Annotated in this window: 117 protein-coding genes, 1 other RNA gene and 1 pseudogene (1 of these 119 running past the window's edge); 51 read left to right on the top strand and 68 right to left on the bottom strand. The window is 30.7% G+C overall.

Annotation, left to right across the window (positions count from 1 at the left end; genetic code table 11):
- The 11 genes from H3Z83_RS11015 to H3Z83_RS10965 form a co-directional block, all read right to left on the bottom strand.
- Positions 1-735 carry the 5' portion of a DUF6503 family protein gene (locus tag H3Z83_RS11015; RefSeq protein WP_182125548.1) on the bottom strand. It extends 18 nt beyond the left edge of the window, so 735 of the gene's 753 nt are visible here — the first part of the coding sequence; the start codon lies at positions 733-735; its stop codon lies off the left edge, out of view.
- A gap of 142 nt (positions 736-877) precedes the next feature.
- Positions 878-3,145 (bottom strand): aconitate hydratase, encoded by a 2,268-nt coding sequence (locus H3Z83_RS11010; protein ID WP_182125547.1) that lies wholly within the window; start codon positions 3,143-3,145, stop codon positions 878-880.
- A 166-nt stretch (positions 3,146-3,311) separates the two neighbouring features.
- Positions 3,312-4,301 carry a hypothetical protein gene (locus H3Z83_RS11005; protein ID WP_182125546.1) on the bottom strand — a complete coding sequence of 330 codons (990 nt, stop codon included), beginning with the start codon at positions 4,299-4,301 and terminating at the stop codon, positions 3,312-3,314.
- 195 nt (positions 4,302-4,496) lie between these two features.
- Complete coding sequence (locus H3Z83_RS11000; protein WP_182125545.1) at positions 4,497-7,274, bottom strand: bifunctional aconitate hydratase 2/2-methylisocitrate dehydratase; 2,778 nt, start codon at positions 7,272-7,274, stop codon at positions 4,497-4,499.
- Between the two features lie 307 nt (positions 7,275-7,581).
- Positions 7,582-7,893: RNase P RNA component class A (rnpB, locus tag H3Z83_RS10995), an RNA gene on the bottom strand.
- Positions 7,894-8,149: 256 nt separating this feature from the next.
- The gene (gene dnaJ, locus H3Z83_RS10990; RefSeq protein WP_182125544.1) at positions 8,150-9,271 is read right to left on the bottom strand and encodes a molecular chaperone DnaJ; all 1,122 of its coding nucleotides are present in this window, start codon (positions 9,269-9,271) and stop codon (positions 8,150-8,152) included.
- 44 nt (positions 9,272-9,315) lie between these two features.
- Positions 9,316-9,879, bottom strand: a complete 564-nt coding sequence (locus H3Z83_RS10985; protein WP_182125543.1) for a nucleotide exchange factor GrpE — start codon at positions 9,877-9,879, stop codon at positions 9,316-9,318.
- Between the two features lie 105 nt (positions 9,880-9,984).
- On the bottom strand, positions 9,985-11,244 hold the full coding sequence (locus tag H3Z83_RS10980; protein WP_182125542.1) for a hypothetical protein: 1,260 nt from the start codon (positions 11,242-11,244) through the stop codon (positions 9,985-9,987).
- A 24-nt stretch (positions 11,245-11,268) separates the two neighbouring features.
- Positions 11,269-12,579: a UDP-N-acetylglucosamine 1-carboxyvinyltransferase gene (gene murA / locus H3Z83_RS10975; protein WP_182125541.1), complete on the bottom strand. Its 1,311-nt coding sequence runs from the start codon at positions 12,577-12,579 to the stop codon at positions 11,269-11,271.
- Positions 12,580-13,233, bottom strand: a complete 654-nt coding sequence (locus H3Z83_RS10970) for a DUF4290 domain-containing protein (RefSeq protein ID WP_182125540.1) — start codon at positions 13,231-13,233, stop codon at positions 12,580-12,582.
- Between the two features lie 46 nt (positions 13,234-13,279).
- Positions 13,280-15,604, bottom strand: a complete 2,325-nt coding sequence (locus tag H3Z83_RS10965) for an ATP-dependent helicase (protein WP_182125539.1) — start codon at positions 15,602-15,604, stop codon at positions 13,280-13,282.
- A 225-nt stretch (positions 15,605-15,829) separates the two neighbouring features.
- On the opposite strand from H3Z83_RS10965, the gene H3Z83_RS10960 reads away from it, so the two are divergent.
- From H3Z83_RS10960 to H3Z83_RS10950, 3 genes are read left to right on the top strand one after another with little or no spacing between them, the layout of a single operon-like run.
- Positions 15,830-16,447, top strand: coding sequence for a SatD family protein (locus H3Z83_RS10960; protein ID WP_182125538.1), 618 nt, complete (start codon positions 15,830-15,832; stop codon positions 16,445-16,447).
- Positions 16,444-17,157, top strand: a complete 714-nt coding sequence (locus H3Z83_RS10955; RefSeq protein WP_182125537.1) for a DUF3307 domain-containing protein — start codon at positions 16,444-16,446, stop codon at positions 17,155-17,157. The genes H3Z83_RS10960 and H3Z83_RS10955 overlap by 4 nt, the downstream gene beginning before the upstream one ends.
- Positions 17,147-17,659: a DUF7935 family protein gene (locus H3Z83_RS10950; RefSeq protein WP_182125536.1), complete on the top strand. Its 513-nt coding sequence runs from the start codon at positions 17,147-17,149 to the stop codon at positions 17,657-17,659. Before H3Z83_RS10955 ends, H3Z83_RS10950 begins: the two co-directional genes overlap by 11 nt.
- Positions 17,660-17,693: 34 nt before the next feature.
- On the opposite strand, the gene H3Z83_RS10945 is transcribed toward H3Z83_RS10950, so the two are convergent.
- The 7 genes from H3Z83_RS10945 to H3Z83_RS10915 form a co-directional block, all read right to left on the bottom strand.
- On the bottom strand, positions 17,694-17,924 hold the full coding sequence (locus H3Z83_RS10945) for a hypothetical protein (RefSeq protein ID WP_246337546.1): 231 nt from the start codon (positions 17,922-17,924) through the stop codon (positions 17,694-17,696).
- 2 nt (positions 17,925-17,926) lie between these two features.
- Positions 17,927-19,084 carry a flavohemoglobin expression-modulating QEGLA motif protein gene (locus H3Z83_RS10940; protein ID WP_317167228.1) on the bottom strand — a complete coding sequence of 386 codons (1,158 nt, stop codon included), beginning with the start codon at positions 19,082-19,084 and terminating at the stop codon, positions 17,927-17,929.
- A 32-nt stretch (positions 19,085-19,116) separates the two neighbouring features.
- Positions 19,117-19,947: an N-formylglutamate amidohydrolase gene (locus H3Z83_RS10935; RefSeq protein WP_182125534.1), complete on the bottom strand. Its 831-nt coding sequence runs from the start codon at positions 19,945-19,947 to the stop codon at positions 19,117-19,119.
- A 2-nt stretch (positions 19,948-19,949) separates the two neighbouring features.
- Positions 19,950-20,276, bottom strand: coding sequence for a hypothetical protein (locus tag H3Z83_RS10930; protein ID WP_182125533.1), 327 nt, complete (start codon positions 20,274-20,276; stop codon positions 19,950-19,952).
- The gene (locus H3Z83_RS10925; RefSeq protein ID WP_182125532.1) at positions 20,276-21,115 is read right to left on the bottom strand and encodes a sulfurtransferase; all 840 of its coding nucleotides are present in this window, start codon (positions 21,113-21,115) and stop codon (positions 20,276-20,278) included. The genes H3Z83_RS10930 and H3Z83_RS10925 overlap by 1 nt, the downstream gene beginning before the upstream one ends.
- The gene (gene gshB, locus H3Z83_RS10920) at positions 21,105-22,118 is read right to left on the bottom strand and encodes a glutathione synthase (RefSeq protein ID WP_246337544.1); all 1,014 of its coding nucleotides are present in this window, start codon (positions 22,116-22,118) and stop codon (positions 21,105-21,107) included. Before gshB ends, H3Z83_RS10925 begins: the two co-directional genes overlap by 11 nt.
- A 90-nt stretch (positions 22,119-22,208) precedes the next feature.
- Complete coding sequence (locus H3Z83_RS10915) at positions 22,209-23,534, bottom strand: dicarboxylate/amino acid:cation symporter (protein ID WP_182125530.1); 1,326 nt, start codon at positions 23,532-23,534, stop codon at positions 22,209-22,211.
- A 124-nt stretch (positions 23,535-23,658) separates the two neighbouring features.
- On the opposite strand from H3Z83_RS10915, the gene H3Z83_RS10910 reads away from it, so the two are divergent.
- From H3Z83_RS10910 to H3Z83_RS10885, 6 genes are all read left to right on the top strand, one after another.
- Entirely contained in the window at positions 23,659-24,309 is a 651-nt protein-coding gene (locus H3Z83_RS10910) for a DUF937 domain-containing protein (protein ID WP_182125529.1), read from the top strand.
- A gap of 70 nt (positions 24,310-24,379) precedes the next feature.
- Entirely contained in the window at positions 24,380-24,685 is a 306-nt protein-coding gene (locus H3Z83_RS10905; protein WP_182125528.1) for a DUF6787 family protein, read from the top strand.
- 267 nt (positions 24,686-24,952) lie between these two features.
- Positions 24,953-25,786, top strand: a complete 834-nt coding sequence (locus tag H3Z83_RS10900) for a macro domain-containing protein (protein WP_182125527.1) — start codon at positions 24,953-24,955, stop codon at positions 25,784-25,786.
- Position 25,787: 1 nt separating this feature from the next.
- Positions 25,788-26,339 carry a TIR domain-containing protein gene (locus tag H3Z83_RS10895; protein WP_182125526.1) on the top strand — a complete coding sequence of 184 codons (552 nt, stop codon included), beginning with the start codon at positions 25,788-25,790 and terminating at the stop codon, positions 26,337-26,339.
- Positions 26,340-26,427: 88 nt separating this feature from the next.
- The gene (locus H3Z83_RS10890) at positions 26,428-27,405 is read left to right on the top strand and encodes a DUF4062 domain-containing protein (RefSeq protein WP_182125525.1); all 978 of its coding nucleotides are present in this window, start codon (positions 26,428-26,430) and stop codon (positions 27,403-27,405) included.
- 218 nt (positions 27,406-27,623) lie between these two features.
- On the top strand, positions 27,624-28,514 hold the full coding sequence (locus H3Z83_RS10885) for a hypothetical protein (RefSeq protein ID WP_182125524.1): 891 nt from the start codon (positions 27,624-27,626) through the stop codon (positions 28,512-28,514).
- A 132-nt stretch (positions 28,515-28,646) separates the two neighbouring features.
- Here H3Z83_RS10885 and H3Z83_RS10880 read toward each other — a convergent pair whose 3' ends face one another.
- The 11 genes from H3Z83_RS10880 to H3Z83_RS10830 all read right to left on the bottom strand — a co-directional run bounded on the left by H3Z83_RS10880 (position 28,647) and on the right by H3Z83_RS10830 (position 41,733).
- A complete protein-coding gene (locus tag H3Z83_RS10880; protein ID WP_182125523.1) occupies positions 28,647-29,501 on the bottom strand; it encodes a mechanosensitive ion channel family protein in 855 nt (284 codons plus the stop codon).
- A complete protein-coding gene (locus tag H3Z83_RS10875) occupies positions 29,501-32,221 on the bottom strand; it encodes a DNA gyrase/topoisomerase IV subunit A (protein ID WP_182125522.1) in 2,721 nt (906 codons plus the stop codon). Before H3Z83_RS10875 ends, H3Z83_RS10880 begins: the two co-directional genes overlap by 1 nt.
- Positions 32,222-32,249: 28 nt before the next feature.
- Positions 32,250-32,435, bottom strand: coding sequence for a hypothetical protein (locus H3Z83_RS10870; RefSeq protein ID WP_182125521.1), 186 nt, complete (start codon positions 32,433-32,435; stop codon positions 32,250-32,252).
- 4 nt (positions 32,436-32,439) lie between these two features.
- Positions 32,440-34,296 carry a DNA topoisomerase IV subunit B gene (locus tag H3Z83_RS10865; RefSeq protein ID WP_182125520.1) on the bottom strand — a complete coding sequence of 619 codons (1,857 nt, stop codon included), beginning with the start codon at positions 34,294-34,296 and terminating at the stop codon, positions 32,440-32,442.
- 111 nt (positions 34,297-34,407) lie between these two features.
- The gene (gene guaB, locus H3Z83_RS10860; protein WP_182125519.1) at positions 34,408-35,883 is read right to left on the bottom strand and encodes an IMP dehydrogenase; all 1,476 of its coding nucleotides are present in this window, start codon (positions 35,881-35,883) and stop codon (positions 34,408-34,410) included.
- Positions 35,884-35,971: 88 nt separating this feature from the next.
- Positions 35,972-36,460, bottom strand: coding sequence for a hypothetical protein (locus H3Z83_RS10855; protein ID WP_182125518.1), 489 nt, complete (start codon positions 36,458-36,460; stop codon positions 35,972-35,974).
- Positions 36,461-36,997: an FMN-binding protein gene (locus tag H3Z83_RS10850; RefSeq protein ID WP_182125517.1), complete on the bottom strand. Its 537-nt coding sequence runs from the start codon at positions 36,995-36,997 to the stop codon at positions 36,461-36,463.
- A 104-nt stretch (positions 36,998-37,101) separates the two neighbouring features.
- Positions 37,102-38,283, bottom strand: a complete 1,182-nt coding sequence (locus H3Z83_RS10845) for a porin (protein WP_182125516.1) — start codon at positions 38,281-38,283, stop codon at positions 37,102-37,104.
- Between the two features lie 139 nt (positions 38,284-38,422).
- The gene (locus H3Z83_RS10840) at positions 38,423-39,979 is read right to left on the bottom strand and encodes a bifunctional metallophosphatase/5'-nucleotidase (RefSeq protein WP_182125515.1); all 1,557 of its coding nucleotides are present in this window, start codon (positions 39,977-39,979) and stop codon (positions 38,423-38,425) included.
- Between the two features lie 87 nt (positions 39,980-40,066).
- Complete coding sequence (locus tag H3Z83_RS10835; protein WP_182125514.1) at positions 40,067-40,870, bottom strand: hypothetical protein; 804 nt, start codon at positions 40,868-40,870, stop codon at positions 40,067-40,069.
- Positions 40,870-41,733, bottom strand: coding sequence for a hydroxymethylglutaryl-CoA lyase (locus H3Z83_RS10830; protein ID WP_182125513.1), 864 nt, complete (start codon positions 41,731-41,733; stop codon positions 40,870-40,872). The genes H3Z83_RS10835 and H3Z83_RS10830 overlap by 1 nt, the downstream gene beginning before the upstream one ends.
- Positions 41,734-41,914: 181 nt before the next feature.
- On the opposite strand from H3Z83_RS10830, the gene H3Z83_RS10825 reads away from it, so the two are divergent.
- From H3Z83_RS10825 to H3Z83_RS10815, 3 genes are read left to right on the top strand one after another with little or no spacing between them, the layout of a single operon-like run.
- Complete coding sequence (locus tag H3Z83_RS10825; RefSeq protein ID WP_182125512.1) at positions 41,915-42,490, top strand: RNA polymerase sigma factor; 576 nt, start codon at positions 41,915-41,917, stop codon at positions 42,488-42,490.
- Positions 42,480-43,010 (top strand): hypothetical protein, encoded by a 531-nt coding sequence (locus tag H3Z83_RS10820; protein ID WP_182125511.1) that lies wholly within the window; start codon positions 42,480-42,482, stop codon positions 43,008-43,010. The genes H3Z83_RS10825 and H3Z83_RS10820 overlap by 11 nt, the downstream gene beginning before the upstream one ends.
- Positions 42,994-44,067 carry a hypothetical protein gene (locus tag H3Z83_RS10815; protein WP_182125510.1) on the top strand — a complete coding sequence of 358 codons (1,074 nt, stop codon included), beginning with the start codon at positions 42,994-42,996 and terminating at the stop codon, positions 44,065-44,067. The genes H3Z83_RS10820 and H3Z83_RS10815 overlap by 17 nt, the downstream gene beginning before the upstream one ends.
- Here the strand turns inward: H3Z83_RS10815 and H3Z83_RS10810 are convergent.
- The gene (locus H3Z83_RS10810; protein ID WP_182125509.1) at positions 44,057-44,710 is read right to left on the bottom strand and encodes a lysoplasmalogenase family protein; all 654 of its coding nucleotides are present in this window, start codon (positions 44,708-44,710) and stop codon (positions 44,057-44,059) included. The genes H3Z83_RS10815 and H3Z83_RS10810 overlap by 11 nt on opposite strands.
- Positions 44,711-44,755: 45 nt before the next feature.
- Between H3Z83_RS10810 and H3Z83_RS10805 the strand changes: the two genes are divergently transcribed.
- Positions 44,756-45,484, top strand: a complete 729-nt coding sequence (locus H3Z83_RS10805; RefSeq protein ID WP_182125508.1) for a head GIN domain-containing protein — start codon at positions 44,756-44,758, stop codon at positions 45,482-45,484.
- Between the two features lie 69 nt (positions 45,485-45,553).
- Here the strand turns inward: H3Z83_RS10805 and H3Z83_RS10800 are convergent, their stop codons facing one another.
- The gene (locus H3Z83_RS10800) at positions 45,554-48,184 is read right to left on the bottom strand and encodes a valine--tRNA ligase (RefSeq protein ID WP_182125507.1); all 2,631 of its coding nucleotides are present in this window, start codon (positions 48,182-48,184) and stop codon (positions 45,554-45,556) included.
- A gap of 186 nt (positions 48,185-48,370) precedes the next feature.
- Between H3Z83_RS10800 and H3Z83_RS10795 the strand changes: the two genes are divergently transcribed.
- Positions 48,371-48,778, top strand: coding sequence for a DUF1573 domain-containing protein (locus H3Z83_RS10795; protein ID WP_182125506.1), 408 nt, complete (start codon positions 48,371-48,373; stop codon positions 48,776-48,778).
- A gap of 54 nt (positions 48,779-48,832) precedes the next feature.
- Here the strand turns inward: H3Z83_RS10795 and H3Z83_RS10790 are convergent, their stop codons facing one another.
- A complete protein-coding gene (locus H3Z83_RS10790) occupies positions 48,833-50,161 on the bottom strand; it encodes an aspartyl protease family protein (RefSeq protein ID WP_182125505.1) in 1,329 nt (442 codons plus the stop codon).
- A 157-nt stretch (positions 50,162-50,318) separates the two neighbouring features.
- Between H3Z83_RS10790 and H3Z83_RS10785 the strand changes: the two genes are divergently transcribed.
- Complete coding sequence (locus H3Z83_RS10785) at positions 50,319-51,509, top strand: pyridoxal phosphate-dependent aminotransferase (protein WP_182125504.1); 1,191 nt, start codon at positions 50,319-50,321, stop codon at positions 51,507-51,509.
- Positions 51,510-52,520 carry a UDP-N-acetylmuramate dehydrogenase gene (gene murB / locus H3Z83_RS10780; protein WP_182125503.1) on the top strand — a complete coding sequence of 337 codons (1,011 nt, stop codon included), beginning with the start codon at positions 51,510-51,512 and terminating at the stop codon, positions 52,518-52,520.
- Here murB and H3Z83_RS10775 read toward each other — a convergent pair.
- The 5 genes from H3Z83_RS10775 to aqpZ all read right to left on the bottom strand — a co-directional run bounded on the left by H3Z83_RS10775 (position 52,517) and on the right by aqpZ (position 56,655).
- Entirely contained in the window at positions 52,517-53,170 is a 654-nt protein-coding gene (locus H3Z83_RS10775; protein WP_182125502.1) for an SCO family protein, read from the bottom strand. The two genes, murB and H3Z83_RS10775, sit on opposite strands and share 4 nt — an antisense overlap.
- On the bottom strand, positions 53,154-53,687 hold the full coding sequence (locus tag H3Z83_RS10770; protein ID WP_182125501.1) for a toxin-antitoxin system YwqK family antitoxin: 534 nt from the start codon (positions 53,685-53,687) through the stop codon (positions 53,154-53,156). The genes H3Z83_RS10775 and H3Z83_RS10770 overlap by 17 nt, the downstream gene beginning before the upstream one ends.
- Before the next feature lie 74 nt (positions 53,688-53,761).
- Positions 53,762-54,526, bottom strand: coding sequence for a YHYH protein (locus tag H3Z83_RS10765; RefSeq protein ID WP_182125500.1), 765 nt, complete (start codon positions 54,524-54,526; stop codon positions 53,762-53,764).
- A gap of 5 nt (positions 54,527-54,531) precedes the next feature.
- Positions 54,532-55,842, bottom strand: coding sequence for a sulfatase-like hydrolase/transferase (locus tag H3Z83_RS10760; protein ID WP_182125499.1), 1,311 nt, complete (start codon positions 55,840-55,842; stop codon positions 54,532-54,534).
- A 126-nt stretch (positions 55,843-55,968) separates the two neighbouring features.
- A complete protein-coding gene (gene aqpZ / locus H3Z83_RS10755) occupies positions 55,969-56,655 on the bottom strand; it encodes an aquaporin Z (RefSeq protein WP_182125498.1) in 687 nt (228 codons plus the stop codon).
- A gap of 133 nt (positions 56,656-56,788) precedes the next feature.
- On the opposite strand from aqpZ, the gene H3Z83_RS10750 reads away from it, so the two are divergent.
- From H3Z83_RS10750 to lipA, 5 genes are all read left to right on the top strand, one after another.
- Entirely contained in the window at positions 56,789-56,995 is a 207-nt protein-coding gene (locus H3Z83_RS10750) for a membrane or secreted protein (RefSeq protein WP_182125497.1), read from the top strand.
- Positions 56,996-57,022: 27 nt separating this feature from the next.
- Positions 57,023-58,126, top strand: a complete 1,104-nt coding sequence (locus H3Z83_RS10745; RefSeq protein WP_182125496.1) for a glycosyltransferase — start codon at positions 57,023-57,025, stop codon at positions 58,124-58,126.
- The gene (locus tag H3Z83_RS10740; RefSeq protein WP_182125495.1) at positions 58,117-58,680 is read left to right on the top strand and encodes an RNA polymerase sigma factor; all 564 of its coding nucleotides are present in this window, start codon (positions 58,117-58,119) and stop codon (positions 58,678-58,680) included. Before H3Z83_RS10745 ends, H3Z83_RS10740 begins: the two co-directional genes overlap by 10 nt.
- A 92-nt stretch (positions 58,681-58,772) precedes the next feature.
- A complete protein-coding gene (locus tag H3Z83_RS10735; protein WP_182125494.1) occupies positions 58,773-59,993 on the top strand; it encodes an NRAMP family divalent metal transporter in 1,221 nt (406 codons plus the stop codon).
- A 38-nt stretch (positions 59,994-60,031) separates the two neighbouring features.
- Positions 60,032-60,901 carry a lipoyl synthase gene (lipA, locus tag H3Z83_RS10730; protein ID WP_182125493.1) on the top strand — a complete coding sequence of 290 codons (870 nt, stop codon included), beginning with the start codon at positions 60,032-60,034 and terminating at the stop codon, positions 60,899-60,901.
- A gap of 325 nt (positions 60,902-61,226) precedes the next feature.
- Here the strand turns inward: lipA and H3Z83_RS10725 are convergent, their stop codons facing one another.
- A complete protein-coding gene (locus H3Z83_RS10725; protein WP_182125492.1) occupies positions 61,227-62,207 on the bottom strand; it encodes a PLP-dependent cysteine synthase family protein in 981 nt (326 codons plus the stop codon).
- A gap of 22 nt (positions 62,208-62,229) precedes the next feature.
- Positions 62,230-63,465 carry an ABC transporter permease gene (locus tag H3Z83_RS10720; RefSeq protein ID WP_182125491.1) on the bottom strand — a complete coding sequence of 412 codons (1,236 nt, stop codon included), beginning with the start codon at positions 63,463-63,465 and terminating at the stop codon, positions 62,230-62,232.
- 267 nt (positions 63,466-63,732) lie between these two features.
- Here H3Z83_RS10720 and rlmD point away from each other — a divergent pair, with 267 nt between their 5' ends.
- From rlmD to H3Z83_RS10675, 9 genes are all read left to right on the top strand, one after another.
- On the top strand, positions 63,733-65,184 hold the full coding sequence (gene rlmD, locus H3Z83_RS10715; RefSeq protein ID WP_182125490.1) for a 23S rRNA (uracil(1939)-C(5))-methyltransferase RlmD: 1,452 nt from the start codon (positions 63,733-63,735) through the stop codon (positions 65,182-65,184).
- 6 nt (positions 65,185-65,190) lie between these two features.
- The gene (locus H3Z83_RS10710) at positions 65,191-65,670 is read left to right on the top strand and encodes a DUF6452 family protein (protein ID WP_182125489.1); all 480 of its coding nucleotides are present in this window, start codon (positions 65,191-65,193) and stop codon (positions 65,668-65,670) included.
- On the top strand, positions 65,651-66,349 hold the full coding sequence (locus H3Z83_RS10705; protein WP_182125488.1) for a DUF6048 family protein: 699 nt from the start codon (positions 65,651-65,653) through the stop codon (positions 66,347-66,349). Before H3Z83_RS10710 ends, H3Z83_RS10705 begins: the two co-directional genes overlap by 20 nt.
- Before the next feature lie 60 nt (positions 66,350-66,409).
- Complete coding sequence (locus H3Z83_RS10700) at positions 66,410-67,357, top strand: isopenicillin N synthase family dioxygenase (RefSeq protein ID WP_182125487.1); 948 nt, start codon at positions 66,410-66,412, stop codon at positions 67,355-67,357.
- A 4-nt stretch (positions 67,358-67,361) separates the two neighbouring features.
- A complete protein-coding gene (locus H3Z83_RS10695) occupies positions 67,362-67,685 on the top strand; it encodes a translation initiation factor (RefSeq protein ID WP_182125486.1) in 324 nt (107 codons plus the stop codon).
- A 150-nt stretch (positions 67,686-67,835) separates the two neighbouring features.
- Positions 67,836-68,780 carry a DUF1835 domain-containing protein gene (locus H3Z83_RS10690; RefSeq protein ID WP_182125485.1) on the top strand — a complete coding sequence of 315 codons (945 nt, stop codon included), beginning with the start codon at positions 67,836-67,838 and terminating at the stop codon, positions 68,778-68,780.
- A complete protein-coding gene (locus tag H3Z83_RS10685; protein ID WP_182125484.1) occupies positions 68,781-69,650 on the top strand; it encodes a nucleoside phosphorylase in 870 nt (289 codons plus the stop codon).
- Complete coding sequence (locus H3Z83_RS10680; protein WP_182125483.1) at positions 69,651-70,511, top strand: substrate-binding domain-containing protein; 861 nt, start codon at positions 69,651-69,653, stop codon at positions 70,509-70,511.
- 18 nt (positions 70,512-70,529) lie between these two features.
- Positions 70,530-70,691 (top strand): hypothetical protein, encoded by a 162-nt coding sequence (locus H3Z83_RS10675; protein WP_182125482.1) that lies wholly within the window; start codon positions 70,530-70,532, stop codon positions 70,689-70,691.
- Between the two features lie 53 nt (positions 70,692-70,744).
- Here the strand turns inward: H3Z83_RS10675 and H3Z83_RS10670 are convergent, their stop codons facing one another.
- Positions 70,745-71,386, bottom strand: coding sequence for a protein-L-isoaspartate(D-aspartate) O-methyltransferase (locus H3Z83_RS10670; protein ID WP_182125481.1), 642 nt, complete (start codon positions 71,384-71,386; stop codon positions 70,745-70,747).
- A 143-nt stretch (positions 71,387-71,529) separates the two neighbouring features.
- Between H3Z83_RS10670 and H3Z83_RS10665 the strand changes: the two genes are divergently transcribed.
- Positions 71,530-72,489: a Gfo/Idh/MocA family protein gene (locus H3Z83_RS10665; protein WP_182125480.1), complete on the top strand. Its 960-nt coding sequence runs from the start codon at positions 71,530-71,532 to the stop codon at positions 72,487-72,489.
- A 37-nt stretch (positions 72,490-72,526) separates the two neighbouring features.
- A complete protein-coding gene (locus H3Z83_RS10660; protein WP_182125479.1) occupies positions 72,527-73,414 on the top strand; it encodes a 3-hydroxyacyl-CoA dehydrogenase family protein in 888 nt (295 codons plus the stop codon).
- A 77-nt stretch (positions 73,415-73,491) separates the two neighbouring features.
- On the opposite strand, the gene H3Z83_RS10655 is transcribed toward H3Z83_RS10660, so the two are convergent.
- The 6 genes from H3Z83_RS10655 to H3Z83_RS10630 all read right to left on the bottom strand — a co-directional run bounded on the left by H3Z83_RS10655 (position 73,492) and on the right by H3Z83_RS10630 (position 79,095).
- On the bottom strand, positions 73,492-73,947 hold the full coding sequence (locus tag H3Z83_RS10655) for a YybH family protein (RefSeq protein ID WP_182125478.1): 456 nt from the start codon (positions 73,945-73,947) through the stop codon (positions 73,492-73,494).
- Between the two features lies 1 nt (position 73,948).
- A complete protein-coding gene (locus tag H3Z83_RS10650; protein ID WP_182125477.1) occupies positions 73,949-74,902 on the bottom strand; it encodes an AAA family ATPase in 954 nt (317 codons plus the stop codon).
- A 95-nt stretch (positions 74,903-74,997) separates the two neighbouring features.
- Positions 74,998-76,377, bottom strand: a complete 1,380-nt coding sequence (locus H3Z83_RS10645) for a peptidylprolyl isomerase (RefSeq protein WP_246337542.1) — start codon at positions 76,375-76,377, stop codon at positions 74,998-75,000.
- Entirely contained in the window at positions 76,340-77,197 is an 858-nt protein-coding gene (locus H3Z83_RS10640) for an apurinic/apyrimidinic endonuclease family protein (RefSeq protein WP_182125476.1), read from the bottom strand. The genes H3Z83_RS10645 and H3Z83_RS10640 overlap by 38 nt, the downstream gene beginning before the upstream one ends.
- Before the next feature lie 2 nt (positions 77,198-77,199).
- A complete protein-coding gene (locus H3Z83_RS10635) occupies positions 77,200-78,810 on the bottom strand; it encodes a peptidylprolyl isomerase (RefSeq protein ID WP_182125475.1) in 1,611 nt (536 codons plus the stop codon).
- Between the two features lie 3 nt (positions 78,811-78,813).
- Complete coding sequence (locus tag H3Z83_RS10630; RefSeq protein ID WP_182125474.1) at positions 78,814-79,095, bottom strand: DUF493 family protein; 282 nt, start codon at positions 79,093-79,095, stop codon at positions 78,814-78,816.
- A 116-nt stretch (positions 79,096-79,211) separates the two neighbouring features.
- On the opposite strand from H3Z83_RS10630, the gene H3Z83_RS10625 reads away from it, so the two are divergent.
- From H3Z83_RS10625 to H3Z83_RS10605, 5 genes are all read left to right on the top strand, one after another.
- Positions 79,212-79,742: an AAA family ATPase gene (locus tag H3Z83_RS10625; protein ID WP_182125473.1), complete on the top strand. Its 531-nt coding sequence runs from the start codon at positions 79,212-79,214 to the stop codon at positions 79,740-79,742.
- 3 nt (positions 79,743-79,745) lie between these two features.
- Entirely contained in the window at positions 79,746-81,629 is a 1,884-nt protein-coding gene (locus H3Z83_RS10620; protein ID WP_182125472.1) for a RecQ family ATP-dependent DNA helicase, read from the top strand.
- Between the two features lie 3 nt (positions 81,630-81,632).
- Positions 81,633-82,577: a methionyl-tRNA formyltransferase gene (fmt, locus tag H3Z83_RS10615; RefSeq protein WP_182125471.1), complete on the top strand. Its 945-nt coding sequence runs from the start codon at positions 81,633-81,635 to the stop codon at positions 82,575-82,577.
- Between the two features lie 185 nt (positions 82,578-82,762).
- Positions 82,763-83,035 carry an HU family DNA-binding protein gene (locus H3Z83_RS10610; RefSeq protein ID WP_068705485.1) on the top strand — a complete coding sequence of 91 codons (273 nt, stop codon included), beginning with the start codon at positions 82,763-82,765 and terminating at the stop codon, positions 83,033-83,035.
- Between the two features lie 119 nt (positions 83,036-83,154).
- Positions 83,155-83,928, top strand: coding sequence for a pentapeptide repeat-containing protein (locus H3Z83_RS10605; RefSeq protein ID WP_182125470.1), 774 nt, complete (start codon positions 83,155-83,157; stop codon positions 83,926-83,928).
- A 120-nt stretch (positions 83,929-84,048) separates the two neighbouring features.
- Here H3Z83_RS10605 and H3Z83_RS10600 read toward each other — a convergent pair whose 3' ends face one another.
- The 3 genes from H3Z83_RS10600 to pfkA form a co-directional block, all read right to left on the bottom strand.
- Positions 84,049-84,411 carry a methylglyoxal synthase gene (locus tag H3Z83_RS10600; RefSeq protein WP_182125574.1) on the bottom strand — a complete coding sequence of 121 codons (363 nt, stop codon included), beginning with the start codon at positions 84,409-84,411 and terminating at the stop codon, positions 84,049-84,051.
- 67 nt (positions 84,412-84,478) lie between these two features.
- The gene (gene gap, locus H3Z83_RS10595; protein ID WP_182125469.1) at positions 84,479-85,471 is read right to left on the bottom strand and encodes a type I glyceraldehyde-3-phosphate dehydrogenase; all 993 of its coding nucleotides are present in this window, start codon (positions 85,469-85,471) and stop codon (positions 84,479-84,481) included.
- A 29-nt stretch (positions 85,472-85,500) separates the two neighbouring features.
- A complete protein-coding gene (gene pfkA, locus H3Z83_RS10590) occupies positions 85,501-86,484 on the bottom strand; it encodes a 6-phosphofructokinase (protein ID WP_182125573.1) in 984 nt (327 codons plus the stop codon).
- 127 nt (positions 86,485-86,611) lie between these two features.
- Between pfkA and H3Z83_RS10585 the strand changes: the two genes are divergently transcribed.
- A complete protein-coding gene (locus H3Z83_RS10585) occupies positions 86,612-88,339 on the top strand; it encodes a sodium:solute symporter family protein (protein ID WP_182125468.1) in 1,728 nt (575 codons plus the stop codon).
- A 40-nt stretch (positions 88,340-88,379) separates the two neighbouring features.
- Here the strand turns inward: H3Z83_RS10585 and H3Z83_RS10580 are convergent, their stop codons facing one another.
- The gene (locus H3Z83_RS10580; protein WP_182125467.1) at positions 88,380-89,750 is read right to left on the bottom strand and encodes a tetratricopeptide repeat protein; all 1,371 of its coding nucleotides are present in this window, start codon (positions 89,748-89,750) and stop codon (positions 88,380-88,382) included.
- 207 nt (positions 89,751-89,957) lie between these two features.
- Here H3Z83_RS10580 and H3Z83_RS10575 point away from each other — a divergent pair, with 207 nt between their 5' ends.
- Positions 89,958-90,299: a DUF2853 family protein gene (locus H3Z83_RS10575; protein WP_182125466.1), complete on the top strand. Its 342-nt coding sequence runs from the start codon at positions 89,958-89,960 to the stop codon at positions 90,297-90,299.
- 87 nt (positions 90,300-90,386) lie between these two features.
- A complete protein-coding gene (locus tag H3Z83_RS10570) occupies positions 90,387-91,811 on the top strand; it encodes an L-serine ammonia-lyase (protein WP_182125465.1) in 1,425 nt (474 codons plus the stop codon).
- A gap of 1 nt (position 91,812) precedes the next feature.
- Here H3Z83_RS10570 and H3Z83_RS10565 read toward each other — a convergent pair whose 3' ends face one another.
- From H3Z83_RS10565 to H3Z83_RS10555, 3 genes are all read right to left on the bottom strand, one after another.
- Positions 91,813-92,451, bottom strand: coding sequence for a SanA/YdcF family protein (locus H3Z83_RS10565; RefSeq protein ID WP_182125464.1), 639 nt, complete (start codon positions 92,449-92,451; stop codon positions 91,813-91,815).
- Positions 92,452-93,210, bottom strand: coding sequence for a peroxide stress protein YaaA (yaaA, locus tag H3Z83_RS10560; RefSeq protein WP_182125463.1), 759 nt, complete (start codon positions 93,208-93,210; stop codon positions 92,452-92,454).
- Between the two features lie 99 nt (positions 93,211-93,309).
- Positions 93,310-94,086: an MBL fold metallo-hydrolase gene (locus H3Z83_RS10555; RefSeq protein ID WP_182125462.1), complete on the bottom strand. Its 777-nt coding sequence runs from the start codon at positions 94,084-94,086 to the stop codon at positions 93,310-93,312.
- Positions 94,087-94,168: 82 nt separating this feature from the next.
- Between H3Z83_RS10555 and H3Z83_RS10550 the strand changes: the two genes are divergently transcribed.
- From H3Z83_RS10550 to H3Z83_RS10535, 4 genes are all read left to right on the top strand, one after another.
- On the top strand, positions 94,169-95,611 hold the full coding sequence (locus H3Z83_RS10550; RefSeq protein WP_182125461.1) for a TonB-dependent receptor: 1,443 nt from the start codon (positions 94,169-94,171) through the stop codon (positions 95,609-95,611).
- 62 nt (positions 95,612-95,673) lie between these two features.
- Positions 95,674-96,219 carry an RNA polymerase sigma factor gene (locus H3Z83_RS10545; protein ID WP_182125460.1) on the top strand — a complete coding sequence of 182 codons (546 nt, stop codon included), beginning with the start codon at positions 95,674-95,676 and terminating at the stop codon, positions 96,217-96,219.
- 33 nt (positions 96,220-96,252) lie between these two features.
- Positions 96,253-96,798, top strand: a complete 546-nt coding sequence (locus H3Z83_RS10540; protein ID WP_182125459.1) for a hypothetical protein — start codon at positions 96,253-96,255, stop codon at positions 96,796-96,798.
- A 1-nt stretch (position 96,799) separates the two neighbouring features.
- Positions 96,800-97,261, top strand: a complete 462-nt coding sequence (locus tag H3Z83_RS10535) for a hypothetical protein (RefSeq protein ID WP_182125458.1) — start codon at positions 96,800-96,802, stop codon at positions 97,259-97,261.
- A gap of 32 nt (positions 97,262-97,293) precedes the next feature.
- On the opposite strand, the gene H3Z83_RS10530 is transcribed toward H3Z83_RS10535, so the two are convergent.
- The 4 genes from H3Z83_RS10530 to H3Z83_RS10515 all read right to left on the bottom strand — a co-directional run bounded on the left by H3Z83_RS10530 (position 97,294) and on the right by H3Z83_RS10515 (position 99,232).
- On the bottom strand, positions 97,294-97,494 hold the full coding sequence (locus H3Z83_RS10530) for a hypothetical protein (protein ID WP_182125457.1): 201 nt from the start codon (positions 97,492-97,494) through the stop codon (positions 97,294-97,296).
- Positions 97,495-97,629: 135 nt separating this feature from the next.
- Positions 97,630-97,896: a hypothetical protein gene (locus tag H3Z83_RS10525; protein ID WP_182125456.1), complete on the bottom strand. Its 267-nt coding sequence runs from the start codon at positions 97,894-97,896 to the stop codon at positions 97,630-97,632.
- 22 nt (positions 97,897-97,918) lie between these two features.
- Positions 97,919-98,545 (bottom strand): chloramphenicol acetyltransferase, encoded by a 627-nt coding sequence (locus tag H3Z83_RS10520; RefSeq protein WP_182125455.1) that lies wholly within the window; start codon positions 98,543-98,545, stop codon positions 97,919-97,921.
- Positions 98,546-99,232, bottom strand: a complete 687-nt coding sequence (locus H3Z83_RS10515) for an HAD family hydrolase (protein WP_182125454.1) — start codon at positions 99,230-99,232, stop codon at positions 98,546-98,548.
- Positions 99,233-99,715: 483 nt separating this feature from the next.
- Here H3Z83_RS10515 and H3Z83_RS10510 point away from each other — a divergent pair, with 483 nt between their 5' ends.
- Positions 99,716-100,063, top strand: a complete 348-nt coding sequence (locus H3Z83_RS10510; protein ID WP_182125453.1) for a hypothetical protein — start codon at positions 99,716-99,718, stop codon at positions 100,061-100,063.
- A 56-nt stretch (positions 100,064-100,119) separates the two neighbouring features.
- On the opposite strand, the gene H3Z83_RS13015 is transcribed toward H3Z83_RS10510, so the two are convergent.
- From H3Z83_RS13015 to idi, 5 genes and pseudogenes are all read right to left on the bottom strand, one after another.
- Positions 100,120-100,566, bottom strand: coding sequence for a class I mannose-6-phosphate isomerase (locus tag H3Z83_RS13015; RefSeq protein ID WP_317167227.1), 447 nt, complete (start codon positions 100,564-100,566; stop codon positions 100,120-100,122).
- A gap of 1 nt (position 100,567) precedes the next feature.
- Positions 100,568-100,792: a hypothetical protein gene (locus H3Z83_RS13010; protein ID WP_317167226.1), complete on the bottom strand. Its 225-nt coding sequence runs from the start codon at positions 100,790-100,792 to the stop codon at positions 100,568-100,570.
- Between the two features lie 18 nt (positions 100,793-100,810).
- Positions 100,811-101,050, bottom strand: a pseudogene (locus tag H3Z83_RS13005) (type I phosphomannose isomerase catalytic subunit); the annotation flags it as partial.
- A 48-nt stretch (positions 101,051-101,098) separates the two neighbouring features.
- Positions 101,099-101,512, bottom strand: a complete 414-nt coding sequence (locus H3Z83_RS10500; RefSeq protein ID WP_182125452.1) for a 6-pyruvoyl trahydropterin synthase family protein — start codon at positions 101,510-101,512, stop codon at positions 101,099-101,101.
- Positions 101,505-102,023 (bottom strand): isopentenyl-diphosphate Delta-isomerase, encoded by a 519-nt coding sequence (gene idi / locus H3Z83_RS10495; protein ID WP_182125451.1) that lies wholly within the window; start codon positions 102,021-102,023, stop codon positions 101,505-101,507. The genes H3Z83_RS10500 and idi overlap by 8 nt, the downstream gene beginning before the upstream one ends.
- Positions 102,024-102,130: 107 nt before the next feature.
- On the opposite strand from idi, the gene H3Z83_RS10490 reads away from it, so the two are divergent.
- The 6 genes from H3Z83_RS10490 (at position 102,131) to H3Z83_RS10465 (ending at position 109,151) form a co-directional block, all read left to right on the top strand.
- Positions 102,131-103,720 (top strand): peptide chain release factor 3, encoded by a 1,590-nt coding sequence (locus tag H3Z83_RS10490; RefSeq protein ID WP_182125450.1) that lies wholly within the window; start codon positions 102,131-102,133, stop codon positions 103,718-103,720.
- Complete coding sequence (locus tag H3Z83_RS10485) at positions 103,713-105,266, top strand: hypothetical protein (protein ID WP_220455469.1); 1,554 nt, start codon at positions 103,713-103,715, stop codon at positions 105,264-105,266. Before H3Z83_RS10490 ends, H3Z83_RS10485 begins: the two co-directional genes overlap by 8 nt.
- 52 nt (positions 105,267-105,318) lie before the next feature.
- Positions 105,319-106,248: a peptidylprolyl isomerase gene (locus tag H3Z83_RS10480; RefSeq protein WP_182125449.1), complete on the top strand. Its 930-nt coding sequence runs from the start codon at positions 105,319-105,321 to the stop codon at positions 106,246-106,248.
- A gap of 170 nt (positions 106,249-106,418) precedes the next feature.
- Positions 106,419-107,084 (top strand): hypothetical protein, encoded by a 666-nt coding sequence (locus H3Z83_RS10475; RefSeq protein ID WP_182125448.1) that lies wholly within the window; start codon positions 106,419-106,421, stop codon positions 107,082-107,084.
- Between the two features lie 66 nt (positions 107,085-107,150).
- The gene (locus H3Z83_RS10470) at positions 107,151-107,831 is read left to right on the top strand and encodes an energy transducer TonB (protein WP_182125447.1); all 681 of its coding nucleotides are present in this window, start codon (positions 107,151-107,153) and stop codon (positions 107,829-107,831) included.
- A 165-nt stretch (positions 107,832-107,996) separates the two neighbouring features.
- Positions 107,997-109,151, top strand: a complete 1,155-nt coding sequence (locus H3Z83_RS10465; RefSeq protein ID WP_182125446.1) for an energy transducer TonB — start codon at positions 107,997-107,999, stop codon at positions 109,149-109,151.
- Between the two features lie 315 nt (positions 109,152-109,466).
- Here H3Z83_RS10465 and H3Z83_RS10460 read toward each other — a convergent pair whose 3' ends face one another.
- The 6 genes from H3Z83_RS10460 to H3Z83_RS10435 all read right to left on the bottom strand — a co-directional run.
- Positions 109,467-110,162 (bottom strand): hypothetical protein, encoded by a 696-nt coding sequence (locus H3Z83_RS10460; RefSeq protein WP_182125445.1) that lies wholly within the window; start codon positions 110,160-110,162, stop codon positions 109,467-109,469.
- Positions 110,163-110,172: 10 nt separating this feature from the next.
- Complete coding sequence (locus H3Z83_RS10455; protein ID WP_182125444.1) at positions 110,173-110,376, bottom strand: hypothetical protein; 204 nt, start codon at positions 110,374-110,376, stop codon at positions 110,173-110,175.
- A gap of 138 nt (positions 110,377-110,514) precedes the next feature.
- A complete protein-coding gene (locus H3Z83_RS10450) occupies positions 110,515-111,384 on the bottom strand; it encodes an OmpA family protein (RefSeq protein ID WP_182125443.1) in 870 nt (289 codons plus the stop codon).
- A gap of 136 nt (positions 111,385-111,520) precedes the next feature.
- Positions 111,521-113,677 carry an OmpA family protein gene (locus H3Z83_RS10445; RefSeq protein WP_182125442.1) on the bottom strand — a complete coding sequence of 719 codons (2,157 nt, stop codon included), beginning with the start codon at positions 113,675-113,677 and terminating at the stop codon, positions 111,521-111,523.
- A gap of 17 nt (positions 113,678-113,694) precedes the next feature.
- A complete protein-coding gene (locus tag H3Z83_RS10440; protein WP_220455468.1) occupies positions 113,695-114,606 on the bottom strand; it encodes a PorP/SprF family type IX secretion system membrane protein in 912 nt (303 codons plus the stop codon).
- 51 nt (positions 114,607-114,657) lie between these two features.
- A partial coding sequence (locus H3Z83_RS10435) for a gliding motility-associated C-terminal domain-containing protein (RefSeq protein ID WP_182125440.1) occupies positions 114,658-115,343 on the bottom strand: 686 nt, incomplete at its 5' end.

Genomic DNA, 115,343 nt, shown 5'->3' with positions numbered 1-115,343 from the left:
ATAAAAGCTGTCAGCTAATGAAGCTTGACTTAATAACGGTAATTTAAACTCAGTAGGATCTCCAGCTGGTTCTGTTGGATTACCTTTGTCATCTTTCTGATACCAAGTTATAGATTTTGGCAATAATAAACCGTTAACATTTTCCCAATCATTATATCTAATAACATTAAACTTATCTGATGGTTTTTTACTAAAATAAGTAACAGTATATCCTAACCATCTCATTTCTTTTGTTGCAGGGTCAAAATAGATAAAATAATTATCATCCGACGAGTTTCCAATATTTGCTTCGTAAGAAATCTTATACCCAGGATATTTTTTTCCTTCAAACTCTAATGGTTCAATTTCTGAATATGTTATTCCATCATCAGCTAATACAAATGGCATCGCGTAAAAATAAAAATACAAATTATAGTAAAACTTAGGGTCTTTTTTAAATTTAGTTGTATCAGAAACCCAAGTGTTTTGTCCGTCAAAACCATATGAATATTTAGGTGAATTAATCACCGCTCTTCGAGAATGTAAATCTGTAGTATGTTCTTCTTTATCTATACTATAAGACAAAGTTTTCATTTTATCCCAATTAGCTATACTACCATGCTTATCAAACACTTCTAATAAAGCTTTTGGATATTTTTCAACTGTTGGTTCTTTTTGGTCAATTTCTTTTTTCACTTCCTTTTTACAAGCTGTAAAAACTGCAGTAATAGCTATTAGTAAAGTTAGTTTTTTCATTTTTTAAATTGTTATTTTATTAATATAACATATGTCGAATAATGACAGTAAACTTACAGAAGTTATTTCTATATATAAAATAAAAAAGACTTCAAGTAAATTACCTGAAGTCTTATTCATTTCTTAACTAAGAATACTTAGTCTAAGCGTTTTGTTTTTTTATTAAATTTAAAGCAGCACCCTCATTATACCATTCTATTTGTCCTTGGTTATACGTATGGTTCGCTATAATAGTATCTTTAGAACCATCTGCATGAACAACCTCAATAGTTAAAGGTTTACCTGGAGCAAACTCATTTAAATCTAAGAAATTAAAAGTATCGTCTTCTTGTATTAAGTCATAATCAGCTTCATTCGCAAAAGTTAACCCAAGCATTCCTTGTTTTTTCAAATTTGTTTCATGAATACGTGCAAATGATTTTACTAAAACAGCAGCAACTCCTAAATGACGTGGTTCCATAGCTGCATGCTCACGAGAAGAACCTTCACCGTAATTATGATCGCCAACTACTATTGTATTAATACCAGCTGATTTATACGCTCGAGCTGTTTTTGGAACGGCGTCATACTCTTCTGTTAACTGACTTTTCACAAAATTAGTTTTCATATTATATGCATTTACCGCACCTATTAACATATTATTAGAAATATTGTCTAAATGCCCTCGATAACGTAACCAAGGTCCTGCCATAGAAATATGATCTGTTGTACATTTACCATATGCTTTTATCAATAGCTTTATTCCTTTTAAATCATTTCCTAATGGTTTAAAAGGAGTTAACAATTCTAAACGTTCAGATTTAGGGTCTACACTTACAACTACTCCGCTGCCATCTTCCATTGGTTCTATATAACCGTTATCATCAACCTCAAAACCTTTAGGTGGTAATTCCCAACCAGTTGGTTCATCTAACATCACTTCTTCTCCATTTTCATTAATTAAAGAATCTGTTAACGGATTAAAATCTAAACGACCTGCTATTGCAATTGCGGCTGTTAATTCTGGCGATGCAACAAATGCATGCGTATTTGGGTTTCCATCAGCACGTTTTGCAAAATTTCTATTGAATGAATGCACAATGGAGTTCTTAGGTGCATTCTTAGGATCTTCATAACGCCCCCATTGACCAATACATGGTCCACAAGCATTCGTAAATATCTTTGCATCTAGTTTTTCGAAAACTTCTAAAATACCATCTCTTTCAGCAGTATAGCGTACTTGCTCTGAACCTGGGTTAATTCCGAATTCAGCTTTAGTTTTTAACCCTTTATCTAACGCTTGTTGCGCTACTGATGAAGCTCTTGATAAATCTTCGTATGACGAATTAGTACAAGAACCAATCAACCCCCATTCTACTTGTAATGGCCAATCGTTAGTTTCAGCTCTTGCTGTCATTTCTTCACCTACTTGTGTAGATAAGTCTGGTGTAAAAGGACCATTTAATAATGGTCCTAATTCTGATAAGTTAATTTCAATAACTTGATCGAAATATTTTTCTGGATTAGTATACACTTCAGCATCACCTGTTAAATGTTCTTTTATTTTATTAGCTTCATCTGCAACATCGTTTCTATCGGTAGCACGTAAATAACGCTCCATAGATTTATCGTAACCAAAAGTAGAAGTCGTGGCTCCTATTTCAGCTCCCATGTTACAAATAGTTCCTTTTCCTGTACATGACATTGAAATTGCTCCTGGACCAAAATATTCTACAATAGCACCTGTTCCTCCTTTAGCAGAAACAATACCAGCCACTTTTAAAATAACATCTTTGGGAGCTGTCCAACCAGATAATTTTCCAGTTAGCTTTACTCCGATTAATTTCGGAAATTTTAATTCCCAAGGCATACCAGCCATAACATCTACAGCATCAGCTCCTCCAACACCAATAGCCACCATTCCTAATCCTCCAGCATTTACTGTGTGAGAATCGGTACCAATCATCATACCTCCTGGAAATGCATAATTTTCTAATACTACTTGATGAATAATTCCTGCTCCTGGTTTCCAAAATCCAATTCCATATTTATCAGAAACTGATTCTAAAAAGTTGAATACTTCGTTACTATTATTTAATGCTGTTTGTAAATCTTTGGCTGCTCCTACTTTAGCTTGAATTAAATGATCGCAATGTACCGTAGTTGGTACAGCCACTTTATTCTTACCTGCTTGCATAAATTGTAACAATGCCATTTGTGCTGTTGCATCTTGACAAGCAATACGATCTGGAGCAAAATCAACATAATCTTTTCCTCTTATAAAAGCTGTACTTGGATTTCCATCCCAAAGATGAGTATATAAAATTTTCTCTGCTAGTGTTAATGGTTTACCTGTAAGTTTTTTTGCAGCATTTACTCGCTCCTCAAACTTACTATAAACCGCCTTAATCATTTCAATATCAAATGCCATTTGTTGTTTAGTTTTTGTTACACGCCTAAAGTTAGCAAAAAAAGGTGAAATCCGTTTTCTTCAGTTATAATTAAAACAAATACAAGTATCTGACTTATTGATATTATTTAAGCTATTACATTAATCAATACTATTAGAGTATCATCGAAAGAAAGAAAATTCTTAATTATTTTTCTCGTATTCTAATTTCTATAATACAATTGATGCCTTTTTCAATTAATTCATCTGCCATGTATTGAAAATCTGGATAATGATCACACCATTTTTTAGATTGGGTATAAATTATTTTCCCCTTTTCATTAACCTTTCCTAATAGTTCTTCAGTAGAACATTTTATTACCGATTTTAATTTTAGTAGGTTTCTCTTTTCAAAAGGTATTTCCATATAAAAATACTCTTCTAAATTTTGAACATCTAACTCAAAAAGATAAAGCCAATCAACCATAGGAGATGATCCCATTATTTCAAACTTATCAAACGTTTTAGAAATCATAAGTGGCCCTGCACCTACCCATCCCGATTTATAGGCATATTTGTCTGATTTTTTACACCATCCTATAGTATAGCATAAGGTATGCTCTTGAATAGTTTCTCGAAGTCCGCAAAACAAAAAATTTAATCGCTTTTCATTATACTCTTCTTCAAAATACTCATCAGATTTTAATAAAATTTTATCTAAAATTTTATCACTGATATTTTGTTCTAAAACCTTAAAATTTTCAATTCTTTCAATAAGAATACTTAATTTATGTTTTATATGCTCATTTGACGATTCTTCTAGCTTTAAATTCAAAAACGGGAGAACATCTGTATTTTCGCTAATATTACGTATAGTATCTAATGTTAGGTTTATTAATTTAGCTGTGTCCTTTAATTCTTTTTTCACAGGAAATGAACTTCCTGTAAAATTACTTAACAATTCTTCATCATATTTTGCTTCTATCCAACTTAATATAAGTTTCCCTATTTCGCTTGATAATTTCGAACTATCATGCTTCTTTAGATAAATTAAATCATTCAATGACTTAATACCCTCTAACCACGAAATATTATATATATAAAATAGATTGACAAGTCTATAAATTAATTTTTCTAAAATTTTTATATCTAGACCACCCTTTAATAATTTATAATCCTCAATGATATTTAAATTCATTTTTCTATACTTTTTTATTTTCTATTTCATTGATAGCTAATTAAACAAAAATAATTTTGTTTCCTTTCTATTTACAATAAAAAAAGTCCGAGTTAAAACTCGGACTTTATATATGTTGATGTCTAAATTGAGTCTAGTCGAAACCTAATTAAAAACTACGAATCTAAAGACTTTTCGACTGCGCTCAAAGTGACATTACATTACTAATTGTTTTTGAGAAGGCTTAAACTTGGTTAATACAATACCTTCTACTGCAGCTTCATACTCTTCCATAGTAGGAGTTCTTCCTAATATGCAAGATAATACAACAACTGGTGTAGAAGATAATAATGATTCTCCTTTTTTAGCATCAGTGTCTCTTACTACCCTACCTTGGAATAAACGTGTTGATGTTGCCATTACCGTATCTCCTGGTTCTGCTTTTTCTTGGTTACCCATACATAAACTACAACCTGGACGTTCTAAATATAATTTGTTGTCATACTTAGTTCTTGCAACTGCTTTTGGAGCGTTATCATCAAATACAAATCCTGCGTATTTTTCTAATACTTCCCAGTCACCTTCTGCTTTTAATTCATCAACGATATTGTACGTAGGTGGCGCAACAACTAAAGGAGCTTTAAATTCTACTTCTCCTTTTTGAGCCTCTAAATTTTTAAGCATTTGTGCCAAAATCTGCATATCTCCTTTATGTACCATACAAGAACCTACGAAACCTAAATCTACTTTTTTAGTTCCTCCGTAAAAAGATAATGGTTGAATATTATCATGCGTATAACGCTTAGATACATCTTCATTATTTACATCTGGATCCGCAATCATTGGCTCAACAATTTTATCTAAATCGATAACAACTTCAGCATAATACTTAGCATCCGCATCTGGCTTTAAAGCTGGCTTAGTACCTGTTTTTAATTCTTGAATTCTATTGTTAGCCTTATCTACTAATCCTTTAAGATCTTGTTTTGGATTATCCATCCCTTTATCAATCATAATTTGAATACGATCTCTAGAGATTTCTAATGATTCAATTAATGTTTCTTCTTCAGAAATACAGATAGATGCTTTTGCTTTCATTTCAGCAGTCCAATCTGTAAATGTAAATGCTTGATCTGAAGTTAAAGTACCAATATGTACCTCGATAATTTTTCCTTGGAAAACATTCTCTCCTTCAAATTGAGTTAACATTTGCTCTTGTGTTGCATGAACCACATCACGGAAATCCATATATGGCTTCATCTCTCCTTTAAAAGTAACTTTAACAGACTCTGGAATTGGCATAGTAGCCTCTCCTGTAGCTAAAGCTAAAGCAACTGTTCCTGAATCTGCTCCAAAAGCAACTCCTTTTGCCATACGCGTATGAGAATCACCTCCAATAATTACATCCCAATCATCAACTGCAATATCATTTAATACTTTATGAATTACATCTGTCATTGCATGGTACTTCCCTTCAGGATGACGTGCAGTAACTAATCCGAAATCATTCATAAACTTCATTAATCTTGGAATGTTAGCTTTAGACTTATCATCCCAAACAGAAGCTGTATGACATCCTGATTGATAACCTGTATCAACAATTGGAGATATAACTGTAGCAGCCATCATCTCTAATTCTTGAGAAGTCATTAAACCAGTAGTGTCTTGAGAACCTACAATGTTTACTTCTACTCTAACATTAGATCCTGCATGTAGTGTTTTTCCTGGAGTAGTTCCTACTGCGTTTTTATTGAAGATTTTTTCAACCGCCGTTAACCCTTGTCCTTCAATTGAAATTTCTTTTGAAGCTGCGTAAACCTGAGGTACCTCTATTCCTAAAGTTTTACAAGCAAAGGTTTGTAATTTTTTACCGAAAACTACCGCATAAGAACCACCTGCTTTCATAAACTCCATTTTTTGAGGAGTGAATGCAGCTGAAACATCTTTTAAGAAAGTGTCTCCGTTATATAATTTCTTCTCTTTTGTATTTATAGTAAGTACAGTTCCCGTAGCAACAGAATACTCTTCTTTTAAAACTGCATCTCCTTCTTCATCAACAATTGTATTTCCTTCAGCGTCCTTTTGTTTTACCCAGTTTTTAAGATCTAAACCAATTCCTCCAGTTACACCAACCGTAGTTAAGAAGATAGGTGCAATTCCGTTAGTACCAGCAATTACTGGTGCTATATTAATAAAAGGCACATACTCACTTGCTTGAATCCCTGTCCATAACGCAACATTGTTTACACCTGACATTCTAGATGAACCAACTCCCATAGTTCCTTTTTCAGCAACTAACATCACACGCTTATTTGGGTGTTGTGCTTTTAGTGCTAATAACTCATTTTGCATATCTTTATTATGCTCAAACATACATTGCCCATGTAACTCACGATCTGATCTCGAATGTGCATCTGCTCCAGGAGATAATAAATCCGTAGAAATATCTCCAACACCTGCAACAAACGTTACAATTTCAATTTCTTCATCTATTTCTGGTAACTTCGTAAAAAAATCTGCTTGCGCATAGCTCTCGATTAATTCTTTAGCTATAGCATTCCCTGCTTTATATGCTTCTTCTAAACGAGCTGTATCTGCTTCGTATAAGAAAACTTGTGTTTTTAATACTTTAGCAGCTTCTTCAGCAATTGCAGCATCATTACCTAACGCTAAATCTAACAACACTTCTACAGAAGGTCCACCTTTCATATGCGATAATTGCTCGAAAGCAAATGCAGGTGAAATTTCTGCTACTACTTCTTCTCCTAAGATAATTTCTTTTAAAAATTTAGCTTTTACACCAGCTGCACTTGTTGTACCTGGTAAAACATTATAGATAAAAAAGTTAAGAGACTCTTCGCGGTGCTCATTATTTACATCTTTAATTTGTGAGATGATATTTGATAATAATTCACTTCCATCTATTGGCTTAGGATGCAATCCTTGCTCTTTTCTTTCTTCAATCTCCTTAAGATAATCTAAGTATGTATTCATAAAAGGTTTATTTTTTATAATTATAAAACGACTTATTAATATCTTTAGAATAGAAATCTATCAATATTAAAAGCTAAATGTTCTATAATATATTGTGTTAATTTTAAAGCTTCACAAAAATACGTTTTTAGCCTCAAATTAAAAAATAACCAACAAAAACAGCAAAACAATGAGAATCATCAATTACAAACATATGTTTTTACAAATATCTCAAAAAAAGAATATCAAAGAGAATGAAAAATTACGAATATGATAATTCGTGTTTTTTAAAAAGTTCAAAAATAAACCTATAATGATTCTAAATAGGAAAAAAAGCAGACCAGTAAGCTGGATTCTGTTCCTCAAAAAAATGAGGCTCTTATCATTTATCTAGTTTTACAATTACTCGTAAAATCAATCTGCCTACCCTTTAGAATCGTGCGAGTTACACTCAAGTTCTAATATACATGGCATTGCACCGCATAGAGTTTACCTGGTTTCACTACAGCATTACCTGTACATACTTTCTGTTGCACTTGTCCTCGATTTACATCGGACGGATGTTATCCGCTATGCTACTCTATGGTGTCCAGACTTTCCTACTTGCACTAAATACAAGTCGATAAGATAGGCCTGCTTTAAATTTTTGTGATAGCTAAATTACTATGTTTATTTAGAAACTAGCTTCTATATTAAAAGAAAAAACCCACTCAATAAATTGAGTGGGAAAATTGCTATGAAAAAGAAAAAGTGCCTAGGATATCTCCTAGACACTACAAATATAGTAATGTTTTTTAATAAAAAAAAAGCTTTTAAAAAAAATTAACACGAAAAATGTATTTTTTTCCTTAAAAAGAAACCTCAATCAAAAAAAGATTGAGGTTTTATATTAATTTTTAAGAAAACATGTCTTTAACTTTCTCAAAAAATGATTTATCAGATTTTTGAGGATTTGGACTAAAGTTCTCATCTTCTTGCATTTGTTCAAAGAATTTTCGTTGTTCTTTTGTTAACTCTTGAGGTGTCCAAACATTTATATGAATTAAGAAGTCACCATTACCATATCTTTCGATACTTGGTAATCCTTTTCCTTTTAATCTTAAAATTTTACCAGATTGTGTACCTGCTTCAATTTTAATTTTAACTTTTCCTGTTACTGTTTCTACTTCTTTTGAAGTTCCTAAAACTGCTTCAGAGAAATTAACATATAAATCGTAATGAATATTACTTCCTTCTCTTTTTAAAGTATCGTGCTGAATTTCTTCAATCAATACTAATAAATCACCAGAAATAGAATTCTTACCAGGAGCTTCATTCCCTTTTCCTCCTACTTTTAATTGTACGCCTTCAGTAACTCCTTCAGGAATATTAATCGAAACTGTTTCTTCCTTAACAACTAATCCTTGAGCATCTGATCCGTTTGGTTTACTACCAATCATTTCTCCTGCTCCTTGACAAGTACCACATGTAGTTGCTGTTTGCATTCTACCTAAAATAGTATTGGTAACTCGCATTTGCTGACCAGAACCATTACAAGTAGTACATGTTTTATAAGTAACTCCTTCTGCTTGAACTTTACGACGAACTTTTACTTTCTTTTCAACTCCGTTAGCAATTTCTTCTAAAGTAAGTTTTACGCGAATACGTAAATTACTTCCTTTAACTCTAGCTTGACGTCGACCTCCGCCTCCGCCAAAGCCACCGAAACCTCCGCCGAAGATATCACCGAATTGACTGAATATATCATCCATATTCATACCGCCTCCTCCGAAGCCTCCACCTCCTTGGGGACCATCGAAAGCAGCATGACCGTACTGATCGTAACGAGCTTTTTTATTATCATCACTCAATACTTCATATGCTTCAGCACATAGCTTGAATTTTTCTTCAGCATTTTTATCATCCGGGTTTTTATCTGGATGATATTTTATCGCCATTTTACGATATGCTTTTTTAATTTCAGCCTGCGATGCCGATTTTGAAATACCTAATACTTCGTAATAATCTTGTTTTGCCATTCTAATAATCTAATCTGCTATTTTTTACAAACAACAGTTTTAATTTATGCTTGTCCTACCACCACTTTTGGGTGACGGATAATCTTATCTCCTAACTTGTATCCTTTCTCTACACAATCAATCACTTTACCTTTTAAATCATCAGAAGGTGCTGGTATTTGTGTAATAGCTTGGTGAACTTCTGCGTCAAAAACATCTCCTTGTTTAACATCAATTGCTGTTAAACCTTTTTGCTCTAATGTTTTTACCATTTTTTGATAAATCAACAATACACCCTTACGTAATTCTTCTGCCTCTTTATCATCTTCAATATGTGTCAAAGCACGCTCAAAATCGTCTAAAATTGGCAGTAAAACTGTCATTACTTCTTGTCCTGCAGTTTTAAAAAGTTCGATACGCTCTTTTGTGGTACGTTTTTTATAGTTTTCGAACTCAGCAAATAAACGTAAATACTTATCTTTTTCTGCTTGAATTAACTCTTCTGTCGTTGGTTCTTCTTTTACCTCAACCTCCTCGTTTTCTTGAGTTTCTTCTTGATTAGCTTCAAACTCTTCGGCTTTTAAAGCATCTTTTAGTTCGTCTTCTTTTGTATATTGATCTTTACTCATTGTAAATCGTTTCTTTAATTTCTTCAGCATACTTTTATCAATAATATTGCCAATAAAAAAATCGTGTCAACATGACACGATTTTTTTATTTATAAATAATTAATATTAATACAATCTAATATCATCACCATTTTCAACTTTATAAAAAGGAACGTAATCTCCTTTAATCAACTTAAAAACTATTGTCTTCCCACTTTTTAAAACTATCTTAACTTTATCGTCACAAGTATAAAAGTATGTTGGTTCTTCATCAACAAATAATTTAGCGGTAGGACTTCTACCCTTATCTAAAGAAACTATATTAGATCCTGAATATGCAACGAATTTTTCAAGGACTATTTTTGTGAAATTTCTTTTCTTTCTTCCTAAATCAAACTCACCATCTTCCTTAAATACAAATTCATACATATAGTTTCCTTCTCTACTAACCTCATGAAATTCGGATGTTTTATAATTCTTTACAAAATCTTGTGTTTTTGAATAATCTTTATAACCAGACATGAAAACATCAAAAAACCCTGCGTTCTTTTTAGCTAAATCAGCATATTTCTTAGCATTCTCTATATCATTTAATAAGATATATGCAGATGCTATGTTAGTGTATATTACTTTTAATTTTCTTTTTTCTTTTAATTTTTTTCCAAAATCAACATCTAACTGTTTCTTCCAGAATTCAATTGCTTTATTCAAAGCTTCTGGTGATTTATTCTTTATTATTTCTTCCACTATGGGCTTAGAGATCTTATTAAATTCAGAAGCTTTACCTTTTTTTACTTTTCTAAATTCTCCAAAATATAAACCTATTTTTGATGATCCTGTAAATAAAACACTTAGTTCTTTTAAATCTTTTTGAACCTCGCTTGTTAAAATCATTGCCTTAGATTTATTTCTTAGAAATCTATTTTCTGTAGGATAGTTACTTAAGTATGCAGTTATAGTAGAATTTACATCTCTGATTTTATTGTAAATTAATTTATCTCCATCAATAAACATCATTAAATTCATAGTCCCTTGTAAAACAAGAGCACCTGCGTTATTTTTCAATTGGCTACCTTTAAAACCAACTACTATTTGCAAATCAGCATTATTCTCAACTTCATCTAATCCGTCAATTTCTAAACCTTGAGTTAAAGATCTTAATGTAGGATAATCTTTAAAACTATCTGGTTTTTTCTCATCTTCATCATATTTATGATTCCAGTATACACCATCATCTTGAATTTCATAGCTGAAAGTTTCGAAGTTTTTAAAAATTTCTGGTTGAGAAAAAGCTAATTCAAATTTCTCATTTTTAAACTTAGCTTTTTGAGAAAATGCATTTGTAAATGCAAACAAAATTACTAAAAGAAATAAATTTCTCTTCATGGGGTTTTTATTATTTATAAGTGATTAATTAATTCTTTCAATCTTAGCACCGATAGATTTTAAACGAGCTTCAATATTCTCATATCCTCTATCTATCTGTTCAATATTATTAATTATTGATGTTCCTTTTGCTGATAAAGCTGCAATTAATAATGAAATACCTGCTCTAATATCTGGTGAAGTCATTTTAGTTGCTTTTAATTGTGATTTGAAATCGTGACCAATCACCGTAGCTCTATGCGGATCACATAAAATTACTTTGGCTCCCATATCGATTAATTTATCGACAAAGAACAAACGGCTTTCAAACATTTTTTGATGAATTAATACTGTTCCTTTTGCTTGTGTAGCAACTACTAACACAATACTTAATAAATCTGGTGTAAACCCTGGCCAAGGTGCATCTGCAACTGTTAATACAGATCCGTCAATATAATTTTGAATCTCGTAACTTTCTTGTTCAGGAATATATATATCATCTCCTTTTCTCTCTAGCTTAATTCCTAATTTTCTAAACACATCAGGAATTTGTCCTAAATCTTTCCAGCTAACATTTTTTATAGTTAATTCAGAACGGGTCATTGCTGCCATACCAATCCATGATCCTATTTCAATCATATCTGGTAAAACTCTATGCTCACATCCTCCTAAAGATTCAACTCCTTCAATAGTTAATAAATTAGAACCTACTCCTGAGATTTTAGCTCCCATAGAATTCAACATTTTAGATAATTGTTGAATGTATGGTTCGCATGCAGCGTTATAAATTGTTGTAGTTCCTTTTGCTAATACAGCAGCCATTAAAATATTAGCTGTACCAGTTACCGAAGCTTCATCTAATAACATATCGGTACCAACTAAACCTGTTTCGGTTTCTACTCCGTAGAAATATTCTTCTTTATTATAACGGAATTTAGCTCCTAAACGAATAAAACCTTCGAAGTGTGTATCTAAACGACGACGGCCAATTTTATCTCCTCCCGGACGTGGAATATACCCTCTTCCAAAACGAGCTAATAACGGTCCAACAATCATAATAGAACCTCTTAACGAACTTCCATCTCTTTTAAATTCAGCAGACTCTAAATATTCAAGGTTAACTTCATCCGCTTGAAAAGCATATGAATTACTACCTAGTTTTTCTACTTTAACTCCTAGTTCGCCTAAGATAAAAATCAGTTTATTAACATCAATAATATCAGGAACGTTATTTACTACAACTTTTTCAGGTGTTAATAATACTGCACATAAAATTTGCAATACTTCATTTTTAGCTCCTTGAGGCGTAATAGTTCCGTTTAATTTGTGACCTCCTTCAATTTTAAATGATGCCATTTATTTTTTTCTGTATTTATTATTACTGTAATTACTTTTTCCTTTCTGGTTATTTTTATGATGTCCTTTACCTTGATTATTACGTTTTCTAAGTAAATTTTTACTTTCAGACAGTTTCTCTTCTGACTCTCTTAAATCAATTTTTCCGCCAGATAAATCATATAAATGTTTAAAGATAACAGTATCATCAACAGTATCTTTATTCCAGTTTAAGTAACATTTTTTCATGTGGTTCGCAATGGTAAACACCAACGCTTCTCTCTTATCTCCTTCTTCCCAAGTTAAAGCAATATCGATCATGGTTTGAATATTATTACCATAATAACGGTATCTAGAAGCCGATTTAGGATAGTCCATCTTTTCTGGCTTCTCTCTTAACTCTTCTTTAGATGGAACTTCGTATTTTGAATCAACATCTAATTTAAAATCAGCCATGATATGTAACTGATCCCATAATTTATGTTTAAAATCTGGCACATCACGTAAATGCGGTTGTAAATTCCCCATTACATCTATGATCGCTTTCGCCATTGTATTTCTTTCTTCTTTACTCTCTAAAGCAATACAGTGGTTTACTAGTTTCTGGATATGTCTTCCATATTCAGGTATTATTAATGTAGACCTTTCTGAATTGTATTCTAAATCAAACGTCATTTCTCTATAATTTATCTATGCAAATTAAGTAATTATTATGGATTAGCTATCCGATTACCTTTAATTTTGCGAATTGTAATAATAATTTCTTCTTCCCCACAGTACTAAACTTTATTTCAGCTTTTTTATTGGGTCCTTTTCCTTCTAAAGCAATTACTTCACCAGTTCCGAAGCGATTGTGCTCTACAAAATTACCAACAACAATTTCTCCGTCAAATAAATTAGCTTTTGCGCTTACTTCAGAAACTTTTTTCATTTTTCCCTTTGGTGGCACCACAGCTGGTTTTGCTTTCTTAGCTAAAAACTCTTGTCTCTTTTTCTGAATTGGTTTTTGAAAACGAATTCTTTTAGGTGAATCATCAAATAAACTCGCATCAATAAATCGATTTGCAGATGGCTCTGGTGCTTTTGGAGCAATATGCTCTACATACTTTTCATCAATCTCTTCTAAAAACCTACTTGGTTCACCGTCGGTTAATTTACCCCAACGATAACGTGTTTGTGCATAGGTTAAATATGCTACTTTTTCTGCTCTAGTTAAAGCTACATAAAATAATCGACGCTCTTCTTCTAGCTCACTACGTGTATTCATACTCATTGCCGAAGGAAATAAACTTTCCTCTAAACCAACAATATAAACATACGGATATTCCAATCCTTTTGATAAGTGAATCGTCATTAACGAAACTCTTGGTGTATCATCCTTCTCACTATCAAAATCTGTTGCTAAAGCTACATCTTCTAAAAACACTGCTAAAGATGAATCCTCTCCAGTTTCAATTTTATCTGTAATAAAATCTTTTATTCCGTTCAATAATTCTTGAACGTTTTCAACTTTATTAACTCCTTCTGGTGTTCCGTCTTTTTGTAAATCTTTAACTAACTGCGTATTCTTCACTACCAAATCAGCAATTTCAAAAGCATTCTTTGTTTTTGCTTCAATTTGAAAACGCTGAATCATACGAACAAAATTCTCTAATTTCGTTTTTGTTCCTGAGTTTATTTTTAAATCAACTTTATCTAAATTTAATAAAATTTCAAAAATTGATTTATTATAATGATTTGCCGCAATCGCTAATTTATCAATCGTAGTTGCGCCAATTCCACGAGCTGGATAATTGATAATTCTTTTTAACGCTTCTTCATCATTCGGATTGATTAACATACGTAAATACGATAGTAAATCTTTAATTTCTTTACGCTGATAAAAAGAGATTCCTCCGTAAATTTTATACTTAATATCTTTTTTACGCAACGCATCTTCCATGGCTCTCGACTGCGCATTGGTACGATATAAAATTGCAAAAGAATCATTTGTTAATTGGTGGTTCATTTGGTTTTCCCAGATAGATTGTGCTACAAAACGCCCTTCTTCTCCATCAGAAATTGTACGCATTATTTTAATGCTTTCTCCAGCATCGTTTGCCGTCCAAACTTCTTTATCTAACTTGGTTTTATTTTTATCAATTACACTATTTGCAGCCTCTACAATATTACTTGTAGATCGGTAATTTTGTTCTAATTTAAAGGTTTTAACATCTGGATAATCTTTTTGAAAATTTAAGATATTATTGATGTTTGCTCCACGGAAACTATAAATACTTTGCGAATCATCTCCTACCACACAAATGTTCTGAAAACGATCTGCTAATGCCCTTACTATTAAATATTGCGAATGATTGGTATCTTGGTACTCATCAACCATTATATAACGAAAACGATCTTGATATTTCGCTAATACTTCAGGGAATCGAGTTAATAACTCGTTGGTTCTTAATAATAAATCATCAAAATCCATCGCACCAGATTTAAAGCATCTTTCTACATATGCTTTATAAATATCACCAACTCTTGGTCGGCTTGCTTCTAAATCTGCTTGTTGTAAATCGGAATTATTAAAGTATGCGCGAACTGTTATCAAGCTATTCTTAAACGACGATATTCGACTTAAAATCTGTTTTGGCTTATAGCGATCTTTATCTAAATTCATTTCTTTGATAATCGCTGTTATCAAACGAACTGAATCTTGTGTGTCATAAATGGTAAAATTAGATGGATATCCTAAACGATCTGCTTCTGAACGTAAAATACGCGCAAAAACAGAGTGAAAAGTTCCCATCCATAAATTCTTTGCTTCGCTATGTCCAACTACTCCGGCAATACGCTCTTTCATTTCACGAGCCGCTTTGTTAGTAAAGGTTAGCGATAAAATATTAAATGAATCGACTCCTTGTTGCATTAAATGCGCAATACGATAGGTTAAAACTCTTGTTTTACCAGATCCTGCTCCTGCAATAATAATCATAGGGCCATCTTTTTGCAAAACAGCTGCTCTTTGTGGTTCGTTAAGTTGCTTTAAATAAGTATTCAAATGAAAAAAATTGAAAGAATTTTAAAAACGGAAATTTAACCATTCTTTTAGGTTTTGTAAAGATTATTTGTCAATTTTTATTCACTATTTTCCCTCAATAAATTCGTCTTAAAACCCAAATAAAACAAAATTCGTCTTAAAACCCGAAAATTAAATAATTCGTTTTAAAACCCGAATTATTTTGAAAAATGAATTAGAAAAACTACATTTACTAAAATTTATATAATGACAAGCATTATAACTGGTGATATTATTAATTCTAGAAAAGTCTTAACTACGGAGTGGCTACCTATTTTAAAGCAAATTTTTGAGGCTGCTGGGAGCTCTCCTAAAACATGGGAGATTTTTCGTGGCGATAGTTTTCAGGTAGAAATTAAAAACGTTTCTGATGCTTTTCTTTTTGCTATCGAACTAAAAACTGCTATTAAAAAAATAAAAGGATTAGATATTCGTTTAGCAATTGGTATTGGAGAAAAAAGCTTTGACACAAATAATATTACTGAAGCCAATGGAGAAGCTTTTATAAACTCTGGTTTTGCTTTTGATCATTTATTAAAAAAACAAAACTTAGCAATTAAAACACCTTGGAGTGCTGTTGATGATGAGTTTAATGTTTCTTTTAGCCTAGCTTTACTTGTTATGGATAACTGGACTGTAAACTCTGCTGAGTATGTGAAAATGTATTTAGAAACACCTAAAGCTACCCAAAAAGTAATTGCTAAAAGATTAGATATTTCGGAAAGCAGCGCGAGTGAACGTAGAAAAAGAGCTGGTTTTGATGAAATTATGAAATTAGAAAAAAGATTCAGACAGGTTATGGAACAAAAAATTGCAGACTCATGATTTTATTTCTAAAACTACTCATAGCACATTTATTAGGCGATTTTGTCTTTCAACCTAAAAGCTGGGTAAAAGATCGAAAAAAGAAGAAAATAAAATCTTTAAAACTATATGCACATATAGGTGTTCATGCGCTATTATTATTTCTTTTATTAGAATTTAATATAAAATATATTGGTGGAATATTATTAATAATCGTTTCTCATTTTCTTATTGATTTAGGAAAAGTATACCTCCAGAAAAAGAACACAAAACGAATTTTATTTTTTGTGGATCAGGCTTTGCATTTGCTTTTTATAGGATTCGCCTTTTTATTATATGAATCAGCTGCTTTTAATTTTTCTGAGGTAATGAATCAACAAAATTTACTTTTAATCGCTTGCTTAATCTTTGTTACTTACACTTCGTCTATTATTATCAATACAATTATTTCTAAATGGAATCCTGTAAAAGAAAAGAAATCTGAAGAACAATCTTTAGCCAACGCAGGTAAATATATTGGTTTTTTAGAACGTTTATTAATATTTGTATTTATAGCCATTAATCAATGGGCTGGCGTAGGTTTTTTACTCGCAGCAAAATCAATTTTTAGATTTGGAGATTTAACCGCATCAAAAGATAGAAAATTAACAGAATACGTGCTTATCGGAACTTTATTAAGTTTTGGATTGGCTATTTTAACAGGACTTGTATATTCGCATTATGGAAGATAAAATTATTGAAGGATTAGCATACGCATTACCAGCTTTAATAACTGGTGGAGTTGCTTATTTAATATTAAGCAGATTTATAGAACAAGATAATAATGAGAAAAAGTTTAACGCTTTAGTTGATAAAAAACGTGAAAGCTTGCCAATAAAACTTCAGGCTTACGAACGCATGCTATTGTTTTGTGAACGTATAAACCCTACAAAATTATTATTAAGAGTAAACCCTATTGGAACCGACACTAATAGCTATTTACAACTCTTAATTGGAAATATAGAACAAGAGTTTGAACATAATTTAGTGCAACAACTATATATTTCTGAAGATAGTTGGAAAGCTGTTTTAGCCGCAAAACTTTCGATAATAGCAAAACTTAGAAAAGTTGCTGAAACTGCCGAAACTGCAAAAGATTTACGAGAAAATGTATTGATTGATTATTCTCAAAGTGAGAATCCAACTCAAACTTCAATTGCATATTTAAAACAAGAAGTAAAAAAACTGATCTAAATAAAAAAGGCTCGCAAAATGCGAGCCTTTTTTATTATTTTTCTTTAGTTAAGAAATAATAAATCACATACAACCATCCTAATATTCCATGAATAATTGCGTATAAAATAGATTTATTTCTATCCCATGAAATAACTATTGCTATCATAGCTCCTAAACCTATACCGTTTTTCGCTATCACTTTATTTGTAACTCCGCTATCGTGCGCAAAAGTTTCGATAGCAAACAATAATAACATCGTTACTAATAATCTTTTCTTTATCATATTTATTTTAAATTTTCCAGAATAAAATCTATAGTTTTGTTTTTGTTAGAATTCGCTGCATAAGCATCTGTAATATGTTTTGAGTTTACTGCATATTTGTTTTTAATTAAATATTTAATATCATCAATAAACTCTAAAGAAACTTTTCCTGTCAGCAACAAACTTATGTCTTTTCCTGATTGAAAATAATCGTAAATTTTCTTTAAACCTGTTAAGTATAAATAGTCTTTTGTAAATCCGCCGCCTCTATGAACTCTAGCACTTATATAAAAAGCTTGTTCTCGTTCTAAATCATAGGTGTTATGCAATAACCTAAATGTTTTAGAAAATGTATAACCTTTAGCTAAACTATCAACAGCAATAACTCTGTATGCTAATTCCTTTAATCTTTTAATGGTTAAATTACCAGACATATACTCACTAAAAACTGCTAATCCTTCTTGTGTTTCTACATTGTTAGGGAATCCGTGAGAAAATATTTTAAGCGGATGTAACAAACCATTCATCGTTGTTACCATGTGTACGCCAACTTCATGATTAGTTAAAATTGCCATTTCGTTTTCAGAAAATGTATGATTGCTATTTAACACCAATGTTTGAATGTTGTTTAACACCATAGCAATGGCTCCCATAGTTGAAGATTCTTTTATATTAAAAGTAAAATCATACTTATTAGCATACTCTTTAAAAATAGTTTCTGCTTCTTTTGTAGAATATTTTGGTTGAAAAATAGCATCAGCTTCATTTTCGGTTTCAAAATGTAAAATGAACTTCGCGTTTTCTACATCTTGCTCAGTTGGTGTACCAAACGATCGTAAACTATTGTAGTAAAACTTTTTTTCTTCGCCTATCGTTTCTATACACTGAATTAATCCTGAGTAAGAATAAATTATCTCTTCGTATAAACTTCGAATCTTTTCATCTTCGATTAACTCTAATTTTAAAGTAAAAAACTCTCTGTGCAACTTAAACTTATCAAAATCGCGAGTAGGATATTTAAAAACTGGATTGATTGTATATTTTGATGCAAAAAAAAGTTCTTTTTGCTCTTCAATATTTATTGGATTTACATAACTTAAAAGCTCAATTTTCTTAACTAGCTTATCAATTTGTTCATCAATAGCATAAAGAGTATTAATTGCTACATTGGTATCATTCATCATAATTCATTTACAAAATAAGAAGCACAAATTTACAATTTATGGGCTTTATAAAATGTTTCTGCATGCTTTTTTAATTCAGTTTTCAAATAATCTTCTACAGCAATAACAACTTCTGGATACATTATTTGATTTAATTCATCGCAATACACCTTTGCAATTTCTGTTGCTAAAACCAATGTATTCTTAAAATTTTGGGTAATGTATTTTAAGAAATATCCATTTCCTTGAAAAGTATCGTTAATTTTTGAAGTAGATTTTATACCGTTTGGTAAAGGCATTTTTTCTAAAATACTTCTCCAAGATTCTATTGCATTTCCAAATCGATCACTATCAACATTCGATGTCCCTAGATTCCAAGTAGGTACTTCCCTGTCCCAACGCTTCCAGTTATATGAATGCATATCATACACAACACAAGTAGAAAACTTTTCTTCTATTTTAGTTATTAAGACATGTACTACTTTATAAAAATTAGCATGTTTAGCTAAACTTTTTTGATGCATTTTATCAGACAATGGCTCTTTCCATAATTGTTTACCCCAAGCATCCGTATAAATTGCTGTTTCAGGCGCTCTATTTAAATCGTATTCGAACCTAGAGTCTGTTCCTGCAATTACTATTGGATGCGATTGTACCATTGCTTTGGTAGCAGGATCTTCTTCGTACCAACGCTCATATTCGGTATGTAAACAATTACTCCATAGCTCTTTTCTAAACTGATGTCCATCATGCACTGCACCACAAACGTATGGCACATATTCATCAATTTTTAAGGTGAAAGAATAATCGCTTGAAACTGCTTCAAAAATTTCTTCTTTTTGAATCTTATTTATGATTTCGTTTACTGAAAGTTTTAACATGCTTAACTTAAAATTTTCTGCAATAAAACAAACACCTTCTTTTCTATAGCATCAACGGTTCCATCAGCAAAGAAAACCTCCTTTATATCATTTAACAACTCTTTTCTATCTTGAATAGAATAGTTGTTTTCTAATAAATATTGTTGAATTTTCTCTATGTTCTGATGCTCACTTTCAACAACAATCTCGGTATGCATTTTGTTAAATGTTGCCTCATCTACTTTAGAAAGAATATATTTTCTTTCTTCATCAGTTTCTATATAATTACAGTGAGCTGCGTATAGTAACACATATACTTCAAACTCTCTTTTGGTCCAATCTAAGCTCATTATTTTTCAATTGGGTTTTCTAAATTACTAGCCCATGCTGTCCATGAACCATCGTAAACTTTATAATTTGTATTTCCTGCTACTTCGCTTCCTAAAGCTAAAATACAAGCGGTTATACCTGAGCCACAAGAAAAAATTACTTCTTCGTTATTAGGGTTTATCTTTAAAAATAATTCTTGCAACTCTTTCTTCGTCTTCATTTCACCATCAGTTTGCAATTCTGAATATGGCAAACTTTTAGAATTCGGAATATGCCCCCCTCTTAAATCTGCTCTTGGTTCTGGTGCTGTTGCATAAAAACGTCCTTCTGATCGTGCATCTAAAATACAATTATCATTCATCGAAGCATTTAACACTTCTTGTGAACTACTTACTTTTTCTGATTGATAATTGGCTTTAAAATTACCAAGATTTAGGTTTCTCTTTTTTGGTATTTCAGTTGGATAATTTAATTGATTCCATGCTGGCAAGCCTCCATTTAAAACTGCAACATTCTTAAAACCAAAAGTTTTAAACAACCACCAAACTCTTGGTGAAGAGTACACACCTAAATCGTCGTAAACCACAATACAACTATCTTGGTTAACCCCTAACTTCTGAGCTTCTTTTTCAAAATAAGATGCCTCAGGAATTGTATTAGGAAACGTTCCTTCTTTATCTAAAAAAACGTTTTTTAAATCAAAGAAAACAGCATTTGTAATTTGCTGTTTTTCTTTTTTAATATCATTTTTGGTGCCTACTTTAGCAATTGTTGCATCTAAAACAATTAAGTTTTCTGCATTTAGATTTTCATATAACCAATTAGCAGAAACCAAAGGGTTGGTAATACTAAGCTTCATCAACTCGTCTCTTTAAATCAGTCATACGTCTAAAAGAAGCATTCTTTTCTAAAACCTTACTTTCTAAAAAGTCGATTACTTTTTCTTGTATTTTTACTTTCGATACTTTGTTTATGTAGGTAATACCTCCTGGACTCATTACATTTACCTCTACCAACTTACCTCCAATAACATCAATACCCACAAAATACAATCCGTCTTTTACAAGTTTTGGTCCTATCTTCTCACATAATTTTTTCTCAGCAACTGTAAGTTTATGCTTTTCAACTCTACCTCCAGCAGTAATGTTTGATCGATGGTCTTTATCTCCAGGAATACGTCTCATTGCTCCTATCGGTTTACCATTTAATAATAATATTCTTACATCACCTTTGTCTGCTCCTTCTATATAATCTTGTAAAATCACGTAATCAGACGACCCATCACTTTTATAAATGTAAAAATCAAGTAATGAATTAATATTACTCATTGCTGATTTTTCAATTAAAATAACTCCTGATCCACCATAACCATTCAACGGTTTTAAAATCATTTTATCACAAGGTGATTCTTCAATCATTTTAATTAAATAATCCTTATTTTTAGATACGTGCGTAACCGGAATAATCTCGTTATTAGGATCTTCAAAAACTGCTGTATATAACTTATTATTTGCCTCACGCATTCCTTCTACAGAATTGATAACAAATACGTCGTCTTTAACCGAGTCTAAGAAATTCAACATTAAAGGATCTAATGGTGGATTTCCTCTCATAAAAATAGCATCGAACCCTGCTAAAGGCAACATTTCTTCTCTTAAAGTTGCTTTTTTATAAAACGATTTTATACTTGTAGGTACTTTATCTATCCTATTAATAATTGCGCAAAATGCATTAGTAACACTGTTACGAATTGTTAAATTTGATGGTGTGCAAATGGCGACTCCATGACCTCTCTTTACACATTCATGAATTAGTGTTAAAGTTGAATCATTCTCAGGATTAATCTCCTCCCAAGAATACATTAAAAAGCATATATTCATCCGATTAAGGGTACTAGTTTTTATTATTTATTTAGTTCTTTAAATTTACTTATTTTTCTTGAAGTTTTTAATTTATTTTACTTCATCGTAGTTATCGTCCCAGTTTTTAACATTAGGCTTCCCTAATTTCCCTACCGATTTTGCAACAATCATAGATACTGTAGCATCACCTGTTACATTAATTGTAGTACGTAACATATCTAAAGGTCTATCTACCGCAAAAATTAATGCTAAGGCTACTGGATATAAATCTTTTGGAAAACCAATAGATTCTAATACAATTACCAACATTACCATTCCTGCTCCTGGTACAGCTGCACTACCAATAGATGCAAGTAAAGCTGTTAAAACAATAGACATTTGATTTGCAAACCCCATACCTTCTGGCCATAAAACTTGCATTACAAATACTGCTGCTACTGCTTGGTATAAGCTGGTACCATCCATATTAATAGTAGCACCAACAGGTAATACAAAACTCGATACTTCTTTATCTACTCCAATATGCTCCTCTACACGCTCCATAGTTACAGGTAACGTTGCTGCACTACTACTTGTTGAAAATGCTAATAATTGTGCTGGACTTAATTGTTTTAAAAACCAAAATGGGTTCTTCTTAGTATATACACTTACCAAGATTGAATAAAAAACAATCATTAAAATTAATCCTAATACTACAACTCCTGCATACTTTAATAAGGCTAATAGTATATCAGGATCTCCAGAAGTAACCACCACATTTGCTAATAAGGCAAATACAGCATAAGGAGAAACCAACATAATTAAATCAACCATTTTTAAAATAGCATCATTTAAAGAATCGAAAAATTTCTTTAATGGTTTTGCTTTCTTCTCTCCTATTAATAACATTGATATTCCTAAGAAAATAGTAAAGAAAATTACTTGTAACATTGCTTTGTTGTTACTCATGGCGCTTATGGCATTATCTGGTACCATATCTACCACAAACTGCAATGGTCCACTACTTTGTTGCTTAGTCGCCTCCGTAATTTTAGCAGTAATACTAGAATTACCAGCATAGGTATTTGTTAACTTATCTACAGTAGCTTGCGAAATACCATCACCTGGTTGAATTACATTTACCAACACTAAACCAATCGTAATAGCAATTACCGTAGTACCAATATATATTAACATGGTTCTAACTCCGATATTTTTAAATTTAGAAATGTCTTGTAAATCAGAAATTCCTTTAATTAACGAAGCTATAATTAATGGTACTGCAATTAACTTTAGCAGTTTTACAAAAATGGTACCTAGTGGTTTAATCCAATCTGCAATAAAATTATTCCAGCCAAACTGTAATGCTATGAATCCGAAAAGGATACCTAAAAGCATTCCAATTAAAATTTGCCAGTGTAGTGCGAGTTTTTTCATGTAATCGTTTTAATTTTAAAAAGCTGAAAGGTAAAAAGAAATATTTAAAAAAATGTGACTATAAATACGTAACTTGTGTCTCAATTATTGAAAACTAATTACGAATCTGATTAAAAACAAAAAAATGGCAGGAATTTTAGACTTATTAAATAGCGACTTAGGTAAAACAATTATATCTGGAGTAGCAGGATCTACCGGGCAAGACCAAGGAAAAACAAGTAGTGTTTTAACAATGGCTTTACCTGTGTTAATGAAAGCAATGCAACGTAATACTGCAACACCTCAAGGTGCTGAAGGATTAATGGGTGCAATTAACAAACACGATGGTGGTATTTTAGATAATTTAGGTGATCTTTTTAAAGGTGGTGTAAATGCTGATGTTTTACAAGACGGTGGTAAAATTTTAGGTCATGTATTAGGTAATAAACAACAAGGTGTAGAGCAAGTAATTGGGCAAAAGGCTGGTATGGATACTGGTGCTGTTGCTAATATTTTAAAAACTGCAGCTCCTATTTTAATGGGTGTTTTAGGTAAACAATCTCGTCAAAACAACGTAAGTAACTCTGGTGACTTAGGTGGTTTATTAGGCGGATTATTAGGTGGTAACTCTGCACAAAAAGAACAAAGCTTTTTAGAGCAAATTTTAGATGCTGACGGAGACGGAAGTATTGTTGATGATGTTGCTGGTATGGTTTTAGGAGGTGGCGGTAGCCAACAAAAATCTGGTGGCGGATTATTAGGTGGTTTACTAGGAGGTATTTTTGGAAAAAAATAAATAGTACACATATAATATCTTAAAGGGCAAACATTTGTTTGCCCTTTTTCTTTTAATTACTTTTGCGCCCATGGAAAAATTAAAACAACGTTGGGGTTTAAAAACCACTTGGGATGTAATTGCGGTATTAATCGTGTTTTCTATAAACGGTTCGTTTGCTGCTTGGGTTGCTAAACCAATTACTACTTACTTTGGTCTTTCTACCGAAACCATATCTCCGTTGATATATTGGCCATTACGTATTTTACTTATTTTTCCTATTTACCAAGCTACTTTACCTATAGTTGGCTGGTTATTTGGGCAATTTAAATTCTTTTGGGCTTTCGAAAAGAAATTTTTAAGCCGTTTAGGCTTAGGTTTTTTGTTTAAAGACTAAACCACTCACCAAAACAATATTTTTTTACTCTTTTTACTGATTTAGCACTACCCTTTTTACACTCATAGTGAATGAGTTATACTACTATTGCGGAAAACCACATAAAAAACTGCGGATATCCCCAATGCTAACACTTATTTTCTTTTTAAGTTTAGTGTCAAACTAAACAATAAACAGCTACTAAAAGTTGTGTTATCCTTTTTTATCTTACCCGATAAAAGAAGTAATACTATTCTTATAAGTAGTTGGGTTTAATTAAAAATAAGCATGATTAAGAAAATATTTATTGGAATAAAGAGACATCCCAAAAGGTTTCTTTTAGCCATGGCTTTTGGTTATTCCCTTCTTTGGTCAATCTTAGAGCCAATACTTTCAATAACAGATATAAAACCAACAGGCTATAATGGGTATTATCTTGGAGCATATGGGTTACTTAGTCTCATTATAGCTGTAATAGTAAATTACCCTAAGAAAAGTGTGAAGTTTAACTTCAAAAACACCAATACAAAAGTCGAAATAGTATTCGGAGATCTTTTTAAAGTTTCAGGTCATAAAGTTATATCTGGGAGCGAATTCTTTGATAGTAAAATAGGCAAACCTGTTTCTCCAACTAGCTTACAAGGAGTCTTTATTAAAAATGTACTGGGCAATCATCAATCTTTAATCGATGATGCTGTTAATTCTCAGTTATCGGGAAAACAAATTGAGACAGTCCAAAGAACTGACGGAAAAAACCTTAGATATGAAATTGGTGAAACAATAACTATCTCTCATAATGAATCAATTTACTTCTTATTTGCTTTATCCAAGACCGATATTGATTGTACTGCCTTTAGCTCACCTTCTATAATGCTTAAAGCATTAGACGGTCTTTGGAATAAGGTCAGAACTGAAGGTAATGGTCATGAAGTTAATATCCCCTTAGTTGGTGATGGACTAGCCAGAGTTGGTTTGCCTGCGAGTCAATTAATTCAATTGATATTAATATCGCTTTTAAAGTCTGCTAAAGAAAGAGATTTAAGTTCAACAATTAGAATCGTTTTACAAGAAAATGTATTTGAAAAAGTTGATTTAGAATTAATAAAAAATAATTGGGAATAATATGGCATATAGAAATGGAACATATATAGCTTTTCACGCTGACGGGACAAATGTTCCAACAGAATCAGATATTAAATATTATAATTTAATTAAAGCATGGACAGCTAAAAAAGATGACGATTTTGCTATCGTAAACAGTCATGATAAAAATTCGACTGTTCGTGATTCTAGTAAGAAAAAGACTCTAGAGACTAGGCTAAAGGAAAGGCTTAGGAACAGTAAAAACATGGTTCTTATTATCGGAGACACAACAAAGAACGACAAGGATTGGGTTCCAATGGAAATTGAATATGCCGTAGATGTATGTAAAATACCATTGATTATTGCTTATACAGGTTACAATACCATTAAAGCTCCCAAAAAGCTGAGTAATTTGTGGCCAAAATCTTTAAAAGAAAGAATTGAAAACGGTACATTATCAGCAATACACGTCCCTTTCAAAAAAGAACCATTAAAAGACGCTATTGGTCAGTTTGACATTAAGAAAAAGCCTAGCGGTGGAAGTTTAGGCATATATTCAGATGAAGCATATAAAAATTTTGGTATTGAATAGAACTAAACCCAACAATGTGTATAGTGCATAGCGCCCTACGGGATGCTACGACACCATACACTAAACGTTAGCTACAATTAAAAAAACTATGGCAAAACCAAGAGTATTTATAAGTTCAACATTTTATGATCTTAAACAAATTAGAGCTGATCTAAATATGTTTATTGAAAACCTAGGGTATGAAACTATCAGAAATGAAGAAGGAAACATTCCTTATGGAAAAGATAAAGCTTTAGAGGAATATTGTTATAAAGAAATTAAAAATATTGACATACTGGTTTCAATTATTGGTGGTCGTTATGGAAGTGAATCTAAAAGAGAAAAATCTTCGATTTCCCAAATTGAATTAAGAACAGCTTTAAAAGAAGAAAAACAAGTTTATATTTTTATAGAAAAAAATGTTTTATCTGAATACGAAACCTATCTTCTAAATAAAGAAAATGAGAAAACTATTTATAAATACGTAGATAATTTAAAAATCTACAAATTCATTGAAGAAGTTAAAAATTTAAATGCTAATAACAACATTAAATCTTTTGAGACCGCTTCTGAAATAACTCATTATTTAAAAGAACAATTTGCTGGCTTATTTCAATCTTTCTTAGAAAATCAAAGACGAGTTAAAGAAGTGTCAATTATAGACAATCTTGAAAAAACAGCATTTACACTTAATAAATTAGTTAATTATATAAGTAATGAAAACATTGAAAAAGACACAGAAATTAATCAAATTTTATCTTTAAATCATCCGCTTGTTGAAAAGGTTAGAGAAAATTTACAAATTGAATACAGTTTTTATATTGAAGGCTTTAATGATTTAAATAAGTTACTTGAAGCAAGAGGTTATACAAAAGATGAATTTGATGAAATATTTTCGGACAATACTCCTAATGAATATTATTGGTTAAAAGAAACTGAAAGGAAAAATATTAAAATTACTATATCAAAAGAAATTTTCGAAAACAACAAATTAAAGTTCATTAAAAAGAATGAATGGAAAGAAGAATATTTCTTGTATCAAACTTCAGATAAAGAAATTGAAATACCTGACGACTTACCGTTTTAAAACTGTAGCTAACAATGGCTATAATTAATACGGGTTTTGGTGTTTAAGTCAAGATTTAGTGTATTTTTATAGAGTCCGCCAAATCTTTTGATTTGGCTTTTAAGAATGATAAATTAAAAACAAAAATATAAAAATTTGACTTTATTTTTATCCGAAAAAATAGCGTCTTTTTACACGCCACATTTCATAAACAAGTCCACTAGCTATAATTAGAAAAAATGAAAATAAAAGAACTTAAAATTTTACTTAAAGAAGTCTTAATCGATTTGGATTATAAATATGAGGAAGGTAAACAAGGAAATAGTTTAATGTCAGTCTTTTCAAATTTAGACCAATTCAGAAATGGAATTAATGCTTTAGAATCATCTGATTTACTAAAAAAAGAAATAACAAATGTAAGAAAAAGCTCAATATTCACTACAGCAAAAGACTTTGTGAACCTCAATGCTTCTGAAGGTAGGCAATTGAACGCAAAATTAGAAGAGTTAAAACGAATAGTATCTTCCGTTTCCCAAAGTATTGACCAAATAGGTGGAAAAACAGAAGAAAACACAGTTAGTATAAAACTACCTGAAGTAAGAGATTTTGAAGACCTTTCAAAATTTAGCTCAGAATTTCATAAAGTTTTAAATCAATCAATAGTCAATGATGAAATTAAAGGCGAAGTCAGAATCGATAGTGTTGAAAATGGTTCTATTTGGTTAGATGTATATTTAGGTTCAGCTGCAGCTGTTTCCCTTATTGGTGGACTTACTTGGGCTTCGGCTGTTGTATTTAAAAAAATTCAAGAAGGTAGAATAATACAAAAACACGTTGAAAGCCTTGGAGTAAAAAATGAAAGCTTAAAAGAGATTCAAGTAAAACAGAAAGAAGCACTTTCTCTAATGATTAATGCAGAAGCCAATAACTTGTATAATGAAAACTTCAAAAATGAAAACAATGAACAAGTAGAGAGGCTTAAGTTATCAATTAAAATGATGTCTGATTTAATAGATAAGGGTGCAGAAATCCACCCAGCATTAAATCAACCAGAAAAAGTTAAGAATCTATATCCCAAAATGACAAATTTGAAGACTCTTGAATCTAAAATTAAGAAAATTGAAGAATAAATAACTATTATAAACAATGTCCAAAAGTAATTGCTTGTTCTCGCCTACTTCTGAAAAAGTTCTCACTAATTTTCAATTTGTTGTACTTACTAAGTTACTTGCTAAACTATACAACTACTCATAGCCAAACCACTATACTTTAATCACCTTATGAAAAGGAATTGGTAATTGCACGCCTTCTGCTAAAAAACGTTTATGTACCGCTTCTTTTAAGGCGCATTTGGTTTTAAATTCTTGAAAAGGTTCGTTTAACCATACATAGGCACGCATGTGTATATGATCTGGGTGAATATCAATCACCCGAACATCTACTTGTTCTTTATCTGCCATTATTTGTTCTGGTGTTCTAAAATCGATCACAGTAGGTAACTTAATCGCTTCTTCTTGTATAATTTTTCGTGCTAAATCGATATTGGCTTTAATCCCTAGCTTAAAATTATTAAAACTCAACACGTGCGAATCTTCAATGGTATGATTCAACACCGAATCGGTACTAATTACCGAGTTGGGTATAATCAATCGTTTATTTTCAAAATTATTAATTACTGTGTGGCGTAGTGTAATATCTTCAACAATCCCCATACGTGTATCGTCTAAACGAATATAATCACCTACACGAAACGGACGGAAAATAACAATAAAAGCTCCTGCAATTAAATTAGATAAGGCTGCTTGTGCTGCAAAACCAATAATCGCCGCTAAAATACCAGCTCCAGAAAAAATTAAGGTTGCTTTGCTTCGAAAAGCAGGCACTGTCATTATAATATAAATAATGCCAAAAAGCCCTAGAAAAAACTTAACCGAATTACGTAAAAACAAAATGCTTGTTTTACCAAAACGATCGGTTTTTCTGCGCTTTATAATTTGTACAATGAAAGCTCTAATAATACGAGACAACACCCAGGTTACAAAAGTTACCAATAGTACATACCCAATAATGCCCCAAATAGAACTTAAATTAAACTGATATGTAAGTAGTTTATCCATTAAAATAATGCTGTTTGGCTATCATCGTCCTCTTCTTTAGCTTTCTTCTTTTTTTGCAAAGCTCTTGCTAATGCTTTCTTTGCTTTGTCTTCTTTCGTTTCAACAAAATCTTTTTGCGGAGCTTCTTCAATCTCTAACGGTAAAGTATCTTCAATAATTTCTTCTTCCTCATTTACCTCTATTTCTTCTACCTTTTCTTCTTCTGGTTCTTCATAAGGTAAAGATTCTAATAAATTAACCGTTCGTATTTTATCGGTTGTTAATTGATTTCCTTGTGCTTTAATACCTTTTACAGCAATAAAATCTTCAAAATTAACTTCAACCTTGTCTAAACTACGTTTAGAGAAAATAACCTCAGCCATAGGGCGGTAATCGGTTGCAATGATTTCTAATTTCGATTTTTCAGCATCCGAAATAAACACTTCTTCTTTATCAGGAGTTTCAATTAAAAAACGCTTTACATAATAACGCTCTTTGCCTCCATCAAAGTAAATAGCTGATATTGGTTTATTAGCTTTCCATTTTTCTAGCACTATCATATCGCTATCAAAATGCATGGCTAAATCTGGTGCTACAGCTTTAATTTTACCCGATTGTGTAGCAATTAGTATTTTATCTTCTGCTCTAAACTCTCCTAACAAATCTCCTCTGCCATCAACATTTAAACGCTGTACCGCATCATCAAACCAAATTTTACGAGGTTTTAAGGTAGAAACTCCTGCTGATTTAAATTCAATCTTCTTAATAGCAAACTTACTAACTTGATTACCACGAACACCACGACCTTTAATCGCTAAATCGGCAAAATCGATATCCCATTTTAGTTTTTTAATACTACCAACCGCACGTAAATTAATAGTTACTACTTCAGCTTCTCCATTCGGATTCGCCGTGAAATACAATACTTTAGATTTTGGATTGTCGTTGGCTAAATTGTATTCTTTATCTCGCGTTACACTGGTTACATTAAAGCGTTTCATATAACTCGGACCTTTTGGACCGTCTTTGTAAATCATATTATACACCGTACGCTTGTCTTTCTTTTTAAAAACCGCAATGTGTAATATACCTTTACCTACAAAGGTTTTAGATGCCACCTTAACAACTTGCATGCTACCGTTATCTCTAAACACAATAATATCATCAATATCGGCACAATCGGTAACGTATTCGTCTTTTTTTAATGAAGTCCCTACGAAACCTTCTTCTCTATTTACATACAATTTAGTGTTACGCATTACTACTTTTGTAGCAACGATATCGTCAAAAATTCTGATTTCGGTTTTACGCTCACGCCCTTTACCGTATTTTGTTTTTAAAGCTTTAAAATAATCAATTGCAAAATCGATAAGGTTCGCTAAGAAGTTTTTAACCTCAGCAATTTTATCTTCTAAACTTTCAATATGTTGTTTGGCTTTATCGATATCGAACTTAGAAATTTTCTTAATTCTAATTTCTGTTAAACGTACAATGTCCTCTTCTGTAATCGGGCGTTTTAAATGTTTTATATGTGGTTGTAAACCTTTATCAATGGCTTCAATTACGCCCTCCCAAGTTTCAACTTCTTCAATATCACGATAAATTCTGTTTTCAATAAAAATACGCTCTAATGAAGCAAAGTGCCATTGCTCTTCTAATTCATGTAACTGAATTTCTAATTCTAGCTTTAACAACTTCACCGTTAAATCGGTAGAATGCTTTAGCATTTCCGAAACTCCAACAAAAACAGGTTTGTTATTTTCAATCGTACATGCTAATGGCGAAATAGACGTTTCGCAATTGGTAAATGCGTATAAAGCATCGATGGTTTTATCGGGAGATACATTGGCTGGTAAATGCACTAAAATCTCCACATTTGCCGCCGTATTATCTTCAATCTTTTTTATCTTGATTTTACCCTTATCATTCGCTTTTAAAATACTATCAATCAATGAAGACGTGGTAGTACTAAAAGGAATTTCGGTAATTACTAAAGTCTTTTTATCTAACTGTGATATTTTTGCTCGTACACGAACCTTTCCTCCTCTTTTACCATCGTTATAATTGGTGAAATCGGCAATACCACCAGTTAAAAAATCAGGGACAATATTAAAGCTACGTCCTTTTAAATATTTTATAGAAGCATCGATTAACTCGTTAAAGTTATGTGGTAAAATTTTGGTTGATAAACCTACTGCAATACCTTCTGCTCCTTGTGCTAATAATAGCGGAAACTTTACTGGTAAATCAATTGGTTCTTTTCTTCTACCATCGTACGACATTTTCCACTCTGTCGTTTTAGGGTTGAAAACAACTTCTAAGGCGAACTTAGATAAACGTGCTTCGATATAACGTGATGCTGCTGCTCTATCTCCTGTTAAGATATTACCCCAGTTACCCTGCATATCAATCAACAATTCTTTTTGCCCTAATTGTACCATGGCATCACCAATAGAAGCATCACCGTGTGGATGATACTGCATCGTGTGCCCTACAATATTGGCTACCTTATTGTAACGACCATCGTCTAAATCTTTCATCGAATGCATAATACGACGCTGTACGGGTTTAAATCCGTCTTCGATAGATGGTACTGCACGTTCTAAAATTACATACGAAGCGTAATCTAAAAACCATTCTTTGTACATTCCGGTAACCTTGGTTATCGTTTCTGTAGGCTCAGATTGATTTTCGTTTGCTAACTCTTCGTCGTGTTCGTAATTATTGTTTTCTTCACTCATTGAATAATGTGTATTCTTTTAAGAGTTCTTATTTGTTTAGTTTTTTACTGCTTAAGAAAATTACTATATAAACCAATACAGCAACTAACATTCTTACATAAATTCTGCTGTTTTTAGTCCAGCTTAAATCATCAAAATCTAGTTTAAATAAACTGATAAAGAAAAATGTTGCAGCAATTGCTAAGTATATTCTTATTCTAGTTGGTTTATTCATTCTCTTAAACTTCTTCTGCCATATCTAATTCAACTTTTAAGTTTTCGATGATAAACTTCTGACGGTCTGGTGTGTTTTTACCCATATAGAATTGTAGCATTTGTTCTATCGACATTTCTTTATCTAACATCACCGGATCTAAACGAATATCGTCTCCAATAAAATGCACAAATTCATTCGGAGAAATCTCACCCAATCCTTTAAATCGAGTAATCTCTGGTTTACCTCTTAGCTTATTCATCGCATCTTGTTTTTCTTCTTCAGAATAACAGTAGATGGTTTCTTTTTTATTTCGAACTCTAAATAACGGAGTTTCTAAAATGTATAAATGTCCTTCTTTAATTACCTCTGGAAAAAACTGTAAAAAGAAGGTAATTAATAACAAACGAATGTGCATACCATCTACATCGGCATCGGTTGCAATTACAATATTGTTATAACGTAAATCTCCTAATCCATCTTCAATATTTAAAGCTGATTGTAATAAGTTGAATTCTTCATTCTCGTATACAATCTTCTTTGTTAATCCGTATGAGTTTAAGGGCTTTCCTTTTAAACTAAATACCGCCTGAGTATTTACATTTCGTGATTTGGTAATCGATCCACTTGCCGAATCTCCCTCGGTTATAAATAAAGTAGTATCTAAATAACCTTCTTTCTTGGTATCTCCAAAGTGGATACGACAATCACGTAATTTCTTATTGTGTAAACTCGCTTTCTTTGCTCTGTCTTTTGCTAGCTTACGAATCCCTGATAATTCTTTACGCTCCTTTTCTGCTTGTAAAATCTTTCTTTGTAAAGCTTCTGCTACTTCTACATTTTTATGCAGGTAATTATCTAGTTTCGTTTTTACAAAATCGTTGATATAGGTACGTACCGTTGGTAAATCTCCTCCCATATCGGTAGACCCTAATTTTGTTTTTGTTTGACTTTCAAAAACAGGCTCCATCACCTTAATAGAAATGGCAGAAATAATCGATTTACGAACATCTGAAGCTTCGAAATTCTTTCCGTAAAACTCACGAATAGTTTTAACAATCGCTTCTCTAAATGCTGCTTGATGTGTACCTCCTTGCGTAGTATGTTGTCCGTTTACAAACGAATGGTATTCTTCTGAGTATTGTGTTTTACTATGGGTAATTGCCACCTCAATATCATCTCCTCGTAAATGGATAATTGGATACAACATATCATCTTGATTGTTGTTGTCTTCCAATAAATCTTTTAATCCATTTTCTGAATGGAATTTCTCTCCGTTAAAAACAATGGTTAACCCAGGATTTAGGTATACATAGTTTTTAAGTAATCGGATAATATATTCTGGACGATACTTATAGTTTTTAAAGATCGTTTCATCCGCAATAAAAGTAACCTTGGTTCCTCTTCTACGCGATGTTTCTTCTAATAAATCCTGATTAGTAAGATTTCCTTTCTCAAATTCTGCTGATGCTGACTTACCATCACGCGTAGATTCTACTCTAAAAAAAGTGGATAAAGCATTTACCGCTTTGGTACCAACTCCGTTTAATCCTACCGATTTTTTAAAGGCTCTAGAATCGTATTTACCACCAGTGTTCATTTTCGATACTACATCGACCACTTTACCTAGCGGAATACCACGACCATAATCGCGAACAATTACTTTATCTCCTTGTACAGAAACTTCAATTGTTTTTCCTGTACCCATAACAAACTCATCAATAGAGTTATCTAAAACTTCTTTTACCAAGATGTAAATTCCATCGTCAGGAGAAGAACCATCTCCTAATTTACCAATGTACATTCCCGGACGCATACGGATGTGTTCTTTCCAATCGAGCGAGCGTATATTATCTTCGGTATATTTAGTTTCTTGAGCCATATAAATTGAGGAAATTGAAGTCTCTGCTAAAATAGCATTTACTGTGTAAAAACAAAAAACTCTGTTAATTTAATTATTAACAGAGTTTGTATTTATTTGAACTACTATAAATTATCTTCTACTATAGTTTGGTGCTTCTTTTGTAATTGCTACATCATGCGGATGACTTTCGTTAATTCCACTTGCTGTAATACGAACAAACTTACCTGTATTTTTTAAGGTTTCAATATCTTTAGAACCACAGTATCCCATACCTGCACGTAAACCTCCAATAAATTGATGAATGCTCTCAAACAATTCTCCTTTATAAGGTACACGACCTACAATACCTTCTGGTACTAATTTCTTAATATCGTCTTCTACATCTTGGAAATAACGATCTTTAGAACCTTGTTTCATTGCTTCTACTGAACCCATTCCTCTATACGACTTGAACTTACGTCCTTCGTAAATAATGGTTTCTCCTGGAGATTCTTTGGTACCTGCTAATAAAGACCCTAACATTACACAATCTGCTCCTGCAGCGATTGCTTTAGGAATATCACCTGTATAACGAATTCCTCCATCTGCAATTACTGGAACTCCGCTACCTTTAATTGCTGCAGCAACTTCTAAAACTGCTGAAAATTGTGGAAATCCTACACCAGCAACTACACGGGTTGTACAAATAGATCCAGGACCAATTCCTACTTTTACAGCATCAGCTCCAGCTTCTACTAAATATTTTGCTGCTTCTGGAGTTGCTATGTTACCAACAATAACATCCAACTCTGAAAACTTCGCTTTAACCTCTTTTAAAACTTTAACAACACCTTGTGTATGACCATGTGCTGTATCGATAATCACAGCATCAACACCTGCTTTTACTAAAGCCTCTGCTCTATCAACCGCATCTGGAGTAACTCCTAAGGCCGCAGCTACTCTTAAACGACCGTAAGTATCTTTATTTGCTATTGGCTTTTGAGTAACCTTGGTAATATCTCTAAATGTAATTAAACCTGAAAGTTTATAGTTATCATCAACAATTAATAGCTTCTCAATTTTGTTTTCTTGTAATATAGCTTCGGCATCTTTTAATGAAGTACCTACAGCAGCAGTAACTAAGTTTTCTTTAGTCATTACCTCAACAATAGCTCTATCATTTTTATGTTCGAAACGTAAATCACGATTGGTAACTATTCCTTTTAAAATTCCTTCATTATCTACTACAGGTATTCCACCAATTTTATGTTCTTTCATTAACATTTTAGCATCTAAAACTACTGCTGTTAATGGTAAAGTAACAGGATCGATAATCATCCCGCTTTCTGCACGCTTTACTTTACGTATTTCTTGAGCTTGTTGCTCAATCGTCATATTTTTATGTAAAACACCGATTCCTCCTTCTCTTGCCATAGCAATAGCCATTGCAGATTCGGTTACAGTATCCATTGCAGCAGATACAATAGGAACATTAATTGTTATATTTTTTGTGAATTTTGCTTGAATAGAAACTTCTCTTGGAAGTACTTCAGAGTAAGCTGGTACTAATAAAACGTCGTCGTACGTTAAACCTTCTCCTACAAATTTTGATTGATGAGCTTGCATGTGCAATTAATTTAGTGTGTTGTGTATTAATTGCATGCAAATATACTACATTCAGCTTAGACAGCTATATTAATAAAATGTTATCTTATTAATTTTTAGCCAATACACCTTTAAAAATAAAAAAAACTGAAGCTGTGAAAGATAATGTCATGAACAAACCAGAAATCATTATAACATATTTCATCCAAGTAATACCTGTCCACATTAAGTAAATACCACCAAAAGTACAAATGATTGACACAAAAGGTTCAATCATTAAAAATAGTTTCAATTGAGCATTAACACTCGTAGTAGCTAAAATAATCGCCAATAAAAAGAAAATCACAGAAAGTGATAATATATGATTATGTACTAATGTTTTTATTTCCCCTGAAGATTTTTTAAACTTCATTGTAGTAGCTTCCTCATCATTCTCGTTACCTAAATAACGTTGTTCTATTCCTTTAGGATTAGAGTTTGTGGTATCTCTAACAAATGATATCCCTCCAAAAAAACCAATACTTAATGTACAAACAAAAGCCAGTATTAAAAGCTTTATTTCTTTAGGAAATTGATGAATCGCTCCGTGAATTTGCATTTAAAGCACTTTATTTTGGTGAAGAATATTTAAATCTTGTAGAAAATTATTTACAGCTATTGTCATAGAACTTGCAGATATTGTTGCTCCTGAAATAGCTATAATATCTTTTTCGTATTGCAATTTATCTTTTGATGTTTTTCCTATAAACTGTTTTAACCAGCGTCTACTTCCTATTTCGCCTCCATAATCTTCTCTATATACCAATATTTTGGTTTTTGCTACAATTAAATCTTTATCTAATAAAACTAAATAATCAAACTCATCTGTTTTACTTGGAGCCTTATCAATAAACACATAGCCTATTGATTGATCATTCGACTGAATTGAAAATAGATTTTCTTCACCTACTTTTCTTTTCAACTGCATGTTTACAGAATCAGGAACAATTACTTTAGTAAGCGTAAAATTTTCAATACCATATGTTTTCTTAATCTCTTTATTTATTTTCTTCTTTAAGTTTTTAGGAATACTAAATGATAGAAATCCTATTGAAGCTATAATTAATAAAAAAGGTAAAAACTGTCGTATTTTCATATTGCAAAAATATTAGAATTAGTCTAAATAAAAAACAAAAACCGAACCAAATTTTAAAAACTTGGTTCGATTTTACAAAAAATAACAAACTTCTAATTATATGATTAGAACCAAACTCCGATTCCTAAGTTTAATTGTTTTGTTGCAATATCAGCTGCATTATTCTTAAATTGATAATCAGCTTTTACAACTGCTCCAGGAGCTAACTTATAGCTTAAACCTAATGTCCATTCTTGACGATCGTAAGCTAAGTTTCTTAAAGCTGTATTTTCGATAGAAGCTTGAGTATCATAATCTTCATATCTTACAAAACCAAATAATTGTTGTTTTTTACGTTGTGGTAATAAGTTATAAGCTGCTTCTAAATAGTACCCTTGTAAAGCACTACCTAAATCTCCACCAGTAGCTAAGTTATAATCTTCAGTATCTGTTAAATTCGCATATACAAATTGTCCTCTAGCTGTAAAACGTTGGTACGCATAACGAGCATCAAATCCAACCATAGACATTCCTACATCAGCTCCTGCTATATCTTCTACATCGTTTGGAGATTGAGTTCTTCCGAAATAACCAGATAAACCTAAACGTAATCCTGGTAATCCGTAGTAATCTAATTTCGCAGAGAAGTTAGGATTGTTAAAGTTAGATTTAGCACCTTTTTGGCGACCTCCTCTTAAACCTTTACTTCCTCCTAATTTACCACCTGTAATGTTTCCATTTCCATCTGAAGTAGTTGATTGGAATCCATTAAAGATATATGCTTGATAACGTAAAGATGCAGCATCAAATTTACCAGAAACTCCTACCCCAATCTCTCTCCATGTAGTTGGAATAATTGCACCATCCATACTTGGTCTTTCAACCCCGTTAAATGTAGTTGGTTCGTGATACTCATTTACAATACCCATTGGCACTAACATTAAACCTCCTCGTAAGTTTACATTTTCTGCAATTGTATATTGTAAAAATGCTTGTTCTACGAATACTTCTTTTACGTGTTCAAATTCGATTTCCGTTACAAACTGTAACTCATCATTAAATTTGTAACCGAACAGCATTACTAAACGCTGTACATCCATTTCTGCATTTTTACCTGTAGCTCTATTATATGTAATTTCTCCATAACCACCAACAGTAACACCTTTAGTATTAATGTTACCAGATAAAATACGTTGAGCTGCATTTTGTTGATTCTGTGGATTTGTTGGAATACTGTCTTGAGGTGCAGATTGTGCATTCGCAAATAAACTTGCCCCAGCTAATAATGCGAAAAATACTTTTTTCATTTTTATTTAGATTAATTTTAAATAACTATTTGTTTTACGGTGGCAAATGTAAAACAGTTAATCAATCTAAACAAGACTTATTAAGATTTATTTTAAATAAAAATAAGGAGATTTTAACATTTAATTAAAAATCAATCACTTACTTATTTTTCAAATAAGTGATAATCGCTTTTCTAATATCATAACTAAGCTCATCTGCTTTTGGTTTATATACATTTAGCACATCAGGGCTCTTATCAGATAGTATTGGTATGTCTAATCCTCTTAACAAATAATCAGAAAAAGCAACCTTATAAATTTTATCATTTTGAATTGGATTATTTTGAATCATCCATTCATCTCCTTCCTTTTTCACATTGAAACGCTGTAAATAAGCCCCGGTTCCAGCAGCATTTTGTCCGTAATCTAGAACTTGTTTTAAAAGACTTCCTTTTATGTCTACCTTTAAAACTGAACCTCCATATGGTAATACTCTAAAAATGTCAACTACATTGATATCTCCTTCTAGTTCATCATCTATTCTTACTGACCCACCGTTTACTAAAGCGCAATCCACCTTATCATCATAAGCAAAACTCATAGCTTTGGTTATAATATCTCCCATATTGGTTTGCACACTTCTAATCGGTGTTTCTCTAGCGTCTAAAGGTATTTTAGCATTATAAATAACTTCGTATGGATTAGATACAATATCTTGAATTTTCTCTTTTAAAATCTTTTGCCATTTACTAACAACAGCCCCTACTTTCTCATCTGTAGGAATTTGATCGTTTATCTCTTTTAACTCAGATTTAAATTGTACTTTTTTAGTGTTAAGATCATACTCAAAGCGATGAATATAAGCTGTCTTAGCATTTGCATCAGCTTTAGTTATTATAACATCTCCAACCTTATCATAACTATTGGTATGTTCATGCCCTCCCATAATTAAAGGTACATTAGGTAATAATTCTGCAACCTTTTTATCTTGAGCTATAGATAAATGTGTTAATCCTAAAACAACATCAACTTTATCTTTAATTTCATTATAGGCTCTTTTTATTTCTTCATACATATCACCATAATACACATAACTTTTAGGGTTAGAAGGAATACATACACTTATAAAACCTACCTTTAATATTGAACCATCAGAATTCATAAATTCTTTTACAAATGAATCTTGTAGATTTTCTTTTTTACCATTTACAACTTTATGAAAATAGTGATGTTTACCATCTTTATTATGTAATGTATTCGCTGAAATCCAATCGAATTTACTTTCGTTTAATCGATCTTGTAAACTAGTATAGCTTAAATCAAACTCATGGTTCCCAAATGCTACCACATCAAAATCCATAGCATTCATCACTTCTACCATTTGTTTACCTCGCACACGAGAACCGTCAACTTTCATGGTTCCTATTAATGATGGATTTAAAAAGTCACCTGCTAAAACTGTCATAGTGTTCTTATCTTCTTTCAATAAGTTTTGGCGAACAGTTTCTACTCTTGCCATTCCACCAAATTTCCCTCCTTGAATTGGGGCTATCTCATACACATCGTTAATTTGAAGTATATTGAAATAGGTTTTTGCAGTATCTTTTTTAAATTGATAAGCTGATAAAGGTGAAGAATCTTTTATGTTCTTTGGTGAACCACAACTAACTATGAATATAGAAAGAACAGCTATTAATAAAAATTTACAGTATTTCATTGAGCATTTATTTAATAGTAGTAAAACTTATTAAGCCTACTTTTTAAAGAAAGGTTTAAAATATTAATTAAACCAAAATTACAAATTCTAATGCAGATATTTACGAGTATTCTGTCGAATCATTTTTCGATAAGCAACAAGCTCTGGAAATTGATAAAAGAAGTTTATTTTTTTATGAGCAATCGTTTTTGGATTTCTAACTTTTGGTCTTAATACGAAAGCTGTCCAGCTTTCAACAATATCTTCCTCTGGACTTTCAGCTGCATAATCAGTAAGAAATTCAGAACGATTGTTATCATATAAGTCAAGTAACTTTTCAACACAATTTGCTTCTGTATAACAATATTCTCTTTGAATAACATCCCATCTATTTAATAAGGCTCCTTTCCAAAATAAATTCACAAACTTGTTTAAATAGCTTTTTTTATAAGCTTCTCCTTCTAAAGTTAAATAAAGTTCTCCTTCATCCTGAAGCCCTTTTTTAGTAGGTCGTATTTGCGTTTTATTTAAAGTTAATAAATGACCAAACTCATGCACTAAAGTATAAACCGATTCGTGCAACCTTCTTCTATTTCTGGTTTTAAGATTCACATCTTGAACATCAATTTCTAATTGCCATTTGTCATTTCTAGAATTTAAAGAAACTAAAGCTCCAGTTTTTTCATCTACACCATCAGTCATTAATACGATACGCTTAATGTACTTTTTGGTTAGCTCTTGCGGGAAAATTCTATTAAACTCTTTCCAGTAATAATTTGCTAAATCATTTTTATTAGATCTGTTCTTTACTAACTCGCCATTTTGTATTTGCCATACTCCTATCCTCTTATCAATTGTAGATTGATAAAATGTAGAAAAAACAAAAAAAAGGGTTATTAATTTTAACTTCATTATATACTAAAAACTTCTAGTGCTTTGTTATATGCACTTTCAAAACTCATTGGTTTAATATTTGTATCAACCTTTTCAGCAGTAAAGTATGATAACATTTTTTCAGTTGGCATATTACCGGTTAACTCATCTTTTGCCATAGGGCAACCTCCGTAACCTTTAATTGCTCCATCGAAACGACGGCAACCAGCTTTAAAAGCACTATCTACTTTTTCGTGCCATTTTGTAGGAGTTGTATGTAAATGAGCGCCAAATTCTATATCAGGGTAACTAGGAATTAAGTTTGAATATAAATAATCGATATCTTTTGGTGTTGAACTACCAATGGTATCTGACAATGATAATATTTTAACTCCTAATTTTGATAATTTCTCTGTCCACTCTCCTACTATTTCCACACTCCATGGATCTCCATATGGATTTCCAAAGCCCATAGATAAATATGCTACAACTTCTTTATTGGTTCTATTTGCAATAGCCAATACTTCTTTTAACGTATCAACAGATTGCTCTATTGTTTTGTGCGTATTACGCATTTGAAAATTTTCAGATATTGAAAAAGGGTATCCTAAATAATCAATCTCTTCAAACACAGATGCGTCATTAGCTCCTCTTACATTTGCTACAATAGCTAGTAATTTACTTTGTGTTGTAGACAAATCTAATTTTGATAAAACCTCAGCGGTATCTCTCATTTGAGGAATTGCTTTGGGCGACACAAAACTTCCAAAATCAATTGTATCAAATCCCACTTTTAACAGTGAATTGATATACTTAACCTTTGCATCGGTAGGAATAAAATGACTTTTAATTCCTTGCATAGCATCTCTTGGGCATTCTATAATTTTAACACTGTCAATCATTGTGCCAAATATACATATTTAGATTCATTTTTATAAACCTCGATATGTTATGAAACATATAAAATTCAATTAACTAAATAACAAGATATTACCTATAATTTAACAGGATTTCATTATAAAATTTTACTTTTATTAAAAATAAACTGTCACAATTTAAAAATTGAATTGTCTCTAGTATAGAATGATTTCTTTGGAGTCTAAAACAACACATATCAACCAACTACTCGAACGCTGTAAAAAAAACGATAGCACTGCACAAATGCAGGTGTATAAGGGGTACTATAAAGCCATGTATAATACTGCTTATCGAATTTTGAAAGATGAATTTGAGGCTGAAGATTTAATTCAGGAAGCTTTTTTAACGGCTTTTACTAAATTAAATACTTTTAAAGGAGAAGTTGCTTTTGGAGCTTGGTTAAAAAGAATAGTTGTTAATAAGAGTTTAACTCAATTAAAAAAGAATAACCGTTATGATGAAGTTAAGCTAGAAGTGATTCCTAATTACGAAATAGAAGAAACTTCAATTAACTATGATTCTATTAATGTAAAAGAAGTTTTAAACCATATTAAAAATTTAAAAGACAATTATCGTGTTGTACTAACTTTAAACTTAATAGAAGGTTATGATTACGAAGAAATCGCTGAGATATTAAACTATACAAACGAAAATGTAAGAACAACAATATCGAGAGCAAAAAAGAAATTAAAGCAAGTTTTACTTGCTAACACTAATAAAACAAAAGTATATGGAGGATAAATTACATCAGTTTTTCGATGATAATGATTTCGATATTTTCGAACCTCATTCGGGACATCTCGAACGTTTTCAGAGAAAACTTCAGCAACCTAAAAAGAAAAGTGGTCCATCATTTTTTTGGATGAGTATAGCTGCATCAGTTATTTTAGTTTTAGGGTTTTACTTAGGTAATTATCAGCAACAACAAACTTATGATTTAGCAGATGTATCGCCTAAAATGGCTGAAGCACAAAGTTTCTTTGTTAAAACTATTAATCAAGAGTTAAAAGAAATAGAACAGTATAGAAATATTGAAACAGAAACTGTTATTGAAGATTCTTTAGATGAAATTGAAGAATTAACAGACCAATATAAAACTTTAGTAACAGAGTTATCTAAAAACGAAAATAAAAGACAAGTAATTCAGCAAATGATTGCGAATTACCAAGAAAGATTAAATGTTTTAGAGAAACTCTTATTACAATTAGAACAACAAAAAAACCCTGCAAAATTAGAACTTAGAGATGATGAAATTATATAAAATACTATTCATATTATTGCTTGCACCTACTATTTTAATAGCAAATGATGGTAAAAAGCATGAAAAAACTAAAACCATTAACAAGTCTTTTTCAGTAAATGAAAATGCCACACTTTATGTTAAAAATAAATATGGTAATGTACAAGTAACTACTTGGAACGAAAACCGTATTGAAATTAAAGTTAAAATTACCGTTAAAGGAGATGACTTAGATAATGTAGAAAAAAAATTAAGAGCTATTGATGTGCTTTTCGAAGCTTCGAATAGTTTAGTAGAAGCTCGTACTCAAATTGAAAGTACTAAATCGAAATGGTCTTGGTGGGGAAGTAGTAACACCAATTACAAGATAAATTATTTTGTAAAAATGCCTATCACCAATAATGCAGATTTAAATAACAAGTATGGTAATATAGAACTTGATAAACTACAAGGAAAAGCGAATCTTAATTGCGATTATGGTAACATTGAAGTAGATCAATTACTAAATGATACCAACAGTATAAATTTAGATTACTGTGGTGATTCCGATATTAAATTCATGAAATCTGGTAGTATCAATATTGATTATTCTAAATTAAAAGTTGACGAATCTGAATCGTTAAATGTAAATGCAGATTACTCTACTGTTAGGATTGGAAAAGTTGAAACCGTAAAATTCAATACCGATTACGGCAGCTTATCTGCTAACGATGTCGTTAACCTTTCAGGAAGTACTGATTATGCAAGTATTAAAATTGGTACTCTAAGAAAAAACTTAAAAATTGATACTGATTATGGTGGTATTAGAGTTAAAAATATAGCTAAAGGTTTTGAAAATATTACTATTGATGGTAGTTATGCTGGAATTAAATTAGGAACAAGCAGCGACAATAATTTCAACTTTGTAGTTGATTTAGGTTATGCTGGATTTAATTACCCTCAAGATAATGTTGAAATGTTTAAAAGTATTAAAAAGACATCAAAAAAACATTATGAAGGTATGTTTGGTAAATCATCAAACTCAACGATTAATATAAAATCAAATTACGGAGGTGTATCTATTAAGGTTAACGATTAGTTTCTTCAATCATAGATTGACAAATGAAATAGCGAGCAACATAATACATCGATGTATATATAATAACGTAAGCTAAATGATAATCTAAAAATTTATTAATAGCGATTAAAACATCAGCTGTAACAATTAGTAACATTCCAAAGAAAAAAAGTTTATTCTTTTCATTCATATTATTCATGTAATTCATAAAAGATAAACCAATTACAATAGCAGAAGAAATACCAATTAATAAAAAGGATAATGATATTTGTTGTAAATAAGGCTTTAAAAGCTCATAAATAATTACAAACAAGAGTAAACTAGGCAGTAAATAAGATAATGAGTTTTTAGGATTTATATCAGATAAAGCTCTTCTTGATATAATTATATATAAAATTCTATTAGCTAATAACAATATTGTTCCAAGCATTAAAAAATCATCATCAAAAATTAAAAAAGTATCTGACGCTATAGAATTCATTAAAACGAATAAATAAAAATAATTTATTGTTTTAGTTGAACTTAAATATAAAAATGATAAAAATATCAATGCAGATATTTTAACTATCATTTCAGTAATAGAAGCATTAACGTCAATAAAAAATAAAGACACTAAACAAGCCACAAAATAAGCTATACTATAAAAATTAATCTTTTTAATCATAAGGAGGCTTAAATATAACTAATTATAACTCTAAAATAGAAAAAAATGAAAAAACAACTTATTACAACTATAGTAGTTTTACTTTCAGTTACCATAAACGCACAAAGCTGGTGGAGCTCGAAAAAAGTAAAAGGTAATGGAAATGTGATTACAAAAACTAGATCTATTGATTCTTTCGACAAGGTAAGCGTTGGCGGATCTTTCGATGTAAATCTAATTGATGGTAAAGAAGGTAAAATTACAATCGAAGGTGAAGAAAATTTAATTACTTATATAGAAACTGAAGTAAGAAATGGAAAACTAAAAGTTCAATTTAAAGAGAATACTAATATTCGTACTACAAGAAAAATAACTGTTACAATTCCTTTTGAAGAAATCGAAGCTATTTCTTTAGGTGGTTCAGGAAATGTTACTGTAAAAAAACGTATCAAAGCTGACAGTGCTGCTTTTAGTATTGGTGGTTCGGGTAATATTATTGCCAATATTGATGCGAATACTGTAAAAGCCTCTATCGGTGGATCTGGGAACATTAAATTAAAAGGAAAAACGGATAATTTTAAATGTTCTTTAGCTGGATCAGGAAGTATTAAAGCGTACGATTTAGATGCGAACTCGTTAAAAGCTAGTATTGCTGGTTCTGGAAGTGTACAAACATCGGTTAGTACAAAAATTAAAGCCAGTGTTGTTGGTTCTGGAAGTGTTTATTACAAAGGAAATCCAAAACACATTGACACTAATTCTATTGGATCTGGAGATGTAATTGATAGAAATTAATTCTTATTTGAAGAGCATAAAAAAACCGCTGAATTACTTCAGTGGTTTTTTTATAGATTTCATTTTACTCTATTTTAAAGAAGCTAAACTCGATTTTATAGTTTCAATCTTCGCTAAAGTATCTGATTCCTTTTTACGCTCTAAAGTAATTACTTGCTCTGGCGCATTACTTACAAAACGCTCATTAGATAACTTCTTTTGAATTCCGAATAAGAAACCTTCTGCTCTTTTTAATTCTGCATTTAATTTTTCCGTCTCAGCTTCAATATCAATATTTTCTTCAGCTACAGGGATAAAATATTCGTTAGATTTCACTCTAAATGAAGCGCCATCAACTTTATCTAAAACATAATTGATTACTGATGCATTTGTTAGTTTCTTAACAACAACATCAAAATCTTTAGTGAAATTTTCATTATTTACAACTGACAACTCAACTGCATCTTTAAATGAAATATTTTTATCCTTTCTAATTGTTCTAATTCCTGAAACTACATTTGTAGCAAAGTCAAATTGATTGATAATCGCAGTATCTACCTTTTTAACTTTTGGATATTTTGCTATAATTAAAGCTTCTTCCGGAGTTCTCTCAGTAATATGCTGCCAAACTTCTTCTGATAGAAAAGGCATAAACGGATGTAATATTTTTAAATTATCTTCAAAAATTGAAATTACAGCATCAAACGTTTTTTTATCGATTGGTTGTTGGTATCCTGGCTTTACCGTTTCTAATAACCAAGAAGAAAAATCATCCATAATTAATTTATAGATTGCCATTAAAGCATCAGATAAACGATATTTAGAAAAATGATCTTCAATTTCAGCTAATACAGTTTGGAACTTAGCCTCATACCATTGTAATCCGATTTTAGCCGATTCTGGTTGTTCTAAACTAGCATCAACTTCCCAACCTTTTACTAAACGGAAAGCGTTCCATATTTTGTTTGCAAAACCTTTTCCTTGTTGACATAAATCTTCATCGAACATTAAATCATTACCAGCAGCAGAACTTAATAACAGTCCAACACGAACTCCGTCCGCTCCATAATCTTCGATTAATTTTAAAGCATCTGGTGAATTCCCTAATGATTTAGACATTTTACGTCTTTGCTTATCACGTACTAATCCTGTTAAGTAAACATTCTCAAAAGGCTTTTCATCTTTATACTCATACCCAGCAATAATCATACGAGCAACCCAGAAAAATAAAATATCTGGACCTGTTACTAAATCGTTTGTTGGATAGTAATATTTAATTTCTTCGTTCTCTGGATTACGAATTCCATCGAAAACAGACATTGGCCATAACCAAGAAGAAAACCAAGTATCTAAAGCATCTTCGTCTTGTCTTAGAGTTTCCATTGTAATAGATGGATTCTTCTCTTTTGCTAAAGCTAAAGCTTCTTCTTTGCTCTCAGCTACAACAAAATCTTCTTTTCCATCTCCGTAGAAATACGCAGGAATTTGTTGTCCCCACCATAATTGACGAGAAATATTCCAATCACGAATGTTTTCCATCCAATGACGGTATGTATTCTCAAATTTCTTTGGATATAAAGTAATATCGGTATCATCACCTAAAACTGCTTCGATTGCAGGTTTAACTAAATCTTCCATTTTTAAGAACCATTGATCAGACAATCTTGGTTCAATAACTGCTTTTGTTCTTTCTGATGTGCCTACTTTATTTGTATGAACTTCAGTTTTAACTAAAATTCCTTTTTCTTCTAATTCTTTTATAACTTCTTTACGTGCAACAAAACGATCTTTACCTTCGTGATGTAATCCGAAAGAGTTTAAAGAAGCATCGTCGTTAAAAATATCGATTACTTCTAACTTGTGCTTGTCTCCTAAAACTTTATCGTTTTCATCGTGCGCAGGAGTTACTTTTAAACATCCTGTACCGAATTCAACATCAACATATTCATCTTCAATAATAGGAATAACTCTTCCACAAAGCGGAACAATTGCTTTTTTACCTTTTAAATGTGTAAAACGCTCATCATTTGGGTTGATACAAATTGCTGTATCTCCAAAAATAGTTTCTGGACGAGTAGTTGCAATTGTTAATTTATCTTCTGACCCTTCAATTTGATATTCTAAATAATAAAGGTTTCCTTGTTTTTCAATATGAATAACTTCTTCATCGGAAAGGGTCGTTTTTGCTTCAGGATCCCAGTTTACCATGCGGTAACCACGATAAATTAATCCTTTATTATATAAATCAACAAAAACTTTTATTACTGATTCCGATAAAGCAGGGTCCATTGTAAAAGCAGTACGCTCCCAATCACATGAAGCTCCTAACTTTTTTAATTGTTCTAAAATAATTCCACCATATTCATGTTTCCATTCCCAAGCATGCGCTAAAAATTCTTCACGAGTTAAATCGTTTTTATCAATTCCTTGCTCTTTTAGTTTTGCAACAACCTTTGCTTCTGTAGCAATAGATGCATGGTCAGTTCCAGGAACCCAACAAGCATTTTTACCTTGTAAACGCGCACGACGAATCAACACATCTTGAATCGTATTATTTAGCATATGCCCCATATGTAATACTCCTGTAACGTTTGGAGGAGGTATTACAATTGTATATGGTTCACGATCATCTACTTCTGAATGAAAATAATTATGTTTCATCCAGTAGTCGTACCATTTACCCTCTACTTCTTTAGAATCGTATTTTGATGGAATATTCATATGCTTTATGTATCTTTATAACCTAAGTGTATTAACAATATTTAACTTTGGCATTATTTTTGAAATTGAAAAAGCAAAAATACAACTATCTCTGGTGTACAGAAAATAAGATGTTGGTTTTTTTAGTACTAAAAAAATAATACTAAATTTGTATCGGATTAAACCCCTAAATTAATTTTATCAATTATGAAAACAATTTTATCATTTATCGCTGTTTGTTTTATTACATTAACAGTAAGCGCTCAAGAATTTAAATTCGAAACAGAAACTATCGATTACGGAAAAGTAGCTTTAGGATCTGAAGGAAAACGTACTTTTGAATTTACAAATGTGGGTGATGCTCCTTTAATTATTAAAGATATCAAATCTACATGTGGATGTACTGTACCTAAGAAACCAGAAGCGCCAATTATGCCTGGACAAAAAGGTCAAATAGAGGTTTCTTACGATACGAAAAGACCTGGAGGATTTTCTAAAGCAATTACAGTAATATCTAATGCTAAAAAATCTAGAACTATGCTAAAAATAAAAGGATTTATTTCTAAAAAAGCAGTTCCTGTTAAAGAAAAAACTATGATGAGTGATAGTGAATAATCATTCTATATAAATAATAAAAAAAGCCACAAATTAAATTTGTGGCTTTTTTTATTATATTCTTTTTTCTAATCTAAATTCGAACTTCAAATCTGTTACTCCTCTTTTTACTTTCATTCTAATTTTCCTATTAGGTTTCGTTTGAAATAGATTCATAATTTCACTTAAATCATATTCATAAGCAGGCTTACCATTTATACTTTTTATAAAATCTCCTCTTAACATTCCTGCTTTATCTGCAGGTGATCCAGTTACTATATTCTCAACTTTATATTTAGGCTTAAAAATATAATAATAAGTATTAACAAATGAGATTGTATTATTTTTATTTTGATTACTATCATCAAAAAAATTTGTAGTTGCATTTCCTCTAACTAGTTCTTGACCATCATAAACTAAATTTAACCCACTCATATTGTAATAAAAACCTTCTTTTAAAGATGCGTTTTTCTTTAAAGTTATCTTCTTATTAGGATAATCTATCAAAACCTTAAATCGTTTTAAAATATTACCTCCAATACTACCATTTCTTTCTTTAAATTTACGAGCATTAAAAGTTGAAGTAGAATCTAAAAATGATACTGTAGGTTCTTCAATAATATAATTACCTAACGAAACATTCGGTATTTTACTCCTATTTCCATAAATAGTTCCACTAATACCTTCTCCTAAAATATCTTTAAAATGCTTTATAGGTGTTTTTATAACCTCTTTAGTATCTTCAAATAACCACATTGCATCACTCCCACCAGTATCTATTAATAATTTTACAGGAGTTTCTATACTATTAACTGTATCTATTCTAGCTTTAACATCAATATATGGCTTGTTTCTATAAAATTGTAAAGGAAGTGTTACGCATTTTCTACACTTTGATGCTTTATACTTTTGGGGATTATAAAATACAATTCGTTTTGAACTATAGTTTATTCTAACAATTACATCTTTTAATAAATCATAACCTATAATACCATGAATCGTAGTACCCATTTTAGCAGATAGATTAAAAGCATCTCTTAATATAACATACAAATCTTGATTTTGACTAAATATATTTTTAACTCTAAACCTATTCTTTTTTGAAAGTAATGCTTCTATAGGTTCTCCATCACCTAACCCCCTTATAAAAACCTTTTTTACATTATTCAAACCTATACTATCATTTTTCGTAAGATTGAATAAAATTGTTTTATTTACACCTGTATCTAAAATAAAAGACAATTTATGTCCGTTTATTTCTAGAGGAATAACAATTAAATTATTAATTAATTTAAAAGATATTTCTTGCTTATCTTTATTACTTCCAAAAAACTGAAAATTCTTTTGTGAAAAAGAAGAAAGGCAAAAAAAGAATATAACTATATTAAGTAATTGTCTTATCAAAAGGGAATGATTTTAAGTTATATATCAATATACGCAGTTATTTCTATTTTTTATTTTTTTTAATAAATCTTTAACCTTTTATTTTTTATATCTAAGATGTATGTTTATCGAATAAATTTTGCAAATTTGCACATCAAACAACTATAAATTACACACTATGCCTTCTATTTCTCAGAAAGGAAATTCAATGCCTCAATCGCCAATTAGAAAGTTGGTACCTTTTGCTGAGGCTGCTAAAAAAAACGGAACAAAAGTTTTTCATTTAAATATTGGTCAACCAGATATTAAAACTCCTCAAATAGCTTTAGACGCTGTAAAAAATAATGCTATTCAGGTTTTATCATACGCCCGCTCTGAAGGTTCTGAGGAATACAGAACTAAGTTAGCAAATTATTATGCTAAAAACGATATTCATGTAGCTGCCAATAATATTATTGCTACTACTGGTGGTTCTGAAGCTTTATTATTCACTATTGGTAGTATTACAGACCCTGGTGATGAAATTATTATTCCAGAACCTTTTTATGCTAACTACAATGGATTTTCAACTGCATCAGGAGTAAAAGTTGTTCCTGTTATTTCAAAAATTGAAGACAACTTTGCCTTACCTGCTATTGAAGATTTTGAAAAATTAATTACTTCAAAAACAAAAGCAATTTTAATTTGTAACCCTGGAAATCCAACAGGGTATTTATATAGTGAAGCTGAAATTGAAAAATTAAAGCAAGTTGTTTTAAAGCATGATCTATTTTTAATTGCTGATGAAGTATATCGTGAGTTTACTTACGATGGAGAAAAACATAATTCGGTAATGGCTCTTGGTGGATTAGAGCAAAATGCAATTATGATTGATTCAGTTTCTAAACGTTACAGTATGTGCGGTGCTAGAATTGGGTGTATCGTTTCTAAAAATGAAGATTTTATTAATACAGCTATTAAATTTGCTCAAGCACGTTTAAGTCCACCAACTTATGCTTTGTTGGCTAGTGAAGCTGCTTTAGATACTCCGCAAAGTTATTTTGATGAAGTTATTGAAGAATATCAAGAAAGAAGAGATACTTTAATTGCTGAATTACAAAAAATTGATGGTGTAAAAGTAGCAAACCCTAAAGGTGCTTTTTATTGTATCGCTGAACTTCCTGTTAAAAACTCAGATGATTTTGCTCAGTGGATTTTAGAAAAATTTAATCATAATAACGAAACTGTAATGGTTGCTCCTGCTGGCGGATTTTACTCTACTGAAGGTGAAGGAAAAAACCAAGTTCGTATTGCATACGTATTAAACAAAACAGATTTAAAACGTTGTGTAGAAATATTAAAAATTGCTTTAGAAAAATATAATAGTTAATTGAATATTCAAGAAAACATATCTTTAAAAGAATACAACACGTTTGGGATTGATGTAAATGCCAAACGTTTTGTTTCTATTGATTCACTTTACAATTTACAACAACTTTTAAAAAAAGAACAAGACATTTTTTTAATTAGTGGTGGTAGTAATATGTTATTAACTAAAGACATTGAAAAATTAGTTGTTCATATAGATTTAAAGGGAATTTCTATTGATAGAGAAAATCATAATGATATTTATTTAACTGTTAATGCTGGTGAAAATTGGCATGATTTTGTTCTTTGGTGTGTTTCACAAAATTATGGCGGAATTGAAAACTTATCTTTAATTCCTGGAAACGTTGGTACCTGTCCAATACAGAATATTGGCGCTTACGGTGTTGAAGTTAAAGATACTATTACTCGAATAGAAGCTGTTGAAATTGAAACAGGTAAACTTATTGAGTTTTCTAATAAAGAATGTGAATTTGGCTATCGAAACTCAATTTTTAAAAATAAAGCAAAAGGAAAATACATCATTACTTCTGTTAGTTTTCAACTAACGAAAAATGAGCATAACCTTAATACATCATACGGGGCAATTGAAAATGAACTAGCTTCAAAAAATATTGAAAATCCAACTTTAAAAAATATTTCTGACGCTGTAATTGCTATTCGTCAATCTAAATTACCAGACCCGAAAGAAATTGGTAACAGTGGTAGTTTTTTTAAAAACCCTGTAATTTCTAAAACTCATTTTGATAAACTTCAAAAAGAATTCCCTAACATCCCCAGCTATATAATTTCAGAAACGGAAATCAAAGTTCCTGCTGGTTGGCTAATAGAACAAAGCGGATTTAAAGGAAAACGTTTTGGTGAATATGGTGTACACGAAAAACAAGCTCTTGTTTTGGTAAACTATGGAAATGCCAGTGGTAAAGAGATTTATGAGCTAGCAGAAACCATTAAAAAAACAATTAAAGAGAAATTCTCAATTGAGTTAGAAATTGAAGTAAATATAATAATCTAACCTTCTCTTTTCAATATTTCAATATGACGGATTAACCTTTCGGTATCCAAGGCTAAAGTTCCGTTATAAACTCCTCGTATCCTTCCTTTTTTATCTATTAGCACAAAATTTTCTGTATGAATAAACGCATCTTCATCTTGAGTTTTTATAAAGTCTTCATCAGCAAAATATGATTTTCTCGCTAAATCATAGATTTGTTTTTTATCGCCTGTAACTAGATTCCACTTTTTAGAATCAATTCCATTGTCAATTGCATATTGTTTTAATACAGAAACAGAATCTTTTACCGGCATTACTGTATGAGACAACAACATTATATCATCATCTTCTCTATATTTTTCTTGAATTTTATTCATGTTTTTTTCAAGAATTGGGCAAATTCCTGGACAAGTTGTAAAAAAGAAATCTGCTATATAAATCTTATTGTTGTATGTGCTTTTTGTTACTTCTTTACCATCTTGATTAACTAAACTAAAATCAGCAATAGTATGTATACCCTTATAGACTGGTGAATCTTTTTCAATCCACTCGGGTGTGAAAATTGCTGAATTAAAAAAAGGTAACGTATTTATCTCATCTACCTTTTTTCCTTTTTTACAAGAAGAAACAACAAACAAAAAACAAATTAAAACTCTACTTAAATTCTTCATTTTTAATATTTACTGAATAACATTTTTTTAAACCAATTAATCCAAAACGTTGACCGTTTTTTGTTACATAATTAGCTCTTACCTTCCCATTAGGTTGCCACATTTTTTGATTTCCTTCTTCTCTCCCATTTTGGTAATTAAAGCTTTTAAACTCCTGTCCGTTACTGAACCATTCTTTAACACTTCCATTATACTCACCAGAATCATTAAACTGAAATTCAAACATTTTTTGATTGTTTTTGTACCATCCTATGTGTTTTCCAATTTTTAATCCGTTTTTATAAGCTCTCTTAAATTGCTTATTTCCTTCGATATACCAACCATCAAAATACCCTTCTCTTTTTCCATTTAAATACTCTGATTTCGATTTAATCGCCCCATTAGAATAAAATTCTTTAACAATCCCAGAGTATGGTTTGTCTTCATAAAATAAAACTCCATTAACCAAACTAAAATTTAAATCCTTTATATCTTTCTCTTTTAAAGGCATTTTAGTTTCATTAATAAAATTACTCATTCTTACTTCTTGCTTTTGAGTATTACAAGAAATAAAAATGAATAAAATAAAAATATAATAAATTGTTCTCAATACTACCTTGTTACTGTTCCTGCTGTACCATAAAACCCATTACCATTTAAATATGGATCTTCATTTGTTATGTGATAATGGTAAATTCCATTAGGAAAATCTGCTGTTGGAGATACATGACCATGGTATGCATCTAAATCGTCATTCGTAATAGTTTGTCCATTTTCCATAGGACCATATACTGGAAATCCATCAGAAAGTAACCCTAAAAAAGCATCTTCACCAAAAGTATCTGTTAAAAATTTTGGTTTGATATGATAATGATACTGTGTGTTTGCCGGGTGTCCTAAATACTGGTCAAATGAATTGATTTCATTTGTTAACGGAGCTCCACCAGCAGCATATTGATTAAAAAACACAATTCCGTTTCTTGATACACCTATTGGTCCCATTGGTGTAGCAGTTTTATTTGATGCTTCCAAAGGATTTAAAGGTATTTGAAATGTAATATTTTGCTCTCCTATAGAATTTTGGTTTTGATTCCAACTCGGATTTGTACCATTATAAGCTTCATACATTGCATGTCCTACTCCCCAATACGGACTTTTATGGTTAGGTAAATTCGTTGTTTGAATCGTAATAGTATTTCCAGACACTGAATATGTAATTGCATCAATATTGTCAAACTTTGATAATATTGGCGATATATCATAAACTATTTCACTTACATCATCGTCATTATTCATTTCTTCAGAATCATCTGATCCACATGAGTAAACTAAAGCTAATAATCCAAATAATAAAATAGATATTTTTAAGTTTTTCATCTTTATTAATTTTTTAAGTCGTTAAGGGTTTGTTTCAAATTATCTAATTCTTGTTGATCTTCAGCACTTAATGTAGAATCTAACAAATTGTTTACTTCAAAAAAATCATCATTTAAATTATAAAGCGCTTCGCTTCCGTCAGTAAATTTTATATACTTATGTGATTCATTTCTGATTGTAACATCATCATCTCCTATATCTTTTCCTATTTCAGTATAGGCAAAATCCCTATTATTACTATTCGAAGTAGCTGTAAATAATTCTTTAAAACTATTACTATCATGATGTTGTTTAGTTCCCGTTTCAGCAATATCAGCAATGGTTGCAAATAAATCGACCGTATTTAATAAACTATCATCGGTTTGATTCGAGCGTGCTACATTTTTACCTGAAACAATCATAGGAACATTAACTCCTCCTTGATATACTGTTCCTTTTGCTCTCCTGCTTCTATAATCTTGAACTACCTGATTTGGAGTACCATTATCACCAATAAAAATAATTATAGTATTATCTTTTTCTTCTTGAGTCATAGAGCTCAACAAGCGTCCTATTTCAGTATCCATAGCCTCAATCATAGCCATATAATATGGTACAGGGTTAGCATTAATACTTGCATCATCTGTTGGTAAACTTCCTTGAGTATGTAAATTTGTTGGAGGCAAGTGAAATGGGGTATGTGGCGCATTATAAGCCAACCATAAAAACCATGATTTATCTTGTTGAGCTACCCAATCTATTGCTAAATCGGTAAATTTTGTTGTCGTATATTCGTTAGAAGAAGTTGTTGCTCCATTTTGAGTAAAATTCCAATTGGTGTACGCTTGAACTCCTCCGCTCAATAACCCAGCATAATAATCAACTCCCATTTGTGTTGGGTGATTTTCATCTCTAGATAAATGCCATTTTCCTATAACTGCATTGCTATATCCTGCTCCTTTATCATCTAAATATTTTTGCAACGAAGTTTCTGAAGTTGACATAACATCATCTACTTTCATGACATTAGTTCGAAAACCATATTTACCTGTTAAAATACTTCCTCTTGTGGGTGTACAAGTTGGATATGACCATAAGTTTGTAAAACGAACTCCATTATTAATCATATTTTGAAGATTTGGAGTATTTGGTTTTATTGATCCTACATTAAAGCCTGGAGTAGCATCTAACCCCATATCATCTGCAATTATTAATAAGATATTTGGCTTAGAATTTTGAACTGGTGTTGAATCTTCTTCAACTACGGCAGTATCACTTCCACAGGATAAAAAGAATAATGAAATTAATAAAATTAAGGGGATATTCGTTGATCTCATAAAAAAGAGTTTTTATTAAGACCCGCGAAAATTAAAAAGGTTTAAAAAATAGTATACTTTTTTTTATAAAAAAGCAGATTCAATTATTACTGAACCTGCTTTAAACCTCTTATACTAAGACGTAATTTATTCTTTGTCAAATAACGCTTTATGAATAAATCCTGCAACAACTGCTCCAGCTATAGGAGCAACCCAAAACAACCACGATTGTGTTAAATACTCACCTCCTGCAAATAATGCCTGACTCATAGAACGAGCCGGATTTACTGAGGTATTTGTAATTGGAATACTAATTAAATGAATTAATGTTAAACCCAAACCAATAGCGATTGGTGCGAAACCTTTTGGAGCTCTCTCGTTTGTACTTCCTAAAATAATTAACAAAAAGAACATTGTTAGTAAAAACTCTGCTATAAAAGCTGAAGACAAACTATACCCTCCTGGTGATAATTCTCCATATCCATTAGCTGCAAAACCTCCAATCGTTTCGAAACTAGCTTTACCAGAAACTATTATATACAATGCTGATGCTGCTAAAATTGCACCTACTAACTGAGAAATTATATAAGGAATAATTTCTTTTGTTGAAAATTTTCCTCCAGCCCATAATCCTAATGATACAGCTGGGTTAAAATGCCCTCCAGAAATATGTCCTACGGCGTATGCCATAGTTAATACTGCCAAACCAAAAGCTAAGGCAACCCCCATAAATCCAATTCCTAAATCTGGAAAAGCTGCTGCAAAAATTGCGCTACCACAACCGCCAAAAACTAGCCAAAATGTTCCGAATAATTCCGCTAAATATTTTTTCATATTTATAAAGTTTTAATTAATTGATTATTAATTATGACACTTATATTCATAAAAGTCACACCCTTATAAATGTATGATATTTTATTTTAATGAATTTGGAACTTCGTATCTTTGCAGCATAAAATTTATTAAAATGAAGTTAGTTTTTGTTACAATTGGATTATTAGCTTTAGCCTTTGCAGGAATTGCAATTAAAATTTGGGCTAAAAAAGATGGTGAATTTGCAGGTACTTGTGCAAGTCAGAATCCAGTATTGAATGACAGCGGAGAAGCATGTGGGTTTTGTGGTAAAACACCTGACCAATTTGACACTTGCAGCGAGCCTCAACACGACAACTAGCCCCATAAAACTAACCAACCTTTCTTTATGATATTTACTGTACTTTTCTACATTTTTGTAGCAGCTACGGTTATTCAAATAATTTATTACTTCTATTTTTCTGTTTTTGCTTTTGAAAAAAAGAAAACTCAATTAAAAAGCAACGAAATACCTGTTTCTATAATTATTTTAGTTAAAAACGAAGCAGGAAATTTAGCTAATTACATTCAAAATATTCTTCAACAAAATTATTCTAATTTTGAAATTGTTTTAATAAACAATGCTTCTTCTGACACTACTCTAGATATTATTGAAGAGTTACAGAATCAACATTCTAATATAAAATTAGTAAACGTAAAAAACACTGAAGCTTTTTGGGGAAATAAAAAGTACTCATTAACATTAGGTATAAAAGCTGCTTCTCATGAACATTTATTGTTTACAGAAACAAATAGTACCCCTATTTCTAAAAACTGGATTAACGAAATGGCATTTAATTTTTCGAAAGAAAAAACAATTGTTATTGGGTACAAAAAATTAAAATCTAAAAAACATTCTTTTAGCAATTTACTTTTCCGTTTTGATAATATCATAAACACAATTCAATCTTTTTCTTTTACCAAAACTGGTAGTGCGTTTACAGCTAATTCTGGTAATATTGGATATACAAAAAGTGATTTTTTTAAGATTAACGGATTTATAAACCATTTAAATATTTTTATCGGTGAAAGCGATTTATTTCTAAAAGATGCATCAACAAATAAAAATACTGTAACAGCCACTAGCAATGCTAGTTTTGTTGAAAGCTCAGGTATATATTCCTTTAAAAAATGGTTTTCAGAAAAAAGAAAACAATCAATAGTAACATCTTTATATAAATTTAAACATAAATTCTTTTTACGTTTATTTATTATATCCAAGATTTTATTTTATCCTTTAGCTATTTATCTAGCAGTTTTAAATTGGAAAATTATTACTCCTATAATATTTGTTTATTTTCTTATTCAATATATCATTATTGGAAAATCAGCCTATAAATTGCAAGAAAAACAAATACTATTCTTTTTACCAATACTTGATATTTGTTTATTGTTATTACAAATCACTATATTTATATCAACTAGAATTTCTAAACCTACACATTGGAAGTAAATAAAGAAAAAGTACTTAAACACATTCAAAAAGCTAAAAAAGGGAATCAAATATCTTTTAATTTCCTATTAGATACTTTTTGGGGAAGTGTGTATAATTATCAGTTATCAAAAATTAATAATGATAACGATGCTGAAGATATTACGATTAGAACTTTTTCAAAAGCTTTCGATAAAATTGATACGTTCGACGAACAATATCAATTCAAAACATGGTTAATTACCATTTCTAAAAACGTTTATATCGATTTTCTTAGAAAGAAAAAATCTTCTTTACAAATAGAAACGACAAAAGAACAAGAAGAAGCTGCTTTTAAAGTTATTGACAACTCTCCTTCTCCTGAAGATAAAATTATTACAGAACAAAACCTTGCGAAGCTTTTAAGAGATATTAAAAAACTAAAACCAAAGTACCAAGAGGTAATTAATTTACGTTTTTTTCAAGAGCTGAGTTACAAAGAAATTTCTAAAAAAATTGATGAACCAATCAACAATGTTAAAGTTAAATTACTGAGAGCTAAAAAATTATTAGCAGAAATAATAAAAAAATCATAGATTGCCATGCTTTTTAAAAAGCATATTATCAATCAATTATAACATTATTTAAAACAGCCCTCAACACTTTTCTTTAACCCCCTTCCCTTTTCATGAAAAAATCCATTTTAAATTTACTTGGACCAGGACTCTTATTTGCTGGTGCAGCCATTGGCGTTTCTCATTTAGTACAATCTACTAGAGCAGGTGCCGATTTTGGATTTGGTTTACTATGGGCACTTTTAATTGTAAATATTTTTAAATACCCTTTTTTCCAATACGGTCCACGTTATGCTGCGGCTACAGGAGAAACGTTATTAGACGGTTATAGAAAGTTAGGTAAAGGCTTCTTAGTAAGCTACTATATTTTAAATTTCGTAACCATGTTTACCATTCAAGCAGCGGTTACTATAGTTACAGCTGGTTTAGCTGCTAATCTTTTTGGTGTTACTAATAATTTAGTGGTTTGGTCTTTAATCATAATGACAATAAGTATTGTCATTTTACTTATTGGTAAATACAAGCTTCTTGATAATTTAATGAAATACATCATTATTATATTAACAATTAGCACAATCATTGCTGTAAATGTTGCGCTATTTAGCACCAATAAAGGATTTTCTTTTCAACAAATAATTCCTAGTGGTACTGCACAAGTTACTTTTCTGATTGCATTTTTAGGTTGGATGCCAGCCCCATTAGATATTTCTATTTGGCATTCATTATGGTCGGTTGAGAAAAGTAAAAATACTTTTGAAAAAATTAAACCAAAGCATGCCATTTTCGATTTTAATGTTGGCTACATCAGCACTTTATTTTTAGGTGTTTGTTTTGTGATGTTAGGCGCTTTGGTTATGTATAGATCTGGAGAATCTTTTTCAAATAAAGGAACTGTATTTGCCTCACAATTAATTCATTTATACACAAAAAACTTAGGGGAGTTTTCTTATTTATTTATTGGGATTGCTGCATTCACCACTATGTTTAGCACCACTTTAACTACGTTAGATGCTTCTCCAAGAGCAATGACTAAAGCATCGAACCTTATTTTTGATAAGAAAAATAAGTTCAGTTATTGGTTTTGGATGTTACTTTTAGCTTTTGGAACTTTTATAATCTTAAATTACTTTTTATCTGACATGGGTTTCTTAGTTAAAATAGCTACTGTTTTATCATTTTTAACTGCACCTTTTTACGCTATTTTAAATTATATATTAATCACAGGAAAACACACTCCAGAAAAGCATCGCCCAAAATTAGGTTTGCGAATTTTAAGTATAACTGGCATCGTTTTTTTAGTTGGATTTAGTATTTGGTTTTTACTTAGTTTGTAACGCTTTTCTTTGTAAATTTGCTTTTCAATTTTTAGAGAATGACAAACGAAACAGTTACACTTCCTGAAAGACAAAAAAAACCAAAATGGTTACGTGTAAAATTACCTGTAGGTAAAAAATACACGGATCTTAGAGGATTAGTAGATAAGTATAAATTAAATACAATTTGTACTAGTGGAAGTTGCCCAAACATGGGTGAATGTTGGGGGGAAGGTACAGCAACCTTTATGATTTTAGGTAACATTTGTACTAGATCTTGTGGATTTTGCGGTGTAAAAACTGGTAGACCAGAAACTGTTGAATGGGATGAGCCTGAAAAAGTAGCTCGTTCTATAAAATTAATGAGTATTAAACATGCAGTATTAACTTCGGTTGATAGAGATGATTTAAAAGATGGTGGTTCTATTATTTGGGCAGAAACTGTAAATGCTGTTCGTAGAGCAAATCCTAATACTACTTTAGAAACTTTAATTCCTGATTTTCAAGGAAACGAAAAATTAATTGATCGTATTATTGAAGTTGCTCCAGAAGTAGTTTCTCATAATATGGAAACTGTTCGTCGTTTAACTCGTGAAGTTCGTATACAAGCGAAATATGATAGAAGTTTAGGTGTTTTAAAATACTTAAAAGTAAACGGAATGCGTACTAAATCTGGAATTATGCTTGGTTTAGGGGAAACGGAAGAAGAGGTTATCCAAACGATGAAAGATTTACGTGGTGTTGGTTTGGATGTTATTACTATTGGTCAGTACTTACAACCAAGTAAAAAACATTTACCTGTAAAAGAATTTATAACTCCTGATCAGTTTAAAAAATATGAAACTTTAGGCTTAGAAATGGGCTTTATGTATGTAGAAAGCGGCGCTCTAGTCAGATCTTCTTATAAAGCACATAAACATGCTAGTTAAATAATAAATCCTCCTAAATTGGAGGATTTTTTTATGCTATTTTGTTTTTCTCAAAAAAACCACAAATTCCCTACGATTCAAAAATAAAAAACATTCAAAAATTATCAATTCAATAATTTAAAACTTTTAAATGTTAATTAAATGTAAAAATCACATCTTTTTAACAAATAATCACTTAAAAACACATTTTGGCACGAGGTTTGCAAAGAACTAATCGAAGACGACGTAGTAAACCGTTTTCATTGTGTAAATTATTTGAATTAGTTGATTAACAAAAGCCCACTCATATGAGTGGGCTTTTGAATTTTATATGTATAAATGTGATTTATTCGATATATCCCATCTTACGCATCCAATCGTCGTTAAACATTTTCCCAACATATCTACTTCCGTGATCGTGGAATAAAACAACAACTACATCATCTTTAGTAAATTCATCTTTAAGCTGTAATAATCCTTTCATAGCAGCTCCAGCAGAGTTTCCTAAAAACATTCCTTCTTTCTTTGCTAATAACTGCGTGTAAACTGCAGCATCTTTATCAGTTACTTTGGTAAATCCATCAATAATAGAAAAATCTACATTTTCTGGTAAAATATCTTCACCGATACCTTCAGTTACATATGGGTAAATCTCTTTCTCATCAAACTCACCAGTTTCATGGTATTTCTTAAATACTGATCCGTAAGTATCGATTCCCCAAACTTTAATGTTTGGATTTTTTTCTTTTAAGTATTTTCCAACTCCAGAAATTGTTCCTCCAGTACCAACTCCTACTACAAAGTGTGTGATTTTACCTTCAGTTTGCTCCCAAATTTCTGGACCAGTACTTTCGTAATGTGCTTTTGCATTACTTGGATTATCATATTGGTTTACATACCAAGAGTTAGGTGTTTCTTCTCCTAAACGCTTAGAAACAGAATAATAAGAGCGAGGATCTTCTGGCTCAACGTCTGTAGGACATACTACTACTTCTGCTCCAACGGCACGAAGAATATCCATCTTTTCTTTAGATTGCTTATCAGATAAAACAAAAATACATTTGTATCCTTTTACAATCGCTGCTAAAGCCAATCCCATACCTGTATTACCAGAGGTACCTTCTATAATAGTTCCACCAGGTTTTAGACGACCGTCTGCCTCTGCATCTTCAATCATTTTTAAAGCCATTCTATCTTTAGTAGAATTACCTGGATTAAACGTTTCGTATTTAGATAAAACTAAAGCTGGTATTTCTTTAGCTAATTCGTTTATCTTAACTAATGGTGTGTTACCAATAGTTTCTAATATATTTTTTGCGTATTTCATTTTCTAAAATTATGCTGCAAATTTATGCAAATCGAATGGATTTTGAAGGTTGAATTTTAGTGATAATAAAAGACGGAATTATTAACATGATAAAACACAATGCTAAGGTTCCTAAATTTAAGAATACTATCGACCATAAATTAATATCAACTGGTACAGTAGATACATGATATGTTTGTGGATCTAAAGAAATTACTTTAAAATATTTTTGAATGAATAATACAGCTATTCCTATAATATTCCCCCACAAAAGTCCTTTTAAAATTAAATAAGATGCATTGTACAAGAATACTTTTCTAATACTCCAATTAGTACTTCCTAAAGCTTTTAATATCCCTATCATTTGTACTCGTTCTAAAATAAGTACCAATAATGCAGTAACCATATTTATCCCCGCTACTAAAACCATGATACCTATTATAAACCAAACATTATTATCTAAAAGGTTTATCCATTCAAAAATTGCAGGGTTGCTATCAACAATTGTATTACTATTTAAAGTAGTACCAATAGTGCTGTATATCTCGTTTCCTTTTTCTTGAATCTCATCAAAATCATCTAATAAAACTTCGAAACCTCCTATTTGATTATCATCCCAACTATTAATTCGTTGCACCTCTCTAATATCTCCGATGATAATCGACTGATCATATTGCTCTAAACCTGTATTATAAATTCCTACAATAATAGGTTTACGCATTTTGTGTTTTAATCGACTCTTCTCCGAACTAAACAGTGTTTGAATGGTATCATTTAATTTTAAGTTTAATCTATTTGCTATAGATTCAGAAATTATAATTTCTTTATTTCTACCTAAACTAAAGTCTGGCAACCTTCCTTCTTTTAAATATTCTTTAAAGAAAGAAAAATCATAATCAGTAGAAACCCCTTTAAAAATAATTGCTTCAAAATCGGTAGGTGTTCTAATAATTCCACCTACATTGGCATAAATCTGTACATTTTTAATACCATCAATATTTTTAAACTCTGGATAAAATTCTTGGTTTTTATCTATTGGAACAGTTGATACATCCGAGTTATTATTATCGTAATTTATAATCTGAACATGCCCTTTAAATCCGCTCATTTTATCGCGAATCTTATTTTGAAAGCCAGCACCAATTGAAACCGCAATTAACATAATAGCAATACCTAAAACAATCGCAGTAATTGCAATTTTTATTATTGGTGATGATATGCTGTTTTCATACTCTTTCCCAGCAATAATTCTCTTAGCTATAAATAACTCGTAATTCAATATTTATGATTTTGTATAACACCAAAAGTAAGTATTTCTTACTAAACCTTTAATTAAAAAACTTGTTAAAACTACTATTAATAATAAAGAGTAAATTACTGATATTACAATTTCAAATTATATAAGATCAATTGTAAAAACAAATAACATAACTTCATTATTTACCCATTAAACATCACTTTTTAATATTTGACTTTAATGCGCTGTCTTTTTTTATAATCAAACCATATTCTTTTCCTAATTTTGCAACCTATAAACCTGAATAAAATGCCACGTAGAGAACGAAATAAATTTGTTAGAAAAAATCAAATTATTGAGATTTTAATTGAAGATTATGCCTTTGGCGGAAAAGGAATTGGAAGAATTCGTTCTGAAGAAGGAGTTTTCGTGGTCTTTGTTCCAAATACTTTACCAGGACAGTTGGTAAAAGCTAGAGTTGCTAAGTCTCAAAAAAAATATGCTGAATGTAAACTAATTGAAGTTATAAAACATTCTGATAATGAAGTTGAAGTTCCTTTTCAAGATATTCCAGGAGCTCCGTATATTCAGCTACCAATCGATTTACAACATCAATATAAAAAAGAAAGTACCTTATCGTTATTTAAACGCATTGGTAAAGTAGAAAACATCGAAGATTTGTTTGACGAGTTTGTTACTTCTCCTAATGTATTTCACTACAGAAATAAAATGGAGTATGGGTTTTCTGCAATTGGTTACGACAGAATTAATAAAACTGATGCCGACTTCTTCACCTTAGGCTTTAAACGTCGAGGTGTTTGGTGGATGGGAGACAATTTAGATAAAGATTCTGGTTTGTTTGATAAGCAATTTGAAGACAATCTAATAAACATTCGAAAGTATTGCGAAGCAACTGGTTTAGCTCCTTGGCATGGACCTAAAAAAGAAGGTTTTTTTAGATACTTCGTCGTTCGTAAATCATATAAAACTAATGAGCTATTATTCAACTTAGTTACAACCTCACCTGATTTACCTAAGTTCGACTTAAACAAATTTGCTAACTTTTTAGTTGATTTATTCGGCGATAGAGTTGCTGGTTTATTACATACTATAAATGATGAAACTGGTGATAGAACTATAGCAACATCAGGAAGTATTGATTTAGTGTACGGAAAAGATAAAATTGTAGAAGAATTATTAGGATTAAATTTTGAGATTAGCATGAAAAGCTTCTTTCAAACCAATCCTAAATCAGCAGAAAAACTATATACAAAAGTTATCGATTATGCGTTAGAAAATAAAGAAGCTGTTGATAATACTGTGGTAATGGATTTGTTTTGTGGTACAGGAACTATTGGTCAAATTTTAGCTTCTAAAAGTGAAAATGCAAAAATAGTTGGAGTAGATATTGTTGCTTCAGCAATTGAAGATGCAAAGAAAAATGCTAAACGAAATAATATTGAAGGTTTAGAATTTTATGCTGCCGATGTTGGTAAATTTTTAAACCAACATCCTCAATATCAAAATAAAATTAGAACTATCATTTTAGACCCTGCGCGTGCAGGAATCGCTCCCAAAACATTGAAAAAAATCATCCATCTAAATGCAGATAGAATGGTTTATGTATCTTGTAACCCAGCAACACAAGCTCGTGATACAGAAATGTTACGCGAAGCTGGTTATCAAATAAAAAAGATTAGTTTAGTAGACCAGTTTCCTCATACATCACATATCGAAACTGTTGTTTTATTTGAAAAATAAATTTTAATGAAAAAATACATCTTTCTATTAATTCTTGTTTTTATAGGAATTTCAGCTTGCGAAAAAGACGATTTTTGTGTCCAGAATCCCGTAACTCCAAATTTGGTTTTACGTTTTTATGATAAAGATGATACTTCTCAACTAAAAGCAGTTCAACGTTTATCTATTATAGCACAAGGTAAAACAGATAGTTTATTTACCGGTCAAACTACTGATAGTATTGCTATTCCTTTAAATAGTTTAGCGCAAGAAACTATTTACACATTAAAAATGAATAGTGTTGATGGAAATATAGCTAACAATCAAACAGCTACACTTACTATAAAATACAATCCTGAAGACGATTACGTGTCTCGTTCATGTGGATTTAGAGTTATATATAAAGATGTAAATTTAGAATACACTAGTTGGATTGATAATTTATCTACTTCACAAATTACTAATATCGATAATCAAGCAAGAGCTCATGTACAAGTATATTATTAGTATTTCTTTACTTCTTTTTTGTGCAAACGGATATGCACAAAAATCAGATACAGCCACAGCTAAAAAAGACACAATCGTATACAAAACTGGTTACGGACTTCGCTTAGGTGTAGATATTAGCAGACCTGCTTTATCAATATTTGACAAAAGTTATAGCGGATTAGAACTTGTTGGTGACTATAGAGTTTCAAAAAATTGGTATGTTGCCACTGAGTTAGGATATGAAGAAGAAATTACCTTCGAAGATTTTACAACTTCAACATCAAAAGGTAGTTTTATTAGATTAGGTGCTAACTACAATGCTTATAAAAATTGGTTAGATATGAATAACGAAATCTATGTAGGTATGCGATATGGTTTTGCTTTATTCGATCAAACTTTAAATAGCTATAAACCAAATGTAGGGAGTCCATATTTCCCTTCCAATACAATTCAAACACCAGTTACCGATACTGGATTAACTGCTCATTGGACAGAATTACAACTGGGTATTAAAGTAGAAACTTTTAAAAATCTTTTCCTCAGTGCAGGGTTTTCTTATAAAATCGTGATTAGCATTGATGATCAAGAAAACTTCAAAACGCTTTATGTTCCTGGCTTTAACAGAGTTTTTGAAAGCAATACAGGTTTTGGTTTCAACTACACAATATCCTATTTAATTCCTTTTGTTAATAAGTAATTTTTAATCGTCCCCTTGTTTTTAATACCTTTACAGTCATTTTTATAAAAGTTATTAACAATGAGCAAAGTCCCAAGTGTAAATTTAGCTGACTTTTTATCTAACGATGAAAGCAGAAAACAAAAATTTATCAACGAAATAGGTAACGCATACGAAACTATTGGTTTTGTTGCTTTAAAAGGTCATTTTTTAGATGACGAATTAGTAGACAACCTATATAAAGAAATCAAGAACTTTTTCGATTTACCTACTGAAGTAAAAGAAAAATATGAAATTCCAGGAATTGGAGGTCAAAGAGGATATGTATCTTTTGGTAAAGAATCTGCTAAAGGTAAAAAAGAAGGAGATTTAAAAGAATTTTGGCACTTCGGACAATACGTTGATGCTGATTCTAAATACGCAAAAGAATATCCAGATAACGTAGAAGTTTCTGAATTACCTAAATTTAACGAAGTAGGTAAACAAACTTACCAAATGTTAGAAAAAACTGCTAAGTACGTTTTACGCTCTTTAGCATTGCATTTAGGTTTAGAAGAAACTTATTTTGATAATTATATCAAAAACGGAAATAGTATTTTACGCCCTATCCACTACCCACCTATTGAAACTGAACCTAAAGGAGCAGAAAGAGCTGCAGCTCATGGTGACATTAACTTAATTACATTGTTAATGGGAGCTCAAGGTAAAGGTTTACAGGTGCAAGATCATGACGGAGTTTGGCACGATGCTATTGCAGAACCTGATGAATTAATGATTAATGTTGGAGATATGTTATCTCGTCACAGTAACAATAAATTAAAGTCTACGATACATAGAGTAACGAATCCTCCTAAAGAAATGTGGGGAACTTCACGTTATTCAATTCCTTTCTTTATGCACCCAGTTTCTGATATGAAATTAGATGTTTTAGATAAATGTATCGATGAGAATAATCCGAAGCAATTTGAAGATATTACTGCTGGTGAATTTTTAAATGAACGTTTACGTGAATTAGGGTTAAAAAAATAATTTAATGGATTTTCAAGATCAATTAAAAAATTTATTTCCAGAACATCAGTTTGAAGAAAAACCTGTTGAAGAAAAATCGGATGTTTGGCTACAAGATGATCCTATTCTTTGCAAGTACGAGAAACGCAAAGGTAAACCTGTTACAATTTTAGATGGTTACAACGGAGCAACTCAAGATTTTAAAAAGCTTGCAAAAGAAATTAAAACTAAATTGAGTGTTGGTGGTAGTTTTAAGGATGATAAAATAATCATCCAGGGAGATTATCGCGATCAAATAATGCAAATTTTAAAAGATAAAGGCTTTAACGTAAAACGCGTTGGAGGATAATATTATTAAAGTGTCAAGAATTTAAATTCTTGACACTTTTGTTTATTTACAATAACCGAATGTTAAAATGTAAATAATTAATAATAACGTTAAAAAACAGACGTTTATTATATACTGAATAAAGCGAGTTCAATTAAATTCCCCAAGAGTATGGCTTCCTCTATATTACACATCACAAACGGAGACAGCACCACAGATAGAATTAATAAATTAAATTTTAAAGGTGATATAATCACATGGCGAGAGATGCTATGTGAAGGTAAAACATCAGTTGATGTTGGTAGCGAAAGCTTTTGGAAAACTCGTTTCGACTTTTTAAAATCTTCTTATAAAGTTTCAAAACAAAAATTTATTGATTACACCGTAAAAGAGTATAGAAATCTTTGCAATCAAAAAGAGCAAGATGAAATTGTTTTATGGTTTGAATATGATTTATTCTGTCAAATAAATATGTTAGCAGTAATAAGCTGGTTGAAGCGTTACCGAAAAGAACGACAAATATCTTTGGTTTGTAGTGGTACGATAAATGACCAAGAGAAACTTTTTGGCTTAAATGAACTTACAAATTCTCAATTAAAAGAACTATACAAAAAGAGAACTCAACTTACAAAAGACGATATTGAATATGCCGATTATATTTGGCAACTATATTGTTCAGACAGTCCGCTACAATTAGAAAACGCTTACAAATTTAATTCAAGCGCTACTTTCAGTTACCTAGAAGAAGCTATAAAATCACACTTATTACGTTTTCCTTCTATCAAAAACGGATTAAATCATGTTGAAAATAGTATTTTAAAAACTGTAAAAAACAATCAGTTCACATCAAAAGAACAATTAGTAGGTAATCTTTTAAGTAATCAAGAAAACTATGGGTTTGGTGATATTCAATACTTTAATAAATTAGATCAACTAAAAAAACTATTTACTTCTTTTAACCCTGTTAAATTAAGTAAAGTAGGTAAGCAAGTACTTCATAATCAAACAAATTATTATAGTAAAATGCGTTCTGATTTTTCGTATCTTGGCGGCTCAAAAAAATACAGCTATCTATATGTAAACTCTACTGATAAGCTGTTAAAAATTACATCGTAAATGAACATACAACATTCTGAACTCATCTTAAATCCTGATGGAAGTATTTACCATTTAAATTTAAGACCTGAGCATATAGCTACCGATATTATCTTTGTAGGAGATCAATACCGTGTAGATAAAGTAACACAACATTTTGACTCTATTGAATTCACTACTCAAAAACGTGAGTTTAAAACCACAACTGGAACCTATAAAGGGAAACGTTTAACTGTTATTTCAACAGGAATCGGTCCTGATAATATTGATATTGTTTTAAACGAATTAGATGCTTTAGTTAATATCGATTTAGAAACGCGTCAAGTAAAAGAAAATCATACACAGTTAAATATTACAAGAATAGGAACTTCTGGTTCTTTACAAGCAGATATTCCTGTAGATAGTTTCTTATTAAGCTCTCATGGGTTAGATTTAAACGGAATGTTATTATCTTATCAAGTAAAAGATATTGCACATCCAGAACTAGAAGAAGCTTTTATCAATCATACTGGTTGGAGTTCAAAAAAATCTTACCCATTAATTGTTGCTAACGGAAAAGCTTTAGAAGATAAGTTAATGTCTGATAAAGTTCATAAAGGAATCACTGCTACTGCTGGTGGATTTTACGGACCTCAAGGTCGTGTTCTTCGTTTAGGCTTACAAGATACTGAATTAAACAAAAAGATCGATAGCTTTAACCATAGTGGAAATAGAATCACCAACTTAGAAATGGAAACTTCTGCAATTTATGGCTTATCAAAGTTATTAGGTCATAATGCCGCATCTATGAATGCTTTAATCGCAAACAGAGCTAACGGAACATTTAGTGAAGACCCTGGTAAAGTTGTAGCAGATTTAATTTTATATACATTAGATAAACTAGCTGAATAAATGCTAAATTTAAAAGTAGGTGGTGTACCAGAGCATTTTAATTACCCTTGGTATGTTACTTTAAAAAATAAAGAATATACAAACGAAGGAATCAACTTACGTTGGCAAGATTTTCCTGGAGGTACTGGTGCTATGTGTAAAGCGCTTCGCTCTGGTGATGTTGATATTGCCATTGTACTTACCGAAGGAATTATAAAAGATATAATTAACGGTAATCCTTCTAAAATAACGCAGACTTTTGTTAAGAGCCCTTTAATTTGGGGGATTCACGTTGGCGCTAAATCAAAATTTAAAAGTATTAACGATTTAGAACATGCAACTGTAGCAATAAGTCGTTTCGGCTCTGGATCTCATTTAATGGCAATTGTAAATGCGCATAATAATGGATGGGATATTGATAAATTAAAGTTTAAAGTTGTTGGTAATTTACAAGGCGGAATTGATGCATTAACTAATGGTGATGCTGATTATTTTATGTGGGAACATTTCACTACAAAACCTTTAGTTGACAACGGTACGTTTAGACGCTTGGGCGACTGCCCTACTCCATGGCCTTGTTTTGTAGTAGCAGTTCGTAATGAAGTATTAGAAAACAATTTCGAAGAAGTAAAAAAAGTACTTGATATTATTAATAATTGTACCAAAGATTTTAAAGACTTTGATAATATTGATGAAATACTTGCCGAAAGATACGAGCAACAGTTAGAGGATATTCAAGAATGGTTATCTATAACCGAATGGAACGATGGTAAGCCTGTTACAAAAAATTTAATTACCCGTATACAAAATAAAATGATTGGGTTTAACGTTATTGAACAGAAGAAAGATTCTGGTGAGTTAATCAGAAATATGTATATTTGATTTTTTAAAACTAAAAAAATGAGAAAAGTAGTATTTATTGCAATTTGTGCTGTTAGCTTAATCGGTTTTTCTTCTTGTGGAAGTACTAGCCCTTGTGGGTTATCAAAAATTGACCAAACAAAACAAAAACAACATCAACAAGAAATCGTAGTTGCAGATGCAACTGTGGTTGCTGAATAAGTTGATGTTTCTTTTATTCAAATTCAATAAATCCGCTTTTTAAGGCGGATTTTTTAATTCTTCTTTTCTAACATTGGCACAAACTTAAAATCGCCTAATTCATGCTTTTCAAATTCTTTTGGTGATTTACGAATAAAAAGTGTCATTACTTGTTCTTTATCTCCTACAGGAATTAACAACTTACCTCCTACTTTTATTTGTCCTAATAAAGCTTTCGGCACAAATGGCGCACCAGCAGTTACGATGATTTTATCAAAAGGAGCTTCTTCAGGCAAACCTTTATAACCATCACCAAAAATAAAACGTTTAGGTCGATAACCTAATTTAGGTAAAAACATCGATGTTTTTTTAAATAATTCATGCTGACGTTCTATCGAATACACTTCAGTTTTTAATTCTAATAAAACGGCTGTCTGATATCCAGAACCAGTACCAATTTCCAAAACTTTTTCACCTGGTTGTAATTTTAATGTTTGCGATTGGAATGCTACTGTATAAGGATGCGAAATTGTTTGTTCTGCTGCAATGGGAAATGCTTTATCTTGATACGCATGAGCTTCAAAACTACTATCAATAAACAAATGTCTAGGAATTTTTCGCACAGCATTTAACACAGCTTCATTTGTAATTCCTTTAGCTTGTAAAACGTTTGCTAGCTGATTTCTAAGCCCTTGATGTTTGGTAGTATCTCTCACTAATAGTTAAATTTCGTCGGGTTAAAAATAGCAATAAATATGTATAAAAGCGTATATTTGTTAGCGTTGATTTTTTCAAGTAAAATCAAGAAGTAAAACTAAAATCATTTTTTTCGAAATGATTCAAATACAATAAACAAACTATGTTAAAAGCTGGGGTTTTAGGCGCAGGACATTTAGGAAAAATTCACTTGCGTTTGTTGCAACAATCAGAAAAGTACCAATTAGTAGGGTTTTACGATCCTTTTACTGAAAATGCGAAAAAAGTTGCTGAAGAATTTGGATACACATTATTCGATTCTGTTGAAGAACTAATTGATGCTGTTGATGTAGTTGACATTGTTACTCCTACCCTTTCTCATTTCGATTGTGCAAAACAAGCTATTGAAAAAGGAAAACATATTTTTATTGAAAAACCGATTACTAACACAGTTTTAGAAGCTGAAGCAATTAGAACTTTGGCTAGTCAGCAACATATTCGTGGTCAAGTTGGGCACGTAGAACGTTTTAATCCTGCTTTTACAGCTGTAAAGGATATGATTGACACTCCGATGTTTATCGAAACACATCGTTTAGCTGAATTCAATCCTAGAGGAACTGATGTACCTGTGGTATTAGATTTAATGATTCATGATATTGATATTATTTTATCAGTCGTAAAATCAAAAGTAAAAAACGTACATGCAAGTGGAGTGTCTGTAATTTCTGAAACACCAGATATTGCCAATGCCCGTATTGAGTTTGAAAACGGATGTGTAGCCAACTTAACATCTAGTAGAATTTCAATGAAAAATATGCGTAAAAGTCGTTTCTTTCAAAAAGACGCTTATATTTCTGTTGACTTTTTAGAGAAAAAATCTGAAGTAGTTAGAATGAAAGATGTTCCTGAAAAGCCAGATGAGTTTGCGATGATTTTACAAAATGCTGAAGGTGTTAAAAAGCAAATATATTTCGACAACCCTGAAGTAACTGCTAACAATGCTATTTTAGATGAGTTAGAATCGTTTGCGGATGCTATTAATAACGATACAACACCAATTGTATCTTTAAGTCAAGGAACTGAAGCATTAAGAGTGGCTCAAATGATAATTGATTGTTTTTAATCAATTCTTAAATAAAAATTTAAACTAAACAAACAACATGAAGAACATCGCTGTAATTGGAGCTGGAACTATGGGTAATGGTATTGCTCATACATTTGCTCAATTTGGATACAACGTACAATTAATAGATATTTCTCAAGCTGCCTTAGATAAAGGTGTTGCGACCATTACTAAAAATTTAGATAGAATGGTGGCTAAAGAAAAAATATCTGAAGATGATAAAAACAATACATTAAATAACATTTCAACTTATACATCAATAAAAGAAGGTGTACAATATGCTAGTTTAGTTATTGAAGCTGCTACCGAAAATGTTACTTTAAAATCTAAAATTTTTAAAGAGTTAGATGAAGTTTGTCCTGAAGATACCATTTTAGCAACCAACACTTCTTCGATTTCAATTACTCAAATTGCTGCTGTAACTAACAGGCCTGAAAAAGTAATCGGAATGCACTTTATGAACCCTGTACCAATTATGAAATTGGTAGAAATTATTAGAGGTTACAATACTTCTGATGAAGTAATGGAATTTACAGTTGATTTAACAAAAAAGATCAACAAAATTCCTGTTGAAGTAAATGATTACCCAGGTTTTGTAGCCAACCGTATTTTAATGCCAATGATTAACGAATCTATTGAGACATTATACAATGGTGTTGCTGGTGTTGCTGAGATTGATACAGTAATGAAGCTAGGGATGGCACATCCAATGGGGCCATTACAATTAGCTGATTTCATCGGATTAGATGTTTGCTTATCTATCTTAAACGTAATGTACGACGGATTTAAAAACCCTAAATATGCTCCATGTCCGTTATTAGTAAATATGGTAATGGCAGGTAAATTAGGAATTAAATCTGGTGAAGGTTTTTATGATTATTCTGAAAGTAGAAAAGCTGAGAAAGTAGCGAAGATGTTTTCATAAGAATTTACAAATCAATTATAAATAAGAAGAGCTAACTTTTAAAAGTTAGCTCTTCTTATTTATCTAAAAAATTATACTTAGCACGAAGTATCTGCAATAATTTTCCAATCCCCATCTATCTTTTTAAAGATAACCATGAAAACACCTTTAGCATCTCCTATTTCTCTTTTTAAATGATATTCTCCCATCACAAAATAAGCTCCGTTATTTATTTTTGAAATGTCATTAACCTTAAAATTCAGCTTTCCTGAATGTTTAGGTGTTGGATATCCTTTTTTATAATTGGCTAAGGTTTTGTCCCAACCAAAAGTAATACCATTACTTCCATAAAATTTTAAAGAATCACTTTTCCAATATCCCTTCATAAAACCTTCCAAATCATGATTAGACCAAGCTTTCTCTTGAGCAGTCATAATTGCTAAAATTCCCTGTTTTTCTTCTTCTACAGATCTTTCTTTTGACTTCTTTACCTCAACTACGCATGAGGTCAAAGTAAATAATAAGCCAAAAACTAAAGGATATGTTTTTCTCATCTTAAAACAATGAATTAATAATTTCTTTTACAGTTATTCCCTCTGCTTCTGCTTTATAGTTCTTTACTATTCTATGAGATAAAATAGGAATAGCTACTGCTTGTACATCTTCAATATCTGGAGAGTACTTTCCATTTACAGCTGCATGGGCTTTGGCTGCTAAAATTAAATTCTGTGAAGCTCTTGGGCCAGCTCCCCAATCGATATATTTTTTAATTAATTCGGTTGCTTTATCCGATTTAGGACGTGTTTTACCAACTAAGCCTACTGCATATTCTACTACATTATCAGCAACTGGTATTTTACGTATTAACTTTTGAACTTCAATAATTTCTTGTGTTGAAAAAATAGAATTTACCTTTTGATTTATATTAGAAGTTGTATTCTTAACAACTTGCACTTCTTCATCAAAAGTTGGGTATTCTAAATGAATTGAAAACATAAAACGATCTAACTGTGCTTCTGGTAACGGGTAAGTTCCTTCTTGCTCGATAGGGTTTTGAGTTGCCAATACGAAAAATGGTAAGTCTAATTTATAATGATGTCCTGCAATCGTAACCGATTTCTCTTGCATTGCTTCTAATAAAGCGGCTTGTGTTTTTGGTGGTGTACGGTTAATTTCATCCGCTAAAATAATATTAGAAAAAATAGGTCCCTTTATAAATTTGAACTGACGGTTTTCGTCTAAAATTTCGCTCCCTAAAATATCAGACGGCATTAAATCTGGTGTAAACTGAATGCGGTTGAAATTTAAGCCCAAAGCGCTCGAAATCGTATTAACTAATAAAGTTTTTGCTAATCCTGGCACTCCGATTAAAAGTGAATGTCCGCCACATAAAATAGACAACAATGTATAATCTACTGCTTCTTGCTGACCTATAATAACTTTACCTATTTCTTTTTGAAGTTGGTTAAACTTTTTTACTAAATCGTTTACAGCAGTTACTTCTGACATAGCTTATCTTTTATATTTTTAATTCAATTACAAACTTTTATAAAGTAAGATTCCCGCTTTACGCGGGAATCACAATATACTAAATTTATTAAGTACTATTTATTCGATTTCTTCCAATCTTTTTTGAAAGTACATTTTTTATAATCGTTTCCTAATTTGATATAAGTTTCTTGAATTTTATCTTTCGACCATTTTTCAACTTCCTCTTCTTTTTTCTTTGCTAAGGCAAACTGTTGCATTCTAACATAATCTTTAACTAAATCAGCAGTATGTGTTTCAGTTTTATCCTTTACAAAAATAACTTTGTACATTTTTTCACCCTCACGAGTTTCATCATAAAAAATATCAGATAAATCTCCTTTTTTAAGTTCACTAATTCTAGCAAATAAATCTGGAGGCATTCTTGTTAATTCGAAAGTTGTTTCTTGTGTATATGGATTGATTATTAAACCTCCATTATTTTTTGTTTCATCATCTTCTGAATACTTTTTTACCGCTTCTTCAAAAGTTAACTTACCTTCTTTAATCTCTTTTACAACTTTCTCTGCAGCTTCTTTTGTTTCTTTTAATTTATCATCTGCAATTTCTGGTTGCATTAAAATATGAGAAACATCTCTACCATTACCTCTTATCTTATTTAATAAAACAATATGATAACCAAAAGGTGATTTAAAAGGTTCTGAAATTTCTCCTTCTTCTAAAGAAAAAGCAGCTTCTTTAAACTCTTTAACAAAACCAGTTTCTTTTGTAATAACTCCCATACTTCCTCCATTTTTAGCAACACTAGGGTCATCAGAATTAATAATTGCTTTTAGCTTGAAACTTGCTCCGTTTTCAACTTGCTTTTTTATTTCATTTAGCTTATTAATAATTCGGTCGTTTTCTTCTTTAGCAGGTTCTGCTTTTAAAACAATCTGTGCAATTTCTACTTCAGCTGGAATCTCTGGTAATTCGTTTTTATCTTTTAATCCTTTAAAATATACACGTACTTCTTCTGGAGTAACATCGATAGTTTCAGTAATTTTTTGCTGCTCTTTTTCTATCAATAGATTTTCCTTTTGAACTCTACCTAGTTCTTTTCTTAAATCATCAATATCATTAAAACCGTAAGCTTCAATTACTTTTTCTTCACTTCCATATTGATTAGTGAAATAATCGATGCTTCTTTGAACTTTCCCATCAATATCACTTTGAGAAACCACAACACTATCAACCACTGCATGGTGTGCTAATAATTTTTGTTGCATTAATTCTTCAAGCATCTCACAATTAGAAATGGTAACTTTACCTTCACTTCTCACCTCAACCTCTTGCTTAAACTTTTCAATATCTGAATCTAATACAATGTTTTCACCTATTACAACCGCTACTCCATCTACTTTAGTTTGCTGAGCGTTTACTGCTCCTAAACTAGCTAAGAAAAAGGTGAATAAAATACTAGTATTCTTTAAAGTTTTTGTTTTGAATGGCATCATTTATCAGCGTTTTTTCAATCTCTCTTATTAATTCTAATTTTCTTTTATGTAAAATAATTTGTTTTATCCTCGAACTAACAAATGCTACTGGAGCTATGGCATTAGTTGGCAACATATTTTTTACAGCGACCAAATATACTCCTAAACTATCTTCTTTTTGTATGAATTTGGATAATTTTAACAAATTTTGCTTAGGTTCTGTCTGAAAAGGAGGAATATTTTCTTTTAAATAATCTAAAGTAACCCAAGTTGAATCTTGTAATCGGTAAGATTTAAAGTTTAACAGGTGTCTTTCTAAATCTTCTCTATCTTCTTGCTTATTTGATTTAAACTGAACTATAGTCTCTTTTTTATCTAAAAAATCTTTACCATAATGAATATATTCGAACTGTAATAACTCTTCATTAAGCTTAAAATTTTCTTTATTTTTATCGTAATACGATTTTATTTCTCCATTACTTACAATTGTATCTAATTGTTGCTTTATCAACCTTTCTTTATATCCGTTTATATACAAACTTTGTTTATAATCGTTTACTAAATTTTCTATTTCAGTACTATTAACTTCTGATATATTCTCTTCAGCTTTTACTAGTAACAACTGTTGTTTTGCCCAAGAGTTTATCAAACCTTTTACAATAACTAAACTATCTTTTTTAGAAATATTTTCAGGTATCAGTACTTCAATATCTTTTTTGTATAAATTTTTATTATACACAGTAGCTATTGGGCGATCTTCTTTAAACGTTTCTGTTTTTAAACTTATTAAATCACACGAAACGATAAATACTGTTATTAAAAAAAAGGTAAATTTCTTCACTTTTAAGATTGATTATATTTTTTTTTCAACTTCTTTAATGCTCTTTCTTTAATTACAATCGTACTCTTTTTCTTTAAATTGTTTATTAATTCTTTTTCTAATTGCTTTTGATAATCATTCATTACCAAACCTCTAATTTCTTCTAGTTTTTTATTGTACTTATTTTGATTACTTAAATAAAACTCTTTAAGTCCAGAAGTGTCTTTACTTGATTTATCCCAAATTTCTTTCTGCATTAAATCAAATAGCAATAAACCTTCCTTATATTCTAATAAAGTATGTTTATAAGCAGGTTCTTTATTAACCAAATCTTCTTTAAAATACTCAATTATTTGATGGTTTTTAAACTTCTCGTACAAGCTTTTAATTGACGGATTATGGCTATGTCCTATAAATTTTAAAAACTCTTTCTTATAAACATTCTTATCTTCTATTGAAAATAATACTTCTTTTAAGTCTTTCTTTTTTAATTGATGCGTATTTGAATTAAAAAAATCAATTAAAGCCTGATTATTTTCTACAACTTTATATTCTTTTTTTAATTTATCTATTACCGATTGTTTAGATAATGCTGCTCTACTTGTGCTTTTTACTTTTCTTGTCAACTCCTTTTTCTCTTCATCAAAAGAACCTATCGGATATTTTTTTATTAGCTTAACAATATGCCAACCAAATCTTGTTTTAAATGGCTTGCTATACGCTCCTATACTTTGTAATTCTCTAACTTCATTCTCAAAAGGTTCTACCATCGATCCTGTTCCGAATTTTGGTAACTTCCCTCCTAAAGAAGCTGTTCCAATGTCTTCTGAATATTGCTTAACCACCTGATTAAAATCTGCTCCAGATTTTAATTTTTGATACGCTGAGTCTATTTTTGTTTTACCAATAGTACCTTTACCCCTAACCAATATATGGGCTACTTCAAATTCTCCTTTAGATGGTCGTTTATCATTTACTTTTATAATATGATATCCAAATCTTGTTTTAAAAGGTTTAGACACTGCTCCTTTTTCGGTATTATAAGCCATATCCTCAAAAGGGTACACCATTTTAAAAACAGAAAAATATCCCAAATTCCCTCCATTTAATTTTACTGATGGATCTTCAGACACTTCCTTTGCAACACTTTCAAAAAGCTCGCCTTTTAAAATTCGCTCTCTAGCATCAGAAATTTGTTTATACAAAAACGAAGTATCTACCTCGATACTATTAGCTTTAGGAATTTTAATTAAAATATGGCTAACCTTAACATCGTTTTTTTTTCTATTATAAGCCTCTTTTACTAACCTTTCTAAATAGGCTTCATCTTGTAAATAAGGAGCAATTAATTGTTTTTTATAACCTTCTAACTCTCTTTTATATTTTTTTAAAGTATCTAGTTTTAAATTGTATGCCTCCTGTACTTTCAACTTATAATTAATATATAAATCTAGGTAATTATCTATATTTTTTGAATCTTCATCATCAACAATATCTAAGTTTTTTTTGTAGACCTCTTCAAATTCAGAAACAAATACTGGCTTATCATTTATGCGAAACAACTCTTTATCTTTTTGAGCAAAAGAAAAAGAACTCACAATAAAAAACAGTAAAAATGAGAATTTCTTAAACATAGCTTATAACGAAATTATTCCTTTAACAGCTTCCGCTTTTTTATAATAATCAATTACTATATCTGCATTTTTAACCGTAATGTGTATTGATAAACTAACGTATTTGCCAGTTTTAGATTTTTTAGTTTCAATAACTGCACCTCCTTTATCAAATAATTCTTTTACTTCTTCTTCTTGATTTCCATCAGTTGGAACAATAAATTTATATAAATACTTAGCTGGAAAAGTGGTTGTATCTTCTAATTGTGCTTTTAATTTTACGTAAAATGCTTCTCTATCTGACATATTGTTTTTTATTACTCTATTTTTTAATTAATCATCACAAAGTGTACCTAAAAATGATGAAACACAAAATTACACTATTTATTACATTTATAAATTGAATCTTTTATTTTTGCCAAATGCAACAGAAAATAGTTTTAATAGGTGGCCCTGGTACAGGAAAGTCTTCAATTTTACGAGAATTCATAAAACGCGGTTACGAGTGTATGCCCGAAATATCAAGAGAGGTAACACTTAAAGCTCAAAAAGAAGGGATAGATCAATTATTCTTAGAACAACCTTTATTATTTAGTCAAATGCTTTTAGAAGGTCGTGAACAACAATATTTAGATGCTGAAAAAAGTGATGCTGAAATTATTTTCTTTGACAGAGGAATTCCTGATGTACACGCCTATATGAATTATTTAGAAAGTGAATATCCTCCTATTTATAAAGAGAAGAGTAATAAATACATCTACACAAAAGTATTTATGTGTGCTCCTTGGAAAAATATATATAGATCAGACAACGAACGTTACGAAACTTTTGAGCAAGCTGTAAAGATTGATACATTTTTAAAAGATGCTTACGAAGAAATAGGATACGAAATTATCGATGTTCCGTTTGGAACTGTAAAAGAACGCTGCGATTTTATTTTACACTCGTTATAAACGATGTATGATAAACCACTACAAATATTAAAACAATATTGGGGATTTGATTCTTTTAGAAATCCTCAGCAAGAAATAATAACTTCGGTAATAGAAGGCAAAAATACCATTGCTTTATTACCTACTGGTGGTGGTAAATCAATTTGTTTTCAAATACCTGCGTTAGTTAAAGAAGGAGTTTGCGTTGTAATTTCTCCTTTAATTGCTTTAATGCAAGATCAGGTTACTAGTTTAAAAGATATGGGCATTAAAGCTACTGTAATTCCTTCTGGCAGTACACAAGATGAAATTATTACATTGTTTGATAATATTCGTTTTGGTAAAACCAAGTTTCTATATCTATCTCCCGAACGATTACAGTCTCGTTTTATCCAAGAAAAAATAAAACAATTAGATGTAAATTTAATTGCTATTGATGAAGCGCATTGTATCTCGGAATGGGGGCATGATTTTAGACCTTCATATCAAAATATTTCAATTCTAAAGGAATTACATCCAAACGTAAATTTAATTGCTTTAACAGCTACCGCTACCCCAAAAGTAATTGATTCAATTGCTAGTTCTTTAGGACTAGATAATCCAACAATATTTAAAAAATCTTTTTATCGCGAAAATTTAGCATATCAGATTTTTAAAACTGAAGACAAACTAAATAAAATCAAACAAATTTTCACAAAAACAAAAGCACCAGCTATTGTATATGTGAATTCAAGAAATAAAACCAGAGAAATTAGCAGCTACTTAAACGCTAACGGATTTAAAAGCAGTTTCTATCATGGTGGTTTATCAACCATTAAAAAACAACTTTCTTTTGATAATTGGATAAGTGAAAAAACTCCAATTATTGTTGCTACCAACGCATTTGGTATGGGTATCGATAAAACGAATGTAAGGGTTGTTATCCATCTAAACCTTCCTTCATCTATAGAAAATTATATTCAAGAAGCTGGTCGCGGCGGACGAGATGGTAAAAAAGCTTTCTCTGTTGTTTTAACTAACGAAAGTGATATTAAACTCAGTAAAGAGTTATTAGAAAAATCGTTACCAACTATTGATGAGATAAAAACGGTTCATCAAAAATTATATCAAAACTTTCAGATAGCTAAAGGTGAGCTTATTGAAGATTCTTTTAGCTTTAACTTTTTAGAGTTTTGTAATAAGTACAACTTCATTCCTAACAAAACTTATAATGCATTACAAATTTTAAATAGTAATGGAATTGTTGAGTTGAATAATAATTACAATCAAAAATCAACTCTACAATTCAAAGTATCAAGTAAACAGGTTTTAAATTACACACAACAGCATCCAACTTCAAAAAAATTTATACAAACACTTTTACGTTTATATGGTGGTGTTTTTGAAAACTTAGTAAAGATTGATGAGTTTTATATTGCAAAAAAAACAGGAATCACTTCATGGGCAGTAATTAAAAAATTAGAACGATTACAGGAAGTTGATTTTATTGAATATAATCAGAATTCAAATAATGCAGAGTTATTTTTCTTACATCCAAGAGAAGATGATAAAACCATTAATAGAGTCTCAAAAAACATTGATGTATATCTCAATCAAAAAAAAGATAAAAATGCATCTTTAATTAATTTTATTAAAAATAATTCACTCTGTAGAAGCATACAATTACTTCATTATTTTGGAGAAAAATCTACTAATGAATGTGGTATTTGTGATGTTTGTTTGCAAAAGAAAAGTACTCAAACAATAAATCCTTTAACAATTATTACATTATTAAAGGATAACAAGCCTCTAACCATTCAAGAAATCTGCATACATCTAAATCAAACAGAAGCTAATATTTTAATACTTTTGCGAGAACTGTTATCAGAAGAAAAAATAACTTTAAACAGAAATAAATACTCTTTATAATAAATGAAAGATTTACGTATCGTTTTTATGGGAACTCCAGATTTTGCAGTAACCATTTTAAAACACCTTGTTGAGAATGATTATAATGTTGTCGGTGTAATTACTGCAGTTGATAAACCTGCTGGAAGAGGTCGTAAGATTAATCAATCTGCTGTAAAAAAATATGCGCTTTCTCAAAACTTACCAATTCTTCAACCAAGAAATTTAAAAGACGAAGAGTTTCAAGAGGATTTAAAAAATTGGAATGCCAACTTACAAATAGTAGTTGCTTTTAGAATGTTACCAAGAGCTGTTTGGGCAATGCCTAAATATGGTACATTTAATTTACACGCTTCTTTATTACCTGAATATCGTGGAGCAGCTCCAATAAATTGGGCTATTATAAACGGAGAAACAAAAACAGGGGTTACCACTTTCTTTATTGATGATAAAATTGATACTGGAGAAATCATACTTCAAAAAGAAGTTGAAATTAAAGAAGATGAAATCGTTGGTGAATTACATGATAAATTAATGTACTTAGGTGCAAATTTAGTTGCTCAGACTGTTGATCTAATTGCTGAAGGAGAAATAACGACGACCAAACAACCAGAACTGGAAGAAAAATCAGCACCCAAACTATATCCTCATAATTGTAAAATAGATTGGTCTAAGCCATTAAATGACATTTATAATCATATTCGTGGGCTAAATCCATATCCTGCTGCTTGGACTACTATAATGAATGGTGAAGAAGAAATTTCAGCTAAGATATACAAAATAGCAAAAGAGCATGAAGCTCATGAATTTGAAGAAGGAACTGTAATTACCTCTAAAAAAGAATTAAAGATTGCCACTAAAGACGGGTACCTTATTGTAAAGCAAATCAAAATTTCTGGTAAAAAATTAATGGATGCACAAAGTTTATTAAACGGTTTTCAGTTCGATAAAAAAGCAAAAGCGCTGTAGCCCTTTATCCATGGGGTTTTGCTGTTTTTCGTTAAAAACAACTATGGTTATTAACAATTCAGCCATATTTATTAACAAATCCCTTGTTTTTCGGGGTCAAAACTTGCACAATCCCGCATTCCGTCTATATTTGTTGAGCTATTAAGCAATAAAACATTAATTAATTTTTAAAACTTATTAAAATTATGAACAAATCAGATTTAATCGATGCAATGGCTGCTGACGCAGGAATTTCTAAAGCTTCTGCAAAAGCTGCATTAGATTCTTTAACTTCTAACGTAACTAAATCTTTAAAGTCAGGTAACAAAGTTGCATTAGTTGGATGGGGAACTTGGTCTGTTTCTGAGAGAGCTGCTAGAACTGGTAGAAACCCTCAAACTGGAAAAGAAATTCAAATTGCTGCTAAAAACGTAGTTAAATTTAAGGCTGGAGCTGGTTTAGCTGATTCAGTAAACTAAGACTTCTTAGAAACCATATTTAAACAGCATTTAGGCAACTAAATGCTGTTTTTGTTTATAAAAGTGTCACAAAAGAGTTTTAACCGTTGTCTATTAAATAGAACTTAAAACCACAAACAATGAAAAATATAATTACAATTGTAGCATTTTTATTCTGCTTAACAAGTTTCGCTCAAAAAACTGTTGATGCATCAGATATTATTAGAGATGTTAAAAACGGAAAAGCAGTAAACATTTCAAACGCTACTATTAACGGAGTTTTAGATTTCACTTTTATGGATGAAGCTTTACCTAAGTTGCCTAAAAGAAAAAAATGGTGGAACAATGGTGGGTCTAACACCATAGAAAAACAAATTACAAATAAAGTATCTTTTGTAAACTGTACTTTTACTGGTGATGTATTAGCGTATATACCTCACGAAAAAAGCGGTTATACTTTTATTGCAAATTTTGAAGACATTGTAACATTTAAAGGTTGTACTTTTAAACAAAAGGCAATGTTTAAGTATTCAGATTTTGAAAGAAACACAGATTTTTCTAATACTAAATTTAACAACGACTCTACCTTTAAGTATGCTAAATTTGATAGAGATATTACTTTCGAAAATACTTTTTTCGACGAACCTGCAACCTTTAAATACGCTGAATTCAAACAATTTGTAAGTTTTGAAAACTCAGTTTTTAACGAGAGTGCTATTTTTAAATACTCAGAATTTAATGACGGTGTGTCTTTTAGAAATGTAAAATTTGAAGAAGACTTAAATATAAAATACACCAAAGTATCTGGTAAGTTTGACATTACCGATATGGAAGTAGCTTACGACATCGATTCTAAGTACACCAAAATAAACGGCAAAAGCTTTAGTAAATATTTATTAAAAAGTAAAAAATAGTTCTTACTTAACTATTTTCATAATAAAGCTTCACAATCGTTATTGTGAGGCTTTATCTTTTTATAAGCTAACTTTCTTTTTAAATAGCTTTGCTAATAACAAAACTATATTCTTGTAAAACTATATAGATTTCATCAACAACTCTGCAGTAGCAGGATTTGTTGCTAATGGAACATCATGTACGTCACACAAACGTAACAACATAGAAATATCTGGTTCGTGTGGATGCTTTTCATGTGGATCCCTAAAAAACAATACCATATTACATTTTCCTTCTGCTACTCTACTTGCTATTTGAGCATCACCTCCATAAGGTCCAGATAAAAATTTCTTTACTTTAAATCCTGCTTTTTCAGCTTTTGTTCCAGTAGTTCCTGTAGAAATTAATTCTATTTCTTTTTGATGTAAAATTGCTTTGTGCTCATTTAAAAACTGAACCATTTCTGCTTTCTTACCATCATGTGCAATAATTGCTATTTCCATATATTTTCCTTCTAATAAAAATTCCCGCATAAAAGCGGGAATACAATTTACAAAATATTTTGTGCTTTTATAAAGATGCCGAATATTCTAACAAATCAACGATCTTAGTTGCGTAACCATACTCGTTATCGTACCAAGAAATTACTTTAAAGAAGTTTTCATTCAACTCTAAAGAAGCTCCTGCATCAACAACCGAAGTTCTTGTTTCAGAAACAAAATCTTGAGAAACAACCTCATCATAAGTAACATCTAAAATCCCTTTTAAATCACCTTTAGAGGCTTCTTCTAATGCATTTAAAATTTCTTTTAAGGAAGTTGATTTTTTAGTTTTAAAAGTTAAATCTACTAACGAAACATCAGCTACAGGTACTCTTACAGCCATTCCTGTTAACTTACCTTCTAACTCAGGTATCACTTTAGTAACTGCTTTCGCCGCTCCTGTAGAAGTTGGTATAATATTATGTAATGCTGAACGTCCTCGAGTACGTTTAGAATTAGGTCCATCAACTAAATTCTGTGTTGATGTTGCTGCATGAACCGTAGTCATTAAACCTTCTTCTAAACCAAAGTTTTCGTTAAGTACTTTTGCTAATGGCGCCAAACAATTTGTCGTACATGACGCATTAGAAACAATAGTTTCATCAGCAGTCATTTCTTTATGATTTACACCCATTACATACATTTTAGCATCTTTAGATGGTGCCGAAATAATTACTTTCTTAGCTCCTCCTTTAATATGTAATTCTGCTTTTTCTTTTGTGGTAAAAAAACCTGTAGATTCAATTACATATTCTGCACCTACTTCATTCCATTTTAAATTCTCAGGGTTTCTATCTGCAGTAATTCTAACTACTTGTCCGTTTACAACTAAGTTTCCATCTTTCACCTCAACATCTCCATCAAAACGACCGTGTACAGAATCATACTTTAATAAATAGGCTAAATAATCTACATCTAATAAATCATTAATGGCAACTACTTGCACATTATCTCTTTTCATTGCTGAACGGAATGCTAATCTACCTATCCTTCCAAATCCGTTAATTCCTATTTTTATCATTTACTTAATTTTAATATTCTTATTTTAATTTATGTAGTCATAATATCTGATACTCTTAACAACTCAGTATCTATACTATCTTGACCTTTTATTGCTTTTTCTAAATCGGTAGCAACCACCTTATTATTTTGTAAACCTACCATTAAATTGGTTTGACCATCTAAAAGTAACTCTACAGCTTTTACTCCTAACCTACTTGCCAACACTCTATCAAAACATGTTGGAGAGCCACCTCTTTGCATATGCCCTAACACAGAAACTCTCACCTCATATTCTGGTAAATTTTCCTCTACGTAATCCGCTAATTCAAAAACATTTTTACCTGTCTTATCTCCTTCAGAAACAACAACTATGCTTGAAGACTTCCCTGTTCTTCTACTCTTTTTTAAAGATTCTAACATTCGTTCCAATCCTAAATCTTCTTCAGGAATTAAAATTTCTTCGGCACCTGCTCCTACTCCAGCATTTAACGCAATAAAACCAGCATCACGCCCCATAACCTCAACAAAAAACAATCTACTATGTGATGATGCGGTATCTCTAATTTTATCTATAGCTTCAACTGCAGTATTTAATGCGGTATCGTAACCTAAAGTATGCGTTGTTCCAGAAATATCATTATCAATAGTTCCTGGTATACCAATTATCGGAAAGTTATATTCTTTATTGAATACAACACCTCCTGTAAAAGAACCATCACCTCCAATTACAACTAAAGCATCTACATTATTTTCTTTTAAATGCTGATAGGCTTTTTCTCTTCCCTCTTTAGTTCTGAACTCTTTAGATCTAGCTGATTTTAAAATCGTACCTCCTTTGTGAATGATATTATTTACACTACGAGCTGTTAACGGAATTAAATCTCCTTCTATCAACCCTTGATAACCTCTATATATGCCCATACATTCAGTACGATAATATGCACATGTTCTAACAACCGATCTAATTGCTGCATTCATTCCTGGAGAATCCCCTCCAGATGTCATTACTGCTATTTTCTTTATTTTTCCCATAAAACGAACATCAAATTTACTCATTTTAAGTCGTTTTTCAACAAAAAAGATAAAATCATTTCTTGTTTTAATTCAAATTTAACTTTTCATAATATTTGACTACTTTTAGCCAATCAAACTAAAAAACATGACTTTAACCTCTCTTGATTATTCAATCATCATAGGATTTTTTATCCTTTCATTATTAATAGGTCTTTGGGCTTCAAAATCCGCAGGAAAAAATAGTGCCGAATTCTTTTTATCTGGAAGAAATATGCCTTGGTGGTTATTAGGTGTTTCGATGGTAGCAACTACCTTCGCTGCCGACACTCCTGGATTGGTTACTGAATTGGTTCGTAAAAACGGAGTTTCTGGTAACTGGGTTTGGTGGGCAATGTTATTAACTGGTATGCTTACCGTATTTTTCTATGCAAAATTATGGCGTAAATCTGGCATTACTACTGATTTAGAATTTTACGAAATTCGTTATTCTGGCAAAATGGCTAGCTTTTTAAGAGGTTTTAGAGCTATTTATTTGGGAGTAATCTTCAACATAATTACCATGGCTGGAGTTTGTTTAGCGGGGGCTAAAATTGCAAATATTTTATTAGGAATTTCACAAGGAGAAATGCTTTTATACTCATCAATAATTGTTGTTATATATTCTTCTTTAGGTGGATTAAAAGGTGTTTTACTTACCGATTTTGTTCAGTTTTTAATTGCTATGGTTGGTTCTGTTTGGGCTACAATTTATATTGTAAACCTTCCTGAAATAAACGGGCTATCTAATTTATTATCTCATCCTAATGTTAGTGGTAAACTAGCGATGCTTCCAGATTTTTCGAATACTGAAGCTTTAATTACATTATTTATCATTCCATTTGCAGTACAGTGGTGGAGTACTTGGTACCCTGGTGCTGAACCTGGTGGTGGTGGATATATAGCACAACGAATGCTAGCTGCTAAAGATGAAAAAAATGCTACTTGGGCTACACTATTTTTCAATTTCGCTCACTATGCTTTACGTCCTTGGCCATGGATTATTGTTGGATTAGCTTCGCTAATTATTTTTCCTAGTTTAGAAAGCATGAATCAAGCATTTCCAAGTTTAACTACCGATATGCAAGGTCACGATGTTGGGTATGCTGCTATGATGACATATCTACCCGCTGGACTTATTGGTATTGTATTAACATCGTTAATTGCAGCATTTATGAGTACGATTTCTACACAATTAAATTGGGGAAGTTCATATTTAGTAAATGATTTTTACAGTAGATTTATAAATAAAGAGGCTTCTGAAAAACAAAAAGTAGTTGTTGGTAGAATATCAACCGTATTATTAATGCTATGTGCTGCCTTATTCTCTTTTTATCTTCAGTCTGCTAAAGATGTATTTGACTTATTATTGCAAATAGGTGCTGGTACTGGTTTATTATTTATTTTACGTTGGTTCTGGAGTAGAATAAACCCTTATAGTGAAATAGCAGCTATGGCAATTTCATTTATTATAGCTGTATTCTTTTTTATAAACGGAAAACTTGAGAATCCTATTATTGAGATTGCTGGTTATTGGCAATTAATCATAGGTGTTTTAATTACAACTATCGGATGGATTTTAGTTACACTTTTAACACAACCAACAGATGATGAAACCATCAATAAATTTGATACACTAATTTTTGAAGGAGAAAGTAAATTTAAAAATATTGGAGTAAAAATAGTAGCTTTTATTACAGGTACTATTGGTATTTACAGCTTTTTATTCGCCACTGGAAATTGGATTTACGGTAAAACAATTTTAGCTTTAGGGCTATCTGCACTAACGTTAATCTGTATGTTTATTCTTCTTAAAATTTGGAAAAGAATATCATAAAAAAAGCCCCTTAAAATAAGTTTATTTTAAGGGGCTTTTTTTATCTAATCGCTTTTTTGTAGTTAGATATTATTTTTTGGACTCTTTCATTTTCATATACTGTAGGATAAAGCTCTTTAACTATTGAATGATATTCATAATCGATAGCTAATGCATTTTTTAAATGTGTTAGGCTATATTCTTCTTTCTCAAGAATCATAAACAAACCACACAAACGATATTCTACTTCTGCGAATTCTTTATATATTTTCTTTGCTTGAATCAATCTTCTTAAAGCCTCATTAAAATCACCTAAAAATAATAATATGTCAGCTAAAGCAACATAAATTTCAATTTCTTGATCTCCTAAATCTATACAAGTAGAAAACGCTTTAACTGCTTCTTCGTAAAAATTAAGTTTTAAATTAATATCTCCATACCTTCTCCAATACAATGCATTGGTTTCATCGATTTGAATTGCTTTGTTTATATAGTATAGTGCTTTTTGATAATTGTTTTCTTTATAACAAACATTCGTTAACATAATCCAACCTCTATCTAGCAAAGGATCTTCATGCACTGCCTTCTTATAAAAGTGCATTGCAGTATGAGTGTTTTTTAACTTTTCGTAACACTGCCCTATTCTTACATAAGCAAAAGCTGTTGGATCATCTAATTCAAGTGTGATTAAATAATTCTTAATCGCTTCTTCATAATCTTTTAACTCTTCTAAAGTTTTTGCCTTTTCTAAATATCCACCTATAAAACTTTCATCAATTAATACTGCATAATCAAAGGATGTTAAAGCTTCTTTAAACATTCCTAACTCAAAGTATTGTTTCCCTAATTGATGCCAAGCAACTTCGCAATACGGATTCTTATCTACATACGCATTTAAATATCGTATAGCATCTTCATGACTTCCTTCCATATCAAAACAATATACAAGGTTATATAACGAAGAGTAATCTTCAAAATCAACTTCGATACATTTCGCAAAATTTAAACGAGCATTTTCGAAATCATCTAAATATAAATATTCCATACCCATCATCGACCAAACATCAGATGGATCTTCAATGTATTGCAAAGATTCTTTTAAAATTGAAATTGCTTCTACATGCTTATTCTTTTTAGAAAAAATAACTGCTTTCTGAATAAACACCTCATCATTGTGAGGTTCTAATGCTTCTATTTTTGTAAGCATCTTGATTGCTTCTTGCAATTCATTCTCAAAAATTAAGATTTCAACTCGCATTAATTTTAACTGAATTGAAGTAGGATGCTGCTCCAGACCAAGCTGTACAGCTTTTTTTGCCAACGAATGTTTACCTATATTTAAATAATGCTCTATAATTGTTTCAAATTCAACAGCATCAAAAAAATATACATCGTTGGTTTTCAACATTGATTCAAATTTTGATAAAGACATAGGCTACAGATTTGAATTTATATAAAATTACTACAAGAACGATGCCTTTTTACTTACAACTCTTTTTGTTTTCAACAATTTAATTAACAATAACAGTCGTTAAAATATATTTACTTTCCTCCTATTTGAAAGAACAAATTATTTTTCTATATTTGGAATGATTAAAAAATTCAAACAAGATTAACATCTAATTTTAAACAAAAAATCATGAGTAAATTTGACGAAAAAGTAGAATTGTATAAAAAATTTATGGACGATAGAGATATACGCTCTAATACCGATTTATTAAAAGCTGTTACTAAAGGCTTAGGTCCTTCAATTTATAAAAAAGATGCTGAAACTGTATCTGGTACAGATGCTAAAGAATTAGAAACTGTTAAGAAGAATTTCTTAATGAAAAAATTAGGTTTAGCTGATAGCCCTGAATTAGACAAAGCTATTGATGAAGTTATGGAAAGAATCGGTAGATCTGAAAGAAATAAATACCGTGCAGTAGTATACTATATGTTAACAAAGAAATTTGACAAAGAAGGAGTTTACGGAATGTAATCTTTCTTATCAGTATAAAAACTAAATCCTGTATTATATTTAATACAGGATTTTTCTATTTTAGCCCTCAACAAACAACAATTTAATATGTCGCAATTTATTAGTGTTTTTGATATGCTAAAAATTGGTGTGGGGCCTTCTAGCTCACACACTTTAGGTCCTTGGAGAGCTGCTCAACAATGGATTGAGAAATTAAAAAAATCTTCTCTTTTTTCAACTATTGATGGGATTAAAATAGACCTTTATGGCTCTTTATCTTTAACTGGAAAAGGGCATGCGACAGATTTAGCCGTTTTATTAGGTTTAAGTGGTACAGATCCTGAATACATTCCTGTTAATGATATCGAAATCATTATCGATAAAATAAAAGAAACAAAAACATTAAATTTTAATGCTGAAAAAGCAATCATATTTTCTATTGAAAATGTAGTTTTTAATAAAGACTTTTTACCATTTCATTCTAACGGAATGACCTTTAGAGGTTTTTCAAAAGGAAAAGAAATATCTACAGAAACCTACTACTCTATTGGTGGTGGTTTTGTAATTCAAGAAACAGTTGAAACTTCATCTAACACTCAAATAAACAAACAAAACTTTCCATATCCCATAAACAGAGCTACAGAATTAGAAGCTTATTGTAAAAAAGAGAATAAGACAATTTCTGATATTGTTTTTCAAAACGAATTAGTTTTAAAAACTGCTGATGAGATTGACGCAGAACTAAAGCGTGTTTGGAACACTATGTTAGAATGTATGTACATTGGTTGCCATACCGAAGGTATTTTACCTGGTGGATTAAATGTTAAACGTAGAGCTTTTGAAACTCACAAAAAACTAATTAAAGATTCTACCTACAAGAATGAGCAAGAATGGATTACAGCAATAAGAGGAACTGAGGTTAAGTTTCGTGAAATATTAAAATGGGTAAGCTGTTTAGCACTATCTGTAAATGAAGTAAACGCATCTTTAGGTAGAGTTGTTACTGCACCAACAAACGGAAGTGCTGGTGTAATTCCTGCTGTTTTAATGTATTATTTGGTGATTGAAAATCACGAAGCAAATTTTGAACACATTAAAAAGTTCTTATTAGTTGCTGGAGAGGTTGGAAGTATTTTTAAGAAAAATGCAACCATCTCTGCTGCTATGGGGGGGTGTCAAGCAGAAATTGGTGTATCATCAGCTATGGCTGCTGCAGCATTAACAGAACTTTTAGGTGGAACTCCTGAACAATGTTTAGTTGCTGCTGAAATTGCAATGGAACATCATTTAGGTTTAACCTGTGATCCTATTGGAGGATTGGTACAAGTACCTTGTATAGAGCGTAATGCCATGGGAGCTATTAAAGCTATTAATGCCGCAGAATTAGCTTTAGAAACCAACCCTGAAGAATCATTAGTTCCTTTAGATAAAGTGATAGATACTATGTGGGAAACTGCTAAAGACATGAACCGTAATTACAAAGAAACTTCTGAGGGAGGTTTAGCTATTACAGTAGGTTTAGCCGATTGTTAGATTATTTAATTACAATTGGATCACCTAGAAACTTAGGCTGAACATTAAATAAAATATCAACAAATACTTTAACTCTTGCTAAGTATTCTCTCAACTGGACTTTTATTCCATATTTTCCAGAGATATCTCTAGCGTTAAAACCTACAGCTTTTATACCAAAATGTTCTGCTAAGTATATAGCTCTTTCGTTATGAAATTGTTGAGATATGATGGTAATTGACTTTTGAGCAAATATTTCTTTTGCTCTAACTACAGAATCTAAAGTTCTAAAACCAGCATAATCTAAAAAAATCCTGTTTTCTGGAATTCCTAATTTTATCAAATCATTTTTAAAGTCGGTAGGTTCATCATATCTTTTTGAACCGTTATCTCCACTGACAATTATAAAATCTATTTTTCCTGATTTATATAATTTAACTGCTGCATCAATCCTAAATTGATAATATAAATTTACTCTTTCGTTGGAAAGAAATTTTACAGTACCTAAAAGTAACCCTACTTTGTTTTTAGGGATATCTCTAACTGATGTGTATAACTTTTCTTCCGCATTATTTACAACAGCCTTATTAGAAAAATAAACTACAGCAATAATAAATAAACAACCTAATAGAAAAAACTTAAATAATTTTTTAAAACTCATTTATCGTGTAAAAACCAATTCTGTCTCAGTAGACATTTCTTGAGAAAAACCATAACCATCAATATCAAAGCCCTTTAAATCGTCTAACGTCTCAATATTATGATCGATAATATAACGCACCATTAATCCACGAGCCTTTTTAGCAAACGTCATGATTGTTTTATACTGCCCGTTTTTAAAGTCTTTAAATACTGGTGTGATCATTGGTACTTTTAAAACTTTTTTAGGTAAAGCTTTAAAATATTCTGAACTAGCTAGGTTTATTAGTAACTCGTCATCCGCTAATTCTTCATTTAAAGAATTTGCTAATGTAGTATCCCAAAACTTATATAGGTTCTCCTTTCTACCTACCTTTAGTTTTGTACCCATTTCTAAACGATAAGGTTGTATTAAATCTAATGGTTTTAACAAACCATACAATCCTGATAAAATTCTTAACTTATCTTGTAATTCAGGTATTTTTTCTTCCGAAAGAGAATTTACATCGATTCCTCTAAATACTTCACCTGTAAAAGCAAAAACAGCTTGTTTTGCATTGTCTAAATTAAAATCTGGCTGCCAACTTTGATTTCTATCATAATTTAAAACAGCTAAATCATTAGAAATTTTCATCAACTCAGATAATTTCTTTCTAGATATGGTTTTTAATTTCTTATTTAGTTTTACTGATTGTTCTATAAATCTTGGTTGTGTATATAAACTAGTTGTGGCTTTATTTTCAAAATCTAACGACTTTGCAGGAGATATAATAATTTTCATTTGCTGTTTTATTTGTCCGAAAGATAAAAAGGTATTTTATCACTTTCAAATTCTTTCAAAATTTAATACTAATACTGGTATCAATAAATTTAATACCAATTATATTTTTAATCCATCATAAGATAAAAACACATTTTCTGGTAATTCTTTTTCTACTTCAGCATGAAAACCAAGCAACTCGCTAATGTGGGTTAAGTAAGCTCTTTTAGGTTTTATTTCTTTAATAAACTCTAACGCTTCCTCTAAATTAAAATGAGTTGAATGTGGTTCTATTCTTAAGCCTGTAACTATTAAAGTATCTAAACTAAATAGTTTTGCTTTTTCATCTTCCGTTATTGTTTTAATATCGGTGAGGTAAGCAATATCATTAAAACGATATCCCAAAATTGGTAATTTACCATGCATTACTTCAATTGGAGTTACTTCTACTCCATCTAAAGAAAAACTATTTTGATGTGAAATAATTGTAGATGAAACTTTTGGAGCACTTGGATACCTGTTTTCTGTAGCAAAAATATAATCATATCTCTTTTTCAACACTCCTAAAACTCTTTCAGAAAGATAAATAGGTACTGCTCCCATTTGAAAACAATACGGTCTAATTTCATCTAAACCAGCAATATGATCGGCATGTTCATGAGTAAATAATATTCCATTTATTGAAGCTACTTCTTCTCGCATCATTTGCTGACGAAAATCAGGACCACAATCAATCACATAATTAATATCATCCCATGAAATTAATATTGAAGATCGTAATCTTTTATCTCTAAAATCATTAGAAAACGCTACCGGATGTTTACTCGTAACCATTGGAACCCCTGTAGAAGTCCCTGTGCCTAAAAAAGTTACTTTTAATTCTTTTTTTTTCTCCATTTCCAATACAAAAATACGACAAAAATTATCTGATAGTTCCTATTTTCAGTACATTTGTTGTAACGTAACAAAATATAATAAAATGGCAATTACGCTTAAAGGAGATCAAAAGATAAGTACAGTACCAACAACTAGAAGTAAAGCTTTAAAAGTAAACTTAAATGCACACATTTATGGTACTTTTGCTGAAATTGGAGCTGGACAAGAAACTGTACGTAATTTTTTTAGAGCTGGAGGAGCCTCAGGTACTATTGCAAAAGCCATGAGTGCTTATGACAAAGATTTCTCTGATGCAATTTATGGGATAGAAGAAGACAATCGTTATGTTACCGAACCTCGATTAAAGAAAATGTTGAAGCATGAAATGGACTTAATCGAAGAACGTCTTGATCGTGAAAAACATCCTGATAAATTATTTTTTAGTTACGCCAATACAGTAGCAACGATTAACTTTTCTAAAAAGTTTAAAGGTCATGGTTGGGTTGGAATTCGTTTTCAACTAGACCCACTTGAAGACTATAATGAAATTATTTTACACCTTCGTTTTAAAGAAACTGACGCTCGTCAGCAACAAGAAACCTTAGGAGTTCTTGGGGTAAACTTAGTATACGGAGCTTATTATTTAAACGATAGTCCAAAAGAATTACTAAAATCATTTTACGACAATATTGATAGTGATCGTTTAGAGATTGATATGATTAATTTCTCTGGTCCGCGTTTTATGTATGTTGATAATCGTTTAATGAGCTTACAATTAGTTAAAAACGGAATGACCAATGCAGTAATGTTTGGTCCTGACGGAAATAACTTATTACCAGCGCAAGTACTTTACAAGAAAAACATTTTAGCTTTACGTGGTAGTTACCGTCCGGTTACTAAAGTAAACATGGATATGTTTGAAAGATCTAAACAAATGTTCTTGGCTGAAAAGAAAGTTAATCCTGAAAAAACGCAAGTTATTTTTGAGATTACTTTAAGTAACCTTAGAGCTGAAGGAGAAATTAACGAGCGTGATTTCTTAGATAGAGCTGAATTACTTTGTGCTTTAGGACAAAATGTAATGATTACAAATTATCAAGAATATTTTAGACTAGTTGAATACTTTAGTGAGTTTACAAAAGAACGTATGGGACTTGCTATGGGAGTGTATAACCTTATTCAAATTTTTGATGAAAAATATTACCGTGACTTAAGTGGTGGTATTTTAGAGGCCTTTGGTAAACTTTTTTATCGTGATTTAAAAGTATACATGTTTCCATATAAAGATGACGAAACTGGAGATTTCATAACTAGCGATAATCTAAAAGTACATCCTAGAATGAAAGAACTATATAAATTCTTTAAAAACAACGGAAGACTTATAGACATTAAAGACTTTGATCAAGACATTTTACATATTTTCTCTCGAAGAGTGTTAAAAATGATCAAAGACGGAGAAGAAGGATGGGAAGAAATGCTTCCTGAAGGAGTTTCTGAAACCATTAAAGAAAAACGTTTATTTGGTTGCTCAAGAAAACGAGTATAAAAATTTTATTTTTCTATTAAACCTTTTACTATCTTTAAAGTCTAACAGCTAAACTATTTTAGTTGACTGACGAAATTACACTTATTGAACAGCTACAAAATTCTAAAACAAAAGAAGTAGCCTTTAAACATTTAGTGTCGCAATATAAAGAGCGATTGTATTGGCATATCCGAAAGATTGTTATTTCTCATGACGATGCTGATGATGTGTTGCAAAATACTTTTATCAAAATATTTAGAAGTATAGATAATTTTAAAAGAGATAGTAAATTATACTCTTGGATGTATCGAATTGCAACAAACGAATCGATTACCTTTATTAATAAAAGGGCTAAAGAAAAAAACATTGATATTACTGAACACCAACATCAACTTGTATCTAATTTAGATAGCGACAATTGGTTTTCTGGTGATGAAATTCAACTCATACTTCAAAAAGCAATTGCTACTCTACCACAAAAACAACAGCTGGTATTTAACATGAAGTATTTTGATGAGATGAAATACAATGAAATTTCTGAAGTTTTAGAGACGTCGGTAGGTGCTTTAAAAGCCTCTTATCACATTGCTGCAAAAAAAATAGAAGAATTTATTAAAAACTATAATTAAACCTTTTACAAAAAGTAAAGTCTTAAAAGTAAGATGAATAAAGAATTAAAAAATAGCGTAGATTTTATAAACCAACAAGTTGGTAAAAAAACTGGTTTTGATATTCCTGAAAATTACTTTAAAGGGATAGAAGAAAAAGTGACTACAAATATATTTTTAGAAGACTTACCAAAAGAGAATACTTTTAAAACTCCTTCTAATTATTTTGACACTTTTGAAGATGATCTTTTCTCAAAATTAAACTTAAACGATAAAAAGGAAAAAGAAGTTAAAGTTATATCCATAAAAAATAAAGTATTGCAATTTATTCCGTTCGCAGCTGCTGCATCTGTTTTACTTTTTATCGGGCTTAATTATTTTAATACCACCTCTTCATCTGTTACATTTGACGATATTACAATTGCTGATGTTGAATCTTGGTACGAAAATGGATATGGAGATACTGACAGCGATGAATTAGCGATTGCTTTTAACGAAACTAATATAGAAGATGATACTTTTTCATCTATAAGTGATGAAAATTTAGAAGAATATTTAAACGACATTGATAATTCTGATTTTATAAATGAAATTCAATAACATGAAAAAAATACTATTATTCATATTTGCCTTAGGCATATTTAGCTCTACTGTAAACGCACAGCATAAAAAAGGGAGAGAAAAAATTAAAGCTTACAAAGTTTCTTTTATTACCGAAAAATTAAATCTTTCATCTGAAGAAGCAGAAAAGTTCTGGCCTATTTATAATAAATATGACGAAGAAATGATGCAATTACACAGAGAAGAGCGTTATAATATAAAAAAGGAAGTTTTTAAAAACGGAGGAATTGAGCAACTTTCTGAAAAAGAATCTAAAAATATTTTAAAGAAAATTAGAGATATTGCTAAGCAACGTTATGAGATTAAAGCTAATTTTCATGATAGAGTTTCAAAAATATTACCTTTTAAAAAGATTTTAACCTTAGAAATTGCCGAACACGAGTTTCATCGAAAACTTTTTAAAAAGTATAAAGGTGAAAAAAGAAGAAAACTAAGTAAATAAAAAAAGGAAGCAAAATTGCTTCCTTTTTTTATTTATTCATTATTTACTAATGCTAAACAAACATATAAATCTGGTTTATTAGCTGTAAACTGTTTTAACCAAATTGTTAATTCATTAACTTCATAAGGTAATAATCTATCTAATGCTTTTTCTAGTTCTCTACAAAATAAATCTGTATTAAAACTTACCTTTTTTAATACTGTCTTTGTGTATTCAAACATTGCTCTTGCCATACTTCAGGGGGTTAAAAGTTGTTGTTTCTTACTGAACGTAATTTACGAAATTTTATTCCTTCCGATATGTTAAAATTTCATAAAAAAAGCGAGATTTAAAATAAATCTCGCTTTTTAAAAACTTAGTTTATACTATTATAAACTATTAACCTTGTCTAATAAAGCGTTTGCTTTAGCTTCTAACTCTGCGCTAACACCTTTAAAATAAGCTTTCTTGTTCTCTACATTTTTAGCATTAACTTTAGTTATCAAATCATCATAGATCTCAAAAATTTCATTTCTAATAGCTTCTGACTTTTCTACATCTACATTTGAATTTAACTGAGCTGTTAAATTAGTTATATCAAGAATATCTCCTAATGTATAATCTATATCCTTTTTTAAATTTTTTATGCTTGCCATAATTATAATATTTGATGCAAAATTAGTTGATTTTATCTAAATGAGCTTGAAATTTTTCAAAAAACTGCCCTAAATCATACCCATCTACTAAAGCATGGTTTACATTTACTGCTACAGGCATCAACATTTTATTATTTTCTTCTTTAATTTTAGCAAAAGATAACTGTGGTACACTACTATCTTTATCTCCTGAAAAGGGCTCTTTATGACTAGAGAAACTCACCCAAGGAATCGCTGAACAGTGAACACATCCTAAAGAATACTTTGGAGGAAATAAATCTGTTGAATTAGTAATTCTTTCTTTTTCCTTTAAAAAATTGTTTTCAAACTTTTTATAATCTTCTGAAAATTCAACGTAAGAAAAACCAAAAGTATTATCGGCTCTTGCAATAGTTGGCGAAGTATTAATTACATCATAAATAGCAACTTTATCGCCTTCAATTCTATATTTAAAACTTTCTATCTCATTGATTGCTTTCATGCAGGCATGCAAATACAATACAAAAAAAGATTGTTTATTCTCTTTTGCTGATTGATAACATTTAGAAACCTCAACATCTGCTACAATTCCGAAAGTTGGATCTGCTAAAGTTCTAAAATGTTCGAAATGTTGTTTCCGATTCCAACTATCAATATCTAAATACTTCATTTATAAGAAATTTAATACATCAGTAATTTTAGCGACTGTTTTATAGTCATCCGATTTTTGCTCTTCACTAACTTCCTCATGAGCCCAAGTGGTGTGAAATGGAACATGTATTGCTGAAGCTCCAATCTCGATTAACGGTAAAATATCTGATTTTAAAGAATTTCCTATCATTAAAAACTCTGAAGGATTAATATCTAAACGCTTAGTTAGTTTTTCATAATCCATTTTTTTCTTTTCACTCATCACCTCTGTATGATGAAAATACTTTAAGATTCCTGATTTTTCTAATTTACGTTCTTGATCTAATAAATCTCCTTTGGTAGCTACGATTAATTTATATTTTCCTTGTAATTTTTCTAAAACCTCTTCTACTCCATCTAATAATTCAATAGGCTTTTCGAGCATGTCTTTGCCCAAATCTAAAATTTGATTTAAGGTTCTTTGATTTATTTTATAGTTGGATAGTTCTAAAGCACATTCAACCATAGATAACATAAAACCTTTTACACCATAACCATAGATTTTTAAATTTTCTATTTCTTTTTTAAAAAGCTCTTGATGAATTTTATTTTCGGTTTCGTAATCAGATAATAGTTTAGCAAACTCATTCTCAGCATCTCTAAAATAGGTTTCGTTTACCCAAAGAGTGTCATCTGCATCAAAAGCAATTACTTTTATATTATTCATAGTTTTATCTATTATTAATACTCAAAGATACATATTTATATAGCTTAAAAAGAGAGCTTATAAATTATGATTTACAGAACTTTAACATTATTATTTTCTACTTTCTAATTGTTTTATCAAAACTTTTGTTACATTTGACTCATTATGAAAGTACTTATTAAAACATATCAATTTATTTTAAACACTGTCGGCATGATTATGTGTAATAATACGCGCATGCATAAACAGTATGTATATGTAAAGAAAAGTACTTATAAAGATAAACTTAAACAACGATTTTAAAAATCGATATTTAATATAAACTACAAAGGTGCTTTTTACAAAAAGCACCTTTTTTTATTTACTAATATTTTAAATTTTAATCATTATGAAAACAATTTTGAACACAAAACGAAATGGCATGCTTGTAACATCAATTATATACTCTGTACAAAATCTATTTTTTAGAGAACCAAAATTTCCACCACTTAACACTTAAACATCATGAAAAATTACATAGCATCACAAAACAATCTTCAACAATTTACAGTTAGCAAAAAACAAGTTAGCAAAAACAAAGCTTTAAAAACTTCAGTTTTATATAACAAAGTTGAATCTAGCGTAAATTCCTCCATCAACCTATATAAAGGTTCTTCACCTACTTTCAAGAGCATAGAATTTGACATTCTAAAAAATGCTTATTTAAATGATAAGCTTGTTATAAAGAATAATATTAAAAAATTAAGTCCTACTGAAATTGTTTTAAATATTACAGTAGCTAAGAAACAAGAAAAAAAACAAGATATTATTTGCAAAGCCACATTTGGCTATGCATTACAAAAAGCTTCTTAATTCGTTAAGTTGATTTGGTTAGTTTGCAGACTCAAGGTTTTTACTTTGAGTCTGTTTTATTTTATGAAAACTTCTAATAACTCAGAATCCACATCTGGTTGAATCTCAAACTCTTTAATACAAGCTGGAACTAATAAGGTTTCACCCATCTGAATTGTTTCTATTTGATTTTCGTAAATAAATTCTACCTTCCCCTCTACACACATATACACAACAAAGCTATCTTTATCGTAATGTTTAATTGACAAATTAGATGTAACTGGTAAAACGTTTGTTGTAAAATAAGGGCACGAAACTACTTCGGAAGCTTTATTATTTTCTTTTAAATAATCTCTTTTGTACGTTTTTTTAGAACCAAAGTCTATTGCTTTTAAAGCTTTATCTGTATGTAATTCTCTGTAATTACCATCAATATCTTTTCTATCCCAATCGTAAATACGATAGGTAATATCTGATGTTTGTTGAATCTCAGCTAATAACAACCCACCTCCTATTGCATGCACTCTACCTGGTGGAATAAAATACGCATCTCCTTTTTTTTACTTTATCTGAATTTAAAATTTCTAAAAGGGACTTATTTTTAAGATGATGCAAATATTCTTCTTCATTAGAATCTTCTTTAAAACCAATAATAATATTAGATTCATCATCAGCTTGCATTACATACCACATTTCTGTTTTACCGTAAGAATCGTGTCGTTCTTTAGATAAATCATCATTAGGGTGCAACTGAATACTTAATACTTCTTTAGCATCAATATATTTAATAAGTAAAGGGAATTCGTTTTTAAAGTTTTCATAAACATGCTTACCTACTAAATCATCTTTATAAATTGAAATTAATTCTCTTAGTGTTTTACCTTTAAGTTCACCATTACTAACTATCGATTCATCACCATCAACATCAGAAACCTCCCAACTTTCACCAATTTTATCTTCATCAGATTTTTTATTGAGTACAGTTTTAAGCTTTTCTCCTCCCCATATTTTTTGTTTTAATATAGGAGTAAATCATAATAGTTGGTTTATCATAAATTAATTTCCGCTGTAAGTTACGTAGTTTCTTGGCGTTTCGTATAACGTAATTTGTAAGTCGTATTTTTCTTGAATCTTTACACGCAGTTTATTATAAATTACTACAGCTATATTTTCTACAGTAGGATTTTGTTCTTTAAACTCTTCTACTTCAATATTCAAGTTTTTATGATCTAATTTATCTTCAACTTCAACTTTTATTAAATCTTTTAATTTTCCTAAATCATACACATAACCTGTTTCTTTATCAATTTCGCCAGTTAAAGAAACAATTAATTCGTAATTATGACCATGATAATTAGGATTGCTACACTTACCAAAAACTTCATAATTTTCTTTATCATTCCATTTTGGATTGAACAATCTATGAGCCGCATTAAAATGTGCTTTTCTATGTACAGTTACTTTAGGCATTTTTTAGTTTGTCGTAAGATTCTTTAAATATAATTTTAAACCACTCCGTATAAGTTTCAGGTCGATTTTCTATATCATTTTTTACATCTTCTAAAGACATCCATTTATAAGATTCAACTTCATCTCTATTGATATTAGGTTCGTCGTTAAACTCACCTATCATTACATGGTCTAGTTCATGTTCGGTTAAACCATTATCAAAAGGCGCTTTGTAAATAAATGAAAAAACTTCTTCTAATTCACAAGTAAAACCCATTTCTTCTTGAAGCCTTCTTTTACCAGCTTCTAAATTAGTTTCACCATCACGTTGATGAGAACAACAAGTATTTGTCCATAATAACGGAGAATGGTATTTCTCTGCTGCTCTTTGTTGCAACATTAACTCCCCTTTCTTATTGAAAACAAAAACTGAAAAAGCTCTGTGTAACAACGCCTTTTCATGTGCTTCTATTTTTTCCATCAACCCAATAGGGTTATCTAGTTCATCTACTAAAATTACCTGTTCTTTCATCCTAAAAATATACGAAAAGCAAACTTACAAAAATGATACCAGTTCAACAATTAAACCTTTGAATCATTAAGCTTTAAAACGTATCTTTGCAGCCTTAAAATTTATAGATGAGTTTTTTAGAAGAAATACAGAAAAGACGTACATTCGGAATTATATCGCACCCCGATGCTGGTAAAACTACTTTAACAGAGAAATTGTTATTATTTGGAGGAGCTATTCAAGAAGCCGGAGCCGTTAAAAATAACAAGATTAAAAAAGGAGCAACTTCCGATTTTATGGAAATTGAACGTCAAAGAGGAATCTCTGTTGCTACTTCTGTATTAGCTTTTATTTATAAAGACAAAAAAATCAACATTCTTGATACTCCTGGGCATAAAGATTTTGCTGAAGATACTTTTAGAACCTTAACTGCTGTAGATAGTGTTATTGTTGTAATTGATGTTGCAAAAGGTGTTGAGCCACAAACTGAAAAACTGGTTGAAGTTTGTCGTATGCGTAAAATACCAATGCTGGTGTTTATTAATAAATTAGACCGTGAAGGTAAAGATGCATTCGATTTATTAGATGAAGTTGAACAAAAGCTAGGTTTAAAAGTAACTCCTATGAGTTTTCCTATTGGAATGGGATATGACTTTAAAGGAATTTATAATATTTGGGAAAAGAAATTAAATCTTTTCTCGGGTGAAAATAAAACAAGTATTTCTGAAGGTGTTCAGTTTGACAATCTTTCAAATCCAGAATTGGATAACGTTATTGGTGAAGATGCTGCCAATACTTTACGTGAGGAAACAGAATTAGTGTACGAAGTATATCCTGAATTTAATCACGAAGAATATTTAGCAGGAGATTTACAACCTGTATTCTTTGGTTCTGCTTTAAATAATTTTGGTGTAAAAGAATTATTAGATGCTTTTATTGAAATAGCACCACAACCACAACCTAAAAAAGCAGAAGAACGTTTAGTAGATTCTAAAGAAGAAAAATTAACAGGTTTTGTTTTTAAGATTCATGCAAATATGGATCCTAAACACCGAGATCGTTTAGCCTTCGTAAAAATTGTTTCTGGTACTTTTAAAAGAAACGCTCCTTACTTACATGTTCGAAATGGCAAGAAGGTTAAATTCTCAAGCCCGAATGCATTTTTTGCTGAAAAGAAACAAATTGTTGATGAATCATATCCAGGTGATATTGTTGGTTTACATGACACTGGGAATTTTAAAATTGGTGATACATTAACTGAAGGTGAAAAATTAAACTTTAAAGGAATTCCTAGTTTTTCTCCAGAACACTTCCGTTATGTAAATAATGCAGACCCTATGAAATCTAAGCAATTATACAAAGGTTTAGATCAATTAATGGATGAAGGTGTTGCTCAGTTGTTTACTATGGAAATGAATGGACGTAGAATTGTTGGTACCGTTGGAGCTTTACAATATGAAGTTATTCAATATCGTTTAGAACATGAATACGGTGCAAAATGTACCTACGAAAACATTGCAGTACACAAAGCTTGTTGGGTACAACCAGAAGACCCTAAAAACGAAGAATTTAAAGAGTTTAAACGAGTAAAACAACGTTATTTAGCAAAAGACAAGGAAGGTAAATTAGTATTCTTAGCTGACTCTGCTTTTACCATTCAAATGACTCAAAGTAAGTACCCAACAGTTAAATTACATTTCACTAGTGAGTTTGAATAAGCACTTTATACTAACGACTATACTAATTCTTTCTTCTTTGCTATCGCAAAGTCAAGAAGATTTATCTATCTTAAAAGGAAAAGAATTACATAATAAGGTTCGATTGAATTTTATTCCCGTTGAAATGCCTTCGGATAAATTTCCAGAATTAAAACCAACAATGGGTTTAACTGGATTACATTATCAAATTCCTATTAACGATTGGCTATATGGTGGTGCTGATTTTCATTTTGCAGTAACTGGTGATCAAGGTGGTTTATTTACACTTGGAGCCGAATTAGGTATCAATAAACAACTCTATAAAAATTTATATTTTGATGCAAACTTCCATTTTGGAGGAGGTGGTGGATATCGTAAATATATTAATGATGGAGGATTTATCAATCCAAATATCGGTTTGCAATACAAGAAGAACAATTATTCTTTTGGAGTTCAATACAGTCATGTAAACTTTCTTTCTGGAGAGATAAAAAGCAACTCAGTTTCATTCTTTGTAGAAATACCTAGTATTTTACGTTTCACTGATTACGATAAAGCACATCAAGAATTTGTTGCTAACAATATTTCTCCTGATAGTTTTTGGAGCAAACCTGTTGTAAAAAATGCACAACAAATTCGTTTTGATTTCTTTAAACCTATCGGGAAATCAAAAAAAGATAACGGCTCTCCTTTAACAGAAACTTTATCCGTAATTGGATTTGAATATCAGAAATACTTAAACAACAATACTTTTTTATTTGCTCATACCGATGCTATTTATAAAGGGTTACGTGCTGGTTTCATGGATTTATTTGTTGGTGCAGGATATATTCCTTTTCAATCAAAATACATTAATGTCTTTGGTAAATTAGGAATTGGTGCTGCTGGTGGACGAATAGCTCCTGAAGGTGGACTTACCATTTACCCTTCTGCTGGAATTGATTTAAAACTATCTGATAAATTAGCTTTGAGTGGTCATGGTGGTTATTACAAAGCTATTGATGGTGACTTTGAAGCCTATACTGTAGGATTTGGTTTAAAATACTTTGGTTTAAATGGCGGAACTTCTTCTGAAGAAAAAAAACATACAAACTTTTATACTCAAGGAATAAGAATTGAAATTCAAAATCAATCTTATTTTGATGTCGCAAAATTTGATCCACCAACTACTAGATACACAACTGATTTACAATTAATCGGATTAAAAGCAAACTATGATCTTAACAAATGGCTATATATAGCTGGTGAAGCTGGTTTTGCTTATGATGGTGGCTCAGGTGGTTATGCTCATGGATTAGTTGGTGGAGGAATATATTCTCCTAGATTTTTAAATAATAAAGTTAGAGGATTTATAGAATTTATGGCTGGTGCTGGTGGAGGTGCCGGTGTAGATACAGACGAAGGAATTATTGTTCGCCCAACATTAGGGTTGAATTATGATATAACTAATAGTGTATCAATCATAGCCTCAGGAGGTAGGTATTACTCTCCTTTTGGTAATGTAAACTCAAATAATATTAACATAGGTTTAAGTTTTAATCTTTCAACTTTATCAGTAAAGAATTAATTTTGCCTTTTTAAAAAGGTATTTTCAATATAAATAAGATAATCTAATAAAAATGAATAACGGAATTTACGCAAAGTTCACAACACCAAAAGGTGATATTTTAGTGAATTTAGAACACGAAAAAACGCCTGGAACTGTTGGTAACTTTGTTGCTTTAGCAGAAGGCAATTTAGAAAATGATGCTAAACCACAAGGAACACCTTATTATAATGGATTAAAATTCCACCGTGTAATTGCAGATTTTATGGTTCAAGGTGGGTGTCCACAAGGAACAGGAACTGGTAACCCAGGCTATAAGTTTGATGATGAAATTCATGCAGATTTAAAGCACGATGCTCCAGGTAAATTATCTATGGCAAATGCAGGTCCAGGAACTAACGGATCTCAATTTTTTATTACACATGTTGCTACTCCATGGTTAGACGGTAAACATACTGTTTTTGGTAGTGTTGTTGAAGGGCAAGATGTTGTAGATGCTATTGAGCAAAATGACACTATGGATGTAGAGATTATTCGTGTTGGTGCTGATGCTGAAGCTTTCAATGCTGTTGAAGCTTTTAGAACTTTTGAAGGAGCTCGTGAAAAACGTGAAGCTGAACAATTAATAAAACAAAAAGAATTATTAGATTCTGTTGCTGCTGGTTACGATGAAACTCCATCAGGATTACGTTATAAAATCTTACAAAACGGAGATGGAAAACAAGCTACTAAAGGAGCTATGGTTTCTGTACATTATAAAGGACAATTATTAGACGGTACCGTATTCGATTCTTCTTACAAAAGAAAACAACCAATCGACTTTGCTATTGGAGTTGGTCAAGTAATTGCTGGTTGGGATGAAGGAATTCAATTATTAAAAGTAGGTGATAAAGCTCGTTTAGTAATCCCTTCTCATTTAGCTTATGGTTCAGCTGGTGCTGGAGGAGTTATTCCACCAGACGCTACATTAATTTTTGATGTTGAATTGATGAATGTAAAGTAATCAAAAAATAAACTCACTAAAAACTCTCCATTAACATGGAGAGTTTTTTATTTACTATAACTTAACTACGTTAACATTTATAATACATTTAATTAAAACACATATCATTTTCTCATAAAATAAATTTTACACTGTTTTTTCATTTTTACTAAATAAAACATAGAAATAAAATGAAAAAAACTACGCTTACAACCTTATTAATATTACTCTCATTAAATACAATAAGAGTTTACTCTCAAGCATCTGTTTGTGAAACTACAAAAGAAGATGAAGTTGATTTAAATACAATCACTTTTAATAAATGTGAAATAACCGAGAAGAAAACTGATGTAAAAAGAATAAGCAGAACAAGAATTATCAGAAAAAGAACTACACCAAATACTCGTCTCAGAAAAACTTCAAACTATTTAGGATTAAAAAAAAGTGAAGTTAATTTAAAAACAAATAACAAAAGACTCCTCCTTTTAAAACTTATTTCAAAACCACAAAAAGTATTATTCTCTTTAGTTGATGAAATTCCAATGTTTGAATCTTGTCAAGTTTCTACTAGGGAAGAAAACATTAAGTGTTTCAACAAAACTTTAAACAAACTCTTAACTAAAAACTTCAATCCAGATTATTTTACAGATGATGTATTTAACTCTAAAATATTTGTTCAATTTCAAATAGATATTAATGGAGAAATTAAAAACACACTTATAAAAACAAAAAATAAACTAATAATAAATGAATTAAAGAAAGCTATAAAAAACTTACCTCTATTAAAATCTGGAAAAGAAAATGGGCTCCCTGTAATCGTAACACATTCATTCCCTCTTAACTTAACATTAAATTAATATTCGAATTACTTAGAAATATTATTTTCACATTCTGAAAAATAAAACCCTTAAATTAACTAAACTATGAAATTCCCCTTCAACTTAGTTATGGTAGCTCTTTTTGTTTCTACTATAGCTACTTCTCAAGAGAAATGTGACACTCCAAATGAAAATACTTTAGAAGACCTTAACTCTATTAGTATTACAAAATGCTCTATCGATGATGTTAAAAGGGCTTTAGAAAAAGACAATAAACAAATTTCAGTTAGAAAACATGTAAGAAAATCTAAAAAAAATAATATTTCTATTGATGCCAGTAATAAAGTAGAAAAAATAAAAAGTAAAAACTTATTAGTTCAAAAACTTAATCTTAAAAACGATGCTGTATCATCTTTAAAAAAAATCCCTTTTCATTTAGTAGAGCAAATTCCTTTGTTTTCGAAATGTAAAAACACACCATTATTAAAACAATCCAAATGTTTTGAAACTTACATGATTAAACATATTGTTAACAACTTTAATTACCCAAAAAAGGCAATGCAAAAAGGTATTGAGGGGAAAGTTTTAGTTCAATTTACAATTGGTAAAGATGGTAAAGTAAAGGACATTAAAAAAAGAGGCCCTAAAAACGGCGAACTACTAAAAAAAGAAGCAGAGAGATTAATTTCTAAACTTCCTACATTTATCCCTGGCAAACACAAAGGTAATCTTGTTAATGTAAAATATGCTCTACCTATAATATTTAAAGCTCCAAAAAAAAGTTAACCTTTTTTATAATATTAATTTATCATTTTTTTTAACAACATCTAATTCAACGGTTTACAAAATAAAAAAAAGGATAATAAATTTGTTTGTCTTATATTTTTTTATATTTTTACCACCTAATAATACGTTAACTTATTTGTTAACCCCTTAAAATAGAGTGCGATTATGAAGAAATTCCCCTTACTAGTAGCAGCTATGCTAATGTCTATAATGGCTGTTGCTCAACAAGAAGTATGTGAAACTGCTGATGAATCAATTGCTGACCCAAACAGTATTACAAAATGTGCCATAGAAGACACTAAAGATGGTGGAAAAAAGCAATTATCTATTGAAGTTTCTACAAGAAGACGTGTCGTTCGTAAAAAGAATGAAGCGGTTTCTGCAATTGGAGGAAATAACTCTTCTCAAAAAGTAGCAAATATTAAAAAGAATTCTTTATTAATCGGAAAACTTGAGTTAGAAGATAATTCCGCTACTATTGAAAAACTTCCTTTTAACTTAGTTGAAGAAATTCCATTATTTAAGAAATGTAATAATGTCCCTTTAATAAAACAGGCTAAGTGTTTTGAAACACAAATGTCTAAGCATATAATTAGTAACTTTAAATATCCTCAAGAAGCTTTCGACAAGGGTATCCAAGGTAGAGTATTAGTGCAATTTACTATTAATCAATCCGGTGATGTAGAAAGCATCCAAATGAGAGGGCCTAAAGGTGGAGAATTATTAGAAAAAGAAGCTAATAGAATTGTAAATAAATTACCAAAATTCATACCTGGTAAGCACAATGGAAAAACTGTAAAAGTTAAATATGGTGTTCCTATTTCTTTTAGACATCCTGATGCTGCTGTTGCTTCATCTTCTAATAAAGCAAAAACTGTTAAAAGAAAAGTTATTAAAAAACAGCCTGTAAGAAAAGTTGCTAAGAAAAAAGAGGTTGCAAAAGAAACTTTAATAACTGATTACGTAAAGTTTTCTGAAGTACATAGTATTCCTCAATTTAAAGCTTGCTTAAAAGTATCTGATACACAAAAAATTAATTGTTTTAATGAAAGAATGATAAGTCATATTCAAAGAAACTTTAACTATCCTGATGCTGCTGCTGCAAAAAATATACAAGGAAAAGTATGGGTGCGTTTTATTATCGGTAAGGATGGTAAGGTTACTAATATAAAGATGAAAGGACCTAAAGATGGACATCTTTTAGAGCAAGAAGCTAAAAGAATGGTTTCTAAGCTTCCAACATTTGTTCCAGGTAAACACGATGGTGAAGGAGCTAATGTAGAATACTATATTCCTATTAAGTTTAGTTTACAAGAGTAGTCTTAAAGCTTAATAAAACAATATTATATAAAAAAAAGAGAAGCATATGTTGCTTCTCTTTTTTTATACATATATATTAGACCTAATATAAATTAAATGAATAAAACAATAACTAATACTTAAAATATATAGTATTAGTATATATTTCAATCATTCCCATAACTGATTGAAATTATACCCTAAACTTATCTTTTATCAAATTGCTATTTATTACATACAATCTTTCTATAAAAGATCTTTAAAAACAATAACAGTAATAAAATGATGTTATTATCATCTTATTACCGTTATTAATATTTAAAAAATAGAGAAATATTAATTCCCGTCAGGAAGTAATATTTTACTTAAAGCTTCTTTCTCTTTTTTAATTTTCTCTCTTTGGGTTTTTATTCTTTTATCCAAATCGTTTAATCTTTCATTAGCCTTACGAATTACATCTTCCTTCTCTTTAGCTACTTCATCAGAAACTTCTTTTTTATCTTTAGCTTCTTTTAAACGTTCATTAGCTTTTTTTACTTTGTCTCTTCCTCTTTGCAATACATCTTCACTTTCTCTTATATTCTCTTCTTTCTCTTTGATTTTATTTTTAGCCTCTTCAGATCTCATTTTCCCAAATTCTTTTCCGCTCATTCCGTTTTTATTACGTCCATAAGCATTTCCTTTGCCTTTATAACCTTTTTTAGCTTTCTTTTCTTTATCCTTTCCCTTTGCATGACCTTGATCATCATCGTGATCTTTCTCTTTCATATCATGGACTTTGTCTTTACCCTTTTGCTTCATTTCTTCAGCTTTGTGCTTTCCTTTCTCCTTCATCTCATGAGCCTTCTCTTTCCCTTTTCCTTTAGCTTCTTGTTCTAAATCCTCTTTTACATTTTTAACTTTATCTTTTCCTTTTTGTTTGTACTCAGCACTTTTTCCTTTTGTCTTGCTTTTTCCTTGTGCTGTAACTGATTGCACTCCAATAAAGGCAAACACTACAACTATAGATAATATAAGTTTTATATTTTTCATGATTTCTATTTTAAATGTTATCTAATTTTTTTAAATCTTCTTCTAACTTAGTAGTAATTTCTTTTAACTTTTCGATATCAGCCTTTACTCCACTCTCAATAGAGTCAATTTTTTGAATTGCTGCTTCAATCTTTTTTTCTTCTTCTTGTTTCTTTTTATCCGTACATGACAAAATAAAAAATACTCCGAATACTAAAATCAATAGTTTTTTCATAATTTAAAAATTGGTGTTTATAATAGTTTAGACACTATATTTATATAGTAGTCACATTTAAAGATAAGTAATCTAAAATATAAAAGCAACAAACCAACACATTAACGTATTGGTTTATTGCTTTTTAATACATTTTAATTAAGGTTTTATTGTTTCTTCCTTAGCTAATAAACCGAAGAATTTATCTAAATTTGGAAGAATTACAATTCTAGTTCTTCTATTTCTTGCTCTATTTTCTCTTGAATTATTTTCAACTAACGGAACTGAGCTTCCTCTACCAGATGCTATTAATCTACTTGGATCTACATTAAACTTTTTTTCAAGAATTCTAACAATTGAAGTTGCTCTTTTAACACTTAAATCCCAATTATCTTGTAATGTAGCTGTATTTATAGATCTTGAATCGGTATGCCCTTCTATCATTACATCCATACTAGGTTCTGAATTAATTACATCTGCTAACTTTTCTATTAACTTATAAGCATCTCTTTTTACTCGATAACTAGCTGTATTAAATAACATCTTATCTGAAACAGAAATCATTACCACAGTTTTGTCTATATCTATATCAATATCATCTGAGTTTTCAAAATCAGAGCTGTTAATTGATTTTTTTAGATTGTAAGCCACTGCTACATTCATCGAGTCTTTTAAGGTCTTAGCGTTTGCTAATTCAGCTGGATCTACCTTTTTTAAAGTCTCTCTCATTTTTTCTTTTAATGAGTTAGATATTACAGTAGTATTTCCAACCATATCTAATTTTACATTATTCTCTTCTTGTAATGATTCATTTACATTTCTTAGCGAGTTGATTTTTTTATTATAATTATCTACTCTCTTCTCGATTTTTGCGAAGTTTGCTTCTAATCGTTCTTTTTCTAATGTCGTTTTTTGAAGATTTCCTCTAGTATCGTTATACTTCTGTTCTAGTTCAACATACTTCTTTTTAGATACACAAGAAGTTAATGTAAAAACTATTAATGCGATGGGGAATATTAGTTTTTTCATGATTAATAATTTATATAGTTCATTTAGTTCTAAAAACTATATAAAATCTAACTTATTGTATTTCAAACAAAAAAAAAGCTCCATTTCTGGAGCTTTTAACTGCGTTAATAACGCGAATTGAACTTAAGGGGAACAATTAATTTTTATAGTTTATTTTAAAGTTTTTAGCGTCTTTAGTACAATCTTCTTCTTCTCCTCTTACACATTTATTTCTACCTGCAGTAGAGCGAGATGATTTCTTAAAGTTTTTTCTTAAATAATCTAAGAAGCTATTTCTTTTAACGATACGCTTTTTAACCGCTATTTTTTCAGCAGCTTGTCTTGCTTTAATCTTATCAGTTCCTTTTATAATATAAAAATACGATCGTCTGTTTTTCTGATGTTCTTGTTCAGAACATTTATTCTTATTAGCATCATTACAATCATTAAGTAAATTATCTTCACCATAACCAATTGCACTTTCTATTCTATTTTTAGATATTCCTCTTGAAAGAATAAAATCTCTAGTAGATTTAGCTCTTCTATCCGATAACTTTCTGTTATAATCTCTAGGACCTCTAGAATCGGTATGAGATTCAATTTTTATTATTACTTCAGGATGATTATTCATCACTGTTATAATATTCTCTAATTCATATTGTGCATCATCTCTAATTATTGATTTATTATAATCAAAATAAATAGGGTTTATTACAATTTGGTTTCCAATAATTAAAGGCACTAATGATAAATCTGCTTTTACTCCACTCTCTTTACCAATTGCAACTTGTTGTTTTTTGCTAGTTCTATGATCTAGTTTATTTGCAAAAATGGTGTAAACGTTATCACATAAAACTTCTTTGAAAATATACTCTCCTTTAGCGTTAGATAAAGTTTCTAAAACAACTTCTCCTTGATTGTTTACAAGTTTAACTACTGCGCCATCAATAGGGTTTTTATTAGCAGATTCAGTGATAACACCAGAAACTGATTGCGTACAAATAATTGGATCGGTATAAATATAGAAACTATAAATATCATCATCTCCTTTACCTTTTTTACGGTTAGAAGAGAAGAATCCTTTTTTTCCATCTTCATTTATATAAAAAGAAAAGTCATCTCTTTTACTATTAAAAGGATCACCTAAGTTTTTTACTGAAGAAAAAGTTCCATCTTCTTTTATTTTAGATTGAAAAATATCTAATAGTCCTAATCCTAGATGTCCGTTAGAAGAAAAATAAAGTGTATTGTCATCTCCTACAAAAGGAAACATTTCTTTATCTGAAGTATTAATTGTTTCACCTAAATTTACTGGTGTTCCATATTCATTTTTACCTTTAATAGCTACTTTGTAAATATCGGTAGCTCCATAACCTCCTGGCATATTAGAAACAAAATACAATGTTTTTTCATCAGGACTTAATGCTGGGTGACCTACTGAAAAATCATCACCATTAAATGGCAATTCCTTTACATTTAACCAATATCCGTTTACAAAACTAGCTTTGTATATTTTTAAGTTTGAAGTGTTTTTCTTATCTCTTCCTACTTTCTTACCGTTATAATTATTTCTAGTAAAATAAATTGTTTTACCATCTTTAGTAAAAACTGGCGTAGACTCATGATATTCAGAACTAATTGGATTATCAATTAATCTAGGGTTATGAACTGTTAAAACTGTATCTTTTATACTTTCTTCAAGCGTTTGAATTTCTTCATCAGCCTTGTAAATATTTAAAAAAGGCTGATTATTCCATTTATATAATTTTTGCCTTTTATCACCACTAGGTATTGCAGAAGTAAAATACGTTTTACCATTTAATAAAAAACCTCCAAAATCAGAATACTCAGTGTTAATTGCTAAGTTTCTTACTCCGATTCTCATATCATCATCTATAGAATAGTCTAAAAGATAATTTTCTTTTTTAAGCTCATCTTGTCTATTGTTAGTTTTATCTAGTGAATTCATAGATAAAAAAATAGAGTCTGACTTTTTATACTTTCCGTTACTTCTAAGTACTTGTGCGTATTTAAAAAGATACTTAGAATCTAAATTATCTTTAAATCGTTCTACTAAGTTTTTGTACCAAAATTCAGCCTCTTCTGTATCTGCATTATTATAGTAAGAATCAGCTAAACGACTAATAACATGCTTAGAACTATCTTTCTTTTCCTCAACTAAAGCTTTATATATCTGAGCTGATTGTACATACGAAAACTCATCATAATATCTGTCAGCAACCTTTTTGCTTTGTGCAAAAGAATCAACAGTTAACATTATTATTAGTAAATAAACTACCTTTTTTAAACCCATGTAAATGTAAATTGTTTTTAAAAGAATCTAGGGGATCTAAATCTAGTGTCTTTTAACACTTCGTATCGCAACATAATTTCGTGTGTTCCTGAGTTTGTTACGTTGTAATTTGAGGTTGTTAAATCATATGAATACCCTATAAGTAATCTATCTGAAGCTTGAAAACCTAAAAGTCCGCTAATAGCATCTCCCCATCTCCAACCTAAACCTACTCTGAACTTTTCATTAAAAAGTAAATTACCTGATACATCTAAAGATAAAGGCGCTCCAGATACTCCTTTAAGTAAAGCTGCTGGTTTAAATTTTAAATCTTCATTAATATCAAAAACATATCCTGCTATTAAAAAGAAATGTAATCTTTCAACAGCAACATCTCCTAGTGCATTTTCAGCATCATAATGCTCAACTCTCAAAAAATTTGGTACAGCTAAACCTAAGTACCATTGAGGTTCGTGGTAATAAATTCCTGCTCCTACTGTTGGTAAAAATTTATCTACCGGAGGAAAATCTTCAGGGTTTGCAGTAGTTCCTTTAGACCAATCAATATTTAAAAGTCTACCTCCTAAACGTAAACCAAATGCTAAATTACCTTCTTCACCTGTTTCAACTGTATAAGAAAGGTTAGCATCTAAATAAATTTCGCTAGACGGACCAATTTCATCATTCATTAAATTAATCCCTAAACCTAAACCTGAATACCCTAAAGGAGTATCATAACTTAAATTTTGAGTATTAGGTGCTCCATCAAAACCAACCCATTGTGTTCTACCAATTGCAGTAAAAACAGCATGTCCTCTAGACCCTGCATAAGCTGGGTTTACACTCATCGTATTGTACATATACTGCGTATATTGAGGATCTTGCTGTGCTTGTACTAATGATGCTACACATATACTAAACACAAATATTAAGATTGAATTTAATTTCATCTGATCTAAACTTTTAAACATCAACTTATTTTACTGTAATAATACTAATTATTATCTATTAATATAAATCCAACCCTTTTTAATTGGTGATCCGTTTCCTAAATCTAATTTATAGAAATAAGTTCCTACTGGCAATTTGTCATCAACACTAATAGTTGCTCGTCCGTTTGAAATACCTTCAAACCTCTTACTACTATCAACATTAGAATAACCTCTTACTTTATAAACTGTATTACCCCAACGGTTAAATATCTCTATCGTATTGTTTACGTACTCAGGGCTATCGATACATTCTATATGTAAATATTCATTTAAACTATTAGGATCTCCATTCGGGCTCATGATATAATTCTGATCTTTAATACAATCATCATCATATGCATCTCCAAATCCAACTAAACCATCAACGCTATCTGCAATACCATCTCCATCTGTATCAGTTCCGCTATCTCCTACTGCTCCGCTTCCTCCACTATCTGGATCCGTTGGATCTGAATCGTTATCTGGATCGTTTGCATCTCCATGACCATCTAACCCATCAACACTATCGGCTATACCATCGCCATCTGTATCATCATGTGGATTGTCTACTTGACCATCGCCATCTAAATCATCATTTCCACCTTCTATTACATCATTTACTCCATCATCATCACTATCTAAATCTAAATAATCTGGTACGCCATCGCCATCACTATCTGTATTATCTCCTTCATTATCTCCAAAACCATCTACAG

This window comes from Tenacibaculum pelagium (assembly GCF_014062345.1).
GTDB lineage: Bacteria > Bacteroidota > Bacteroidia > Flavobacteriales > Flavobacteriaceae > Polaribacter > Polaribacter pelagius.
The sequence above is the reverse complement of the archived record's forward strand: the minus strand, read 5'-3'. Positions and strand labels throughout refer to the sequence as shown.

Coding starts and splice junctions, on each gene's coding strand:
- lipA (WP_182125493.1), top strand. CDS start 60,032: ATGACAAACGAAACAGTTACACTTCCTGAAAGACAAAAAAAACCAAAA.
- H3Z83_RS10455 (WP_182125444.1), bottom strand. CDS start 110,376: ATGAAAAAACTATTGATTTTAGTATTCGGAGTATTTTTTATTTTGTCA.
- H3Z83_RS10775 (WP_182125502.1), bottom strand. CDS start 53,170: ATGAAGAATTTAAGTAGAGTTTTAATTTGTTTTTTGTTTGTTGTTTCT.
- H3Z83_RS10610 (WP_068705485.1), top strand. CDS start 82,763: ATGAACAAATCAGATTTAATCGATGCAATGGCTGCTGACGCAGGAATT.
- H3Z83_RS10480 (WP_182125449.1), top strand. CDS start 105,319: ATGAATAACGGAATTTACGCAAAGTTCACAACACCAAAAGGTGATATT.
- H3Z83_RS10705 (WP_182125488.1), top strand. CDS start 65,651: ATGTACAAGTATATTATTAGTATTTCTTTACTTCTTTTTTGTGCAAAC.
- H3Z83_RS10625 (WP_182125473.1), top strand. CDS start 79,212: ATGCAACAGAAAATAGTTTTAATAGGTGGCCCTGGTACAGGAAAGTCT.
- H3Z83_RS10575 (WP_182125466.1), top strand. CDS start 89,958: ATGAGTAAATTTGACGAAAAAGTAGAATTGTATAAAAAATTTATGGAC.
- H3Z83_RS10850 (WP_182125517.1), bottom strand. CDS start 36,997: ATGAAAATACGACAGTTTTTACCTTTTTTATTAATTATAGCTTCAATA.
- H3Z83_RS10825 (WP_182125512.1), top strand. CDS start 41,915: ATGATTTCTTTGGAGTCTAAAACAACACATATCAACCAACTACTCGAA.
- idi (WP_182125451.1), bottom strand. CDS start 102,023: ATGAAAGAACAGGTAATTTTAGTAGATGAACTAGATAACCCTATTGGG.
- H3Z83_RS10970 (WP_182125540.1), bottom strand. CDS start 13,233: ATGACGTTTGATTTAGAATACAATTCAGAAAGGTCTACATTAATAATA.
- H3Z83_RS10710 (WP_182125489.1), top strand. CDS start 65,191: ATGAAAAAATACATCTTTCTATTAATTCTTGTTTTTATAGGAATTTCA.
- H3Z83_RS10805 (WP_182125508.1), top strand. CDS start 44,756: ATGAAAAAACAACTTATTACAACTATAGTAGTTTTACTTTCAGTTACC.
- H3Z83_RS10770 (WP_182125501.1), bottom strand. CDS start 53,687: ATGAGTAATTTTATTAATGAAACTAAAATGCCTTTAAAAGAGAAAGAT.
- H3Z83_RS10695 (WP_182125486.1), top strand. CDS start 67,362: ATGGATTTTCAAGATCAATTAAAAAATTTATTTCCAGAACATCAGTTT.
- H3Z83_RS10660 (WP_182125479.1), top strand. CDS start 72,527: ATGAAGAACATCGCTGTAATTGGAGCTGGAACTATGGGTAATGGTATT.
- H3Z83_RS11000 (WP_182125545.1), bottom strand. CDS start 7,274: ATGAATACATACTTAGATTATCTTAAGGAGATTGAAGAAAGAAAAGAG.
- H3Z83_RS10440 (WP_220455468.1), bottom strand. CDS start 114,606: ATGAAATTAAATTCAATCTTAATATTTGTGTTTAGTATATGTGTAGCA.
- rlmD (WP_182125490.1), top strand. CDS start 63,733: ATGCCACGTAGAGAACGAAATAAATTTGTTAGAAAAAATCAAATTATT.
- H3Z83_RS10945 (WP_246337546.1), bottom strand. CDS start 17,924: ATGATAAAGAAAAGATTATTAGTAACGATGTTATTATTGTTTGCTATC.
- H3Z83_RS10635 (WP_182125475.1), bottom strand. CDS start 78,810: ATGTTTAAGAAATTCTCATTTTTACTGTTTTTTATTGTGAGTTCTTTT.
- H3Z83_RS10915 (WP_182125530.1), bottom strand. CDS start 23,534: ATGAAAAAACTCGCACTACACTGGCAAATTTTAATTGGAATGCTTTTA.
- H3Z83_RS10810 (WP_182125509.1), bottom strand. CDS start 44,710: ATGATTAAAAAGATTAATTTTTATAGTATAGCTTATTTTGTGGCTTGT.
- H3Z83_RS10725 (WP_182125492.1), bottom strand. CDS start 62,207: ATGAAATACGCAAAAAATATATTAGAAACTATTGGTAACACACCATTA.
- H3Z83_RS10855 (WP_182125518.1), bottom strand. CDS start 36,460: ATGCAAATTCACGGAGCGATTCATCAATTTCCTAAAGAAATAAAGCTT.
- gshB (WP_246337544.1), bottom strand. CDS start 22,118: ATGTATTCTTGGGAGGAGATTAATCCTGAGAATGATTCAACTTTAACA.
- dnaJ (WP_182125544.1), bottom strand. CDS start 9,271: ATGGCAAAACAAGATTATTACGAAGTATTAGGTATTTCAAAATCGGCA.
- H3Z83_RS10690 (WP_182125485.1), top strand. CDS start 67,836: ATGGCTTCCTCTATATTACACATCACAAACGGAGACAGCACCACAGAT.
- H3Z83_RS11005 (WP_182125546.1), bottom strand. CDS start 4,301: ATGAATTTAAATATCATTGAGGATTATAAATTATTAAAGGGTGGTCTA.
- H3Z83_RS10840 (WP_182125515.1), bottom strand. CDS start 39,979: ATGAAATACTGTAAATTTTTATTAATAGCTGTTCTTTCTATATTCATA.
- H3Z83_RS10550 (WP_182125461.1), top strand. CDS start 94,169: ATGGCAATTACGCTTAAAGGAGATCAAAAGATAAGTACAGTACCAACA.
- H3Z83_RS10510 (WP_182125453.1), top strand. CDS start 99,716: ATGAAAAATTACATAGCATCACAAAACAATCTTCAACAATTTACAGTT.
- H3Z83_RS10930 (WP_182125533.1), bottom strand. CDS start 20,276: ATGAGCTTAGATTGGACCAAAAGAGAGTTTGAAGTATATGTGTTACTA.
- H3Z83_RS10815 (WP_182125510.1), top strand. CDS start 42,994: ATGATGAAATTATATAAAATACTATTCATATTATTGCTTGCACCTACT.
- H3Z83_RS10785 (WP_182125504.1), top strand. CDS start 50,319: ATGCCTTCTATTTCTCAGAAAGGAAATTCAATGCCTCAATCGCCAATT.
- H3Z83_RS10460 (WP_182125445.1), bottom strand. CDS start 110,162: ATGAAAAATATAAAACTTATATTATCTATAGTTGTAGTGTTTGCCTTT.
- H3Z83_RS10525 (WP_182125456.1), bottom strand. CDS start 97,896: ATGGCAAGCATAAAAAATTTAAAAAAGGATATAGATTATACATTAGGA.
- H3Z83_RS10470 (WP_182125447.1), top strand. CDS start 107,151: ATGAAATTCCCCTTCAACTTAGTTATGGTAGCTCTTTTTGTTTCTACT.
- H3Z83_RS10465 (WP_182125446.1), top strand. CDS start 107,997: ATGAAGAAATTCCCCTTACTAGTAGCAGCTATGCTAATGTCTATAATG.
- H3Z83_RS10750 (WP_182125497.1), top strand. CDS start 56,789: ATGAAGTTAGTTTTTGTTACAATTGGATTATTAGCTTTAGCCTTTGCA.
- fmt (WP_182125471.1), top strand. CDS start 81,633: ATGAAAGATTTACGTATCGTTTTTATGGGAACTCCAGATTTTGCAGTA.
- H3Z83_RS10630 (WP_182125474.1), bottom strand. CDS start 79,095: ATGTCAGATAGAGAAGCATTTTACGTAAAATTAAAAGCACAATTAGAA.
- H3Z83_RS10530 (WP_182125457.1), bottom strand. CDS start 97,494: ATGGCAAGAGCAATGTTTGAATACACAAAGACAGTATTAAAAAAGGTA.
- H3Z83_RS10925 (WP_182125532.1), bottom strand. CDS start 21,115: ATGAAGCTTAGTATTACCAACCCTTTGGTTTCTGCTAATTGGTTATAT.
- H3Z83_RS10820 (WP_182125511.1), top strand. CDS start 42,480: ATGGAGGATAAATTACATCAGTTTTTCGATGATAATGATTTCGATATT.
- H3Z83_RS10555 (WP_182125462.1), bottom strand. CDS start 94,086: ATGGAGAAAAAAAAAGAATTAAAAGTAACTTTTTTAGGCACAGGGACT.
- H3Z83_RS10700 (WP_182125487.1), top strand. CDS start 66,410: ATGAGCAAAGTCCCAAGTGTAAATTTAGCTGACTTTTTATCTAACGAT.
- H3Z83_RS10450 (WP_182125443.1), bottom strand. CDS start 111,384: ATGAAAAAACTAATATTCCCCATCGCATTAATAGTTTTTACATTAACT.
- H3Z83_RS10890 (WP_182125525.1), top strand. CDS start 26,428: ATGGCAAAACCAAGAGTATTTATAAGTTCAACATTTTATGATCTTAAA.
- H3Z83_RS10675 (WP_182125482.1), top strand. CDS start 70,530: ATGAGAAAAGTAGTATTTATTGCAATTTGTGCTGTTAGCTTAATCGGT.
- H3Z83_RS10950 (WP_182125536.1), top strand. CDS start 17,147: ATGGAAGATAAAATTATTGAAGGATTAGCATACGCATTACCAGCTTTA.
- H3Z83_RS10980 (WP_182125542.1), bottom strand. CDS start 11,244: ATGAAGAGAAATTTATTTCTTTTAGTAATTTTGTTTGCATTTACAAAT.
- H3Z83_RS10865 (WP_182125520.1), bottom strand. CDS start 34,296: ATGGCTCAAGAAACTAAATATACCGAAGATAATATACGCTCGCTCGAT.
- H3Z83_RS10585 (WP_182125468.1), top strand. CDS start 86,612: ATGACTTTAACCTCTCTTGATTATTCAATCATCATAGGATTTTTTATC.
- H3Z83_RS10960 (WP_182125538.1), top strand. CDS start 15,830: ATGACAAGCATTATAACTGGTGATATTATTAATTCTAGAAAAGTCTTA.
- H3Z83_RS10650 (WP_182125477.1), bottom strand. CDS start 74,902: ATGTCAGAAGTAACTGCTGTAAACGATTTAGTAAAAAAGTTTAACCAA.
- H3Z83_RS10600 (WP_182125574.1), bottom strand. CDS start 84,411: ATGGAAATAGCAATTATTGCACATGATGGTAAGAAAGCAGAAATGGTT.
- H3Z83_RS10655 (WP_182125478.1), bottom strand. CDS start 73,947: ATGAGAAAAACATATCCTTTAGTTTTTGGCTTATTATTTACTTTGACC.
- H3Z83_RS10985 (WP_182125543.1), bottom strand. CDS start 9,879: ATGAGTAAAGATCAATATACAAAAGAAGACGAACTAAAAGATGCTTTA.
- H3Z83_RS10535 (WP_182125458.1), top strand. CDS start 96,800: ATGAAAAAAATACTATTATTCATATTTGCCTTAGGCATATTTAGCTCT.
- H3Z83_RS10685 (WP_182125484.1), top strand. CDS start 68,781: ATGAACATACAACATTCTGAACTCATCTTAAATCCTGATGGAAGTATT.
- H3Z83_RS10880 (WP_182125523.1), bottom strand. CDS start 29,501: ATGGATAAACTACTTACATATCAGTTTAATTTAAGTTCTATTTGGGGC.
- gap (WP_182125469.1), bottom strand. CDS start 85,471: ATGATAAAAATAGGAATTAACGGATTTGGAAGGATAGGTAGATTAGCA.
- H3Z83_RS10940 (WP_317167228.1), bottom strand. CDS start 19,084: ATGAATGATACCAATGTAGCAATTAATACTCTTTATGCTATTGATGAA.
- H3Z83_RS10745 (WP_182125496.1), top strand. CDS start 57,023: ATGATATTTACTGTACTTTTCTACATTTTTGTAGCAGCTACGGTTATT.
- H3Z83_RS10795 (WP_182125506.1), top strand. CDS start 48,371: ATGAAAACAATTTTATCATTTATCGCTGTTTGTTTTATTACATTAACA.
- H3Z83_RS10475 (WP_182125448.1), top strand. CDS start 106,419: ATGAAAAAAACTACGCTTACAACCTTATTAATATTACTCTCATTAAAT.
- H3Z83_RS10445 (WP_182125442.1), bottom strand. CDS start 113,677: ATGGGTTTAAAAAAGGTAGTTTATTTACTAATAATAATGTTAACTGTT.
- H3Z83_RS10845 (WP_182125516.1), bottom strand. CDS start 38,283: ATGAAAAAAGTATTTTTCGCATTATTAGCTGGGGCAAGTTTATTTGCG.
- H3Z83_RS10800 (WP_182125507.1), bottom strand. CDS start 48,184: ATGAATATTCCATCAAAATACGATTCTAAAGAAGTAGAGGGTAAATGG.
- H3Z83_RS10645 (WP_246337542.1), bottom strand. CDS start 76,377: ATGATGCCATTCAAAACAAAAACTTTAAAGAATACTAGTATTTTATTC.
- H3Z83_RS10935 (WP_182125534.1), bottom strand. CDS start 19,947: ATGTTAAAACTTTCAGTAAACGAAATCATAAATAAGATTCAAAAAGAA.
- H3Z83_RS10955 (WP_182125537.1), top strand. CDS start 16,444: ATGATTTTATTTCTAAAACTACTCATAGCACATTTATTAGGCGATTTT.
- H3Z83_RS10735 (WP_182125494.1), top strand. CDS start 58,773: ATGAAAAAATCCATTTTAAATTTACTTGGACCAGGACTCTTATTTGCT.
- aqpZ (WP_182125498.1), bottom strand. CDS start 56,655: ATGAAAAAATATTTAGCGGAATTATTCGGAACATTTTGGCTAGTTTTT.
- H3Z83_RS10830 (WP_182125513.1), bottom strand. CDS start 41,733: ATGATTGACAGTGTTAAAATTATAGAATGCCCAAGAGATGCTATGCAA.
- H3Z83_RS10490 (WP_182125450.1), top strand. CDS start 102,131: ATGAGTTTTTTAGAAGAAATACAGAAAAGACGTACATTCGGAATTATA.
- H3Z83_RS10765 (WP_182125500.1), bottom strand. CDS start 54,526: ATGAAAAACTTAAAAATATCTATTTTATTATTTGGATTATTAGCTTTA.
- H3Z83_RS10680 (WP_182125483.1), top strand. CDS start 69,651: ATGCTAAATTTAAAAGTAGGTGGTGTACCAGAGCATTTTAATTACCCT.
- H3Z83_RS10580 (WP_182125467.1), bottom strand. CDS start 89,750: ATGTCTTTATCAAAATTTGAATCAATGTTGAAAACCAACGATGTATAT.
- pfkA (WP_182125573.1), bottom strand. CDS start 86,484: ATGGGAAAAATAAAGAAAATAGCAGTAATGACATCTGGAGGGGATTCT.
- H3Z83_RS10500 (WP_182125452.1), bottom strand. CDS start 101,512: ATGCCTAAAGTAACTGTACATAGAAAAGCACATTTTAATGCGGCTCAT.
- H3Z83_RS10605 (WP_182125470.1), top strand. CDS start 83,155: ATGAAAAATATAATTACAATTGTAGCATTTTTATTCTGCTTAACAAGT.
- H3Z83_RS10900 (WP_182125527.1), top strand. CDS start 24,953: ATGATTAAGAAAATATTTATTGGAATAAAGAGACATCCCAAAAGGTTT.
- H3Z83_RS10905 (WP_182125528.1), top strand. CDS start 24,380: ATGGAAAAATTAAAACAACGTTGGGGTTTAAAAACCACTTGGGATGTA.
- H3Z83_RS10565 (WP_182125464.1), bottom strand. CDS start 92,451: ATGAGTTTTAAAAAATTATTTAAGTTTTTTCTATTAGGTTGTTTATTT.
- H3Z83_RS10540 (WP_182125459.1), top strand. CDS start 96,253: ATGAATAAAGAATTAAAAAATAGCGTAGATTTTATAAACCAACAAGTT.
- H3Z83_RS10665 (WP_182125480.1), top strand. CDS start 71,530: ATGTTAAAAGCTGGGGTTTTAGGCGCAGGACATTTAGGAAAAATTCAC.
- H3Z83_RS10570 (WP_182125465.1), top strand. CDS start 90,387: ATGTCGCAATTTATTAGTGTTTTTGATATGCTAAAAATTGGTGTGGGG.
- murA (WP_182125541.1), bottom strand. CDS start 12,579: ATGGCATCATTTAAAATTGAAGGAGGTCACAAATTAAACGGAACTATT.
- H3Z83_RS10520 (WP_182125455.1), bottom strand. CDS start 98,545: ATGAAGTATTTAGATATTGATAGTTGGAATCGGAAACAACATTTCGAA.
- H3Z83_RS10875 (WP_182125522.1), bottom strand. CDS start 32,221: ATGAGTGAAGAAAACAATAATTACGAACACGACGAAGAGTTAGCAAAC.
- H3Z83_RS10760 (WP_182125499.1), bottom strand. CDS start 55,842: ATGAGATCAACGAATATCCCCTTAATTTTATTAATTTCATTATTCTTT.
- H3Z83_RS10515 (WP_182125454.1), bottom strand. CDS start 99,232: ATGAATAATATAAAAGTAATTGCTTTTGATGCAGATGACACTCTTTGG.
- H3Z83_RS10870 (WP_182125521.1), bottom strand. CDS start 32,435: ATGAATAAACCAACTAGAATAAGAATATACTTAGCAATTGCTGCAACA.
- guaB (WP_182125519.1), bottom strand. CDS start 35,883: ATGCAAGCTCATCAATCAAAATTTGTAGGAGAAGGTTTAACGTACGAC.
- H3Z83_RS10620 (WP_182125472.1), top strand. CDS start 79,746: ATGTATGATAAACCACTACAAATATTAAAACAATATTGGGGATTTGAT.
- yaaA (WP_182125463.1), bottom strand. CDS start 93,210: ATGAAAATTATTATATCTCCTGCAAAGTCGTTAGATTTTGAAAATAAA.
- H3Z83_RS10885 (WP_182125524.1), top strand. CDS start 27,624: ATGAAAATAAAAGAACTTAAAATTTTACTTAAAGAAGTCTTAATCGAT.
- H3Z83_RS10895 (WP_182125526.1), top strand. CDS start 25,788: ATGGCATATAGAAATGGAACATATATAGCTTTTCACGCTGACGGGACA.
- H3Z83_RS11010 (WP_182125547.1), bottom strand. CDS start 3,145: ATGGCATTTGATATTGAAATGATTAAGGCGGTTTATAGTAAGTTTGAG.
- H3Z83_RS10910 (WP_182125529.1), top strand. CDS start 23,659: ATGGCAGGAATTTTAGACTTATTAAATAGCGACTTAGGTAAAACAATT.
- H3Z83_RS10835 (WP_182125514.1), bottom strand. CDS start 40,870: ATGAAGTTAAAATTAATAACCCTTTTTTTTGTTTTTTCTACATTTTAT.